This window comes from Pseudomonas sp. NFACC24-1 (genome assembly GCF_900115235.1).
Taxonomy (GTDB): Bacteria; Pseudomonadota; Gammaproteobacteria; order Pseudomonadales; family Pseudomonadaceae; genus Aquipseudomonas; species Aquipseudomonas fluorescens_AA.
The window spans coordinates 1-114,051 of sequence record NZ_FOVS01000016.1 but is presented as its reverse complement, the minus strand read 5'-3'; the positions used below and the strand labels follow the sequence as shown (position 1 = coordinate 114,051).

Sequence of the window (114,051 nt, the reverse complement as noted above, 5' to 3'; positions counted from 1 at the left end):
AGCGCACCGCTTCGTATTGCAGCAATACGGTCATGCCGGCCAAGGCCAGGACGGCATAGATCAGATCGCCCACGCAGGTGCCCAGGCCCAGGGCGAAACCCTGGAAATAGCCGCGCTGCATCGCCAGGGTGATCATCGCGATATTGGCCACGCCAATGTCCAGGCACAGCGAAAGGCTCAGCAGGAAGCCGCTGGAAAATTCCATCATTCGTTCCATCAGGATTGGGTGAGACAGGTTCAACAAGCCGCTGCGACCATCGATGGCGCCGCGGCCAGGGCGACAGTGTCGTCGAAAATAGTTCGCCGCGGCTACTGGACAATCCGACATCCGCCCGATTATCTTGCGCCGCAGGCCACCGCAGTGGCCAACGTCGCTCGGACGGTTCCGGGCGCTCACGTATCTCGAGGCAACAATGGCCGAACAAGGTTCGCCGCGCCGCTTTGCGCGCATAGATCGACTCCCCCCGTATGTATTCAATATCACTGCCGAGCTGAAGATGGCTGCGCGTCGGCGCGGCGAAGACATCATCGACTTGAGCATGGGTAATCCCGACGGCGCCACGCCTCCACACATCGTGGAAAAACTGGTCACCGTCGCCCAGCGTGAAGACACCCACGGCTACTCCACCTCCAAAGGCATCCCGCGCCTGCGCCGCGCCATTTCGCGCTGGTACAAGGACCGCTACGAAGTGGACATCGACCCGGAAACCGAAGCCATCGTCACCATCGGTTCCAAGGAAGGCCTGGCCCACCTGATGCTGGCCACCCTGGACCAGGGCGACACGGTGTTGGTGCCCAACCCCAGCTATCCGATCCACATCTACGGCGCGGTGATCGCCGGCGCCCAGGTGCGCTCGGTGCCGTTGGTGCCAGGGGTGGATTTCTTCGACGAACTGGAGCGGGCCATTCGCGGCTCGATTCCCAAGCCGAAGATGATGATCCTCGGCTTCCCATCCAACCCCACCGCCCAGTGTGTGGAGCTGGACTTCTTCGAGCGGGTCATCGCCCTGGCCAAGCAGTACGATGTGCTGGTGATCCACGACCTGGCCTACGCCGACATCGTGTATGACGGCTGGAAAGCCCCGTCGATCATGCAAGTGCCGGGGGCGAAGGACATCGCGGTGGAGTTCTTCACCCTGTCCAAGAGCTACAACATGGCCGGCTGGCGCATCGGGTTCATGGTGGGCAACCCGGAGCTGGTCAACGCCCTGGCGCGGATCAAGAGCTACCACGACTACGGCACCTTCACGCCGCTGCAGGTGGCCGCCATCGCCGCCCTCGAAGGCGACCAGCAATGCGTGCGCGACATCGCCGAGCAGTACCGCCAGCGCCGCAATGTGCTGGTCAAGGGGCTGCATGAGCTGGGCTGGAAGGTGGAAAACCCCAAGGCGTCGATGTACGTCTGGGCCAAGATTCCCGAGGCCTATGCACACCTGGGCTCGCTGGAGTTCGCCAAGAAGCTGCTGGCCGAAGCCAAGGTCTGCGTCTCGCCGGGAGTGGGGTTCGGGGAGTATGGGGATGATCACGTGCGCTTTGCGCTGATCGAGAACCAGGACCGGATTCGCCAGGCGGTGCGTGGGATCCGTGGGATGTTCCGGGCGGATGGGTTGGTAAGCAAACCTAACGCCTGACCTAAAACCCAATGTGGGTATTTCCTGGATTTGTTGATCACCAGAAATCGGTGTGGGAGCGGGCTTGCTCGCGAAGGCGATATAACATTCAACCTATTTGTTGACTGTCAGTCCGCCTTCGCGAGCAAGCCCGCTCCCACATTGACTACAGTGTTGTCGGTTATACCACCAGCGACAGCAGCAGGATAAAGATCAATCCCACCACCGACAGGATGGTTTCCATCGCGGTCCAGGTCTTGAACGTCTCGGCCACGGTCATGTTGAAGTACTGCTTGACCAGCCAGAAACCCGCATCGTTGACGTGGGACAGGATCAACGAACCGGCACCGGTCGCCAGCACCAGCAGCTCACGGTTCACACCCGGCATCATCCCCACCACCGGCACCACGATACCGGCACCGGTAATGGTCGCCACCGTCGCCGAACCTGTGGCGATACGGATCACTGCGGCCACCAGCCACGCCAGCAGGATCGGCGAGATCTGCGCACTCACCGCCATGTGACCGATCACATCGCCCACGCCGCTGGTGACCAGCATCTGCTTGAAGCCACCACCGGCACCGATGATCAGGATGATCGCGGCGGTCGGCGCAAGGCTGGCGTCCAGCCATTTGAGCATCTGGCTGGAGCCGATGCCCTGCTTGTAGCCGAAGGTGTACAGCGACAGCAACAACGCCAGCAGCAAAGCCGAGATCGGGTGACCGATCATGTCCATCCAGGCGCGGAAGAGGTTGCCGTCCGGCAGCGCCACGTCAGCGAAAGTCTTGAGCAGCATCAGGAACACCGGCGACAACACGGTGATCAAGGTGATGCTGAAGCTTGGCAGCTCGGCGGCGCTCGTCTCGCGGGCCAGTTGGTCCACCAGCTCCTGGTTCGGATGGCCGGGGATGTGCTTGGCAATGAACGTACCGAAGATCGGGCCGGCAATGATGGCGGTCGGCAGCGCGACGATCAGGCCATAGAGAATGGTCTTGCCGATGTCAGCGCCAAATATGCCAATCGCCAGCAACGGCCCCGGGTGCGGCGGCACCAGGCCGTGAACCGCGGAAAGACCGGCCAGCAGCGGGATACCGATCTTGATGATCGACACGCCGGTGCGACGCGCGACGATGAACACCAGCGGGATCAGCAGCACGAAGCCGATTTCGAAGAACAGCGGGATGCCCACCAGGAAGGCGGCGAACATCATCGCCCACTGCACCTTGTCCTTGCCGAAGGCGCGGATCAGGGTCTGGGCGATCTGATCGGCTCCGCCCGACTCGGCCATCATTTTACCGAGCATCGTGCCCAGCGCCAGGATGATACCGACAAAGCCCAGCACGCCACCGAAGCCGTCCTGGAACGCCTTGATGATGGTGCCGGTCGGCATGCCCGACGTCAGGCCGAGGAACGCGGCGGCGATGGTCAGCGCAATGAACGGGTGGAATTTGAACTTGGTGATGAGGACGATGAGTCCGATCACCGTGACCACTGCATCAAGCAGTAGGAACGTCTCGTGGGACATGCCGAACATGGGAGGTGTCTCCTGATTTGTTGTTGTTATTGAAGCAGTTATTTATGAGTCGTCGGGACAGCGCTATCTTTCTGACGCAAATTTTTTGAAACTCAGCTGGCCAGCTTCAAACCGTGGGCCAACCACCAGACGTAAGCCTGCTGTGCCAGTTCGTCAACGCTGTGGCTGGACGCGTCCAGAGCCAGGGTCAGGGGCTCGCCGACAGGGGATTCAAGGGTGGCGAACTGGCTGTCGATCAGGGTCGACGGCATGAAATGGCCGGGACGATGGGACACGCGGTCGGCGGCCACTTCGGGGGTCAATTCAAGGAATACGAAGCCCAGGCCGGGCAAGGCGCTGCGCAGACGCTCGCGATAACTGTGCTTGAGGGCCGAGCAAGTCAGCACCGGGCGCTCGCCCGTGGCGTCGACACGGCGCAACTCGTCGCACAGGCTGTCGAGCCAGCCGGCACGGTCGTCGTCGTTCAAGGGGATACCGGCGCTCATCTTCTGGATGTTGGCCGCAGGGTGGAACGTGTCGCCTTCGATGGCGGTGGCGCCGCTCAATTGGCACAGGGCCTGGCTGACGCAAGTTTTGCCGCAACCGGCAACGCCCATGATGACCAGGGCGGAGATGGGATTGTTCATGTAACACCTCAGCGCGCAGACAGCGCTACCTTTGCCAGTTATGACACCGCAGCAAAAGCAGAAGTTGCCGACGCCTTCTTGTCATTTTTGTGGTTGCAGCATGTTCGTTCACGACACCCGCGGACGGAGGATCAGGCAACCCCCGCTCACGCATTTGCAGCGGCGTCGAGACAGCGCTACCTTAGTGCCTTGATTTTTGTTTGGCAAGCCGCCCTGATGACCGTCCCTAAAAACGATAAGAATACGCGCACCACCGGTCGCCCCACGCTCAACGAAGTCGCACGCCTGGCCGGTGTCAGCCCCATCACCGCCTCCCGTGCCCTGCGTGGCGTCAGCACCGTCGCCTTGGAACTGGTGGAAAAAGTCCGCCAGGCCGCCGTGGAACTCAACTACGTCGTCAACCCCGCCGCCCGCGCCCTGGCATCGGCCCAGAGCCATTCGGTGGTGGTGCTGGTGCCGTCGTTGTCCAACCTGCTGTTCATCGACACCCTGGAAGCCATTCATCGGGTGCTGCGGCCCAAGGGCTTCGAAGTGGTGATCGGCAACTACCACTACTCCCGGGACGAGGAAGAAGACCTGTTGCGCAACTACATGGCCTATCAGCCACGGGGGTTGCTGCTGACCGGTTTCGACCGCACCGAAAGCGCCCGGCGCATGATCGAGGCCAGCAATATCCCGTGCGTGTACATGATGGAACTGGACCCCGGCGCCGGGCTCAATTGCGTCGGTTTTTCCCAGCTCAAGGCTGGCGAAACGGCGGCCGAGCACTTGATTTCCAAGGGCCGCAAGCGCCTGGCCTATATCGGCGCGCAACTGGACCAGCGTACTCTGCTGCGCGGCGAAGGGTTTCGCCGCGCCCTGCAGCAAGCCGGTTTGTATGACCCGGACCTGGAGCTGCTGACCCCGCGCCCATCCTCGGTAGGCCTGGGCGGGGAATTGTTCCTGCAATTGCTCGGCAGCCACCCGGACGTCGACGCGATCTTCTTCGGCAACGACGACCTGGCCCACGGCGCCCTGTTCGAAGCACTGCGCTGCGGCATCAAGATCCCCGAGCAGGTCTCGGTGCTGGGCTTCAACGACCTGCCCGCCTCGGCCCATATGGTGCCGCGCCTGAGCAGCATCAGCACCCCACGGGAAGCCATCGGTCGCCGAGCCGCCGAACAGATGCTGACGCTGATGGCCGGCAACCGCATCGCGCAGCCGGTGGTGGACCTGGGTTTCGAGCTCAAGGTTCGCGAAAGCACCTGAGGCGCCACGCTCAAGCGGTCGATCCATGCCGTCGGACGGCAAGGGTTGGCCGCCCCCCTCGCCGCGCGCTTGCCCACACCTCTTGAAATACGGGCCTTGCGCAGGCGGCATGGGAATTGCTCCTGCCCATCGCTCAGCCATTACCCACAGGTGTTCATCATGTTGGTCAGTGCCAAACAGCAAGCGATGATCTTGCCACTCAAACGCCCGGGCGAAGATCCCACCGCCGAAGCCGCCAGCGGCCTGCAAAGCGCCGCGTTGCAGGCATTGCGCGATAACGTCCAGGCCCAGGCCAGCCAGGGCAGTGCCCAGGTCCAGGATTCCTTCACCCAACGAGCCACGCAACAGGTCAATGCCGCCACCGCCATCAGCGACAAGGTGGATGAGGCGTTCGCCAAGACGCGCGTGCAATTGCAGACCGTGGCTTCGTCAACGCCTGAAGAGGCCACGACACTTGGCGGCTCCGCCACGGCGCAGTTCAAGGACTACATGAGCAAGACGCCCGAAGAGCGCCTGCGCGACAGCATTCTCGAAGAGATGGGCATTACCGAGGAAGAGTTCGAGGCGATGCCGCCCGAGAAGCAGATGGCGGTCAGCCAGGAGATTGCCCAGCGCATGCAGGACAAGTCAGCGATGGCCCAAGTGGAAAAGGCCCAGGAGAGCCGCACAGGCGACAAAGCCGCGGCCACGGACATGTTTCTCGCCTCGCTTTGAGCCTCGGTACAGGCCAGAGCATTTGAGCTGGGGTGACCGCCCCAGCTCAACCTGAGCCCCGCCAAGTCGGTACCGGTTCAATGACCGAACAGGTTCACCTTCTTGGTTTTTTTGTCGGCGCGCTTTTCATCGGCCGTCTTTGCCGGTTTTTTCTTTGCCGCTTTTTTTGAATCCATGCCTTTGGCCATGATACGTACTCCAGTCATACGGGATGTGAAGTCAGGTATACACCTATCGCCGTACTCGCGTTCTTTTATAATCGCCTCCCCCTTCTGCGACACGACCCCGCCATGTCCGAAATCCATTACGCAGTGCTCGAAGCATCGCTTTGGCCGCTGATGAACAAGTTTTACCGCGCCCACCAATCCTCGATGAAAGCGGTGCGTGACGCGCAGCTGTGGGTGGCACGGCGCGATGAGATCGTCGCCGCCCTGTGCTTGCGGCCAGTGTCGGGCGGGCATTGGTTGACGGGGTTGTTCGTCGACCCGGCGTACCGCGTCCAGGGCATAGCCGCGCGATTGATCGCTGAAGCGGTGAACGGGGTGGACAAGCCGGTGTGGCTGTTCTGTCACCCGGACTTGCGCGGCTTTTATGAGCGGCGTGGTTTCAGCTTCGACCCTGAACTGCCCTATGCGATGGCCGAACGCCTGAGCCGGTATGCCCGCAGCAAGCCGATGATTGCGATGGGGTTGAGCTAAACACCCTGACCTGGAATGCAATACATATCTCATGTGGGAGCGGGCTTGCTCGCGAAGACGGCGGCACATTCAACATCCATGCAAGCTGACCTACCGCTTTCGCGAGCAAGCCCGCTCCCACAGAGGTTTGTGTCCGGCAATCAATCGTCGGCGGTGGGGTCCAGGTCCGGGAACATCACTTCGGTAAAGCCGAACTTGCTGAAATCAGTGATGCGCGACGGGTACAAGCGCCCGATCAGATGATCGCATTCATGCTGCACCACCCGCGCATGGAAGCCCGACGCGTAACGCACGATCGGCTCGCCCTTGGGATCGAAGCCTTCATAGCGGATGTGTTGGTAGCGCTCGACCGCGCCGCGCAGGCCCGGCACCGACAGGCAACCTTCGAAGCCCTCTTCCATCTGCGGGCCCAGGGGGGTGATAAGTGGGTTGATCAGGATGGTCTGGGGCACCGCCTCGGCGTCGGGGTAACGCTCGCTGTGCTCGAAGCCGAAGATCACCAGTTGCAGGTCGATGCCGATCTGCGGCGCCGCCAGGCCGACGCCGCCGACACTTTCCATGGTCTGGAACATGTCGTCGATCAATTGCCACAATTCCGGGCTGTCGAACATTTCGGCGGGCACCGGCGGGGCGATGCGCAGCAGGCGTTCGTCGCCCATTTTCAGGATTTCACGGATCATGGTCGGGCTTCGTCAGGGTGGGATTGAGGGATGGAATGGTCGCGCCCCAGGCCCGACACATGCTGTTTTTCGTGCTCGCCGGCACTCTTTTCACCCGGGTTCTTGCCCTCGGTGGACATGTGCTCGATCACCGCATTCATCTCCGCGCCGAGCAACAGCACCGCCGAAGAAATATAGAAATACAGCAACAACACGATGATCGCACCGATGCTGCCATACATGGCGTTGTAGTTGGCAAAGGTCTTGACGTAGAACGCGAACCCCAGGGAAGCGATGATCCACACCACCACCGCCAGCACCGACCCCGGCGTGATGAAGCGAAACTCCTGCTTGACGTCGGGCATCACGTAATAGATCAGCGCCACAGCCACCATCAGCAAGAACACGATCACCGGCCAGCGCACGATCGTCCAGAGCGTGACGATGAACTCCTCCAGGCCGACCTGTGCCGCAATCCAGCCCATCACCTGCGGCCCGAGCACCATCAACGCCGCAGCGGCCAGCAGCATGCCGGCGATGCCGACCGTGTAGAAAATCGACAGCGGGAAGCGCTTCCAGGCCGGACGGCCTTCCACCACATCGTAGGCGGCATTCATCGCGCTCATCATCAGCCGCACGCCCGCCGAAGCGGTCCACAAGGCGATGACGATACCCACGGACAACAAGCCGCCCTTGGATTGCTGGAGCTGGTCGATCACCGGGTTGACCTGCTCCAGGGCCTGGGGCGGCAGCACCAGCTCCGATTGCAGGCGCAACCAGGAGAAAAAGTCCGGCAGGTGCAGGAAACCGATCAAGGCGATCAGGAAGAGAATGAAGGGGAACAGCGAAAACAGCATCTGATAGGCCAGTGCCGAAGCGTAGGTCGACATCTCGTCGTCGAGAAACTCGGTCACGGTACGCATCATCACACGATGCAAAGGTAAGCCTTTCAAGGCCGGAAACATCATGTGCGTCTCCTTTCGCCGCAAAAAAGGAAGGTCGCCTGGCGACTCATGGGGTTGTTATCCAAGACAAAGTAACCTGTTTGGCGACTTTGGAACAATTTCCCCGGCGCAAGTTCGAGCCGACATGAAAACGGCCACCCGCAGATGACCGTTCCAATCGCGTTACTACAGGCAGGTTATGCCTCGTCGACGCCTTTCTTGACCGCATCCTTGGCCTTGCCCACGGCTTGTTGGGCCTCGCCTTTTTTCTCCTGGACCACGCCCTCGGCGCGCATGCGGTCATTGTCGGTGGCCTTGCCGACGCCTTGCTTGATGTTGCCAACGGCTTCGTTGGCAACGCCCTTCACTTTATCGCTCGTGCTACCCATGATGTCTCTCCTGTGAACAACGGTACGAAAAGTCATTACATAAGGGTTGACCGGGGCCGTTCGCGGGGAGTTTCATTTTTTTCAGCGGCACATTTCATCGTCGAATGCAGGTTGCACTTTATGTTTGTCGATCAACCCCCGAGAATGCCCCACGTATTCAGGCTGCGGCTTGAAGCTCCAACCCCGTAGGAACGTTATGAAACTCGATAAAAAGCAGGCCATCGCCCGCAGGAACCAGCAACTGGGCGGCGCCGTACTGGGCGTCAACAACTGCCATTTCAGCGAACTGAACCGCAACCGCAACATCTTCTGGTTCGATATCCCGGTGGCGCGCCTGGCCATCGGTCAGTACGAATGGATCCACCTGCTGCTGCACACGCCGGCCACCGATGAGCTGCTGCACTTGAAGGTGCCGACCGTGTTCCTGCGGGAAAAAATGGAAGGCCTGGAAGTGCGCAACCAGGGCAAACGCAAGGCCGCCCTGAGCCTGGAACTGAGCGCCGACAAGGACGCCTACCTGCAAGACATGCGGCCGGGTGGCACCAACCTGGATTTTGCGCAGTTCCGGTTGTAACCGGACCCGAAAAATTTGCAAGGAGCTGATTGTGGCGAGGGGATTTATCCCCGCCGGGCTGCGAAGCAGCCCCCACGATTCATCAGCTACTGCCGATGTGTCAGGCAGAACTCAGGGGGTTGCTGCGCAACCCAGCGGGGATAAATCCCCTCGCCACAGTTTTTTTGCCAAACTGGACAATCCATGCAAAAAGCCCCGCATTCGCGGGGCCTTTTTCTTTATAGCGGTCTTACTTCTTCAACCCCAGCTTCCTGAGCTCTTCGTCACGCAACTCGCGGCGCAGGATCTTGCCCACGTTGGTGGTCGGCAAGGCATCGCGGAATTCCACGGCCTTGGGCACCTTGTAACCGGTGACGTTGGCACGCATGTGTTCCATCACCTGTTCCTTGGTCAACGTCACACCGGGCCGTGCGACGATGAAAATCTTGATCGCCTCGCCAGACTTCTCGTCCGGTACGCCGATGGCCGCGCATTGCAGCACGCCCGGCAGGGTTGCCAGCACATCTTCCAGTTCGTTGGGGTACACGTTGAAACCGGAGATCAGGATCATGTCCTTCTTGCGATCAACGATGCGCATGTAGCCGTCCGGCTGGATCAGCGCAATGTCACCGGTCTTGAGCCAGCCTTCGCTGTCGAGGATCTCGTCGGTGGCTTCCTGACGCTGCCAGTAGCCCTTCATCACCTGCGGACCTTTCACGCACAACTCGCCGATTTCGCCCAATGGCTGCTCGACGCCCGCGTCATTGATCACCTTGCACAGGGTCGACGGTACGGGAATGCCGATGGTGCCGATCTGAATGTGCTGGATCGGGTTGACGGTGGCCACCGGGCTGGTTTCGGTCATGCCATAACCTTCGCAGATCGGGCAACCGGTCACCTCTTTCCAGCGCTCGGCCGCGGCCAGTTGCAAGGCCATGCCACCGGACAGGGTGACTTTCAGTGCCGAGAAGTCCAGCTTGCGGAAGGCTTCGTTGTTGCACAGGGCCACGAACAGCGTATTGAGGCCGACAAAACCGCTGAACTTCCACTTCGACAGTTCCTTGACCATCGCCGAGAGGTCGCGCGGGTTGCTGATCAGGATATTGTGGTTGCCGATCAGCATCATCGCCATGCAATGAAAGGTGAAGGCATAGATGTGGTAGAGCGGCAGTGGCGTGATCAGCACCTCACAACCTTCATTGAGGTTGGAGCCCATCAGCGCCTTGCACTGCAGCATGTTCGCCACCAGGTTGCGGTGGCTGAGCATCGCGCCCTTGGCCACGCCGGTGGTGCCGCCGGTGTATTGCAGCACGGCCACATCGTCGCTGGTGGGGTTGGCTTCGTTCACCGGCTGGCCGTGGCCTTTGCTCAGCACGTCGTTGAACTTGACGGCCTTGGGCAAGTGATAAGCCGGGACCATCTTCTTGACGTACTTGATCACGCTGTTGATCAACAGGCGCTTGAGCGGCGGCAGCAGGTCGGCGACTTCGGTGACGATAACGTGCTTGACGCCCGTCTTCGGTACCACGGTTTCGGCCAGGTGCGCCATGTTCGCCAGGCACACCAGCGCTTTGGCACCGGAGTCGTTGAACTGGTGTTCCATTTCCCGCGCGGTGTACAACGGGTTGGTGTTGACCACGATCAACCCGGCACGGATCGCACCGAACACAGCCACCGGGTACTGGAGAACGTTGGGCAACTGCACGGCGATTCGATCGCCCGGCTGTAAATCGGTATGCTGTTGCAGGTACGCGGCAAACGCCCCGGACAACTCGTAGAGCTCACCGTAGGTGATCGTCTTGCCGAGGTTGCTGAATGCCGGCTTGTTGGCAAAGCGTTGGCAGGACTGCTTCAACACCGCCTGAATATTCGGATACTCGTCTGGATTGATGTCGGCAGCAATCCCAGCTGGGTACTTATCCTTCCAAAAGTCTTCGATCATGGAAGCCCACTCCTCAGCAACGCGAATTCTCACCGCATTTGATGCGATTATTATTGGTGTGTGTTTATTGGTGATCTGGCTTGAATCAAGGCCGAGAAGTCACAAAAGCGCGCCGAGAGTAGCAGCTTTGCCAAGGGTCGCCTAGAGCCAAAAACAACCCCTACAGTCATAAACATGACTCATGAATATTTTATGGTCACTTTTAGAGTAAAAATTCTAAGCCCTGGATAATCACCCCGAATACATAAAAAACGGTGGGAGCGAGCTTGCTCGCGATGACGGTGTATCAGCCAACATTTCTGTCACTGACCTACCGCTATCGCGAGCAAGCTCGCTCCCACAGGGTTTCCATGAGGCCGGCGCCTCAGGCGATATCCCGTAACTCGCGCCGCAGGATCTTGCCCACCGGCGTCATCGGCAATGAGTCCCGCAACACGATGTGCTTGGGAATCTTGTAGCCGGTGAAGTTCTCCTTGCAATAAGCCTTGAGTTCTTCAAGGCTGACCCCGGTTTCCCGCGCCACCACGAACAACTTCACCGCCTCCCCCGAACGCTCGTCCGGCACGCCGATCACCGCACAGTTGGCCACCTTGGGATGGGCCATCACCACGTCTTCGATCTCGTTGGGGTACACATTGAAACCCGAGACGATGATCATGTCTTTCTTGCGGTCGACGATGCGCACGAACCCGTCCGGGTCGATCACCGCGATATCGCCAGACTTGAACCAGCCCTCGCTGTCCAGCACTTCGGCCGTGGCCTCGGGCTTGTTCCAATAACCCTTCATGATCTGCGGCCCCTTGATGCACAGCTCGCCGCGCTCGCCCAGAGGCTGCTCGACGCCATCGTCGTTGATCACTTTCATCAGGGTACCCGGCACCGGCATCCCCACCGTGCCCAGCCGAGACTTGCCACCGTAAGGATTGGCACTCGCCACCGGTGAGGTTTCGGTCAGGCCATAGCCCTCGGTAATGCCGCAACCGGTGATCTGCTGCCAACGTTCGGCGGTGGCCTTGATCAACGCGGTGCCGCCGGAATTGGTGACCTTGAGGTGGGAAAAATCCAGGGTCTTGAAATCCGGATGGTCCATCAACGCCACGAACAGTGTGTTGAGGCCCAGCAGCAACGAGAAACGCCAGTTCTTCAGCTCCTTGATGAAGCCGCCGATGTCCCGTGGATTGGTAATCAGCACGTTGTGATTGCCGGTCACCATCATGCACATGCAGTTCGCCGTGAACGCATAGATATGGTACAGCGGCAGCGGCGCGATCATGACCTCCTGGCCTTCGCGCAGCAGCGGCTGGCCGTCATCGCCGAGCTGTCCCAGACAGGCCCGGGCCTGTTGCATGTTGGCCACCAGGTTGCCGTGGGTCAGCATCGCGCCCTTCGCCAAACCGGTGGTGCCGCCGGTGTATTGCAATACCGCAATATCGTCGAGGCTGACGTTCAGCGGCTTGATGCCCTGTCCGCGTCCCAGGCGCAAGGCGCTCTTGAAGGAAATGGCCTGGGGCAGCGAATAGGCCGGGACCATTTTCTTGACCTTGCTCACCATCGTGTTGACCAGCCAGCCCTTGGCGGTGGGCATCAGGTCGCCCATCTTCGCTTCGATCAGGTACTGCAGGTCCGTATCGGGCAACACCTCCTGGACTTTCTGCCCGAACATGTTCAGGTACACCAGCGCCCGGGCACCGGAGTCCTTGAACTGATGACGCATTTCCCGCGCGGTATACAGCGGGTTGGTGTTGACCACGATCAGCCCGGCGCGCAAGGCACCGAACACGGCGATCGGGTATTGCAGGACGTTAGGCATCTGCACCGCGATACGATCGCCGGGCGCCAGGTCGGTATGGGCTTGCAGGTAGCCGGCGAAGGCCGCGCTGTAGCGCTCGAGCTCGGCATAGGTGAGGGTCACCCCCATGTTGCTGAACGCCGGACGATCGGCAAATTTCTTGCAGGAACGCTCGAACACCTCGATCACCGACTTGTAGGTCCCCAGGTCGACATCCAGGGGCACGCCGGCCGGGCGTTTGTCATTCCAGAAATCAGGCTGCATTGTTTTTGTCCTCTTTACCTGAGCATGTCCGGGCCGCGTCTGTATCGCTTGCAGAGGCGGAGCTCTTGGGACACTAGCAGCTATGGCCAATCAGGCAAATATGGCAACCTGCGTCATAGATTGTGTGAATCTTCTTGCCATGGTGTGGCCTGATCAGGCGAGACGCAACGGATGCGCTATACAATGCAGCGACGCTGCGTCTGACTTTGTGCAAAGGAATCGCCATGATCCACCAAACGTTCTGGCTGACCGCGACCGACCATAGCCGCCTGTTCGTCAACCAGTGGCTGCCCGAAACCGCGCCGTTGGCGGTGATAATGCTGGCCCATGGCATGGCCGAACACAGCGGCCGCTACGCCCGCCTGGCCCAGGCGCTGTGCGACGAAGGCTACGGTGTCTATGGGATGGACCTGCGCGGCCATGGCAAGACCGGCGAGGAAGCGATGCTCGGCCACTTTGCCGACGAAGACGGCTGGGCCAAGGTCGTGGGCGACTTGGCCAGCCTCAACCATCACATCGGCCAGCAGCACCCGGATACGCCCATCCTGCTGCTGGGCCACAGCATGGGCAGCTACATCGCCCAGGGTTACCTGCTGCATCACAGCGCCAGCCTGCACGGGGCGATTCTCAGCGGTTCGAACTTCCAGCCGGTGGCGCTCTACCGCAGCGCGCGCCTGATCGCCCGCTTCGAACGCCGGCGCCAGGGTGCGACGGGGCGCAGTGCCTTGATCGAGTGGTTGTCGTTCGGCAGTTTCAACAAGAAATTCAAGCCGACGCGTACCCCTTTCGACTGGCTCAGTCGCGATCCGGCCGAAGTCGACAAGTACGTCCACGACCCGCTGTGCGGCTTTCGCTGCACCAATCAACTGTGGGTCGACCTGCTCGGCGGCTTGCAGCAAATCAGCAAAGCGTCCAATCTCGCCCAGATCGATCCGGGCCTGCCCTTGCTGGTGATCGGTGGCGAATGTGATCCGGTGAGCGAAGGCAAGCGTCTGAAGGATCTGGCCGACGCCCTGCGCGACGCCGGCAGCCAGCACCTGCAATTGACGATTTACCCGCAGGCCCGGCACGAATTGTTCAATGAAACCAACCGCGATGAAGTGACCGCCGACGTGCTGGCCTGGATTGCCCAGGCCCTGGAACACAAGCGGCCGCCACGCAGCGAGTAGGCTTGCAGCGTTTTCCTTTACTCCACAGGATCTGAAACAGATGACCCAGGTTACCAACACCCCTTACGAAGCCCTCGAAATCGGCCAGACCGCCAGCTACAGCAAGACCGTCGAGGAGCGCGACATCCAGCTGTTCGCGGCGATGTCGGGCGATCACAACCCGGTGCACCTGGACGCCGAATTTGCCGCGGCGAGCATGTTCAAGGAGCGCATCGCCCACGGCATGTTCAGCGGTGCGCTGATCAGCGCGGCGGTGGCGTGCGAGCTGCCTGGGCCGGGCACGATCTATATCGGCCAGCAGATGAGCTTCCAGAAACCGGTGAAAATCGGCGACACCCTGACCGTGCGCCTGGAAATCCTGGAAAAGATGCCGAAGTTTCGCGTACGCATCGCCACGCGCGTGTTCAACCAGCGCGACGAGCTGGTGGTGGACGGCGAAGCCGAAATCCTCGCCCCGCGCAAGCAGCAGACCGTGACCTTGCCGACGTTGCCGGCGATCACTGTCGGTTGATTACCGCGATCTAAAGTGAATGACATGTGGCGAGGGGATTTATCCCCGCTGGGGCGCGAAGCGGCCCCAATACCTCAAATCCCTGCGGTGTGTCAGCCTGGGCACAGGGGCTGCTGCGCAGCCCAACGGGGATAAATCCCCTCGCCACAAAATTATGGCTGGTCTTCGCGCACCTGCACGCTCGCCGTCATCCCGGCGCTCAGGTTCACGCCCTCCGGCACCTTGTCCAACTTGATCCGCACCGGGATCCGCTGGGCCAGGCGCACCCAGTTGAAGGTCGGCTCCACCTCCGCCAGCAACTGCGCATCGGGGTTGGTGTTGCGGTCGGTAATGCCGCGGCTGATGCTTTCGACATGTCCCTCCAGCGCATGGCCGGCACTCATCAGCCAGATCTTGACCGGATCGCCCACACGAATCCTGGGCAATTTGGTTTCTTCGAAATAGGCCTGCACATAGAACGTCGAATCGTCGATCAGCGCCATGACCGGCTGTCCGGCATTCACGTAGTTGCCTTCGGCCAGGCGCAGGTTGGTAATGTGGCCGCTGCGGGGGGCCAGGACTTGGCTGCGGGCCAGGTTGAGCTCGGCGACCTTGGCCTCGGCCTGGGCTTCGCGCAGTTCGCCGCGGGCGATGCCGGCGTTGATCTGGGCGTTTTCCCGCAGTTCGGCACTGATGGCCTGGGGCCCCAGGGCGGCGCGGCGACTGGCTTCATGTTCGCGCAGGCTCAGTTGCTGCTGGCGCGTCTGGACCACGGCCCGGGCCTTCTCCACCGCCGCCTCGAAACGCTCGCGGTCGATGCTCAGCAATAGATCACCGGCCTTGACCTGCTGGTTATCCACAGCCTTGAGCTCGCGCACCCAGCCCGACACGTCGGGTGCGATCACCACCACATCGGCGCGGATCCGCGCATCGCGAGTCCAAGGCGTGAGCATGTAGTACTGCCACAGGTGAAAGCCGGCGAAAATCGCCACGGCCACCATGCACAGCGTGACGGCGACACGTACGGAAGTACGCATGTTCAACTCCTATAGCGGCCCGAGGACCACGGTAATAACAGTCAGGACACAGACATACAGGGCGCAGTCGAACAAGGCTTCATGCCAGATCCAGCGCCCGGCCGGCACCAGGCTGAGCAACAGGCGCAGCGCGCCGGTCACCAGCAACGCCAGCACCACATAAATCAGGAACGGGCTGAGCAACACCCCGCCAATCGACCATTCACGCAAGCCCATGGCTGTGCTCCCGTCGTTCTGGTTCGTGCTGGCTGCACCAGGCGCGCCAGCTGTTTTGCAATTGCACCACCGCACCCTGGGCCAGCTTCAGTGCATCGCTGGGCGCCTGGGTCGACAACACGTTCAGGAAGGCAGCGCTCGCCGGGGCCAGCGCATCGGCCTGGTCACCGGCCGGACCACGCTCGAGCACCCGCTCCAGCGCTTCGAAATAACGGCGCTGCGCCCGGGTATCGGGCACTTGGGCGACGGCCAGGCTCAGGCGCAAATGCAACAGCTCATCGCCGATGTCCAGGCCAAGCAAACCATCATCCCAACGGCTGCGCGACTGCACCGGCAGTTCAGGGTAATGCCTGGCGAGCTGCAACAGCCGGTCGGCCATGCGCCCGCCGAACCAACTCTCGGCCCCCGGCAGGCGGCGATGGGTCAGGCGCACCAGATCGTGAAGGGTCGCGGCCAGCAGACGACGGCTGTGCCAGGTCGGGTTGCGCAAAATCAGCAGATTGAAGGCCAGCACTGCCGCGCCCACGCCGATCATCATGGCCTGGGCGTTGTTGAAGAACGCCGCGACGTCGTATTTCATGGCATTGAGCGGTGAAATCAACACCACGAAGTGCAGGCAGAACGACGTCGCTGTGGCGAATATCTGCGGCTTGGCCATGCCCAATGCCCCGAAAAACAACGGCACGCCCATGGCCATGCACAGCATCGCGAAACTGCTCCATTGCGGTAGCACGAGTTCGCCGATCACGAACGCCGTCGGCACGGCCAAAAAGATGCCCCGCAGAAAACTCATGCCGATCTGCGCGCCGTTTTCGCGACTGGCGAACAGGCTGCACACCACACACGTCAGTACCAGCGCACCCGATGCGGCGGGCCAGGCGGTCGCCAGCCAGAAACAGGCCACTGCCAGGAATGCCAGGGCGCTACGCGCGCCGAAGACCATGGCCAGGGACACGTCACGATGGGGCGTCAAGGTACGGGGTGGATCCGCCGCCTCCCTGCCCTCCTGCACCGCCGTCAAGGCTGCGCAGGCGGCCAGGGCGGTATCGAGCAACAAAGCGAACCGCGCCAGGCAGTAACTCTGCGCCGCGCTGATCTGTGGGTCGTGGGATGCATCCCATACCCGGGGGCGCAAGGCTTGCAGGGTCGCACTGTCGGCATCGAGGGCTTGCTGCACCTCATTCATCCACGGCTGGAGCGCCATGGTTTCCTCGGGGTCGAGCTGCTTCCACTGCCGGCGCACCGAGCGCGAGATGCGCAGCAGCATCAGCAATTTCTGGCTCAAGCCGCTGATGGCCCGGGCTCGCTGTCGACCACGGCTGCCTTCGAACCAGGCATGTTCGCGCTGGGCGTCCACCGCGACGATCCTGCCCAGAATTTCCAGCAACCCTTTACGGGCCTGGGCATCGCCCGCCAGGGTCGCACGGGCTGCCTGCATGCCACTGTGCCAGGCAGCCAGGGCCTGACCGGCCAGTTGCCGCTCGACCCGCAACGGCCAGAGCAAGGCACTGGCCGCCGTGGCACAGACGATGCCCAGGCTGATCTCGGTGCAGCGCGCCACCGCTTGGTCAAACACCCCCAGCGGATGGGAAATGGCTGGCAGGGCAATGATCGCCACCGTGTAGCCGGCCAACACGAATGAGTACGACCAGGCACTGCGCAGCAGCGTCGAACAGGCCGTACACAGGCCCAGCCAGAGCGCCAAGGCCAGCAGGAACAACCAGGGCGCCTGGGCAAACAGGCCCATGAACACCACCGACATGACGGTGCCCACCAACGTGCCGACCAATCGTGCCAGCCCTTTCTGCACCACCATCCCGGACAGTGGCTGGGCGACGATGATCGCCGTCATCAGCGCCCACGACGGCTGCTCCAATCCCCAGCGCAACGCCAGCCATAGCGCCAGCCCGGCGCCAAGCACGGTCTTGATGGCGAACTGCACAGCGAGGCGGTCGGGGGCGAACAAGGCCTGGAAAGTAATGGACACGCGAAAAACTCTTTGGGGGACGCAATAACGATAGATGCAATACGGAGTGAATAGCTGGCGCAATTATTAGCTAGCTAACTATGTGAGTCCAGAGGTGATTACTGCGAATTTAACAACACACACTTTCTGACAGATGCTCAGTTAAAGGGAATCATTGCAGCATCAACGGCACTGAAGCGAACGCTTTTGTGGTGAGGGGATCTACCCCCGCTGGCTGCGTAGCGCCCCCCCCAGAGCCGACACCTCTCGGTGAATCAGGTGTACTGAGTGAGCTGGTTTGGGGCTGCTTCGCAGCCCAGCGGGGATAAATCCCCTCGCCACAACGGTGCTCACCTTCAATCTGACTAACATCACACAAAAAAAAACGCCAGGCGGGCTGGCGTTTTTTCGGCGGTTGGCTGCGCATTTAACTCTGGGCACGCGCCTGGTTACGCAGAGCCTTGACCTGGTCATGGTTTCGTTGCACGCCATGGTACTGACGCTCAACCAAGTCACGAATGCCCACCAGGTTGTGCTTGTTGATCTTCTCGATGGCCTCTTTGTAAGCCTTGAGCGCATGGTCCTCGCCTCGCTCGGCTTCGTTGAGCACCGCTTCTTCGTCCTTGCCGGTGAACATGGATTTCACGTCTACCCAACGACGGTGCAGGTCACCGGCGACGCTGGTGGACGTTTCCGGATCACCGCCCAGCGAACGAACGGCGGCTTGCAACTCGGCTGCCGCGGTGGCGCAATCAGCCGAGCGCTGCACGAACAGCGTCTTGAGTTCTGGATGCTTGATGTCTTCAGCGCAGGTCTTGAACCCTTCCTGGCCATCCTTGCTGGTCTCGATCAGGTCGTTCAAGACGGAGATGGATTCTTTGTTGATGTCAGTCATTTTTCAGTTCCTTTGCTGGTGAATAAAAAACCTGCAAGGGATATTGCATCAGCCATGCCAGCCACCAACCTCAATAAAATCACTTAAAAATCAAATAGTTAAAAAACATCCTGAAATCTGTATCCGCGCTATTTGCATGATCTGTCATTTGGCCTGCATGCAGAATGCCTGTATTTTCGAGACAGGTTTGAAATCAAGACGATTGCCATGAATCCGGAAAAGCTCGAGTTGCTCGTCACACGTCAAATGCCCTTTGGTAAGTACAAGGGCCGAATCCTTGCCGACCTGCCGGGTCAATACCTCAACTGGTTCGCTCGCGAGGGTTTCCCCCACGGTGAACTCGGCGGTTTGCTGGCCTTGATGCAGGAAATCGATCATAACGGCCTGTCGGACCTGCTCGACCCATTGCGCGCCAAGCACGGCAAACCCAAGCCTCGCCACTAACCGATTGAGCCCCGTCCATGCCTGAAAATACCCTGCGTGCCCACGATGAAGCCTTCTGGCAGACCTATGTCGGCCGTTATGAGGTCGACACCGAGGGGCCGCTCAATCTGGAAAACGGCTACTTCGGTCGCATGTCGCGAACCGTGGTCGAGGAATACCAGCGCAATATCGCCTTCATCAACCGCAGCAATTCGGTGTATGTACGCCAGCATTTCGACCAAGGACAGGACGAAGTGATTCGCCAACAAGTGGCGCAACTGATCCACGTAGCACCGCAAACCGTGGCGATGGCCACCAGCGCAGTGGATGCCCTGCAATCGTTGATCCGCAACTACAACAGGCTGAAGCCGGGGGATCAGGTGCTGGTCTGTGACCTGGAGTACGCGGCGGTCAAAAGCGCAATGCGCTGGCTGGCCCGACAGCGTGGCGCAGAGGTGATCGAACTGGTCCACCAGCACCCCGCCAGTTTGGAAAGCCTGGTGGGCACCTATCGCAAAGCGTTCATTGACCACCCTCGCGTGAAGCTGATGGCGCTGACCTACGTCAACCACCTCACCGGCTTGGTGATGCCGGTCCAGGCCATTGCCGAGACGGCCCAGGAGTTTGACGTCGATATCATTCTCGATGGGGCCCATGCCTTGGGCCAGATCGATTTCGACATCAAGAAACTCGGCATTCACTTCGCCGGGTTCAACCTGCAGAAGTGGATCGGCGGGCCCCTGGCCCTGGGTTTCTTATACATCGCTCCGCAGCGGCTGGCCGACATCGACCCGGACATGGACGAAGGGCATTACCCCGTCACCGACGTCCGCTCGCGCACACCCCATAGCACGCCCAACATCCCGGCCTTGCTGACCCTACCCCTGGTGTTCGAGGAGCACTATGCCCTGGGTGGCGCTGCGGCCAAGGGCGCGCGACTCAAGTACCTGCGGGACCTGTGGGTGAACGCCGTGCGTGATGTACCGGGTATCGAGGTCATGACCCCGGACGATCCGATCCTGTACTGCGGCATCACCTCGATGCGCTTCACCGCCCAGATGGACCAGCAGGCGATGGCTGATCGACTGCTCAACGACTATGGGATCTTCACCGTGGTCCGCCACACCAGCGTCGGGCCGTGCATCCGTATTACCCCCGGACTGACCACCCTGGCCGGTGATATCCAGCGGTTGGTCCAGGCGCTGATGGAATTGAGCCGAACATAGTTGTGGCGAGGGGATTTATCCCCGTTGGGGCGCGAAGCGGCCCTGTTTTTTTGGGGTCTGCTGCGCAGCCCAGCGGGGCGGTGCGACGTTTCGCTAAATCCCTTCGCTACAGGTTTAAATGTCAGGCCCATTTGTCGCGACAAATCCCAGGCAAAAAAAACGGCGCGCCGACCAAGCGCACCGTAAAACCGTAGAACACCCAACGAGGTTTGGTAAAACAATCAGTCCAGCAGCGCCAAGGCCTCGGCGGTGCATTCCTGAATGCGGGCCCAGTCGCCGTTCTTGATCCACTCCGGATCAAGCATCCAGCTTCCGCCCACGCACATCACGTTTTTCAACGCCATGTAGCTCTTGATGTTGGCAGGGCTCACGCCGCCGGTCGGGCAGAATTTCACTTCGCCGAACGGGCCGCCCAAGGCCTTGATGGCCGCGACGCCACCACTGACTTCGGCCGGGAACAGTTTGAAGCGGCGATAGCCCAGGCTGTAGCCTTCCATGATGCCCGAGGCATTGCTGATGCCCGGCAACAAGGGGATGGAGCTGTAGACGCTGGCTTCGAGCAGGTCACGGGTGATGCCGGGGGTGACGATGAACTGCGAACCGGCCGCCTCGGCGGCGTCCAGCATGTGGCGGTCGAGCACCGTGCCGGCGCCGGTCACCAGTTCCGGACGCTGCTCGCGCAGCACCTGGATGGCCTTGAGGCCGTGTTGGGAACGCAACGTCACTTCCAGCGCCGTCAGGCCACCAGCGGCCAGGGCATCGGCCAGCGGCAGGATGTCCTGTTCACGGGCGATGGTGATCACCGGCAGGATCCGCGCCTTGGCGCAGAGGCTGTCGATCAGGGCAACTTTGTCCGCCATGGAAACGGTCGGGGATGGGTTTGTCATAGCGGCTGATCCTTGGTTCATGGGCACCAGTAAATCTCTAACGTAGGTTGCAAAAACGCACGGATCGGCATTTCGGCGACATCGTCACCTGCCACCGCAGCGTTCAGGGTGGTCAATTTCGACTGACCGGAAATCGACAGCACTTTGTGTTGCGCCGAAGCCAGCAAGGCGCGGCTCATGGTCAAGCGCTGGTGCGGCACGGTCGGTGCCAGCATCGGCCAGCAGCGGCGTGCGCCATTGGCGTCCAGGGCTTGGGCCAGGTTCGGGCTGTCGGGGAACAGCGAGGCGGTGTGCCCGTCATCACCCATGCCCAATACCAGCACGTCGATGGGCGGCAGCTCGGCCAGCAAACGATCGGCCTGCTCGGCCGCCGCTTCAAGGTTGGCACTGGCGCTGTAGAGGCTCAGGAACTGGGCCTTGGCTGCCGCGCCTTGCAACAGATAACGCTTGAGCAAGCCAGCGTTGCTGTCGGCGTGTTCAACCGGCACCCAGCGCTCATCGGCGAGGCTGACCACCACCTTGGACCAGTCCAGCGCCTGCTTGGCCAAGTGCTGGAAAAACGCCACCGGGCTGCGGCCACCGGACACCACCAGGGTCGCCGTGCCGCGGGCATTGATCGCATTGCGCAACTGCTCGGCCACGTTCAGCGCCAGGCCTTCGGCCAGCAGCACAGGGTTCTTGAATTCATGAGCGCTCACGCCCTGGGGCAGTTTCACTTCAGATATCGCCATACCATGACCTCCCATCCCGCGTGATCAGTGCAATGGAGCTCATCGGCCCCCAGGACCCCGCCGCATACGGCTTGGGCGCATCGCCAGATTTTTTCCACCCGGCAATCAACTGGTCACACCACGTCCACGCGGCTTCGATTTCATCTTTACGGACAAACAGGTTCTGATTGCCGTTCATGACTTCCAGCAACAACCGCTCGTAGGCATCGGGAATCCGTGCGCTGCGATAAGTGTCGGAGAAGTTGAGTTGCAGCGGACCGCTGCGCAATTGCATGCCCTTGTCCAGGCCCTGCTCCTTGGTCATCACCCGCAAGGAAATCCCTTCGTCCGGTTGCAGGCGGATGATCAGCTTGTTGCTGATCTGCAAACGCTGCTCGGGCGCAAATATGTAGTGGGACGGCTCCTTGAAGTGGATGACGATCTGCGACAGCTTCTGCGGCATGCGCTTGCCGGTACGCAGGTAAAACGGCACCCCGGCCCAACGCCAGTTGCGGATGTCGGCGCGCAGGGCGACGAACGTCTCGGTGTCGCTCTGGGTGTTGGAATTGGGTTCTTCGAGGTAGCCAGGCACCGACTTGCCCTCGCTGTGGCCGGCGATGTACTGGCCGCGCACCACCTGGGTAGTCAAGCCTTCCGGGCTGATTGGCGCGAGGGCCTTGAGCACCTTGACCTTCTCGTCACGGATGCTGTCGGCGGACAAGTCGGCCGGTGGGTCCATGGCGATCAGGCACAGCAGCTGCAGCAGGTGGTTCTGGATCATGTCCCGCAGTTGGCCGGCCTTGTCGAAATAGCCCCAGCGGCCTTCGATACCGACCTTCTCGGCCACGGTGATTTCCACGTGGGAAATGTAGTTCTGGTTCCACTGGGTTTCGAACAGGCTGTTGGCGAACCGCAGCGCAATCAAGTTCTGGACCGTCTCTTTGCCCAGGTAATGGTCGATGCGATAGGTACGGTTTTCCGGGAAGAACTGCGCCACGGCGTCGTTGACCTTGCGCGACGACTCCAGGTCCGAGCCAATGGGTTTCTCCAACACGACCCGGGTGTTCTCGCTCAAGCCGACCTTCGCCAGGTTCTCGCAGATCGCCCCATACACCGCCGCGGGGGTGGCGAAATAGGCAATGACCTGCTGGGTCGAACCGGCTGCTTCGGCCAGGGCGACATAATCGTCGGCCTTGAGGAAATCCACGTGCAGGTAGGTCAAACGTGTCAGGAAGCGCTCGAGTACGGCTTCGTCCAGATCTTTTTCGCCGACATAACGGCGCAGCTCGGCGGCGATGAATGCCAGGTGCTGCTGCTCACCGCCGGGCTCACGGGCCAGCGCAATGATCCGCGTGTCCTCGTGCAACAATTGGGCGCCATCGAGCTGGTACAGGGCAGGAAAGAGCTTGCGCAAGGCCAGATCGCCCAGCGCGCCGAACAAGGCAAAGGTGCACGGTTCAACCGTAATCGAAGGCATGATGTTTGTTCTTTTATCAAGTTAAACTACAAATACCTTTTTTCAAGGTATCACTCAAGGAAAAATGTAGTAATAACCACAACATTTTTCGAAAATACCGATTCCGAGTGGTGGTCCGCCGGAGCCATCAGTAGGATAGGCCACCGCAAAGGGTCGTATCAAAGACCCGTCTTCCTAGGAATCTTGTATGGACCGCGTGCGAAACTTACTGGAACAGATCCAGAGTCGCCTTGAAGACCTGAACAAGGCCGAACGCAAGGTGGCCGAGATCATCCTGCTCAACCCGCAGCAGGCGACCCGCTTCAGCATCGCCGCCCTCGCCCAGGCAGCTTCGGTCAGCGAACCGACCGTCAACCGTTTCTGCCGCTCGTTCGGCGTCAGCGGTTACCCGGAACTCAAATTGCAATTGGCCCAGAGCCTGGCCAGCGGCGCGGCTTATGTCAGCCGCGCGGTAGAAGCCGATGACAACCCGGAAGCCTATACCCGCAAGATCTTTGGCAGTGCCATTGCCTCATTGGACAGCGCCTGCCAGGCCCTTGATCCCAATTTGATCAGTCGCGCCGTGGACCTGCTGATCCAGGCCCGGCAGATCCACTTCTTCGGCCTCGGCGCCTCCGCCCCGGTGGCCCTGGATGCCCAGCACAAGTTTTTCCGCTTCAATCTGGCAGTGACCGCTCACGCCGACGTCCTGATGCAGCGCATGATTGCGTCGGTGGCCCATACCGGCGAGCTGTTCGTGATCATTTCCTACACCGGCCGCACCCGCGAGCTGGTGGAAGTGGCGCGCATCGCCCGGGAAAACGGCGCCTCGGTATTGGGCCTGACCGCCGAAGGCTCGCCGCTGGCCAAGGCCAGTACCCTGAGCCTGAACATCCCCCTGCCCGAAGACACTGATATCTATATGCCGATGACCTCGCGGATCATCCAACTCACCGTACTGGACGTGCTCGCCACCGGCATGACCCTGCGTCGGGGCGTGGACTTCCAGCCGCATCTGCGCAAGATCAAGGAAAGCCTGAATGCCAGCCGGTATCCGGTGGGGGATGAGTTCAACTGAACCGATCCAGAAGCCTCGCTGCCTGATCATTCCCACGCAGAGCGTGGGAACGATCATCCAGCGTTAAGCCCCCACCCACGCCTGCAAACTCAGGTGCGCCCGCTCCCCCGGCGCAAGGCACAGGCTGTCGGTGCCGCCACTGGCCGCCTCGACGCAGACAAATTCACTGACCTCGTCCCAACTCACCCCCAGCAACGGCCGCGCTCCCGGATGCCAGACCACGGTGTCGGCACTGTCGCCGGTGTCGATGCGCAATTCGCGCTGCCAGGCGTGATCCTTGAGCTGCAATTCACCCTCATGCTGGAACACTCGCTGGCAGCCGCCCTCGACCCGCAACTCACCTTCCTGCTGGCAAGCCGCACGGCTCAACTGGTCGTAACCCTGGGCACCTTCGAGCCCAGACAGCGCTACCTCACCGACATCGCCAATACGCCAATAGGCATGCAGGGCCTGGCTCAACTGGCACGGCAGGCTGTCCTGGTGCTCGGTGCTCAAGCGCAGTTCCATGCGCTCGCCCAGGTCGGCATGCAGGTCTACTTGCCAGTCGCACAACTGCAGCTGCCAGTGCAGATGCACACCCTCTTCATCACTGTGGCTGTCGAGCAACTTCCAATCGATCAACCGCGCCCAACCGTGGGACGGCCAGGCGTTTTCGCTGGGATGGCGGCCATACCACGGCCAGCACACCGGCACCCCACCGCGTATCGCACCGACGTTTGGCCATTTGGCCGCACACCACAACCAGGGCTTCTGGCCTCGCGGCTGAAAATGCAGCAACTGTGCGCCCTGGCGACTGAACACCGCCTGGCACAACGGATGATCGATCACCAACACATCGCGTTGCCGATAGCGCTCCCACGCGAACACCGGGCGTTCGCGCAAGGATCTGAAAAAGCGTTGTAGCGGATGCTCATGCATGGGCCGCGGTCCTGGAGATCATTGAATACTCAACTGGATGATGCACACTTTTGTGGCGAGGGGATTTATCCCCGCTGGGGCGCGCAGCGGCCCTGAAACTGGCAACTCAGTGCATCAGGTTACTGGTTGGGGACTGCTTCGCAGTCCAGCGGGGATAAATCCCCTCGCCACAGGGTTCTGCTCCAGCCAAGCACTTCCCAAAAAAAAGCGGACAGCCTTGGCCGTCCGCAAATATGCGCACATAGAGAGGAGCTTATCGCAACAGCGTTAGAACACCGACTGAATTTTCAGGCCGGCCACCAGCGCGTTGTCGACTTCATCAACACCACCTGGGTGAGTGATGTACTGCAGGTTCGGACGCACGGTCAGCCAGTTGGTCACGTGGACACCGTAGTTGAGTTCGTAGTTGTACTCAGTGCTACGCAGCGGTGCGAACAGCGGATCGTTATAGTCGCTGACACCATTGGCATCGTTGGTCAGCTCGGCGTTTTTCTTCACGTCTTCGTTGACATGGATGCGGGAGAAACCGATGCCGATGTCATCTTTTGGACGCGCATCGAATGGCCCCTTGTACACGAACATCAGCGACTGATAGTTGTCGACGACGTTGGTGTCCTTGTCGTGGAAGGTCGCGTTGGCGGCGATGTTCAAGCCGCGGGACGCGTCACCGTTGTGAGTGGTGAGTTGTTGCTGTGCCACGAACCAGTAGCCATGCTTGCTATCGTGGCTGCGATAGGCGTTACCGGTGGTTGCGGCATCGTCGCCGTTGTCGTCTTCACGGACGTCATCGGCATTGGCCGTGCTCTTGTAGTAACCCACACGGTACTCACCCGGCAGGCTGTTGACCTTCGGCGACCAGACCAATTCGACCGGGATCACGGTGCCCTTGGTACCGCTGCCGCTGAGCTTGAAGCCGTTACCGTGCTCCAGTTGCGAAGGGTTCTGGTTGTACGCGCCGATCTGCGCATAGAACTCAGGCGTGAGGTTGTATTTCACGCGGATCGCGGCCTGGCTGACGGGCCAGTTGTACCAGATATTGGTGGCCCAGTTACCGACCTGGGAACCGCAGAAGGCCAGGTTCTGGAATTCGCAAGGAAAGGTGTTGAAGTCTTCGCCTTCGCCGAAGTAACCGGCCTTGACGTCCAGCTTGCCGTCGAGGAACTGGTGCTTGATCCACAACTGGGTCAGACGGACCATGTGACCACGGCCGTAGACTTCCTGGGAGGAACTCAAGGTCCCGGCACGCGGATCGCCGACACGGTCGTTGGAGATGTTCTCGCCATTACGATTGGTCAGCTGGATCTTGGCCTGGGTGTTATCCCAACCCCACAGCTTTTGCAGGTCCAGCGCCACGCCCAGGCCAAACTGGTCGGAGTAACGCGCGGTCTTGTCGTTGTTGTAGCCGCCGTGCAGGTTGCCACCGACTTCACCGACGTAGTCGGCCTTGATGTCGATACCCTGCTCGATCAGCTCGGTACGCTTACCACCCCAGTCACCCGTCATCCACTTCGAGTCGGCGCTGAACGCCTCGTCCGCGTGTGCGCTACCGGCCAGCATCATCGCCGCAACGGCTGACAACTGGCAGATTAGCTGGGCGTTGTTTTTCTTCTTCATCCCTACATCCTCGTCTTTATTGTTATTAACTGTTTTTATCTAACGCGGTTTACAACGATTGCGGCGGGTGGTCCCCACTCACCGCATACTCCTTTTTGGTGGGCGCACGCTGGCTCCCACATTTGTTCTTCATCGGCCTTTGAACTGCGCCACGTTGGCGCTGCGTACGTCAGCTTGCGGCTGGCCGGCCACGCCCAGGCGTTCGCCGGACTGGGCATCGAACAGCAGCACTTTCGAGGGATCGAATTGCAGCGTCAGGGTCTCCCCGACTTGCGGCGCCACGTCGGGTGCCAGGCGGCAGCAAACCTTGGTGTCGTTGAGGTTGACGAACACCAGGGTGTCCGGCCCGGTAGGCTCGGTGACCTGCACTTCGGCGCGAATGGTCGGCAAGCCATTGGCCTCGCTGCCCGCCAGCGCGATCTGTTCCGGGCGCAGGCCCAGGATCACTTCGCGGTCTTCCAGGCCGGCGTCCTGCATGCCCATTGGCAACTCGCAACGGGCCTGGCCGCTGTCGAGCAGCGCCAGCAGGCGGCCGTCCTTGCGTTGCAGGCGCAGCGGGATGAAGTTCATCGGCGGCGAACCGATGAAGCTCGCCACGAACAGGTTGGCCGGGTTGGTGTAGATGTCTTTCGGGGTACCGAACTGCTGGATGATCCCGTCCTTCATCACCGCCACTTTGTCGCCCAGGGTCATGGCCTCGATCTGGTCGTGGGTCACGTAGACCGTGGTGGTCTTCAGGCGCTGGTGCATCAGTTTCATTTCGGTACGCATCTCGACCCGCAGCTTGGCGTCGAGGTTGGACAGCGGTTCGTCGAACAGGTAGATCTTCGGCCGCCGCGCCAGCGCCCGGCCCATGGCCACGCGCTGTTGCTGGCCGCCGGAAAGCTGGCCGGGCTTGCGATTGAGCAGGTGCTCGATTTGCAGCAGCTTGGCCACGCGATTGACTTCTTCGTCGATGGCCGACTGGTTCATCTTGCGGATTTTCAGGCCGAACTCGATGTTCTCGCGCACGCTCATGGTCGGGTACAGCGCGTAGGACTGGAACACCATGGCGATGTCGCGATCCTTCGGGCTCATGCCGCTGACATCCTGGTCACCGATCATGATCGCGCCGCCGGTAATGGTCTCCAGGCCGGCGATGCAGTTCATCAGCGTCGACTTGCCGCAGCCCGAAGGTCCGACGAGGATCAGGAACTCACCGTCCTTGATCGACAACTCGATGTTCTTCAGGGTGTCCGGCAGGCCGGCACCATAGGTCTTGTTTACGTTGCGAAGTTCAAGCGTTGCCATGATTACCCCTTGACTGCGCCGGCCGTCAGGCCGCGCACGAAATACTTGCCTGCGACCACATAGACCAGCAGGGTCGGCAGCCCGGCGATCATCGCCGCCGCCATGTCCACGTTGTATTCCTTGGCCCCGGTACTGGTGTTGACCAAGTTGTTCAGCGCTACCGTGATGGGTTGCGAATCACCGCTGGAGAACACCACGCCGAACAGGAAGTCGTTCCAGATCTGCGTGAACTGCCAGATCAGGCAGACCATGATGATCGGGGTGGACATTGGCAGGATGATCCGCCGAAAGATGGTGAAGAAACCCGCACCGTCCAGCCGCGCAGCCTTCACCAGCGCATCGGGAATGCTGACGTAGTAGTTACGGAAGAACAGCGTGGTGAATGCCAGCCCATAGACCACGTGCACGAACACCAGGCCGGTGGTGGTGCTGGCCAGGCCCATCTTGCCGAGGGTGAACGAGGCCGGCAGCAGCACAGTCTGGAACGGCAGGAAGCACCCGAACAGCAACAGGCCGAAGAACAACTGCGAACCGCGAAAACGCCACATCGACAACACGTAGCCGTTCAAGGCACCGATGGCGGTAGAGATCAGCACCGCCGGGACGGTGATCTTGATCGAGTTCCAGAAGTAGCCGTCCACCGTGGCCCAGGCCTTGACCCAGCCGATGCCGCTGACCACGGTCGGCCAGCTCAGCAGGTTGCCGGTGCTGATGTCTTCCGGCGTCTTGAAGCTGGTCAGCAACATGACCACCAATGGCACCAGGTAAAGCAGTACGGCGAGGATCAGCACCACGTAGATCGCGATGCGACTCAGGCTGATGGAAGGTTTGGCAGCGAGACTAGTCATGACGCTTGGTCCTCAGCTCGGAGTACAGGTAAGGCACGATGATTGCGAGGATCGCACCGAGCATCAGGATTGCGCTGGCCGAGCCCATGCCCATCTGGCCGCGACTGAAGGTGAAGGAATACATGAACATCGCTGGCAGGTCGGAGGAATAACCCGGGCCACCGGCCGTCATCGCCGCCACCAGGTCGAAGCTCTTGATCGCGATGTGCGCCAGGATCATCACGGCGCTGAAGAACACCGGGCGCAGGCTCGGCAGCACCACTTTCCAGTAGATGCGCGGCATGCTCGCGCCATCGATCTGCGCGGCACGGATGATCGATTGATCGACACCCCGCAGGCCGGCCAGGAACATCGCCATGATGAAGCCCGAGGCCTGCCATACCGCCGCGATCACCAGGCAGTACACCACGCGGTCCGGGTCGATCAGCCAGTCCAGGCGGAAGCCTTCCCAACCCCAGTCACGCAACAATTTGTCCAGGCCCATGCCCGGGTTGAGCAGCCATTTCCAGGCCGTACCGGTGACGATCATCGAGAGCGCCATCGGGTACAGGTAAATGGTGCGGATGAAACCTTCGCGACGAATGCGCTGGTCGAGAAACACCGCCAGCAGCACGCCAATCACCAAGGTGATGCCGATGAACATGCCACCAAAGAGCACCAGGTTCTTGCTCGCCACCCACCAGCGGTCGTTGTCCATCAGCCGCGCGTATTGCGCCAGGCCGGCCCATTTGTAGTTCGGCAAGAACGTCGAGGTGGTGAACGACAGGACGAACGTCCACAAGATATAGCCATAGAAGCCCACCAGAACGATGAACATGCTCGGCGCCAGCACCAGTTTCGGGAGCCAACGCTGTAATGCATCGAACGGCGAGGCCTTGCTGAACACAGCGACAGAACTCATGGGAAGATCCAAAACAGAGAATAAGGACTAAGAGCAGCTACAAGTGACAAGCTGCAAGCTGAGCGCACCCACTTGTAGCTTGTCGCTTGTAGCTCGCGGCTGCTCTACTTGGCCGACTGCACCGCAGCGCCCAGTTTCTTGGCAGCATCGGCCGGGTCGGCTTTCGGGTCGTTGATGTAGTTGGTCACCACATCGAAGAACGCACCCTGTACCGCCAGCGTGGTCGCCATGTTGTGCGCCATGCTCGGTTGCAGGCCGCCGGACTTGGCGTCCGTCAGGAAGTCCTTGGCCGCGGTCTGGGCGCAGGAATCGAAACCGTACTTGGCCATGTCGCCCAGCATGTCGTTGCGCACCGGGATCGAGCCTTTGTTGATGCTGAAGACCTTCTGGAAGTTCTCACCCAGCACGACCTTGGCGATATCCTGCTGGCCGGCCGCGGTGCCCGCGTCCTTCTGCTTGAACACCGCCAGGGAGTCGATGTTGTAGGTGAAGGCCTTGTCGGTGCCCGGGAAGGCCACGCACTCGTAGTCCTTGCCGGCGACTTTCTTCGCCGCGGTCCACTCGCTCTTGGCCCAGTCACCCATGATCTGCATGCCGGCCTTGCCGTTGATGACCTTGGCCGCTTCCAGGTTCCAGTCCTGGCCCTTGCCGTCGGCGTCCATGTAGGTCGCGACTTTCTTCAGTTCGGTCAGGGCCTTGACCATTTCCGGGCCGGTCAGGGCCTTGTTGTCCAGGTCGACCAGGGCCTTCTTGTAGCCATCGGCACCCATCACCGAGAGCACCACGGCTTCGAACACGGTGCTGTCCTGCCACGGCTGGCCACCGTGGGCGAGCGGAATGAAGCCCGCGGCCTTGAGCTTGTCGCCCGCCGCGTAGAACTCTTCGAGGGTGGTCGGGTTCTTGGTGATGCCGGCTTTCTTGAAGACTTCCGGGTTGATCCACAGCCAGTTGACGCGGTGGATGTTCACCGGCACGGCGACGTAGTCACCGTCGTACTTCACGGTATCGGAGACTTTCTTGTCGAGCAGGCTGTCCCACTTCTCGGCCTTGGCGACGTCCTTGAGGATGTCGGTGTCGAGCAGCCCGGTGGACGCCCACTCCTGGATGTCCGGGCCCTTGATCTGGGCGACACCCGGTGGGTTGCCGGCCACGGCACGGCTCTTGAGCACGGTCATGGCAGTGGAACCGCCACCACCGGCGACAGCGCCGTCCTTCCAGGTAAAGCCGTCTTTCTCTACCTGGGCCTTGAGCACATCGACCGCGGCTTTTTCACCACCCGAGGTCCACCAGTGGACGACTTCCACGGAACCTTTGGATTCGGCGGCAAGGGTAGTGACAGGGAAGGCTGCGACGGGAAGCAGGGAAGCAAGAGAAATGACAGTAGCGAGGCGAGAAATCGCATTCATCTAGAATTACCTTTCTTGTTGTTATGCATGCAAGTCTGGTGCTTGCGCTGCATGGATTCTAATCAGAGGGAATCCCTTCGCAGGTAACGAAGGGACGTGCAAATGTCACGACATGGTTACACAGGCGCTGGGCTGGATAACCGCGCCAGGGCTGACGCCATGCTCGGTGCCAGGGGCAGGCGCGGGATCAAGACGGCCTGCCAGGCGTGATACAGGTCCGGCTTTCCCGGCCAGATATCGGCGCTGGGACGGTTTTGCGGATCGAGCTCGTGATGCCAGCTGCCGTTGCAGCGATCGATGAAATGTTTGTCACAGAATTCCCAGAAGCAGCGGTACCAGGCTTCGTATTTCGCCTCGTCGGTGCGCTTGAGCAAGGCGCTGGCAGCGGCTGCCGCTTCGGCGTGAACCCAATGCAGGCGGTGACGAACCACGGCGCGGTTGTCCCAGTCCAGGGTGTAGACAATGCCCGGCGCGCCATCGACGTCCCAGCCATGGCGGCAGTTCTGGTCGAAGAGTTTTTGCGCGTCCTGGGCCAGCCACCCCGGGGTCAGCATACCGATCTGGACCCGTGCGGCTTCAAGGTGCAGCAGCAGCCGCGCCCACTCGAAACCGTGGCCGGGAGTGGTGCCATAAGGGCGGAAACCATCGGCAGGATTGTCTTGGTTGTATTCGCGCAGCGGCTGCCAGTGGCGGTCGAAATGCTCCACCACCAAGTAGTCGTTGGCAGCGGCATGGCCGTGGATCACCCGTTCGACGATACGCAGGGCACGGGCCAGCCAACGAGGATCGTCAGTGGCGTCGGCCAGGGCCAGGAAGGCTTCGGTGGCGTGCATGTTGCTGTTGGCGCCGCGATAGGCCTCTTCCTCGCTCCAGTCGCGGTTGAAGGATTCGCGCAAGGCGCCCTCCTCTTCACACCAGAAATGCTCATCGATGATCCGCACCGCTTCGTCCAGCAACGCCGCAGCGCCAGGACGCTGGGCCACCACCGCGGAACTGGCCGCCAGGGCAACGAATGCATGCAGGTAGGCAGCCTTGCCAGCACCGTCTTGATCAGGCCGCGTCGTGGCGAACCAGCCACCGTGCTCGGCGTCGCGCAAGGGGCCGCTGAGGGCCTGGATGCCGTGGTCCACCAACTCGGCAAAACCCGGCAGGCCCTGGATGTGAGCCATGGCGAAGCTGTGGGTCATGCGCGCGGTGTTCATGGTTTCCGCCCGGGCATCGGCCGGCAGGCGGCCAAGCTCATCCAGGTTGCCAAAGCCGTCCGGCAGCTTCGAGGCCTTGGCGAACGCCAGCAGCCGCAAGCCTTCGGCGGCAAGCCATTGCTGGTGGGCAGGGGCATTCAGCCAACTGCTGAAGGCCGGTTGGAAGGTGTCCATCGGGGTACCTTTTTTGTTGTTTTGACGCAGGGAGTCTAAACAAGGGATGGCGGGCGGCAGGTAACGAAAGGGGCGAGTTATGTCACCAACCTGTGACATTTGAATGAGAGAGATGGATTGAGACGACTGGCGCCATCGCGAGCAAGCTCGCTCCCACAGGGGTTTTGTGAACGCCGAAGATCCAGTGTGGGAGCGAGCTTGCTCGCGATGAACGATAACGCGGTCCGATCAATCCACACTGCGAGGCAACTGTAAGGTCACCCGCAACCCACCCTCACGCAGGTTTTGCAGGCTCACTTCGCCGCCATGGCTGTGGGCAATGTTGCGGGCGATGCCCAGGCCCAGGCCATAGCCCTGCTGTTGCCCGGCAAGGCGGAAGTGCGGTTCGAAGACTTGCTCCAGGCGCTGTTCCGGCACCCCCGGCCCTTCGTCGTCGACGTGCAGGATGAACGCGGTTTCATCATCATCGATGTGCAGGTGGGCGTTCTGTCCGTATTTCAAGGCATTGTCGATCAAGTTGCCAATGCAGCGCTTGAGGGCCAGCGGCTTGCCGGGATACGGCGCCAACGCCCGGCCATCCTGGGTCACCCGGCCGTTGCCGTTAGGTGCCAGGTAAGGCTCCACCAGGCAATCGAGCACATGGTTGAGGTCCACCGGCTCGATGTTTTCGTGGATGTCGGTGTCCTTGACGCATTGCAGCGCGCCCTTGACCAGTAGCTCCAACTCATCCAGGTCACGGCCGAACTTGGCTTGCAGGTTTTCGTCCTCCAGCAGCTCGACCCGCAGCCGCAATCGAGTGATCGGTGTGCGCAAGTCGTGGGAAATCGCGCTGAACAACTGGCTGCGCTCCGTCAGGTAACGGCTGATGCGTTCGCGCATGGCATTGAACGCTCGCCCCACTTCCACCACTTCGCTGCCACCGCCCTCGGCCACCGGTTCCACTTCGGCGCCCAGGGACATGTCGCGCGCGGCCCGGGCCAGACGCTTGAGGGGCCGGCTCTGCCAGTGCACCAGCAAACCGATGAACAGCAACAACAGGCTGCTGGTGAGCACGATGAAACCGACCTGTTGCTTGGGCAGGTCTTGTTCTTCGAGGCTGGTGTAGGGTTCGGGCAGCAACGAGGCGATGTACAGCCACTCCCCCGGCGCCATCTGGATCTGCGTGACCAGTACCGGCGGATTCACCGGTTCAAGCGTCAAGGCGTAGTGGGCCCACGAGCGGGGCAACTCATCGAGTTTCAGCCCGGCGTTGAAAATCCGCAGATCGTCCGGGCTGACAAAGTTGACCGAGATGTCGGCGTTATTGCCCAGGGATCGGCGCAGCACATCGTCCACCGCTTTGAGCACCGCCAGCTTGCGCGGCGTGACCGGCAGCACGTCCATGCCCAGGGGCTTGTCGTTGAGGGTAACGACGAACCGCGTACCGCCCATGCTGCGCAACTGATCCAGCACCAGCGGCCGGTAAGCCACCGGCAGCGAACGCAAATAGCTGACGCTGGCGGTCATCGAATGGGCCAGGCTACGGGCGCTGGTGACCAGGCCTTCGAGCTGGGTGGCGCGCAGTTGCGAGACCCAGATCAGGCTGGACAGGGTCTGGGCGAACAACACCACCAGCAAGGTCAGCAGCAGCATCCGGCCCAGCAACGAGCGCGGTACCGGTACCCGCCGAGCGATTTTCCTGATCCAGTCAATGCCCATTGCTGGCAACCACACTGGCCGCCAGTTGATAACCACTGCCACGCACCGTGCGAATCAGCCGCGGTGGTTTGTCGGTGTCACGCAGGCGCTGGCGCAGGCGACTGACCGCCATGTCGACGATCCGGTCCAGGGGCATCAGCTCGCGACCACGGGTCGCATTGCCGATGGTGTCGCGGTCGAGGATTTCCTGGGGATGATCGAGAAACAGCTTGAGCAGGGCGAAGTCGGCGCCGGAGAGAATCACTTCTTCACCGTCGGTGTGGAACAGCCGATGGCTGACCATGTCCAGCCGCCATTCATCGAAGGCCAGCACTTCACCGCCGGAGCGTTCCTGGCCGAATTGCGCCCGGCGCAGCAGCGCCTTGATGCGCGCTTGCAATTCACGCGGGCTGAAAGGCTTGCCCAGGTAATCATCGGCGCCCAGCTCAAGACCGATGACCCGGTCGGCCTCGTCGGAACTGGCGGTCAGCATGATGATCGGCACATGAGCCTGGCGTGGGTGCTGGCGAACCCAGCGGCAAAGGCTGAAACCGTCTTCATCGGGCAGCATCACATCGAGGATCACCAGGTCGCTCGGTGCATCGTTAAACGCCTGGCGAAACCCGGCGCCGTCGGGTGTGGTGCGCACCTGGAACCCCGCACGGCTGAGGTAGGTGTCCAGCAGTTCGCGAATCTCCTGGTCGTCGTCGACCAACAAAATCGATTTGTTTACTGAACTCACGGGCCTCGTCCTTGTTGTTTGGATTAGGGCGATTATGCCTGATGGACAAGGCCTACAAACACACCACAAAAACTCTGTGGGAGCGGGCTTGCTCGCGAAAGCGGTGCGTCATTCAACATTTCCGTCGCCTGACACTCCGCCTTCGCGAGCAAGCCCGCTCCCACAAGGTCCGTACTTTGAATTTCAAGCTTGTGCAGATTGCTCCAACGCCACGCCCGCGCCCATCAGGCCGGAGTATGGCGCGGTCACCAGCCAGACCGGAATGCCCTTGAAGTAATCGCTCATGCAACCCTTGTCGGCGAAGCAGCGGGCAAAACCGCTTTCGAGGAAGAAATCGGCAAAGCGCGGGACCACGCCACCGACGATGTAGACGCCACCGCGTCCGCCCAGGGTCAACACGTTGTTGCCGGCCACGCGTCCCAGCCAGCGGCAGAACTGCTCGAGCACTTCCAGGGCGATAGGGTCGCCGGCCAGGCCGGCCGCGGTGATGGATTCGGGGGTGTCGAGTACCGGCACATGGCCGTCCACTGCGCAAATGGCCCGGTACACCCGAGGCAAACCGCTGCCGCTCAAGGCGGTTTCGGCGCTGACGTGGCCGATCTCGTTGTAGATGTGCTGCCACAGCTGGGTTTCCCGCGGACTGCTCATGGGCAGGTCGACATGGCCGCCCTCCCCCGGCAACGCGGCGAAACGGCCCTCACCCAGATCCAGCAGCGTGCCGACGCCCAGCCCGGTACCCGGCCCGATCACCACCGCCGGACGCATCGGCTCCGGGGTGCCTTCGCACACGACCCGGTACTCATCGGGACGCAAGCGGGTCATGCCCAAGGCCATGGCCGAGAAGTCGTTGACCAGCAACAACTGCTCCACCTGCAGGGTCTTGCAGAACGCCAGATTGCTCAGGCGCCAGTGATTGTTGGTAAAGCGAAACTCATCGCCGCTCACGGGACCGGCCACCGACAGGCACACCGAACCGATGGCGCCCGGTTTCAGGCCCAGGCCGCTCAGGTACACCTGGATGGCATCTTCCGGGCAGGCGTAATCGGCCGTTGCCAACACCTGGATGTTTTCCAGGGTGTGGTCTTTCCACAGCGCGAAGCGTGCGTTGGTCCCACCGATGTCACCGACCAAAGCCAGTTTCAATTAAGCGTCTCCAGGGCAGATGTGAAGGCACTGGCGCCCTGCTCCGCCGAGCTGAAGGCCATGCGCATGAAACCGAACAGCTCGCGGCCGGTGCCGATGTTGTTGCCCAACAGGCCCTTGGCCGGCGTGCGCGCGGCGAATTCCTCGGCGTCCACCTTCAATTCCAAGGTGCCTTTGACGCCATCGACACGGATGATATCGCCCTCCTGCACCCGGGCCAACGCACCACCGACATAAGCTTCGGGGCTGACATGAATGGCCGCCGGGATTTTCCCCGACGCGCCGGACATGCGCCCGTCGGTCACCAGCGCCACTTTGAAGCCACGGTCCTGCAACACACCCAGGAATGGCGTCATCTTGTGCAGCTCCGGCATGCCGTTGGAGCGCGGCCCCTGGAAGCGCATCACCGCGACAAAATCCTTTTCCAACAGGCCGGCCTTGAACGCGTCCGCCAGGTCCTGCTGGTCCTGGAAGACCATGGCCGGGGCTTCGACAATCTGGTTTTCCAGGGCCACGGCCGAGACCTTCATCACCCCACGGCCCAGGTTGCCTTCCATCACGCGCAACCCACCTTCTGGCGAGAAGGCGCGGGCCACCGGGCGCAGGATGTTTTCGTCGAGGCTTTCGATCGGGCCGTCGCGCCACACCAACTCGCCATCCTCCAGGAACGGCTCCTGGGTGTAGCGGCTCAGGCCGTGGCCGAGCACGGTGTTGACGTTTTCATGCAGCAAGCCGGCTTCCAGCAACTCACGGATCAGGAACGACATGCCGCCGGCCGCCTGGAAGTGGTTGATGTCGGCCTTGCCGTTCGGGTAGACGTGGCTCAGGGTCGGCACCACCTCGGAGAGGTCGGCCATGTCCTGCCAGGTCAACTGGATACCCGCCGCCATGGCGATGGCCGGCATGTGCAGGGTGTGGTTGGTGGAGCCGCCAGTGGCGTGCAACGCAACGATGGAGTTGACCAGCGAGCGCTCGTCGACGATTTCGCCGATGGGCATGAAATTGCCGCTTTGCTTGGTCATGCGCGTCACCTGGAACGCCGCTTCACGGGTCAGGGCATCGCGCAGCGGCGTGTTCGGGTTGACGAACGAGGCGCCCGGCAAGTGCAGGCCCATCACTTCCATCAGCAACTGGTTGGTGTTGGCGGTGCCGTAGAAGGTGCAGGTACCGGGGCTGTGGTAGGACTTCATCTCCGATTCCAGCAGCTCTTCGCGGGTGGCCTTGCCTTCGGCGTAGCGCTGGCGCACGTCGGCTTTTTCCTTGTTGGAAATGCCCGAGACCATCGGCCCGCCTGGCACGAAGATCGTCGGCAAGTGACCGAAGCGCAGCGCGCCCATCATCAGGCCCGGGACGATCTTGTCGCAGATGCCGAGCATCAGTGCGCCGTCAAACATGTTGTGGGACAGCGCCACCGCCGTGGAAAGCGCGATCACTTCGCGGCTCGGCAGACTCAGTTCCATCCCCGCCTCGCCCTGGGTCACGCCGTCGCACATCGCCGGCGTGCCTCCGGCGAACTGGCCGACCGAGCCAATCTCGCGCAGGGCTTTCTTGATCTGCTCCGGGAAGGTTTCGTAGGGCTGGTGGGCCGAGAGCATGTCGTTATAGGACGACACGATGGCGATGTTGGCGGCGTTCATCATCCGCAGGTGGTGTTTGTCTTCGGTGCCGCAACCGGCCACGCCGTGGGCGAAGTTGGCGCACTGCAGCTTGCCGCGCATCGGACCGTCGCTGGCGGCACCACGGATCAATGCAAGGTAAGCCTGGCGCGTGGCGCGGCTGCGGGCGATAAGCCGTTCGGTGACCTCAAGAACGCGGGGATGCATGTGTAGAACTCCAGGCTAACGGGTGTGGCGACCTGATTGTCTATGCTGGTCAAAAGCCTGCTGCACGCTGTGTGGAAGGCGAGGCGACAGACGGTTTTTGACCATTCGGACCAGTTGATTCAGGTCACTCGTTGTAGATAAAACAAAATATTGCCACTAAAAAGGCTTGTTTTCTATTTTTATGCGAATAATCTTGTAATTCCAACAACAAATCGACGGCGGCGCAGTTAATGACTCTTCGAATCGCAATCAATGGTTTTGGCCGCATCGGCCGCAACGTCCTCCGTGCACTGTATACCCAAGGCTATCGTCGCGACCTGCAGATCGTCGCCATCAACGACCTGGGCGACAGTGCGATCAATGCCCATCTGCTCAAGTTCGACACCGTGCATGGCACCTTCGATGCCGACGTCCAGCACGATCACGAAAGCCTGACGGTCAATGGCGACCGCATCTCGGTCAGCGCCATCCGCAACCCGGCCGAACTGCCTTGGGCAGCCGAGAAGATCGACGTCGTGTTCGAATGCACCGGTCTGTTCACCGACCGCTCCAAGGCCGCGGCCCATATCAGCGCCGGTGCCCGCAAGGTGATCATCTCGGCCCCGGCCAAGGGCGCCGATGCCACCGTCGTGTACGGCGTGAACCACGACATCCTGCGCCAGTCCCACCAGATCATCTCCAACGCTTCGTGCACCACCAACTGCCTGGCCCCGGTGGCCCAGGTGCTGCACCGCGAGCTGGGCATCGAAAGCGGCCTGATGACCACCATCCATGCCTACACCAACGACCAGAACCTGACCGACGTCTACCACAGCGACCCCTACCGCGCCCGTTCGGCCACGCAGAACATGATCCCGAGCAAGACCGGCGCCGCCGAAGCGGTGGGCCTGGTGCTGCCGGAACTGGCCGGCAAGTTGACCGGCATGGCGGTGCGCGTACCGGTGATCAACGTCTCGCTGGTCGACCTCACCGTGCAGCTCAGGCGCGAAGCGTCGGCCGAGGAAGTCAACGAACTGCTGCGCCAGGCCAGCCAGCATTCGAAGATCCTCGGCTACAACACCCTGCCGCTGGTCTCCAGCGATTTCAACCACAACCCGCTGTCGTCGATCTTCGACGCCAACCACACCAAGGCCAGCGGCAAGCTGCTCAAGGTACTGGCCTGGTATGACAACGAATGGGGCTTCTCCAACCGCATGCTGGATAACTGCCTGGCGTTGTGTAACGCCGAATAATGTTCGGTGCCGTAGGAGCTGCCGCAGGAGCTGCCGCAGGCTGCGATCTTTTGATCTTTTGATCATTCGCTTGAGATTCAAGTGTCTTTGGAAAGATCGCAGCCTCGTTGCACTCGACAGCTCCTACAGCTCCTACATGGTTCTACACAGTTTCCATGCAGCGCCTTGAAATCTAGGCTTGACCCGCAACGTAGATGATAAGCATTATCATCAACTCGAACCGGATCGGGCCCTACCGTGAGTCAATCGCGCTTTCATCACGTCTTCCTCGCCCAGCGCACGCCGCTGCTGCGCACCCTTGAGCGCATGGTCAGCAACCCCAGTACCGCCGAAGACCTGCTTCAGGAAACCTACCTGCGTGTCACCCGTGCATTGGCCGAACGCACGGTCGAGCACCTCGAACCCTTTGTTTTCCAGACCGCCCGCAACCTGGCGCTGGACCATTTGCGTGCCCGGCGCATCCAGGCCCGGACCCTGCTGGATGACGTGCCGCTGGAAGTCGTCCAAAACGTCGTCGCCCCCCAGAGCAGCGCCGAGGACGCCGCCCATGCCCAGCAACTGCTCGAGCGCCTGAATGTCAGCCTGCAGGCCCTGAGCCCGCGACAACGGCAGATCTTCATCCTCAGCCGCCTGCATGGCCACAGTTACCAGGAAATCGCCGAACGGCTGAGCGTGTCCTTGAGTACGGTGCAAAAGGAACTGAAACTGATCATGGCGATCTGTGTGGGACAACTGCAGCTATGAGATTCAAGCTGCAGTTGTGTGCAGGCTTGGGCTTGCGACTTGAAACTTGAAGCTTGTAACTTGCCGCTGAACCGAGAAACGAGAACCCACCGTGACGGACAACTCCCCTTCTCCTGCGCCGACGCCGGAAACCGCCCATGCCATGGAGCAGGCGCTGGACTGGCTGATCCTGCTGGACAGCCCCAGCGAGGAACAGACGCGGCAATTCCAGGCCTGGCTGGCCGCCGATCCACGTCATGGCGAGGCGTTCGCCCGGGCCCAGGCGATCTGGAACGGCCCACAGGTGATGGCCAGTGCCCGCCGACTTGAAACCGCGCCCAAGGTCACCGCGCTGTCGCGCCTGCGTGCCCACTGGAAACCCCTGGCCACCGCCGCCGTGTTGTTTCTCGGCCTGTTCAACTTCAGTGACCTGCCCCTGCGCTTGCAGGCCGATCACCTGACCGTGGTCGGTGAGCGCCAGCGCCTGCAATTGGAAGACGGCTCCAAGGTCCTGCTCAACACTGACTCGGCGTTCTCCAGCACGTTCAACGAACAACGGTACGTGGCCCGCTTGTACAAGGGCGAGGCCTTCTTCGAGGTCCCGGGCAACCGCACCCTGCCGCTGGAAATCGACGCCGGTCCGGTCACCGCCAGCGTCAGCGACACCACGTTCGCCGTGCGTTACCTCGACGGCGTGGCCCAGGTCCAGGTCCAGCGTGGCGATGTGGATCTGCGGGCCAATCGCAACGACACCCATGTGCGGCTGTCGGCCGGGGAGAGCATCCGCATCGGCCCCAACGGCTTCGACCGGCCGTCCCGGCTCGATGCCAACACCGACCTGGCCTGGGTCCAGGGTCGGCTGGTGTTCGAGAACCGGCCGCTGAGCCAGGTACTGGCCGAGCTGCGCCGCTACTACCCCGGCTGGATCATCAACAGTAACGAACAGTTGGCCAATGTCGCGGTGACCGGCAATTACCGCCTCGATCAGCCGTTGGACGTGGTCCGCTCCCTGGCCCATATCACCTCGGCACGGCTTCAGGAATTCCCGGCACTGGTGATCCTGAACTAAATGAGAATTATTTTTACTCGATAGCACCCGCTGGTTCGTCTCGTTATAGCCAATGCAATTGATTCGCATCCAGCGATGCGATCTGCACCTATAACAGATGCGACACGGAGCGCTATCGATGTCCTCTCGCCTTACTTGCCGGTTCCTTGCCCCCTCTTGCACGCTGTCATTGCTCACCGCCGCCATCCTGATGGCCGGCACCGCGCCGCTCGCCCTGGCTGCCACCGCCGTACAACCCCCTGCCCGCAACATGGGCGACTACACCTTCGCTATCGCCCGGCAGCCACTGGTCTCGGCCTTGAATGCATTCACCGCGGTCACCGGCTGGCAAGTCGGCATGCCGGCGGAACTGGCCGACGGCGTCGCCTCGCCTGGGGTGAACGGCTCGCTGCCGCCGGAAAAAGCCCTGGAGCGCCTGTTGGTGGGGACCCACCTGGGCTACCGCAAACTGGGCGACAACAGCATCGTGCTGGAAAGGCGCGACAGCGGCAGCGCGATGGAGCTGCAACAGGTGACCATCAGCGCCACCCGCCAGGAACAGGACATCACCAGCGTACCCAGCACGGTCACCGTCCACGACCGCCAGGAACTGGACCGCAACAACGTCAATACCCTCAAGGACCTGGTGCGCCATGAACCGGGCGTGTCGGTGGGCGGTGCGGGCCAGCGCGGCGGCATCAGTGGCTATAACATTCGCGGCATCGACGGTAACCGGATCCTGACCCAGGTCGACGGCGTGGAAGTACCCGGCGGTTTCTTCAACGGCCCCTACGCCAAGACCCAGCGCAATTACGTCGACCCGGAAATCATCAAGCGTGTGGAAATCCTCCGCGGTCCGGCCTCGGTGCTGTACGGCAGCAATGCCATTGGCGGTGCCGTCAGCTACTTCACCCTCGTTCCGGACGACATCATCAAGCCCGGCCAGGACGTTGGCGCCCGCCTGAAGACCGGCTACAGCTCCGCCGACGAGAGCTGGCTCAAGTCCGCCACCGTCGCCGGCCGCAACGGCCCATTCGACGGCCTGCTGCACTACAGCCAGCGCGACGGTCACGAAACCGAATCCTACGGCAGCCACAACGGCACCGGCCTGGACCGCACCGCCGCCAACCCGGAAGACGTGCGCGCCAACAATGTGCTGGCCAAGCTCGGCTGGAACTACAGCGATGACGCACGCCTTGGCCTGGTCTACGAAAAATACAAGGACGACCGCGACAGCGACCTGAAAAGCGCCTATGGCGGCCCCTACGCCAACGGCCAGCCGGCGATCCCCGATTTTGTACTACCCGGCGGCATGTACCAGTGGCGCACCGGCAACGACACCATCACCCGCGAGCGTTTCGGCCTGGAGCACAGCTTCGCCCTCGACAGCCTGCTGGCCGATCACGTCAAGTGGAGCCTGAATCACCAGGTCGCCAAGACCGACCAGAGCACCGCCGAGTTCTATTTCCCGATCACCCGCCAGGTCCTGCGCACACGGGATACCCTCTACGAAGAAAAGCAGTGGGTCTTCGATGCGCAACTGGACAAGGCCTTCAGCATCGCCAGCACCGATCACGCGCTGACCTACGGCACCACGATCAAGCAACAGAAAGTCACCGGCTCGCGCAGCGGCAATGGCGTGTGCCTGGCGGTGGGTGTCGGTTGCTCTGCGGTGGGCGCCATCAGCACCCGGGACGTGCTGGCAAAAGCCAGTGACTTCCCGGACCCGACCATCAACAGCTACGCCCTGTTCGTCCAGGACCAGATCAGTTGGGATAAATGGACCTTCATGCCCGGCCTGCGCTACGACTACACCCAGCTCAAGCCGCACCTGACCGAGGAGTTCCTCAATACCGTGGACCCCACCAGTGGTGGTGAGGTCAGCGACAAGAACAAGACCTGGCACCGCGTCTCGCCAAAATTCGGTGTGACCTATGCCCTGACCGACCAGTACACCTGGTACGGGCAGTACGCCGAGGGGTTCCGCACCCCGACCGCCAAGGCCCTGTATGGCCGTTTCGACAACCCTGGCGCCGGCTATAGCGTGGAACCCAACGCCGACCTGGAAGCGGAAAAAAGCCAGGGCTACGAGACCGGCCTGCGCGGCCGCTTCGACTCCGGTTCGTTCGACGTGGCGGTGTTCTACAACAAGTACCGCGACTTCATCAACGAGGACGCCATCACCCCCGGTGCCGACCAGTTGACCTTCCAGAGCAACAACATCAAGCACGCCATCATCAAGGGTGCCGAAGTCAAGGGACGCCTGGACCTGGACGTGCTGGGCGCGCCAAAGGGCCTGTACACCCAAGGTTCGGTGGCCTACGCCTACGGTCGCAACAACGACACGGGCGAGCCGCTCAACAGCGTCAACCCGCTGACCGGCGTGTTCGGCCTGGGCTACGACCAGGAGCAGTTCGGCACCTTGCTCAGCTGGACCCTGGTCAAGAAAAAGGACCGCGTCGACGACAGCAACTTCAACTCGCCCGATGGCGTGAGCAGCCAGTTCAAGACGCCAGGCTTCGGCATCCTCGACCTGACGGGCTTCTACAAGGTGACCCACGACGTGACCGTCAGCGGCGGCCTCTACAACCTCACCGACAAGAAATACTGGCTGTGGGATGACGTGCGCGGCTACGACAGCGTCGGCGAAGCGGCCGTGCTGAGCCCCGCCAACCTCGATCGCCTGACCGCGCCCGGACGTAACTTCGCGGTGAACCTGATCTGGGATATCTGACAGGCCTGCGCCGTAGGAGCTGTCGAGTGCAACGAGGCTGCGATCTTTCCCCGGACACTTGAACCTCAAGCGAAAGATCAAAAGATCGCAGCCTTCGGCAGCTCCTACACACAACCGAGCGGGAGCAAGCTCCCTCGCCACAATGTGCTCACTCAAAGGATTCTTTTCATGAATACCCAGCGTCCCGCTTCACGTTCCCAACGCCTGAACCAGATCACCCACGAGCCTCACAGCAAGCTCGACGCCCTGGTCAAGGCCCACGCCCCGTTCGAAACCCCGGCCAGCTTCGCCCGTTTCGTCGTCGCCCAGTACCTGTTCCAGTCGGAACTGGTGGCGCTGTACAACGACGCCGAGCTGTCCGCCCTGATTCCCGACCTACCGGCCCGTTGCCGGGCCGACGCTGCCAGGGCGGATCTCGCCGACCTGGACACCGAAGTCCCCGCGCCGGTGGCCGGTGCGGTACACAATCCGACCCAGGCCGAAGCCCTGGGCTGGCTGTTCGTCTCCGAAGGTTCCAAGCTCGGTGCCGCGTTCCTGATCAAGCGTGCCGTGGGCCTGGGGCTGAGCGAAACCTTCGGCGCCCGGCACCTGGCGGAACCTGCCGGCGGGCGCGCCGAAGGCTGGAAAACCTTCACCCGCACCCTCGACGGCCTGGCCTTTACCGAACAGCAGGAAGCCGAAGCGGATAAAGGCGCGCTGGATGCGTTCAACCGGTTCACGGTCCTGCTAGAACAAGCTTATGCGGTGGAATTGGCCTGATCGCTTAGTCCACTGTGGGAGCGGGCTTGCTCGCGAAAGCAGTGTGTCAGTCAAAATAACTGTGCCTGTTACTCCGCCTTCGCGAGCAAGCCCGCTCCCACATGGAAATGTGTATGCCTGAAAGGTACCGATGAACCATCCCTCGAAACTCACCCAACTGCTCTTCGCCCTGCTCGCCTACACCAGCCTGGCCATCGGCCTGGTCGCCATCGTCGTGCCCGGCCTGCCGACCACCGAGTTCATCCTGCTGGCCGCCTGGGCCGCGACCCGCAGTTCGCCGCGCCTGAGCGCCTGGCTGGAGAGCCATCGGTTGTTCGGGCCGATGCTGCACAACTGGCGCAACGACAAGGTCATCCCGCGCCGGGCCAAGGTGGCTGCCACCGTCAGCATGCTGCTGTGTGCCGGGCTGATGCTGGTGATGCTCGACCACGGCTGGCCGGTTTATCTGGCGCTCGCGGGCATGGGCCTGAGCAACCTGTGGATCTGGTCGCGCCCGGAACAGGCACAGGGCAGTTGTGGCGAGGGCGCTTGCTCCCGCTGGGCCGCAAAGCGGCCCCCAACGGATTTTTGATCTATGATCGCCCTCTCGTACTGGAGGGCTTTCGATGTCAGATCTGCTCACGTCCATGCAAACCGCACTCGGCTTGCCCACGACCCCAATCACCTTCAGCGGCGAAGGCGCCTTGCCCTCGGCCTTCGCCGTCACGGAGTTGGCCAGCGCCAGCATCGCCGTGGCGGGCCAGGCGACCGCCGCGCTCATCCATCTGCACACCGGCCGCCTTCCGCCCGTCGAGGTCGACCGGCGCCTGGCGTCGTTCTGGTTCTCCACTTCCCTGCGCCCCATCGGCTGGAGCGTGCCGCCGATGTGGGACCCGGTGGCCGGAGACTACGCCTGCGCCGACGGCTGGATTCGCCTGCACACCAACGCACCGCATCATCGACTGGCCGCGGAAAAAGTCCTCGGCACCTGCACCGACCGCGCCGACATGGCGGCGAGGGTGGCCCGTTGGAACAAGGCCGAGCTGGAACAGGCCGTGGTCGACGCCGGCGGTTGCGCCGCCCAGATGCGTTCGTGGCAGTCCTGGCAGGCCCATCCCCAAGGCATGGCGGTGAATGCCGAACCGCTGGTGCATCTGAGTGAAACGACTGCAGAACAGCGCAAGCCCTGGCTCGGCTCCGAGACCCAGCCACTGGCGGGCCTCAAGGTGTTGGACCTGACCCGCGTGCTGGCCGGCCCCGTCGCCAGCCGCTTCCTCGCTGGCCTGGGGGCCGACGTGCTGCGCATCGACCCGCCGACCTGGAACGAACCCGGCGTGGTCCCGGAAGTCACCCTGGGCAAACGCTGCGCCCGCCTCGACTTGCATCGGCCCGATGATCGCGCGGTGTTCGAGGCGCTGCTCAAGGACGCCGACATCCTCCTGCATGGCTATCGCGCCGACGCTCTCGAACGCCTGGGCTATGGCGCCGATCAACGCCAGCAAATCGCCCCGGGGCTGATTGATGTAAGTCTCAATGCCTACGGCTGGAGCGGCCCTTGGCAGCACCGCCGTGGCTTCGACAGCCTGGTGCAGATGAGCAGCGGCATTGCCGAAGCCGGCATGGGTTGGAAACACACCGACAAACCGACACCGCTGCCGGTGCAGGCACTGGACCACGGCACCGGGTACCTGATGGCTGCCAGTGCCGTTGTGTTGTTGTCCCGCCGCCTGACGAACGGCCAGGGCGGTTCGGCACGCCTGTCACTGGCGCGCACGGCGAAGCTGTTGATCGAGCGTGGCCCAGGGGACCCGACCCCATTGCGCGCCGAGGACGATAATGATCAGGGCCTGGTGGTCGAACAAACGCCATGGGGGCCAGCCCACCGCCTGCAGGTGCCTTTGAAAATCACCGGGACGCCCCTGCAATGGACCTTGCCGGCGGTAGAACTGGGCGCGCATCGCCCACGGTGGTGATGGCCGCCCAATCGCGAGCAAACCATGCCAACCTGTCGATCACAATCCTTTGTGGCGAGGGGATTTATCCCCGCTGGGGCGCGAAGCGGCCCTGAAACCTGGCGCCTCGGTGTGCCAGGAAAGTCACGAGCGTTCTCTGGGGGCGCTTCGCACCCCAGCGGGGATAAATCCCCTCGCCACACTGCCCGCCTCTAACTCGCCAGAAAGGCAAGCTTCGCCTCACAACGCCAAAAACCCACTGTACAACCCATACGCCGCCACGCCCGCCCCGGACACCACACACGCAAAGACGCCTTTTTCCACATGGGTGAACAAGGGTTGGCGCTGCTCGCGCTTGGCCTGGGCAAACAGGATCACCCCCGGCGCGTACAACAGCGCCGACAGCAGCAGGTATTTCACGCCGCCGGCATACAGCAGCCACACCGCATAGCACAGCGCAACACCACCGATGCACAGGTCCTTCATGCGCCGGGCCGAGGCTTGCCCATAGGTTTCGCCCCGTGCGCAAAGCAACACCGCATAGGCTGCCGACCACAGGTACGGTACCAGGATCATCGATGACGCGAGGTAGATCAGGCTGGTATAGGTGCCTGCGGAAAACAGGGTAATCAGCAAAAACAACTGGATCATGCCATTGGTCAGCCACAACGCGTTGACCGGCGCCTGGTTGGCGTTTTCCTTGGTCAGGAACGCCGGCATGGTCTTGTCCCTGGCGGTGGCATAGAGAATTTCGGCGCACAACAGCGCCCAGGACAACAGTGCGCCCAACAACGACACCGCCAGCCCGAGGCTGATCAACAACGCCCCCCAAGGCCCGACGATATGTTCCAGCACGCCGGCCAGTGACGGGTTCTGCAATTGCGCCAGGGCTGGCTGGCTCATGATCCCCAGGGACAACACGTTCACCAGCACCAGCAGCGCCAGAACCCCGAGGAACCCGATCACCGTCGCACGTCCGACGTCCGCGCGTTTTTCCGCCCGCGCCGAATAGACACTGGCGCCTTCGATGCCAATGAACACGAACACCGTGACCAGCATCATGTGGCGCACCTGGTCCATCACGCTGCCCAGGTCAGGGCTCATCTCGCCCCAGATATCCCGGGTGAACACCTCGGCCTTGAACGCCACCGCGGCGATGACAATGAACATCACCAAGGGCACCACCTTGGCGATGGTGGTCACCAGGTTGATGAACGCCGCTTCCTTGATGCCGCGCAGCACCAGGAAATGCACCGCCCACAACAGCAACGATGCACAGGCGATGGCCACCGGCGTATTGCCCTGGCCGAACACCGGGAAAAAATACCCCAAGGTGCTGAACAGCAACACGAAGTAACCGACGTTGCCCATCCAGGCACTGATCCAGTAGCCCCACGCGGAAGAGAAGCCCATGTAGTCGCCGAAACCGGCCTTGGCGTAGGCATAGACACCCGAGTCCAGTTCGGGTTTGCGATTGGCCAGGGTCTGGAACACGAAGGCCAGGGTCAGCATGCCGACGGCGGTGATCGCCCAACCGATCAGCACCGCTCCAACGTCGGCCCGGGCCGCCATGTTCTGTGGCAGGGAAAAGATCCCGCCACCGATCATCGATCCCACCACCAGCGCCACCAGCGCACCAAGGCGTAACTTTTCAATCGGCTGCGGCATCTTTCTCGCTCATTAAGTAAATAATGCGACATAACGTTTTTGAATAACGTCACGCGCGCAAAGTCCGAGGGATTATTACCCCGCCCCTTGTCCAAGACAGCAATAAGAAAGACCACACCAGACGATTATTTCTGTCATGAAAGCAACCTACAAAATAGTTGTGATCCAGTAGAAATCAACTAGTGTGAATAATCCCACGGAATGAAAGCCGCCTCGCCGCACCTTGCCGAAGCCTCTAAAACGGGCATTACGGCAATTTATGGACGTGAAGGAAAGCACTTAACTCCTTCATTAACAATGGAATGTTGTCATGCACTGATCCAGATCAGGTATTCAACTTTCGAATCGACTTATTCTGTCGACTCTCTTCTCCTGCATTGGAGTCTCGCAAATGTCTGATACCCCCGGAAAACTTCGATTAGGTGCGTTAGTTGCACTGGTTGTCGGCTCCATGATCGGCGGCGGAATATTTTCCCTGCCACAAAACATGGCCGCCAGCGCGGATGTCGGGGCGGTACTGATTGGCTGGGCCATTACCGCTGTCGGCATGCTGACCCTCGCTTTTGTCTTTCAGACCCTGGCCAATCGCAAGCCCGACCTGGATGGTGGCGTGTATGCCTACGCCAAGGCTGGGTTCGGCGACTACATGGGGTTCTCGTCGGCCTGGGGCTACTGGATCAGCGCCTGGCTGGGCAACGTCGGTTACTTCGTGTTGTTGTTCAGCACCCTGGGCTACTTCTTCCCGATTTTCGGTGAAGGCAACACCGTTGCCGCGGTGATCGGCGCCTCGGTGTTGTTGTGGGCGGTGCATTTCCTGGTACTGCGCGGCATCAAGGAAGCGGCGTTCATCAACCTGGTGACCACCATCGCCAAGGTCGTGCCGTTGCTGCTGTTCGTGTTGGTCGCCGTGTTCGCCTTCAGGCTCGACATCTTCACCGCCGACATCTGGGGCGTGAAAAACCCGGACCTGGGCAGCGTGATGAACCAGGTGCGCAAGATGATGCTGGTCACCGTGTGGGTGTTCATCGGCATCGAGGGTGCGAGTATCTTTTCCGCCCGTGCCGAGAAACGCACGGACGTGGGCAAGGCCACCGTGATCGGCTTCATCACCGTGCTGCTGTTCCTGGTGCTGGTCAATGTGTTGTCCCTGGGGATCATGACCCAGCCGGAACTGGCCAAGCTGCAGAACCCGTCCATGGCCGCCGTGCTGGAGCACGTGGTGGGTCACTGGGGCGCGGTGCTGATCAGCGTCGGCCTGATCATCTCGCTGCTTGGCGCCCTGCTGTCCTGGGTGCTGCTATGCGCCGAGATCATGTTCGCCGCCGCCAAAGACCACACCATGCCCGAGTTCCTGCGCCGGGAGAACGCCAACCACGTACCGGCCAACGCCCTGTGGCTGACCAACGCGATGGTCCAGCTGTTTTTGGTCATCACCCTGTTCTCGGCCAGCACTTACCTGTCACTGATCTACCTCGCCACCTCGATGATCCTGGTGCCGTACCTGTGGTCGGCGGCCTACGCCGTGCTGCTGGCGGTGCGCGGCGAGACCTACGAAGGCTTCGCGGCCGAGCGGCGCAAGGATCTGATCATCGGCGCCATCGCCCTGATCTACGCGGTGTGGCTGCTGTATGCCGGCGGGATCAAGTACCTGCTGCTCTCCGCCCTGCTCTATGCCCCCGGCGCGATTCTGTTCGCCAAGGCCAAGCGCGAATTGGGCAAACCGGTTTTCACCTCTGTCGAGAAGCTGATTTTCGCCGCAGTGATCGCAGGCGCCCTGGTGGCCGCCTATGGGCTCTACGACGGCTTCCTGACCTTGTAGTTGGCTGACTGTTTAACTGGAGGATTTGTAATGACCACGGAAAAAGTGAAGTACGGCGTTCATTCCGAAGCCGGTAAATTACGTAAAGTCATGGTGTGTTCCCCAGGCCTGGCCCACCAGCGGCTGACCCCGAACAACTGCGACGAGCTGCTGTTCGATGACGTGATCTGGGTCAACCAGGCCAAGCGCGACCATTTCGATTTCGTCACCAAGATGCGCGAGCGTGGCATCGACGTACTGGAAATGCACAACCTGCTGACCGACATCGTCGCCATCCCCGAAGCCCTGGACTGGATCCTGCAGCGCAAGATCACCGCCAACTCGGTGGGCCTGGGCCTGGTGAATGAAGTCGGTTCGTGGCTGCGCAGCCTGGAGCCGCGCCATATCGCCGAGTTCCTGATTGGCGGCGTCTCGGCCGACGACCTGCCGGACAGCTTCGGTGGCAAGACCATCCAGATGTTCCGCGACTTCCTCGGGCACTCCAGCTTCATCCTGCCGCCGCTGCCCAATACCCAGTTCACCCGCGACACCACCTGCTGGATCTACGGCGGCGTGACCCTGAACCCGATGTATTGGCCGGCGCGGCGCCAGGAAACCCTGCTCGCCAGCGCCATCTATAAATTCCACCCCGAGTTTACCCAGGCTGACTTCCAGATCTGGTACGGCGACCCGGACCAGGAGCATGGCAACGCCACCCTCGAAGGCGGCGACGTGATGCCCATTGGCAACGGCGTAGTGCTGATCGGCATGGGCGAACGTTCGTCCCGCCAGGCCATCGGCCAACTGGCGCTGAACCTGTTCAAGCACAAGGCCGTGGAGCGGGTGATCGTCGCCGGCTTGCCGAAGTCCCGCGCCGCCATGCACCTGGACACCGTCTTCAGTTTCTGCGACCGCGACCTGGTCACGGTTTTCCCGGAAGTGGTGAGCCAGATCGTCGCCTTCTCCCTGCGCCCTGACGAGAGCAAGCCCGGCGGCATCGACGTACGCCGAGAAGAAGGCAGCTTCCTCGACACCGTGGCCGCCGCCCTCAAGCTGCCGGCCTTGCGCGTGGTGGAAACCGGCGGCAACAGCTTCGCCGCCGAGCGTGAACAATGGGACGACGGCAACAACGTGGTGGCCGTGGAGCCGGGCGTGGTGATCGGCTACGACCGCAACACCTACACCAATACCCTGCTGCGCAAGGCCGGGGTGGAAGTCATCACCATCAGCGCCAGCGAGCTGGGCCGCGGCCGCGGCGGTGGCCACTGCATGACCTGCCCGATCATCCGCGACCCGATCGACTACTGACCTTCGAGCCTGGGCCAGTGTTTATCGAACGCAGCCCAGGGGATAACCGAAACCCAAGGAGATCCATATCATGGCTTTCAACATGCGCAACCGCAGCCTGCTGAGCTTGATGCACCACACCAACCGCGAGCTGCACTACCTGCTGGACCTGTCCCGCGACCTCAAGCGTGCCAAGTACACCGGCACCGAACAGCCGCACCTCAAGGGCAAGAACATCGCGCTGATCTTCGAGAAGACCTCGACCCGCACCCGCTGTGCCTTCGAGGTCGCGGCCCACGACCAGGGCGCCCACGTCACCTACATCGACCCGGTGTCGTCGCAGATCGGCCACAAGGAAAGCATGAAAGACACCGCCCGGGTCCTGGGGCGGATGTTCGACGCCATCGAGTACCGGGGCTTCGAACAGGAGATCGTCGAGGAACTGGCCAAGTTCGCCGGCGTGCCGGTGTTCAACGGCCTGACCGCCGAATTCCACCCCACCCAGATGATCGCCGACACCCTGACCATGCGCGAACACAGCGACAAGCCGCTGCATGACATCAGCTACGCCTACTTGGGCGACGCGCGCTACAACATGGGCAATTCGCTGCTGATGATCGGCGCCAAACTGGGCATGGACGTGCGCATCGGCGCGCCGAAAGCGCTGTGGCCGCACCAGGACTTCATCGACCAGTGCCAGGCCTTCGCCGCCGAGAGCGGCGGGCGCATCACCATCACCGAGGATCCGAAAGAAGCGGTCAAGGGCGTGGACTTCATCCACACCGACATCTGGGTGTCCATGGGCGAGCCGGTGGAAGCCTGGGATGAACGCATCGAGCAACTGCTGCCCTACCAGGTCAACGCGCAAATGATGAAAGCCTCGGGCAACCCACGGGTGAAATTCATGCATTGCCTGCCGGCGTTCCACAACAGCGAAACCAAGGTCGGCAAGGACATCGCCGCGCGCTATCCGAACCTGGCCAATGGCGTGGAAGTGACCGAAGAGGTCTTCGAATCCCCGGCCAATATCGCCTTCGAGCAAGCGGAAAACCGCATGCACACCATCAAGGCGATCCTGGTGTCGGCGCTGGCGGATATCTGAAACCAACGCAGTTCCCTTGTGGGAGCGAGCTTGCTCGCGATGGCGCAGGAACAGGCAACATTGATGTCGACTGACACACCGCTATCGCGAGCAAGCTCGCTCCCACAAAGGACCGCGTTGTTCGTCCATTTTTTTGAAGGACAATACCATGCGCATCGTCGTTGCCCTGGGCGGTAACGCCCTCCTGCGTCGGGGTGAACCCCTGACCGCTGCCAACCAACGTAGCAACATCCGCACCGCGACCGAACAGATCGCCAAGATCCACCCCGGCAACCAACTGGTCATCGCCCACGGCAACGGCCCGCAGGTCGGCCTGCTGTCGTTGCAGGCGGCGGCCTACACCGCGGTCACGCCATATCCGCTGGACGTGCTCGGCGCCGAAACCGAAGGCATGATCGGCTACATCATCGAACAGGAACTGGGCAATCTGCTGGACTTCGAAGTCCCCTTCGCCACGCTGCTGACCCAGGTCGAAGTGGATGGCAACGACCCGGCCTTCCAGAACCCCACCAAGCCCATCGGCCCGGTCTATAGCCAGCAAGAGGCGCAGAAGCTGGCGACTGAAAAAGGCTGGACCATCGCCCCGGACGGCGACAAGTTCCGCCGTGTGGTCGCAAGCCCCAGGCCCAAGCGCATCTTTGAGATCCGCCCGATCAAATGGCTGCTGGAAAAAGGCAGCATCGTGATCTGCGCCGGCGGTGGCGGCATTCCGACGATGTACGACGCCGAGGGCAAGCTACAGGGCGTGGAGGCGGTGATCGACAAGGACCTGTGCTCGGCGCTGCTGGCCGAACAGCTGGAAAGCGATCTGCTGGTGATCGCCACTGACGTCAACGCCGCGTTCATCGACTTCGGCAAGCCGACCCAGAAAGCCATCGCCCAGGCCCACCCCGACGAACTGGAACGGCTCGGCTTCGCCGCAGGCTCCATGGGGCCAAAGGTGCAGGCCGCCTGCGAGTTCGCACGCAACACGGGCAAGGTCGCGGTGATCGGGTCGCTGTCGGACATCGATGCTATCGTCCAGGGCCAGGCCGGCACCCGCATCAGCACGTCGACACCTGGCATCGCTTATCGATAACAGGAAACTTGCAGGGCGGATCCGGGGTCTGCCCTACACCCACGCCTTCGAGGAGAGTCGTTTATGGCCATGTTCGAACCCGGTCACCTGCACATGGAACGCCATGCGCTGAACAAGGAAGACTTCAACTACAACCTGTGCATCGACTACGAGGTTGCGCAGGACCCCAAGGAAGGCAGCGGCATGTCGTTCCGGGTGCATGGCACGGTGGAAGACAAGCCCCTGGACGAGACCTTTTTCCTGGCCAAGGACCAGGCCTTCGATTTCGCCCGCCACGCCACGCGCATCGCGCAGCAATATGGCTTGCCCAAGACCGCCAGCATCGGCTCGATGCACAAGTATTACGACGAAATGTTCGAAGACGTGCGCAAGCAACTGGACGTCAAGCCGGGCGATCCGATGAAGCCGGAACACTTGGCATAACCCGCCCGAAAAACACCTCTATCCCTGTGGGAGCGGGCTTGCTCGCGAAGACGGAGCAACAGTCAACATTGATGGTGACTGACACACCGCTTTCGCGAGCAAGCCCGCTCCCACAGGGGATATCAGCATTCTGAATGTCGGGTTAAATGCGAGTCTTACCAGGCTGGCAACCCGCCACGGCTGACCTATGCTGAAAGTAGTGCCCCCGGGTATTCGTTCAGAGGTCACCGCCATGAACATCAAAACAAGAAGACGCCTCGCTATTTTCGTCACCTGCGCCGCCACGCTTGCGCTTTATGGCACTGCGGCCTACCGGGTCGAGCAGGCCAGGCAACTGCCCCGTGAATACGCCAGCTGCAACTTCGAACGCTGCATCCCCCACAGCGCAACCCTGAACGCCCTGCGCTGAGGCGTGGTCAGTCGTCCTGCTGATCGGTCTTGAGCCGGTCCCGGAACGCCTTGGGCGAGATGCCGACGCGCCGGCGGAACAGCCGGGTGAAGTTGGTCGGGTCGGAAAACCCGAGCAGTTCGGAAATCTCGTAGATGGTCATGCCGGTGTAGGTCAGCAGGCGCTTGGCTTCCAACAACTGGCGCTCGTGCATGATCTGCAACGCCGGTTGCCCCGCCAGTTCCCGGCAGGTGCCGTTGAGGTGCGACACGGAAATGCCCAGGCGATGGGCCAGGTCTTCGACCTTGACGTGCTCGCGATAGGTTTCTTCCACCAACTGAATGAACCCGTTGAGGTATTCCCGGGCCCGTTGCGGGCGCTGGGCCTGGGTGTGTCGCTGCATCACCTGGCGGCTGACCCAGACCATGATCACGCTGACCAGCGCATGCATCAGCATTTCCCGAGCCGGCTGATGCCCCATGTATTCATTCTGCAGGGCGCTGAACAGGCTGTTGAGGTACTCGGAATTCTCGAGGGCGGGGTAGCTTTCGGCCTGGGCCAGCACATTGACTGCATGCCCCAGCTGCGCTTGCAGGTGCGTGACCAGCGGCGCCGCCAGGGTCACCACGTAACCTTCCACATCCTCGGAAAAACGAAAGCCATGGACCGACAGCGGCGGCAGGATCTGCACCGCCGGCTCGGTGAGCTGCGTGCGCCGGCCTTCGATTTCCAGTTCCGCCTGGCCCTTGAAGACAAACAACAACTGGCACAGGTCGGCATGCCGATGGGGTTTGATTTCCCAGTGATGCTCGCGGCTGCGCTTGGAGATGGTTTCGCAGTGCAGCAGGTCCGGGGTCGGCCATTCCTGGCTCTCACCGTAGAGCTTGAACACCGGGATCGAAGGCAGGTCAGGTTTTTTCATAACGTGGATCCGGGCCTGGGGTTGCGGGCGATAATCGCACCAATTGGCAGAAAGTACAGGTATCGGCTCAGTTTTCCCCTTCAACTGACAGGTCCGCAAGCGAAAAATGTAGGCACTCGATTTCTAATAATCAACACCGACCCTGGTCGCGTGCTTCGTGCGAGTCATAAGAACAATGAAAACCCTCAAGACCCAAGTCGCTATTATCGGCGCCGGCCCCTCTGGCCTGCTGCTCGGCCAGTTGCTGCACAACGCCGGCATCGACACTGTCATCCTCGAACGCCAGACCCCGGACTATGTACTGGGCCGCATCCGCGCCGGTGTGCTGGAGCAAGGCATGGTCGAACTGCTGCGCCAGGCTGGCGTCGGCCAACGCATGGACGCCGAAGGCCTGCCCCATGACGGCTTTGAACTGGTGCTCAACGATCGGCGGGTGCACATCGACCTCAAGGGCCTGACTGGCGGTAAAAACGTCATGGTCTACGGCCAGACCGAAGTGACCCGTGATCTGATGGCCGCCCGCGAAGCCGCCGGCGCCCGCACGTTGTACCTGGCCAGCAACGCCCAGCCCCACGACATGCAAACCGAGCACCCTTTCGTGACCTTCGAGCATGAAGGGCAAACCTTACGCCTGGACTGCGACTACATTGCCGGTTGCGACGGTTTCCACGGCGTGGCGCGACAGTCCATTCCAGCGGAAAAACTCAAGGTTTTCGAGCGCGTCTACCCGTTTGGCTGGCTCGGCGTGCTGGCTGACACCCCGCCGGTTCACGAAGAGCTGGTCTACGCTCGGCACGCCCGCGGCTTTGCCCTGTGCAGCATGCGCTCCAAGACCCGCACCCGTTACTACCTGCAAGTCCCTGCCGAGGAGCAAGTGGCCGACTGGCCGGACGAGCGTTTCTGGCATGAACTGAAAAAACGCCTTCCCACCGACCTGGCCGAGGCCTTGGTGACCGGCCCATCCATCGAGAAAAGCATCGCGCCGCTGCGCAGCTTCGTGGTCGAGCCGATGCAGTACGGGCGGATGTTCCTGGTGGGCGACGCGGCCCACATCGTCCCGCCGACCGGGGCCAAGGGGCTGAACCTGGCCGCCAGCGATGTCAGCACGCTGTTCAACATCCTGCTCAAGGTCTATCGCGACGGCCGTGTGGACTTGCTGGAGCACTATTCGGCCATCTGCCTGCGCCGCGTCTGGAAAGCCGAACGGTTCTCGTGGTGGATGACTTCGATGCTGCACCGCTTCGACGACGATGCCTTCAACCAGCGCATCAGCGAAGCCGAGCTGGAATATTTCGTCGATTCCGAGGCGGGTCGAAAAACCATTGCGGAAAATTACGTCGGGCTTCCTTACGAGGCTATCGAATAGCCGCCTACCGACTTAAACTGCGGGCTTCGTCCCATTCGCCTCTTCGGCGCAATGCCCGCAGGTTCAGCCGTGACTCAGCTCGATACGCTCCAAGCCCCGAAACCGGCCATCCGCAGTGTGCTGGTGGCCCTGATGCTGGCAATTTTCCTGGGTGCCCTGGACCAGACCATCGTCGCCGTCTCGATGCCGGCCATTTCCGCACAATTTGCCGACGTCAGCCTGCTGGCCTGGGTGATTTCCGGCTACATGGTCGCCATGACCGTGGCGGTGCCCATCTACGGCAAGCTCGGCGACCTCTACGGACGCCGGCCGCTGATGCTGTTCGGCATGGGCCTGTTCACCCTGGCCTCGCTGTTCTGTGGCCTGGCGCAAAACATGGAGCAACTGGTGCTGGCACGGATCGTCCAGGGCATCGGCGCCGGCGGGATGATTTCAGTGAGCCAGGCGATCATCGGCGACATCATCCCGCCCCGCGAACGGGGGCGCTACCAAGGGTATTTCAGCAGCATGTACGCGGTGGCCAGCGTGGCCGGGCCGGTGCTCGGGGGCTACATGACCGAGTACTTGTCGTGGCGCTGGGTGTTCTGGATCAACCTGCCCCTGGGCCTCACGGCCTGGTGGGTGGCCCGACGCACCCTGGTGGGGCTGCCAGTACCGCAACGCACGCCGATCATCGATTACCTGGGCACCGTGTTGCTGATCATTGGCCTGACGGCGTTGCTGCTGGGGATCACCGAGGTCGGCCAGGGCCATGCCTGGCACAGCCGTGAAGTGCTGGGGTTGCTGGGTTGCGCGGGGATAGCCCTGGGGACGTTCGCCTGGTATGAGCGCCGGGCGCGGGAACCGTTGCTGCCGATGCACCTGTTCGCCAACCGCAGCGCGGTGCTGTGCTGGTGCACGGTGTTCTTCACCAGTTTCCAGGCGATTTCCCTGACGGTGCTGATGCCGTTGCGCTTCCAGAGCGTGACCGGCGCCGGTGCCGACAGTGCGGCGTTGCACTTGTTGCCGCTGGCGATAGGGCTGCCGATCGGGGCGTATTTCGCCGGCCGCCGGACCTCGGTCACGGGGCGCTACAAACCGATGATCCTGAGCGGTGCCCTGCTCTTTCCCTTCGCCATCCTCGGCATGGCCTTCACTGCGCCTGACGCGTTCTGGCTCAGCAGCCTGTTCATGCTGCTCAGCGGCATCGCCTCGGGCATGCAGTTCCCCACCTCACTGGTGGGTTCGCAGAACTCGGTACAACAAGCGGATATCGGCGTCGCCACCAGCACCACCAACCTGTTCCGTTCCCTTGGCGGCGCGGTGGGCGTGGCGTTGATGTCGGCCTTGCTGCTGGCCTTGCTGCAGGATTCAAGCCTGGCCCAACTCGCCGGCGCGTCGTTGATCGGTGAAGGACATGCCGGCAACGTCTTGCTGGACGGCCTCAACGCCGCCCCGGGCGAGGCCCAGGAGGCCTTGCGCCGGGCATTGCAGGCGACATTCCGGCATTTGCTGTTGATCAGCGCGGCGGTATCGCTGTTGGGGCTGGCGGCCGCGGTGGCGATGCCCAATCGCTTGCTGCGTGGGCGGGATGAAAAGGTTCGCTAGGCACAATTTCGCTGCCATGCACAACCTGTGGCGAGGGGATTTATCCCCGTTGGGCTGCGCAGCAGTCCTAAACCCTAAAGCACGGTGTGTCAGATTAATTGAGTGCTTTTGGGGGCTGCTTCGCAGCCCCACGGGGATAAATCCCCTCGCCACAAAAGCAGGCCCATCACCGGAGCTGAGTCTGGTGCTATCAAGCCGTCGCCGCGACACCCTGCGACATCACCTCCGCGCTCATCCCGTCCTTCATCCGCTTGGCATCGCGCACGAAGCAGCGTGACGCCAGGAACAGGAACACCATGGTCAAGAGCAGCGCCACCGGGATCAGGTACATCGCATCGTGCAGGCCGATGGCCTTGAATGCTTCGCTCATCTGGTCGACACCCGCGCTGGCCATGGCCGTGCGGGCGAAGTAGTCGGACAAGCCGCCCACCACCACCGGCCCCAGGCCGCCGCCAAGCAAATACAGCCCGGCAAAGTACAACGCCATCGCCGTGGCGCGCAGGCGCGGCTCCACCACGTCCTGGATCGCGGTGTAGACGCAGGTGTAGAAGTTATAGGCAAACAGCCAACCCACGCTGAACACCGCCACGAACACGCCGATTTCAATGCGACCGGCATGCAGGGCCCACGCCGTGGTGACCGTCGAGATCGCCAGGCTGAACGCTGCAAACAGCAGGCGGCCGTTGGGCACGCGCTGGTGAATCTTGTCCGCGACCCAGCCGCCCAGGGTGAGCCCGAACAACCCCGTCACGCCCACCATGATGCCGGTGGCCACGGCCGCCTCGTGCAGTGGCATCAGGAAATAACGTTGCAGCATCGGCACCAGGAAGGAGTTGCAGGCATAGGTGGCGAAGTTGAAGCACAGCCCCGCCAGCACCAGCCACAGGAAGGTGGGAATCGCCAGCACCCGGCGAACCGGCTTGTCGATCTTTTCCTGGGAGACCTGCACGGTTTCCGCCGCGCCACGCTTGGGCTCCTTGATGAAAAACATGAACACCGCCAACACCAGCCCCGGTACCGCCGCGATGAAGAACGGCGCTCGCCAGCTGTCGAACGCCTTGACCATCGCGCCAATGGTGAAAAACGCCAACAGCAGGCCCAGCGGCAGGCCGAGCATGAAGATACCCATCGCCCGCGCCCGGCGGTGGGCCGGGAACAGATCGCCAATCAGTGAGTTGGCGGCGGGTGCGTAGCTGGCCTCGCCGATGCCGACGCCCATGCGCACCACCAGGAACGCCCAGAAACTGCCCACCAGGCCGTTCACCGCCGTCAGTCCGCTCCAGGCCGCCAGGCCCCAGCCCATCAACTTGCTGCGCGAACCGGTATCGGCCATGCGCCCCAGCGGCAAGCCGGCAATGGCATAAACGATGGTGAAGGCGGTGCCGATGATGCCGATCTGGAAATCGCTGAGGCTCCACTCCATGCGGATCGGCTCGATGATGATCGCCGGGATGGTGCGGTCGAAGAAATTGAACAGGTTGGCCAGGAACAACAGGAACAGAATGCGCCAGGCATTCGCCGCTTGGGTCGAGTTCTGCATGGGTCCGTCTCTTTTATTGTTATGGGCCAACGGTCCGTGGCCTGGATATGCAATCTAGACAGCGGCACGGAAGCTGTCTCCAATCATTCGCAAGGCTGATACCCGCCCATGGGACGCGGCGCATTTCTTGATGCCGATCAAACTCCTGTAACAATTGCCACCATTTTGCCTTTTGCCGGTTAAAGATCGAAGTCCGGTGGCCGATCCAACGTGATCAGAAAAAGAATATCCCGAGCGCTGCTCAGGCCGCAGCCCTGACCGCTTGGACCGATTTTCGCGTTTACCCAGGCGCGAATTCCTATCCGCGAGCGTTCGATGATCGCATTCGTCGAGCCACCAGTTCAGGCACATGGCGCACAATGACCTCCAAAAAAACAGCCACTGCGGTATCCGATCTGACCTTGAGCCCGGCCGCCAACGGCCCCGAAGTCTCGAAGCCGTCGAGCCCCCCGCGCCCTCTGTCGACCCAGCAGTATCTGTATTTCACCGAAACCAACACCGACCGTATCCTCGATAACCTCGACGGCCTGCGTGACACCGTGTTCCCGCGCCCGCCGCACCTGGTGGACGACGAATACGACCGAGCCCAGCAGGAGTTCCCGTCGGTGTGCCTGATCGGCCTGGGTCGCTGCGGCTCCAACATCGCCCTGGACGTGGCCGAGCTGGTGTACAACGCCCGCAAGTTCTACCTCAACGAATTCAACGCCGAAGACAAAGGCTACAGCGACAAGGGCTACAGCCCCGCACAATGGATCCGCAACAACCTGCGCCTGGGCACCAGCAAGACCAGCAAGCCGGTGTTCCTGGTAGAGCCGCTGGTGATGCTCGGCGACTTGGACAAGGACATCGCCGGGCGCATCCGTTTCTCGCGCAAGGGCGAAAAAAGCGGCTTCTTGCGCGACTACAGCAAAATGAAAATCATGGACCTGTCGGAAGTCCACGCCGGTGGCGCCGGTAACGCGCCGATCCTGGGCCAGTACCTGGCCAAGATCATCCTGAACAAGGACACCCAGCGCTTCTCCAGCCCCGACTGGAAAATGATCCACTCGTACCTGATCGACAGCTGCGGCATCAAGGCCAACCAGTCGCGCCTGTACTTCTCGATCTTCAGCGCCGGCGGCGGTACCGGCTCGGGCATGGCCTCGGAGTTCGGCCTGGCCCAGCAGTACTCGTACATGAACAAGACGTTCGACACCAAGCCGATGGACGAACACGACAGCAAGAGCGGCCACTCCTTCGTCTTCGAGCCGATCTTCACCAGCGGCATCTGCGTGCTGCCGAACATTTCCGACCACCGCAGCGAAATGTCCGAAGCCTTGCACATCAACGCCGGACGCCTGCTGTGCAAGTACCTGTCGGAAGAATGGGATTTCTCCTACAACTTCGCCAACGAAGACAGCAGCGAAGCCAGCGTGATGGGCCGTATCCGCCCGTGGAACGCGATGATGCTGATCTCCAACGACATCATGCGCTACGCCGAAGAAAGCGATGACGGCAACATCCAGAACATTGATGTCAATGCCATGGAGAAGCACGCCAACCAGTACATCTCCCAGCAGATCTTCAACATCCTGACGGCCCAGGCCGTCACCACCGACTACGACCAGAACTACTTCCGCCGTGCCGGCATCGACATCGGCGAAACCATTCGCCTGGACGCCAACGACCTGTTCATGAGCCTGGCCGGCCCGGTGGCAATCGCCTACGCCGAGTCTGTCGTCCCGGAAACCCCGGCACCGAGCGGCGACAAGTTCAAGGTATTCGAGAAAGAGCCGCCGCGCCTGAACATCGACGACCTGTTCTTCCGCTCCATCGACCTGCCGCATTTCAACAAAGTCACCCAGGCCATCGAAGGCATCAGCCTGTTGCCGATCGAATCCAAGCGCTACCGCGCCTCCCTGGAGCAATACAAGAATTCCGGCTACGACGCCGCGGCCCTGCATGACCTGCACTTCTTCAAGAACTGCTCGTCGGTGGTGTCCATCGTCTCCTTGCCCAAGGACTACAAGCTGTCCTACATGGACCTGAACCGGCTCAAGACCCACCTCAACAGCCTGTTCCCCAACACCACGCTCAAGCGTTACGCATTGGTGATCGGTGCCTCGGCGAACCTGTCGCTGACCACCCTGATCGCCAAGAGCCCGTGCCTGTCGGATGATTTCCTGACCCTGATCGTGGCCTTCATCAAACGCTGCTTCGCCCGCACCCCGTACCGTTTCGACGACACCCTGGACAACTCGATCCTGGACTTCATCATCAATGAAGACTTCGACGAAGCACGCATCGACGACCTGCTCAACGAGTTCGAAAACCCGGCGAAGATCCTCGACACCAACTGGTACGCGATCAAGCCGATGTACGAGAAGAAGTACCGCGAGCTGATCAATGACAAGGACAAGTTCGTCTCGATCAACGACATCCGCCTGTCCCGCGACTGCGTGAAGAAATCCATCAAGTACCTGCGCGAGATCTACCGTCACCGCATTGGCAAGACCAAGGTCATTTCCTTGAATAACCATACTGGCAGGACTTACTGAGGCGTTGCCTTAAAAGATCGCAGCCTTCGGCAGCTCCTACGGGCTGCGGTTCACATAAAACCGCGGCGCCCTTGTAGGAGCTGCCGCAGGCTGCGATCTTTTGCTCTTCTCAATATCCAGAAACAATTGAGCAGCCCAAAGGCTGCCCAATAAACTGTTCCCGTTACGTATACGTCACCCTGCCCTGTGGCGTTTCGCCACGGCAGGGTGCCATCACGCTACTCACCTACACACTTTTTCAAACACAAAAATGCGAACCAACTTGGTGCACCGATCAATTAGACGCCCTTTCCTGGATCATAATCCACGGCGAAACCACCACCGCCCAAAGCTGCGGATCGCGCTCCAGAAAATCCAGCGCCCGCGTTTCAGACAGCTTGGCGAGCTGGTCGGCGGCCAGCCAGGCGGCGACTTTGGTACCTTCGTCCTGGGCGACGGCCTCGGCGGCGGCGATCAAATCCAGTGCCGGGTCGACCCACAATAGGGCACCCTTGGCAAAGAACGGCTCCAGCTCTTTCCAGGTGATGGATGCGGTTTCTCCAAGCAGCTTGGCATAGAGGGTGCTAGGTTCTTGATTCATGGGACCTGTCCGGAAAAGAAATCGGCGCGAATGATAACGTCGGTGGTCTGGCAGAAAAACCCGGTAGCAAATTGCAGTACCGATTGAAAGCGCAGGAAAGCCAAGGATTGCCGAAACGACCGGACAAACCCCGCCGCTATTCTGTCTTTTTCTTTCAATTAAGCGACACCCCCAGGTTTTGCCCCCAAGCGCCAGCTTCCCTTGCCAACAATGGGCGCTCTACACTGTACCGGTACAGTTGCCGGGGGCATTTTCCGCGAGGGTATCCAAGATATCTGACCCGGTTCTGCTGCTACGGCGCCAGGACTATAAAAACTACAACAGCATGAGTGGAGCACTATGACTAAGGCTACTAAGCAGATTTCCAAACTGTTTGCCGCTATGGTTCTGGCCGGGGTTGCCAGCCATTCGTTTGCCGCCGACACCATCAAGATCGCCATCGCCGGCCCGAAAACCGGCCCTGTAGCCCAATACGGCGACATGCAGTTCAGTGGCGCGAAAATGGCCATCGAACAGATCAACGCCAAGGGTGGCGTCGACGGCAAGCAGCTCGTCGCCGTCGAGTACGATGACGCCTGTGATCCAAAACAAGCGGTCGCGGTCGCGAACAAAGTCGTCAACGACGGCGTCAAGTTCGTGGTCGGCCACCTGTGCTCCAGTTCCACCCAGCCAGCTTCCGACATCTACGAAGACGAAGGCGTGATCATGATCACCCCGGCGGCCACCAGCCCGGACATCACCGCTCGCGGCTACAAGATGATCTTCCGCACCATCGGCCTGGACAGCGCCCAAGGCCCTGCGGCCGGCAACTACATCGCCGACCACGTCAAGCCAAAGGTCGTTGCGGTCCTGCACGACAAGCAGCAGTACGGTGAAGGCATCGCCAGCGCCGTGAAGAAAACCCTCGAAAGCAAAGGCGTGAAAGTGGCCGTCTTCGAAGGCGTGAACGCCGGCGACAAAGACTTCTCTTCGATGATCGCCAAGCTCAAGCAAGCCAACGTCGACTTCGTCTACTACGGCGGCTACCACCCGGAGCTGGGCCTGATCCTGCGTCAAGCCCAGGAAAAAGGCCTGAAGGCCAAGTTCATGGGTCCGGAAGGCGTGGGTAACGACTCCATCTCGCAAATCGCCAAGGAGTCCTCCGAAGGCCTGCTGGTGACCCTGCCGAAATCCTTCGACCAGGATCCGGCCAACGTTGCCCTGGCTGACGCGTTCAAGGCCAAGAAAGAAGACCCGAGCGGTCCGTTCGTGTTCCCGTCCTACTCTGCTGTCCAGGTGATTGCCCAGGCCATCACTTCGGCCAAGAGCGAAGACGCAGGCAAAGTGGCCGAAGCCATCCACGCCGGCACCTTCAAGACGCCAACGGGCGACCTGAGCTTCGACGCGAAGGGCGACCTGAAGGACTTCAAGTTCGTGGTCTACGAGTGGCATTTCGGCAAACCTAAAACCGAAGCCTCGCCTCAGTAAGGCCTGGCCTGACTGACTGCCAATAAAGCCCACGGCGTGCCGTGGGCTTTGTTTTAAATGTATTGGGCCGCGCTGGCGTGATCCGCCAGTCTCCCCACCTGAAAATCTCAAAACCGTCATCAGCGGTTCGCTGGCAAACCTCGTGTTCGAAGTGGATGCAGATCCACGGGGCCCGGGCGGGAAAATGACTCCACCAGTGAAATGCGTATCAGGTTTTTAGGAGCGCTGTAATGCCTGACATCTATCACTTCTTCCAGCAGCTGGTTAACGGCCTGACCGTTGGCAGCACGTATGCCCTGATCGCCATCGGCTATACGATGGTCTACGGCATCATTGGAATGATCAACTTCGCCCACGGCGAGGTGTACATGATCGGCTCCTACGTGGCGTTCATCGCCATCGCCGGGCTGGCCATGATGGGACTCGACAGTGTCCCGCTGTTGATGACCGCGGCGTTCATCGCGAGCATCGTGGTCACCAGTTCCTATGGCTACAGCATCGAACGGATTGCCTACCGCCCCCTGCGCGGCAGCAACCGTCTGATCCCGCTGATTTCCGCCATCGGTATGTCGATCTTCCTGCAGAACACGGTACTGCTTTCGCAAGACTCCAAGGACAAATCCATTCCCAACCTGATCCCGGGCAACTTTGCCATCGGGCCAGGCGGGGCACATGAAGTGCTGATTTCCTACATGCAAATCGTGGTGTTCGTGGTGACCCTGGTCGCCATGCTCGGCCTCACGTTGTTCATCTCCCGTTCCCGCCTCGGCCGCGCCTGTCGCGCCTGTGCCGAGGACATCAAGATGGCCAACCTGCTGGGCATCAACACCAACAACATCATCGCCCTGACCTTCGTCATCGGTGCGGCCCTGGCGGCCATCGCCGCGGTGCTGTTGAGCATGCAATATGGCGTGATCAACCCCAACGCCGGCTTCCTCGTGGGCCTGAAAGCCTTCACCGCCGCGGTACTGGGCGGCATCGGCAGCATCCCCGGGGCGATGCTCGGCGGGTTGGTGCTGGGCGTGGCGGAAGCCTTTGGCGCCGATATCTTCGGCGACCAGTACAAGGACGTCGTGGCGTTCGGCTTGTTGGTTCTGGTTCTGTTATTCCGGCCGACCGGCATCCTGGGCCGCCCGGAGGTTGAGAAAGTATGACTAGGCATCTCAAATCAGCGCTTTTCAGCGCCCTGCTGGTCTGGGCCGTGGCCTACCCGGTACTGGGTCTTAAACTGACCATCGTCGGCATCAACCTGGAAGTGCACGGCACCAGCCCGGCGATCCTGGCGACCATCGCCGTGTGCTCGCTGCTGATGTTCGTGCGTGTGCTGTTCAGCACGCAGATCAGCGCGGCATGGAAATCTTCGCCCGGCCTGCCGGTGATCCCGGCCAAGGCCAGCCACTTCCTGACCCTGCCGTCGACCCAGCGCTGGATCGTGCTGGGCCTGATCGTCGTGGCCCTGGTGTGGCCGTTCTTCGGCTCTCGCGGCGCGGTGGACATCGCCACGCTGATCCTGATCTACGTGATGCTGGGCCTGGGCCTGAACATCGTCGTAGGCCTGGCCGGCCTGCTGGACCTGGGTTACGTCGGTTTCTACGCCGTCGGGGCCTACAGCTATGCGCTGCTGTCCCACTACTTCGGCCTGAGCTTCTGGATCTGCCTGCCCATCGCCGGGATGATGGCCGCCACCTTCGGTTTCCTGCTGGGTTTCCCGGTCCTGCGCTTGCGCGGCGACTACCTGGCGATCGTGACCCTGGGTTTTGGCGAGATCATCCGCCTGTTCCTGCGCAACCTGACCGACATTACCGGTGGCCCGAACGGCATCAGCAACATCGAGAAACCGACGTTCTTCGGCCTGACCTTCGAACGTAAAGCCGCCGAAGGCCTGCAGACCTTCCACGAGTACTTCGGCCTGGAATACAACTCGATCAACAAGGTGATCTTCCTCTACCTGGTTGCCCTGCTGCTGGCCCTGGCCGCGCTGTTCGTCATCAACCGCCTGCTGCGCATGCCGATCGGCCGCGCCTGGGAGGCACTGCGTGAAGACGAAATCGCCTGCCGTGCCCTGGGTCTCAACCCAACCGTGATCAAACTGTCGGCCTTTACCCTCGGCGCTGCGTTCGCCGGTTTTGCCGGCAGCTTCTTCGCCGCTCGCCAAGGCCTGGTGACGCCGGAATCCTTCACCTTCATCGAGTCGGCGATCATCCTCGCCATCGTGGTGCTGGGCGGGATGGGCTCGCAGTTGGGCGTGATCCTGGCGGCGATCGTGATGATCCTGCTGCCGGAAATGATGCGTGAATTCAGCGAATACCGCATGTTGATGTTCGGCGCCTTGATGGTGCTGATGATGATCTGGCGTCCTCAAGGTCTGCTGCCTATGCAACGCCCCCACATGGAGCTGCGCAAATGAGCCGCGAGATCCTGAAAGTCGAAAACTTGAGCATGCGCTTCGGCGGTTTGCTGGCGGTCAACGGCGTGGCCCTGACCGTGAAAGAGAAGCAAGTGGTTGCCCTGATCGGGCCGAACGGCGCAGGCAAGACCACCGTGTTCAACTGCCTGACCGGCTTCTACCAGCCCACCGGCGGCACCATCCTGCTGGACGGCGAGCCGATCCAGGGCCTGCCCGGCCACCACATCGCCCGCAAGGGTGTGGTGCGTACCTTCCAGAACGTGCGGTTGTTCAAGGACATGACAGCGGTCGAGAACCTGTTGATCGCTCAGCATCGTCATTTGAACACCAACTTCTTTGCCGGCCTGTTCAAGACCCCGGCGTTCCGCAAAAGCGAACGCGAGGCCATGGAGTACGCCGAGTACTGGCTGGACAAGGTCAACCTCACCGAGTTTGCCAACCGTACCGCCGGCACCCTGGCCTACGGTCAGCAACGGCGCCTGGAAATCGCCCGCTGCATGATGACCCGTCCGCGGATCCTCATGCTCGACGAACCGGCCGCCGGCCTGAACCCGAAGGAAACCGAAGACCTGAAGGCCCTGATCGGCGTGCTGCGTGAGGAGCACAACGTCACCGTGCTGCTGATCGAGCACGACATGAAGCTGGTCATGAGCATTTCCGACCACATCGTCGTGATCAACCAGGGCACGCCCCTGGCCGACGGTACGCCGGAACAGATCCGCGACAATCCTGAAGTGATCAAAGCCTACCTGGGGGAAGCGTAAATGCTGCAGTTCGAAAACGTTTCCACCTTCTACGGCAAGATCCAGGCCCTGCACAGCGTCAACGTCGAAGTCCGCCAGGGCGAAATCGTCACGCTGATCGGTGCCAACGGTGCCGGCAAATCCACCCTGCTGATGACGCTCTGCGGTTCGCCCCAGGCCCACAGCGGCAGCATCCGCTACATGGGTGAGGAACTGGTGGGCCAGGACTCTGCGCGGATCATGCGCAAGAGCATCGCCGTGGTACCTGAGGGCCGTCGGGTATTTGCCCGGCTGACCGTGGAAGAAAACCTCGCCATGGGCGGATTTTTCACCGACAAGGGCGACTATCAGGAACAAATGGACAAGGTCCTGCACCTTTTCCCACGCCTGAAAGAACGCTTTACCCAGCGCGGCGGCACCATGTCCGGCGGCGAACAGCAAATGCTCGCCATCGGCCGTGCGCTGATGAGCAAACCCAAGCTGCTGCTGCTCGACGAACCTTCCCTGGGCCTGGCACCGATCATCATCCAGCAGATCTTCGACATCATCGAACAACTGCGCAAGGATGGCGTGACGGTGTTCCTGGTGGAGCAGAACGCCAACCAGGCGCTTAAAATCGCTGACCGGGCGTACGTGCTGGAGAACGGCCGGGTGGTGATGCAAGGCACCGGTGAAGCGCTGCTGACCGACCCGAAAGTGCGCGAGGCGTATCTGGGCGGTTGAGTCTGTTGCGCTAGAAAACGGCCTTCGGGCCGTTTTTTTTGCCCGGTTCTCAAGTGAATACAATGGCGGCAGCAATACATTTGTGGCGAGGGGATTTATCCCCGTTGGGCTGCGAAGCAGCCCCAAAAAACAGCTCCGCGGTGTGTCAGGCTGATTGATGCGGAATTGCGAGGGCTGCTTCGCAGCCCAACGGGGATAAATCCCCTCGCCACAGATAACTCTCCTCCGCATTGGATTTCCGAGGTAGGCAAAAAAATCATGCCCCTCGCTGTAACACTTCCCCACCTCCCCTCTCTAGTTCAGCAGACCGGCGCTAACGCCGGTTCATTTCCCTGAAGACTGGAGAATCACCATGACTGCTTCGACCCGCACCCTGTCCGCCGCTGCCTTGGTCCTCGCCCTGGGTTCTGCCCTGAGCATGACAGCCGTCCCGACCGTTCACGCAGCCGACGACACCATGGAAAAATGCTTCGGCGTCGCCCTCAAAGGCAAGAACGACTGCGCCGCCGGCGCCGGCACCACCTGCGCCGGTACCGCAAAAATGGACTATCAGGCCAACGCCTGGAAATCGGTCCCGAAAGGCACTTGCACCACCATGGAAAGCAAAACCTCCCCCACCGGTTTCGGCCAGCTCGAAGCATTCAAAGCCAAGTCCTGATCGCATCCGCCTGAGGCCCGCCACCATGTCGAACACCCCGTCCCTCGCCACCGATAGCCGGCTGCCGCCAAGGGCAGGGCTGGGGCTCAAGAGTGCGCATTTTCGTGAGGTGCTGCAGACCCGACCGGATCTGGGTTTCTTCGAGGTGCACGCGGAAAACTACATGGTGGCCGGCGGGCCGCTTCATCACTTCCTGGGGCTGATACGCGAACAATATCCGCTGTCGTTGCACGGCGTCGGCCTGTCGATCGGTGGGGAGGGGCCGCTGGATGTCACGCATGTGCAGCGCCTGGCCGCACTGATCGAACGCTATCAGCCCCAATCCTTTTCCGAACACCTGGCCTGGTCCAGCCACGGCCCGGTGTTTCTCAATGACTTGCTCCCCCTGGCCTATGACGAAGCAACCCTCGACCGGGTCTGCGCACACATCGACCAGGTGCAATCCAGCCTCAAGCGCACGCTGTTACTGGAAAACCCGGCCACCTACCTGGCCTTTGAAACCTCGACCTTCGACGAGCCACAGTTCATGAGCGAAGTGATCCGTCGCACCGGCTGCGGCCTGCTGCTGGATGTGAACAACGTCTACGTTTCGTGCGTCAACCACTGCCGCGACCCACTGGCCTACCTCGACGCCCTGCCCCTGCAAGCGACCGGCGAAATCCATCTGGCCGGTTTTGCCGAAGACACCGACAGCCTTGGCGAGCGCCTGTTGATAGACGATCACGGCGCACCCGTCGACCACGCGGTCTGGCAACTGTATCTCCAGGCACTGGAACGGACCGGGCCAGTCGCCACCTTGATCGAGCGCGACAACCACGTCCCTGCATGGGAAGTGCTGCTGGCCGAAGCACGCCAGGCCGATCAACTGTTGAGCACCGCTGGAGCCCGGCCATGAACAACCAGCACGCCTTTGCCACCGCCCTGCTCGACCCGCGCAAGGCGTGTCCGCCGGGCCTGGTCAGCGCCAATGGGGCGGCTCCGGAAAGCCGTTTCGCGGTGTACCGCAACAACGTGCTCAGCTCATTGATCAACGCCCTGGCCGACAACTACCCGGCGGTGGCGCAACTGGTGGGCGAGGCATTCTTCCGGGCCATGGCCGGGGTCTTTGTCCAATCGACGCCGCCGCGCAGCCCGGTGATGAACGACTACGGTGGCGACTTTGCCGAGTTCATCGAACACTTCGAACCCGCCGCCAGCGTGCCTTACCTGGCGGATGTCGCCCGGCTGGAGCGATTGCACGTGCAAGCCTGGCATGCCGCCGACGCCGAGCCCATGGCGCAAGAACGAATCGTGGCGGCGCTGTCGTCCCCCACGCTGGCGGGGCACCTGAAGATCGGGCTTCACCCGTCACTGCGGCTGCTGCAATCCCCCTACGCCGTGGTGACGATCTGGGCCGCCCATCAGCACGAGACACCGGTGCCGTTCGAAGCGTTTTCTGCGCAAAACGCCTTGGTGCTGCGCAACGGTCTTGAGGTGCAAGTGTTCGCGATCAATCACGCGGCCCATGGGTTCATCACCGCCCTGCAACAGGGGCTGTCCCTGGCCGCTGCCATTGAAGCCTCAACCGACCTCGACCTGGAACAGACCCTGGCGGGGCTCATTCGTCACAGAGCTATCACTTACCTCCTAGCTGAACAGGTATCCCCATGAACGCCCTGATTGCCGGCTCCATTCAATGGCTGGAGAAAATCCCCCACAGCCTGATCGCCTTCGTCGCACGCTTCTCGATTGCCGCCGTGTTCTGGAAATCCGGCCAGACCAAAATCGAAGGACTGGCCATCGACCTGTTCGACGGCACCTTCCAGATCGGTCTACCGCGGCTGGCGGACTCGACCATCCCCCTGTTCAAAAGCGAATATGCCTTGCCGCTGCTGTCGCCGGAACTGGCCGCGCACCTGGCGGCCTCTGCCGAGCATGTCTTCCCGGTGATGATCCTGCTTGGCCTGGCGACACGCTTTTCAGCGCTGGCCTTGCTGGGCATGACCATGACCATCCAGGTATTCGTCTACCCCGCCGCCTACCCGACCCATGGCACCTGGGCGGCGATATTGCTCTACCTGATGGCCCGTGGACCGGGGGTATTGTCGATCGATCACCTGATAGCCAAGCGTTACGCCCACGGCTGAACACAGATCCCCTCACAGACCCCCTGTGGGAGCGAGCTTGCTCGCGATAGCGGTGGGTCAGCTTGCACAAATACCGGATGTACCACCGCCTTCGCGAGCAAGCCCGCTCCCACAAGGAGTAACAATGACCGGGTTATCGCTGTAGCCGATCCAACGCCTCGCCACTGCGCTTGAACCAGTCGATCAAATAGTCGGCCAGCACCTGTGTACGCTTGGGCAGGCCGCCCTGGTACGGGTGCACCAGGTACATCGGCATGCGCCGGGTCTGGTAGTCGCGCAGCAGCCAATGCAGGCGTCCGTCAGCCAACTCTTCATGCAGCAGGTACGACGGCAGCCGGGCGATTCCGGCACCGGCCAGGGCGGCTTTTTTCAGTAGGCTGTAGTGATTGCTGGCGAACGGCCCCGACACTCGGACCCGCAACAGTTCGTGTTGTTGGTGGTAAAGCCATTCTTCCCGGCCGCTGTAGTGGCTGTTGAGCAAACAGCGGTGCTCGGCCAGGGCCTGGGGCGTCTCAGGCGCGCCATAGTGCTCGAGGTAGGCCGGGCTGGCGCAGGTCATTTCGTGCCACGCCAACAATGGCCGGGCCACCAGCCGCTCATCGATGGCGGCGTCGGAACGGATCGCCAGGTCGAAACCATCGCGGCTCAAGTCACGGTAACCGTTGTTGAGCTCCAGTTCGATCTGCACGTTGGGATACGTGCGAGCGAACTCCATCAGCAAGCCCTCGAAGAATGTTTCACCCAACGAAACCGGAACCGTCATACGCACCGGCCCGGAAATGTCATCCTTCAACCGGGCCAATGCCTGACGCGCCCTTTCCACCTGCACCAGCAGCGCCTGGGCCTGAGGCAACAGCGCCGCCCCTGCCGCCGTGAGGCTCAAGCGCCGTGTGGTGCGTTGCAGCAACACCACCGAAAACCGACTCTCCAACAGGCTGATGCGCTTGGACAACTGGCCCTTGCTGCACCCCAATTGCTGGGCCGCCAAGGTAAAACTGCCGGCCTCCATCAACACGGCGAACGCCGCCAGGTCATCCATCTCGCTCATTGGATTGTTTCCAAATGAAAACCAAAGGTTGCCTATTAGCACGATTATCAATGGAAAGAACCCCTCTAGACTGAAAACTCGTTCAACCCATCAAGGAACAGCTCATGAAAATCTTGTTGATCGGCGCCAACGGCACCATCGGTTCGGCCATTGATAAAGAACTGTCGCCCCGCCACGAAATCGTTCGGATCGGTCGCCACAGCGGTGAATTGCAGGTGGATATCAGCGACAGCACCTCGATTCGCACCCTGTTCGAAAAGACTGGCCGTTTTGACGCCCTGGTCTGCGCCGCCGGCAACGTCACCTTTGCGCCCCTGGCCGACATGACCGAAGACAGCTTTGCCCTGGGCTTGAAAGACAAGCTGATGGGCCAGGTCAACCTGCTGCTGATCGGTCGCGAATTCGCCAATGACGGCGCATCCTTCACCTTCACCACCGGCGTACTCAGCCACGATCCGATCAAGAGCGGTGTTTCGGCGGCCCTGGTCAACGGCGCCCTGGACAGTTTCGTGCGCGCCGCGGCAATCGAGTTGCCACGGGGCATGCGGGTCAACTCGGTGAGCCCGAACGTGCTGCTGGAAGCCATGGACAAATACGCGCCTTATTTCCGCGGCTTCAAACCCGTCCCCGCAGTGGATGTAGCATTGGCCTACGCCAAGAGCGTCGAAGGCCTGCAAACCGGTCAGACCTTTCACGTGGGCTAACACCCCTTGTGATGCAGGATCAGTCTGAGTAACGTGGCGGCACTTGTCTGGAGACCCAATAATGCGTGCCGCCCGCTCCCTGCTGTTTGTCGCCCTCCTGCCGCTGTTCACCGGCTGCCAATTGCTCGACACCCCACGTCAGAGCGCCTCCCACGCCGGCCAGACACGCCTGCAGGGCGAACTCACGGCGGCCGATGGCAAACTGGTGTTCCAGCCGTGCCAGGAACAGCGCCGCTACATCGTCAACGACAGCGGTGGCACCAGTGTGCTGCAACAGGCCGCCAGCCTGGCCGATGACCAGGGCAAGCTGTTTGCCGATGTTCGTGGCCGTATCGTTTCCAGCGCAGCGGCCGGCACCGACAGTCAGTTGGACGTTGAACAGCTGTATCGCCTGGAACGCTCGGGAACGGCTTGCGAAGACGTCGACTTCAAACGCGTGATCCTGCGCGCCGCGGGACACAGCCCGGAATGGACGCTCAAGGCCAGCGGCAAGGGCCTGGTGCTGGACCGCGAAGGCCAGCCGCCGCTGGCGGTGCCTTACGTCGAGGAGCAATTGGGCGATGGCCGCTTCAACCTGGGCACCGAGGCCAACGGCCAGAAAGTCGAGCTGTGGGTCACACCTGCCCGTTGCGTCGACAGCGTCAGCGACAGCGTGCAACACATGAGCGCCGAGTTGCGGGTCAACGGCCAGGTCCAACGCGGCTGCGCCTACTTCGGTGGCGCGCGCGACGACTGATTCACAGCTTTTGGCTTATAATCGCCGGTTCACGCCCTGGTGCAGTTGTGCATCCCGCGAACCGGACCCCGCCATGTTACGAATCACCGAACTCAAGCTGCCGATCGATCACCCCGAAGAAGACCTGCGCCCTGCCATCGTGCAGCGCCTGGGCATCGCCAGCGATGACCTGCTCGACTTCACCCTGTTCAAGCGCAGCTACGATGCGCGCAAGAAATCCTCCGAACTGTGCTTCATCTACACCATCGACCTGACGGTGCGTGATGAAGCCAGCCTGCTGCGCAAGTTCGCCGATGACCGTAACGTCAACGAAGCGCCGGATGTCAGCTACAAAGTGGTGGGCCAGGCCCCGGCCGACTTGAGCGAGCGGCCGATCGTGGTCGGCTTCGGCCCGTGCGGGATTTTCGCCGCCCTGTTGCTGGCGCAGATGGGGTTCAAGCCGATCATCCTCGAACGTGGCCCGGAAGTGCGCCAGCGCACCAAGGACACCTGGGGCCTGTGGCGCAAAAGTGTGCTCAACCCCGAGTCCAATGTGCAGTTCGGTGAAGGCGGCGCAGGGACGTTTTCCGACGGCAAGCTCTACAGCCAGATCAAGGACCCTAAATTCCTTGGCCGCAAGGTCCTGCACGAATTCGTCAAGGCCGGGGCGCCGGAAGAAATCCTCTATGTCAGCAAGCCGCACATCGGCACGTTCCGCCTGACAGGCGTGGTGGAAACCATGCGTGAGCAGATTCGCGCCCTGGGCGGCGAAGTACGCTTCCAGCAACGGGTCACCGATGTGCTGATCGAGGACGGCCAACTGATCGGCGTCGAACTGGCCGGCGGTGAACGCATTCATTCGAAACACGTGATCCTGGCCCTCGGCCACAGCGCCCGGGACACCTTCCGTATGCTCCACAGCCGTGGCGTATACATGGAAGCCAAGCCGTTCTCGGTGGGTTTCCGCATTGAACACCCGCAATCGCTGATCGACAGCGCGCGGCTGGGCAAGTACGCCGGCCATCCGAAACTCGGCGCCGCCGACTACAAACTGGTGCACCACGCCAAGAATGGCCGCTCGGTGTACAGCTTCTGCATGTGCCCGGGCGGTACGGTGGTAGCGGCGACGTCCGAGCCGAACCGCGTCGTCACCAACGGCATGAGCCAGTATTCGCGCAATGAGCGCAACGCCAACTCTGGCATCGTCGTCGGCATTACCCCGGAAGTGGATTATCCGGGTGGCCCGCTGGCCGGTATCGAGTTGCAGGAACGCCTGGAATCCCACGCGTTCGTGCTCGGCGGCAGCAACTACGAGGCCCCGGCGCAACTGGTGGGCGATTTCATCGCCGGCAAGCCGTCTACGGCACTGGGCAGCGTCGAACCTTCCTACAAGCCTGGGGTATCCCTGGGTGATCTGGCCCTGGCCTTGCCGGACTTCGCCATCGAAGCCATCCGCGAAGCCTTGCCGGCGTTCGAGAAACAGATTCGCGGCTACTCGCTGCACGACGCCGTGCTGACCGGCATCGAAACCCGCACGTCATCGCCCCTGCGCATCACCCGCAACGAATCGCTGCAGAGCCTGAACGTCAAGGGTCTGTTCCCGGCGGGTGAAGGCGCCGGTTATGCGGGCGGGATCCTGTCGGCGGGAGTGGACGGGATTCGGATTGCCGAGGCGGTGGCGCGGGATATCCTTGGCCTCGAGGCCTGAGGGGACACTGCTGTTCACTCAAGGCAGCCACAGGCCCAAGTAAACAGCTTTACCCTGTGGGAGCGAGCTTGCTCGCTCCCACAGGGGATCTCAGGGTTTTCAAGATTCAGATATTGGCCCGCAACACACTCTCCGGCAGTGCCGCGCCCCGCTCCACACTCGCCGCCACGATGTCCATCAGCCCGCTCAACTCATAGCCTTGGGCCTTGAGCCATGCCGGGTCGTAATAGGTGGTGGCGTAGCGCTCGCCGCCGTCACACAAGATCGCCACGATCGACCCCGACTCCCCCGCATCCGCCATCTGCCGGGCCGCCATGAGTGCACCGATCAGGTTGGTGCCGCTGGACCCGCCGACCCGTCGTCCCAGACGCTCGGCCAGGTAATGCATGGCTGCCAGCGACAAGGCGTCCGGCACCTTGACCATCGCATCGATGACGTTCGGCAGGAACGACGCTTCGACTCGCGGCCGGCCGATACCCTCGATGCGTGAACCGCAATCCAGGCGCAGGCTGGCGTCGCCACTGCGGTAGTAATCGAAGAACACCGAACGCTCGGCGTCGGCACACAGCACGCGGGTGCCATGCTGGCGGTAACGGACATAACGTCCCAGGGTGGCCGTGGTGCCGCCCGTGCCGGGGCTGGAGATCAGCCAAGTGGGTTCCGGATGCCGCTCGAAGCGCATCTGCTGGAAGATCGATTCGGCAATGTTGTTATTGGCCCGCCAGTCCGTGGCCCGCTCGGCATAGGTGAATTGGTCGATGAAATGCCCGTCATGCTCGCGGGCCAGGCGCTCGGATTCGGCGTAGATCTGCGTAGGATCATCCACCAGGTGACTCTGGCCGCCATAGAAAGCGATCTGTGCGATTTTTTCCCTGGAGGTGGTCGCCGGCATCACCGCAATGAACGGCAGGCCCAGTAACCTGGCGAAGTAAGCCTCGGAAATCGCCGTCGAGCCGCTGGAGGCCTCGATCACCGGCGCACCGGGCTTGAGCCAGCCATTACACAATGCGTAGAGAAACAGCGAGCGGGCCAACCGATGCTTGAGGCTGCCGGTGGGATGACTGGACTCATCCTTGAAGTACAGCTCGATGCCCGGCAGGCCAGGCAGCGGCAGCGGAATCAGGTGGGTATCGGCGCTGCGCTGGAAGTCTGCCTCGATGATGCGGATCGCTTCACGGACCCACTGGCGGTGGTCGTTCATGGTGTGTTTGCTCACTGATCGTGTTCGGCGTGGGGAGATCACGCGGTCGTGCAGGCACGGCTGGAGTTCGGAAAAACCAGACGCCAGCTTAGGAAAAAACCGACATCACGCACAGGTACAGCTAAGGTCCAATATGGCCCGTAACTGCCAACTGCGTGGAGCAGGCCTTGTAACGACATATAACAAAAAAGAATATAACTTTTGTTTTAACAACTAACAGTACGGGTTAGGGTGTGCCATCTTTTTGATTCGATACATGGAGAGCGATCGTGGCTCTACGCAATTCTCTGACACGTTTTTTTCAACTGGAGGCTGCCAGCGGCCTGCTGCTGATCGCCGCCGCCGTACTGGCCCTGGTCATCAACAACTCACCGCTGTCCTGGTTGTATAACGGCCTGCTGGACACCCCGGTGGTCGCCCAGGTGGGCGCACTGAAGATCGCTAAGCCCCTGCTGCTATGGATCAACGACGGCCTGATGGCGTTGTTCTTCCTGCTCATCGGCCTCGAGGTCAAGCGTGAGGTTCTCGATGGGCAGTTATCCAAACCTTCGCAAATCGTCCTGCCGGGCGCGGCGGCGATTGGTGGCATGGTGGTGCCGGCGCTGATCTACTGGTTTCTCAACCGCGATAACCCGCCCGCCCTCGCCGGCTGGGCAATTCCGACGGCCACCGACATCGCATTCGCCCTCGGCGTGCTGGCCTTGCTCGGCAAGCGGGTGCCGGTGTCGCTCAAACTGTTCCTGATGACCCTGGCAATCATCGATGACCTGGGCGCCATTATCATCATCGCCATCTTCTATTCCGGCGCCCTGTCGACCTTGTCGCTCATGCTGGCAGCCGCCTGCATCGCCGCGCTGGTGGCGATGAACCGGATGGGCGTGGTCAAGCTCGGGCCCTACATGGTGGTGGGCCTGATCCTCTGGGTCTGCGTGCTCAAGAGCGGTGTCCATGCCACGCTGGCCGGGGTAACCCTGGCGTTCTGCATTCCGCTGCGCACGAAAAACGCCGAGACTTCGCCGCTGCTCACCTTGGAACATGCCCTGCATCCCTGGGTGGCCTATGGCATCCTGCCGCTGTTCGCCTTCGCCAACGCCGGCCTGTCCCTGAGCGGCGTCACCGTCGAGAGCTTCACCCATCACGTGCCGATGGGCATCGCCATCGGCCTGTTGCTGGGCAAGACCGTCGGCGTCTTCGGCCTGACCTGGCTGGCGGTGAAAATCGGCATCGCCAGCCTGCCCACCGGCGCCAATTGGGGCCAGGTACTGGGCGTGGCGATCCTGTGCGGGATTGGTTTCACCATGAGCCTGTTCGTCGGCTCCCTGGCGTTCGAACCGGGTGTGAGTGACTACGCTGGCATGGACCGGATGGGAATCCTCACCGGTTCGATCCTGGCGGCGCTGCTGGGTTATGCGGTGACGGCGGCGGCCAGTCGTAAGCAGCCCGCATTGCCTGGTTGATCCTTACTTCTGCGTTAGCGTCTTGAGAGCCATGAGAGGTTAAGGAATGGTGTGTATATCCGTTTCTGCGGTAACGGCCACTTATGGTTTCGCTTTTACAGCGACTCACTTTCGAAAAGCGCGAAAGTAAGCAAAGCGCTCCTGCCCCACCACTCGGCACCTCGCGTAGGCTCGGTGTGCCCTCACTCCGGCATTGCTCCGTGGGCCGCCGCGAAGGGCCATCCATGGCCCAGCGCGGCTACCTCGGCATCCATGCCGAGGTGCCCACTGCGCAATGCCTGCGTTCGGCCAGCGTGGTTTAACGGGGCGCCGAGATCAACGTCCACCGCGAGGCGGCCTAGTAGCCGACCTGGTTTTGGGTGAACGTGTTTCTCCTGTGGGCGAGCTTGCTCGCGATGAGGCCAGCAAGCCCAGCTTCCATGTGACTGAACCACCGCCATCGCGAGCAGGCTCGCTCCCACATTCAATCTTCAGCGGACACAAAATTCATATTCAACACAGACCTCCTGTGGGGGCGAGCTTGGTCGCAAAGAGGCCGGTACATCCACATAATCATCGACTGTGACGCCGCCTTCGCGAGCAAGCCCGCTCCAACAGAAGAAACGCGGTCCCACCAAGAACTAGGTCGGCTACTAGGCCGCCTCGCTTCGGCTTTTGATCTGGGGCGCCCCGTTAAACCACGCTGGCCGAACGCAGGTATTGCGCAGTGGGCATCCCGGCATGGATGCCGGGATAGCCGCGCTGGGCCATGGATGGCCCTTCGCGGCGGGCCCACGGAGCAATGCCGGAGTGAGGGCATGCCGAGCCTAGGCGAGGCACCGAGTGGTGGGGCAAGAGCGTTTTGGTTACTTTTGCGCTTTTCAAAAGTGACCCGCTGTAAGAGCGGAACCATAAGTAGCCGTTACACCAGCAACGGATATACACACAACTCTGGAATCCCTCCCGTAAATTAGTGCGTTACGCGACTCGTACCATCCACAGTGGCAATACGAACCCGCTCACCCACACGGAACACCTCGTTTTCCTGAACCTGCTGCACATAGGCACGCATGCTGCCGTCATCTTCACGAACGGTAATTTCCACACCCTGGGTTCGGGTCAGGCCTTCCTCAGTGGCGGAACCAATCAAGCCGCCCGCCACGGCGCCGATCACGGCGGCGACGATGCTGCCACGGCCACCACCGATGGCGCTGCCGCCCACACCACCGACCACGGCACCGGCCGCACCGCCGATAGGGGTCTTGGTGCCTTCGATCTTGACCGGGCGCAAGGCTTCGATCGTGCCCATGCGAATCGTCTGCACGCGACGCGCTTCGTCACGGGAGTAGGAATCACCGGTCAGGCTCGACTGACAACCAGTGAGCAACATCGCCATCGTGGAAAAGGAAGCAACCAGCAAAACAGACTTACGCATAGCATCAAACTCCAAAAGACAGGGATTCATTAAACTCCGCAGCTTGACGCCTGTCACGGCCTCGCCGGGATAAAATTGCTTTCATTCAGGTGGGATACAGGCGCGCCCGAAAAATTCACCAAACAGTAGCGTCAATTTCCGAAACCTGCGTCATCAACCCTGGAATTTTTCATGGATTATTTCATTATCGTCGCCACCACCGTGGCCGGTTTGTACTTCCACTGGTGGTTGTACGTGCGGATCAAACGCTGGGTGGATCGCGATCTGGCACTTTCGCTGGCGGGGCCCGATGGGCAGAAGAAAACCTACATGCTGCAACAATTGGCCCGCGCCCAGGCCCAAGGCATCAAGCGCCGTGACCTGCCGCAATGGCTCCAGACCGCCGCGGCAGGTTATCCCGACGCTAAGGCGCCAGACGCTCGCGAGTCCACTGCGCCCCTTGCAGGCGATAGTTGAGGCGATCATGCAGGCGGCTCGGCCGGCCCTGCCAGAACTCGATGCGTTCGGGCAGCAGGCGATAACCGCCCCAATGCTCGGGGCAGTGTGGCTGGCTGTCGCTGAAACGCTGCTCGGTGGCCTTGAGCAGGTCTTCAAGTTCGTCGCGCCCGGCAATCACCCGGCTCTGGGGTGAGGCCCAGGCGCCGAGACGGCTGCCCAGCGGGCGAACCTGGTAATAAGCGTCCGACTCTTGCGCCGTAACCTTGACCACTTTGCCTTCGATGCGTACCTGGCGTTCCAGGGCTGGCCAGAAAAACGTCATGGCCGCAAATGGATTAGCGGCCAATTGCTGGCCCTTGGCGCTGTCGTAGTTGGTGAAGAACGTGAAGCCCTGGGCATCCAAGCCCTTGAGCAGCAGGATCCGGCAGTGCGGACGTCCCTGCGCATCCACCGTGGCCAGGGTCATGGCATTGGCCTCCACCGGGGCCTGTTCGGTCTTTACCGCGTCGGCGAACCATTGGTGGAACAGTGCAAACGGCTCGGCCGGGGCTTGCGCCTCGGTCAAGCCTTCGCGGGTGTAGTCGCGGCGCATATCAGCCAGCGGTTGGGTCATGGCGCATTCCTTGAGTTAGCCCATCACTGCTTCGGGGTATCGGCGGCCGCGACTTTCTTGGTATCGGTAGCGGCTTTGGTCGGTTGAGGCTTCTTCGCTGGGGTAGCGGGCTTGGCCGCGACCTTCTTTGCAGGCGCCTTGACCGCAGCTTTTTTGGCCGGTGCTTTCTTGGTCGAGGATTTGGAGGTCGAGGCCACCGCTTTTTTTGCTGCGGGCGCAGGCGCCGGGGCAGCGGGCTTCACATCCTGGGCTGCAACCATCGTCACTGGGGCCGGAGCCGGCATGTTGTACTTGCTCAGCAGCGCAACCATGGTGTTGGCCGGCGTGACCAGCAACTCCACACGACGATTCAAGGCGCGGCCCTCAACGCTGTCGTTGGCCGCACGCGGTGCCACCGCCCCCATGCCGCGCAGCATCAGGCGATCACGTTGCAGGCCGCTGAGGCGGAAAATCGCCGCCACGGACTGGGCACGCTCCTGGCTGAGCTTGAGGTTGGCCGGTGCGGCCCCCGAGGTGTCGGCGTGACCAAGGATCAGTACGGCAGTCTTCGGGTCGGCTTCAAGGATCTTCGCCACGCGGGTGAACGGGCCGAGGGTCACGGGCAGCAACATGGCCGGACGGTCCGGGTTGAAAGAGCCGTCCACGGGCGCGGTGACCACCAGCACATTGTCGCGGCGCTCAAGCTCGAGCTTGCTGTCCTGGATCGCCGTGCGCAGCTTCGGCTCGTAGTCGTCGAGCCAGGCCTGGGTGACTTTCGGATCGGGCATCGGCACCGCCTTGGCGGTTTCCTGATCCTTGCCACCGAACGGCCACCACCACTTGCCGTTGCTTTCGGCTTCAGCCTTGGCAACAGCTGTCGGCGCCTTGGCCTCAGGCTTGGCTTGCGCTTCTGCCTTTGCTTCGACTTTTCTGGCGGCGTCTGCGGCGGTTTCCTCGGAAGAGAACGGCCACCACCAGTGGCTGGCGCCCTCGGCCTTGGCTTGCGGTGCGACAGCGGCAGGCTTCAGGGGCGCCGCTGGCGCCGTTTCCTTGGCCGCCACCTTGTCGGAGGAGCCGAACGGCCACCAGCCGCCGCTGCCCTCGGCATCATTTTGTGGGGTTTGTGCGCAACCAGTGATAGCGAAGCACAGCGCCAGAGCGAGGGTTTTATTCGATGACATTGGATATCCACAAAATGATCTAAATGAAAAAACAAGGCCATGTTTTGGCCGCATAAACAGACGCTTCGAAACTGAAAAGGACACGAGGTTCCTGTGTCCATGGCCTTCAATGGCGTTTTATAGACAAGTGGCAAGCACCCGCGCAAGATTTTGCGCGCGCGGGTCCATCAACACGTAAGGCCCCAGCGTGTTGGTCACGAAGCCGAACGCTACATCATGTTCGGGATCGGCAAACCCGATGGAACCCCCTGCCCCCGGATGACCGAACGCCCGTGGGCCAAGGCCGTAGGTCGCGTTCGGCACATCCGGCTGGTCGAGCATGCAACCCAGGCCGAAACGGGTCTGGGTCAACAACGTCTTATCCTCGCCAAAGCTGTGCTGGCGAGTCAGTTCGTCGAGCATTTCACCTTCCAGCAGGCTGCCGTCCAGCAGCCCCGCATAGAAGCCCGCCAGGCTGCGAGCATTGCCGTGGCCGTTGGCCGCCGGTTGCTGCATGCGCCGCCATTCCGGCTTGTTGGTGCTGGTCATGATCGACGGTGGGTTGGTAAAGGCACGGGTGGTCATGGCCGTGGGCTCACGCATCGTCACCTGCAGCAGGCGCTGGGCCGCCGCATCGCCGACGTTGCCTTTGCCACGGGCGATGTGGGCCACGCGATGGAACTCGTCGTCGGCCAGGCCAACGTGGAAATCCAGGCCCAACGGCTTGGCGACCCGGGCGACGATGGACTCCCCAGGGCCACGCCCATCGGCCCGGCGCAACAGCTCGCCCACCAGCCAGCCGTAAGTGATCGCGGCATAACCGTGGCCTTCGCCCGGCGTCCACCAAGGTGTTTCGGCAGCCAAGGCATCGACCATGGCTTGCCAGTCATAAAGCGCTTCGGGCGGCAGCAATTCATGCAGCGCCGGCAGCCCAGCCTGGTGGCAGAGCAGCTGGCGCAGAGTGATGGATTGCTTGCCGGCCGCAGCAAACTCTGGCCAATAGCGGGCTACCGGGGCGTCCAGCTGCAACTTGCCTTCGGCCACCAGTTGCAGGGCGGTGACGGCGGTGAACGTCTTGGTGCAGGAAAACAGGTTGGCGATGGTGTCGCTGTGCCAGGCTTCATGGCCATCCTTGTCGGCGGTACCGGCCCACAGGTCGATCACCGTGCGGCCACCCACCTGGATGCACAACGCGGCACCGCGCTCCTGGGGATCATCGAACAGCGCCGCGAACGCTTCACGCACCGCCTCGAACTGAAGCTCATAATGGCCTTGAATCTGCACCCGCAACTCCCTTGAAACAAAGACTTTTCAGAGTGGCTGGCATTGTTTCAGGCATTAGGTCATTTGGGAACCGCCACAGGACGGCTGGCTGGACACTGTCCTTGTGGCGAGGGGATTTATCCCCGATGGGTTGCGAAGCAGCCCCCCGAACAGCCAACTCTTTATATCCTGGCACTCCGAGTCGCCTGGCTTCAGGGCCGCTTCGCGCCCCAGCGGGGATAAATCCCCTCGCCACAAATAGCTCCCTGACCAGAAACATGGCGGGGGATCAGGAAATCTCCCGCCGAAACGGCGGCAATGCATTGAGGATCGCCTTGCCATAGCGCTGGGTGACCAGCCGTCGGTCAAGCAAGGTGATGGTGCCGCGGTCTTCTTCGGTACGTAGCAAGCGGCCACACGCCTGGACCAGTTTCAGCGAAGCGTCCGGCACGGAGATTTCCATGAACGGGTTGCCACCGCGGGCCTCGATCCACTCGGCCAACGCCGCCTCCACCGGGTCGTCGGGAACCGAGAAAGGGATCTTGGCAATCACCACGTGCTCGCAATAGGCACCAGGCAAGTCCACACCTTCGGCGAAGCTCGCCAGGCCGAACAGCACGCTGGAGTCCCCACCATCGACCCGCGCCTTGTGCTTGTTCAGTGTTTCCTGCTTTGACAGGTTGCCCTGGATGAACACTTGCTTGCGCCAGTCACGGTCAAGGCCATCGAACACGTCCTGCATCTGCTTGCGCGAGGAAAACAGCACCAGGGTGCCCCGTGAGCCTTCCACCAACTCTGGCAGGTCGCGGATGATCGCCGCAGTGTGGGCGGCGGCATCCCGTGGGTCGGCCTTGAGGTCGGGCACCCGCAGCACGCCGGCGTCGGCGTGATGGAAGGGGCTCGGGACCACGGCGGTCACGGCCTTCTTCGGCAGGCCGGCGCGCATGCGGAAGCGGTCGAACGTGCCCAGGGCCGTCAGCGTGGCGGACGTCACCAGCGCGCCATAGGCCACGTTCCACAGGTTGCGCCGCAGCATTTCCGCGGCCAGGATCGGGCTGGCATTGACCTCGATGTCGAACAGCGAACCGCTTTCGGCCAGGGTCAGCCAGCGCGCCATCGGCGGGTTGTCTTCCGGGTCCTCGACAGTAAATGCCGTCCACAGCTCCCAGTTACCCTGGGAACGGGACAACAGGCTGCCGAACAGCGGGTACCACTCCTCGGCCTGGTTGCTGGCGATACCGATGTTCACCTCGCCGTCCATGCCTTCCTTGAGCAGGTCGGTCAGGCGCGTGAACAGGTCGGTCAGGCGTGCGAAGCCTTTCTTGAGCTCGATGCCCATTTCCCGCATGTGTTCAGGAATCACTCCGCCAACGAAGCGATGGCGTGGCCGCTCGCGGCCCTCGACGTCTTCGCCAGGCTTGAAATCGGCCACTTGCTCGCACGCGGTGAACATGAACTGCTGGTTCGTCTTGATTTCCCGCGCCAACTCCGGCACCTGCTCGATGAACTTGCCCAGGTCACCCGGCAACGGATGCTGGGCCAGCAGCTTGGTGAGGTTCTTGGCGGTGGTTTCCAGCCAGTCGGCGGTGGAGCGCAGCCGGGTGTAATGGGCGAAATGGCCGATGGCCTTGTCCGGCAGGTGATGGCCTTCGTCGAACACGTAGATCGTGTCGCGTGGGTCCGGCAGCACCGCACCGCCGCCCAGGGCCAGGTCGGCCAGGACCATGTCGTGGTTGGTGACGATGACGTCGACCTTGCCCATGCCTTCGCGAGCCTTGTAGAAGGCGCACTGGCCGAAGTTCGGACAATGTCGGTTGGTGCACTGGCTATGGTCAGTGGTCAGACGGGACCAGTCGGCGTCTTCCAGGGCCGTGGACCAGCTGTCGCGGTCGCCGTCCCATTTATTGCCCGCCAGCTTCTCGATCATGCTGGTGAACAGCTTCTGGCTGGCTTCATCCACCTCGATCTTGAAGCCCTCTTCTTCGAACAGCTGGGCCGTGGCCGTCTGTGCCTGGCCTTCCTGGAGCAACATGTCGAGCTTGGACAGGCACATGTAGCGCCCACGGCCCTTGGCCAGCGCGAACGTGAAGTTCAGCCCACTGTTGCGCATCAGGTCGGGCAGGTCCTTGTAGACGATCTGTTCCTGCAGGGCGACGGTGGCCGTGGCGATCACCAGGCGCTTGCCGGCGGCCTTGGCGGTGGGAATCGCCGCCAGGCTGTAGGCCACGGTCTTGCCGGTACCGGTGCCGGCCTCCACCGCCACCACGGCAGGCTCGCCGCTGCGCCGGCCTTCGTCGTCGGTGTCGATGTCGCCCAGGACTTTTGCCACTTCGGCAATCATCAGGCGCTGGCCATATCGCGGCTTGAGGCTCTTGGCTTCGAGAAAACGCGAATAGGCGCCCTGGATCGTGGTTTTGAGTTCGGTGCTGATCATGAATGGTCGGGCGCTAAAAACGCTGGATAAATTTTCAGTGGTTCGGATCGGCGGCTATCATACCCCGCTAATGAATCCTGCGCAGAACGGAGTAACCTAATGACACCCTTTGCCCTCGTCTACACCCTGCATTTACTCGCGGCCCTGGTCTGGGTCGGCGGCATGTTCTTCGCCTGGATGATCCTGCGTCCCGCCGCAATGACGGCGCTTGAGGGCCCTGCCCGGCTCAAGTTGTGGGTAGAAGTGTTTCAGCGTTTTTTCGTCTGGGTCTGGGTCGCCGTCGTACTTTTGCCGATCAGCGGCGTAGGCCTGATCCATCTGCGCTTCGCCGGTTTCGAAACCGCGCCGCGTTATGTGCAGGTGATGATGGGGTTGTATGTGGTGATGACGGCGCTGTTTATCCGTATCCAGGGCTTGCAACTGCCCGCATTGCGTAACGCCGTGACGGCGCAGGACTGGCCGACGGGTGCGGCGGTGCTGGGGAAGATCCGGCGGTTGGTGGGAATCAATCTGTTGATCGGGTTGCTGGTGGTGGCGATTGGTGCGGCGCGACCAATGTTCTGACGCTCCCTGTAGGAGCTGTCGAGTGCAACGAGGCTGCGATCTTTCCCCAGACAGTTGAATCGTGAGCAAACGCCTCACAGATCAAGATCAAAAAAGATCGCAGCCTTCGGCAGCTCCTACAGGGTATTCGAGTTCAACGCTTCAAAACCGCTGCACCGTCACCGTCCCCGCAGCTCCCGCAGGCCCTGGTTGGCCATCGGCGCCAGGACGGCCGCTTTTGCCGCCATCGGCGGTATAGACCAGGCACCCCTTGGCCTTGCCTCCCGCCCCGGGTTTGCCGCCGTGTCCCGCCGCGCCACCGGCCCCGCCGTCCACCGTCACCTTGATCTGCTCGGCCGGGTAGGCCAGGGGCAGCTCGAGGCGTACCTGCGCGCCAGCGGCTCCCGGCTGGCCATCACTGCCGTTGCTGCCGTCAGCACCGCGACCGGCCGACCCCCAAGTGCAACCCGGCGCCTGGCCATTGGCACCGTCAAGACCGACGAAACCCGGTGCACCGGTGCCGCCACGGGCGTCCACCGACAACAACGGCGCATTCAACACCTTGAAACGCAGGCTGAGATCACGCCCCGGCCGCGCAGCCTTGGTGTAGGTCCCCGGTGCGCCGCGGGAAGTGATCTGGCTGCCCTCGGCCAATTCAGCCTGGGCCACTTTCATTTCCAGTACCTGCTGCGCCGGCACGATGGCGATCCGCGCCTCACGCCCCAGGTGCAACTGGTCGATGGTCAATTCAGTGACATTGGAAGGCACCAGCAGCGTGCCGTAATCGGCCACGTCCAGCCGCTCCAGAGTCAGGGTGCTGGTGGTATTGGGCAGGCGCATCAACGAATGGCCTTCGACCTGGAGCACCTGGGCCGAAGCCCATGGGCAGACGAGTGCGGCAAGCAGACACAATTTACGCATGGGAAGCCTCTGGCGCGGTCGGGAGGGTTTGCAGGTGGAAGATGCCGAACAGCAGCACTCTGAGGCGATCGCGGCCAGGCGCGGGGCGGCCACGGAAACTGGCCCGGAACAACAACAGTTCCAGCAGATGGAGTACCAGCAAAAACACACCGGCGACATTGACCAGCAGATGCAGCGGATGGACGAACGGCACCACCAGATTGACCAGCACCACCAGCCAGAACAGCAGGGTCAGCAAGCGCCCCAGCCCCCAAAACACCTTCATACGCCCCCCTGATCGAGCATTATTCTTTGCCCGCACAGTAACGGCTTGCGCGCAGGATAAGCCAGAGGGTCCGGTAAATTTAATCTAACCCGGGGCCCTGGCCCACCGGATCGTCCTCCCGACGACCCGGCAGCCCTGGGCCGCGCCTCAGCGTTGGATATGCAATTCAACCCGACGGTTCTGCGCCCGCCCTTCATCGGTCTCATTGTCGGCCACCGGCTCGCTTTCACCCTTGCCTTCGCTGGTGAGTTTGCCGGGGGCCAGCCCCTGGGCCAGCAAATACTCCACGACGCTGCTGGCCCGACGTTCGGACAGCCCTTGGTTATAGGCATCAGTGCCGACACTGTCGGTGTGACCCACGACCCGGATGCTGGCGACATTGGCATGGCTGAGTTTGCCCATCAGCCCATCGAGTTGGCTTCGAGCGTCTGCGGTGAGATCGGATTTGTCGAAATCGAACAGCACCTTGCCCGCGTCGTTGAGGGTGATGACCTCGCTGGCCGGTGCTTGCGGTTCGACCGGCGGCGCACTGGCCGGGTATTGCGGCACCGGGCAACCGTGATGCTCGACCGGCGTATTGGCCGGTGTATCGGGACAACGGTCGCGGCGGTCGAACACACCGTCGTCGTCTTCATCGCCATCCTGGGCGTAGCAGATCAAGCCACCGCCCAGCAGCCCCAATGCGCCGCCGCCAGCGGCCCAACCGCTGCTTTCAATGGCCCCCAACCCGCCGCCGACGAGGCCGCCGATCAGGCTACAGATTGGCCAGGTGCGTTGATTGAGGGGGGCGCTGCCGTCGCTGTGAGTGGCGCAGCCGGACAACAGACTGCTTGCCAGCAGTACCGGTAAGGCGGCCCTGATTAGAACGTTCATGGTGAAGGCTCCTGTGTCACCGGCCCATACCGGTCACACAGGAGTAAAGACCCGCATCCGCAACTCGACAAGCCACGGATGACAAGGGTTTCAGCGGTTTATCTTGATTTCCGTGCGGCGGTTCATCGCACGGCCATCGGCAGTCTTGTTATCGGCCACCGGCTGGCTCTCGCCGGCACCGGACACCGAGACAAAACTGGCCTGCGGCACGCCGTTTTCGACCAGGTATTTCACCACCGAATTGGCCCTTCTCTCCGATAGTTTCTGGTTGTAGGCATCGCTGCCGACGCTGTCGGTGTGGCCGGTGACCCGTAGTTGCGCGGTGGACGTTTCCTGTTTCAGCCGGGTGGCGACCGTGCTCAGGACATCTTTGTCGGCCGGGGTCAGCGTGGCTTTGTTGAATTCAAAGTGCACATCGCGGATCACGATGGTTTCTTCCTTGACCACCACGGCTTCTTCAACAACCACCGGCGCCGGAGCTGGCGGCGGGCAGCCATCGGCATCGACCTGCACGCCCTTCGGTGTGCCCGGGCACTTGTCGCGGCTGTCCGGCACGCCATCACCGTCTTCGTCGCCATCGCCGTGCACCCAGCAATAAGCTGCCGCCATGCCGCCAACGTACAGCGCTCCGCCGCCAGCCCAGGAAGTGCTTTCTATGGCACCTAATCCCGCACCGATCGCACCGCCGACGGCCGCACAGGTCGGCCAGTCGGTTTTCTGCAAACCTGCACAACCAGTCAACACACTGGTTAGCAGAACCAGGGGTAACGCTGTCCGAACTATGCTCATCGGGTTTCTCCTTGAGGGATCGGCTTTGCGCCGATTCAGGGGAGTAAAGACCCGTCTTCGAGTCTGCGCCAGCTTGAGCAATCGCGGGTTTTCGCCCCGTGTTTGCGAAGATTCCACACGTTCAGGGACAAACCGCTCTAGGCCATGCTGTCCGGGCAGGCTATCGTGATGGTTCTGACTGAGGAACTTCGATGACCGTTGCCATTTCTTCGCGTACGCCCCAGCAAGCCCTGGCGGCCGTGCTTGACCGTTACGCCCCGCAAAAACTGCTGCTGATCGGTGCCAGCGGCTTTCCCGCACTCGAAGCATTCCAGCAGGCCCATCCCGACACCGAAGTGGTCCACGCCGGCCCCGGCGCGCTGCCGGCGGACGTGGCGGCGCGACGTTTTGACCTGGCCCTGGCGCTCGATTGCCTGGAGCATTTGCCCAAGCGCGAGGGTCTGAACCTGTTGGGCGGCATTCGCAATCTCAACGCCAGCCGCATCGCCGTACTCGCCGACCTCAACGCCTGCGGCTGGCAAGAGACGGACTTTTTTTCCCTGGCCTTGCAAGCCAGCGAGCGATTCCAGCGTGAAGATCAGGTGCTGACCCTGTTCACCTACGATCTGCTTGAATACAAACAGGTCCCCGACTGGCTCAACTCACGTTTCTGGGCCAACCCGGAAAACTTTGGAAAATATTGGTGGTAATTGTGAACACAAGCTCGCACTCGCCCATTTGCCCCTGTGGCAGTGGCAACTCGCTGGAGGCCTGCTGCGGCCACTACCACGACGGTCACCCGGCGCCCTGCGCCGAAGCCTTGATGCGCTCGCGCTATAGCGCCTATGTGCTGGGCCTGGTGGATTACCTGGTCGCCACTACCCTGCCCGCCCAGCAGCAAGGCCTCGATCGCCAGTCCATCGGCGAGTGGAGCGCCAACAGCACCTGGTTGGGGCTGGACGTGGAAAGCAGCGAAGTGTTCGGCGGTCAACCGGAACACGCTTTCGTCACGTTCACGGCACGCTGGCACGACGGCCAGGGCGAACACAGCCACCGTGAACAGTCCTCGTTCGTGCAGAACGACGGACGCTGGTACTTCATCGATCCGACCGTACCGGTCAAGATCGGACGCAACGACAGCTGTCCGTGCGGCAGCGGGCACAAATTCAAGAAGTGCTGCGCCGGCTACTTCAATCGCTGAATTTAGGAAACGTCCGACGCTCGTCCATCGGCCCATAGGGCTAGACTGGGGATAAACCAGAGGCACGGACATGACCCCTCCATCATTCTTGCTGCGCATCACCTGCCTGCTGCTGTTCGTTGGATTCAGCGGCTGTGCATCCTGGCGAGGTGAAGAAGCTCCGGAACCACAGGTGCATCTGGTCAAAGTCGAGGTGGTGCGGGCCCGGCTGCTGGAACAGAAGTTCATGCTGCACTTTCGCGTCGACAACCCCGGCGACAGCGACCTCACCGTTCGCGGCCTGACCTACCGCATCCACCTGGGCGACCTGTTGCTGACCGAAGGCGAGCATGAGCACTGGTTCACCGTGCGTCCCAAGCACAGCGCCTACTTCAAGGTGCCGGTGCGCACCAACCTGTGGCCACAGGTGCGGGAAGTGGTGAAGCTGCTGGAGAAACCCCGGGAACAGATCCCCTATCGTCTGGAAGGTGAGCTGGAAACCGGATTATTCATCGCCCACTACGTGCACCTTGAGCGCAATGGCGTGATAATCGCCGCCGATTTAATTGCGGAGTAACCCCGATGACCCAGCAACCCCACGTCCACGGCCCTGATTGCAACCACGATCACGACCATGACCACGGCCACGTCCACGGCCCGAACTGCGGCCACGCCCACCAGGAACCGGTGCGCAACGCCCTGAAGGATGTCGGTCGCAACGACCCTTGCCCGTGCGGCAATGGCAAGAAATTCAAGAAGTGCCACGGGGCTTGAGAGGCTGGGCGGACAAGCTTTTCGCCTATTAGACCGTCATCGCGAGCAAGCTCGCTCCCACAGGGAAATTGCGCAGAACCCGTGTGGGAGCGAGCTTGCTCGCGATGAGGCAGCGCTTCAGTACCGATCTATCAGCCCGCCTGCAGAATCCGCTTCACACCCACCACCGTCGCATACTCACCGTGCAAGTTTCCCAGGGACATGGCATGCACTTCGGCTGCCGAACGGGCGTTGCCGAAGTAATCGCTCTTGTCGAAGGTGAAGCAGGCATCCTCGGCCACCCAGGTGTCGAATCCCAGATTGCCGGCCGTACGCGCCGTGGACTCCACCGAGTTGTGCGTCGCCACACCGACAATCACCAGTTGCCTGATTCCGGCTTTGCGCAGGTCTTGCTCCAGATGGGTGCCACTGAACGCATCCGGCACCTGCTTTTGCACCAACCATTCCCCTGCCTTCGGCTCGAACCGTGGCTGGACCTCCACCCCCGACTGCCCCGGCCAGAACACCGAGTCCGGCGAGCGGGACAGGTGGTGGACGTGAATCACCGGGCGCGCCGTGTGTCGCCAGAAAGCCAGCAGTTCCAGCATGCGCAGCTCTGCCTCGGGGTTGTTGCGAGGGCCGAGCCTGGGGTGAAGGATGCCTTTTTGTTGATCGATGAGAATCAGCGCCGCGTCGTTCTGTAGCTCCATGCCGGTTTCTCTTGCTTGGTCTTTGTATGTTGCACACTTGAGCATCACCCCTTCCAACAGGCAAGCCTTCGAGCAAAAGCGATGACCCGGTCCCGGGCTTTCATCGCCAAATCAACAAATAACCCTCGCCCCCGCTTGCGCGGCCCCCGCCTGCTCACTAACGTAGCGCCTTTATTGGTGCCACCCCCTCCCGCAGGAGCTTTGCCATGGCCTCGCCAGCCTCTATTTCCTTTATCCCCCGGCTCGGTGTTGCCGCCGCGGTGGCCAGTGTGCTCGGTTTGAGCGGATGCCAGACCTGGAATGCCCAGGACACGGTCCCGCCCACGTCCGGGGTGCAGCCGCTCAAGGGGCTGGCGCAGAACGTCTCGGTCCGCCGCAACGCCACGGGCATGCCGCTGATCGAAAGCAACAGCTTCCATGACGCCTTGTTCACCCTCGGCTACGTCCACGCCAGCGACCGCATTACCCAGATGGTGACCCTGCGCCTGCTGGCCCAAGGACGGTTGGCAGAGATGTCCGGCGCCGAACGGCTGGAGGTCGACCGCTACATGCGCGCCGTCAACCTGAAGAAAAACGCCGACGAGCTGTACAAGGCGTCTTCACCAAGGCTCAAGCGTTTCTTCGAAGTCTATGCCCGTGGCGTCAACGCCTATCTGTTCCGCTACCGCGACAAGTTGCCGTCGGACCTGGCCGCCACCGGTTACAAACCTGAATACTGGAAACCGGAAGATTCGGCGCTGATGTTCTGCCTGCTGAATTTCAGCCAGTCAGCCAACCTGCCGGAAGAAATCGCCAACCTGGTGCTGGCCCAGACCGTCACCAACGACAAACTCGCCTGGCTGAGCCCGTCCTATCCGGACGAACAACTGCCTGTGGCCGAGGCCGACAAGCTCCAGGGCCTGCGCCTCAATGGCCAGATCCCGGGCTTGAACGAAATCAACAAGGCCACCCACCAATTGGCCGGGCTGAATCTGCTGGGTGCCGCATCTGCAAGCAACTGGGCCATCGCGCCACAACGCAGCCGCAGCGGCAAGAGCCTGTTGGCCAGCGACAGCCACGGGCCGCTGGGCATGCCGGGGCTGTGGAGCCCGGTACAGATCCGTGCGCCCAAATACCAGGCGGCCGGGGTTTCCGTGGCGGGCATCCCGATGATCCTGGCCGGGTTCAACGGCAAGGTGGCCTGGAGCATGACCAGCGTACTGGGGGACAACCAGGACCTGTTCCTGGAAAAAATCCGCCGCCAGGGCAATGGCCTGTCCTATGAGGTCAACGGCAAATGGCAACCGATGATCGTGCGCAACGAAACCTACTTCATCAAAGGCCAGCGGCCGATTCGTGAAGCGGTGTTCGAAACCCGCCACGGCCCGTTGCTCAACAGCGCCCAAGGCCTCGCCATGGCCAACGGCTTTGGCCTGGCCTTGCAGACACCGAGCTTCAGCGACGACAAGACCCTGGACGCCTTCTTCGATCTGTCCCGGGCGCAGAACGTCGAGAAAGCGTCCGACGCCAGCCGGGAAATCCGCGCCATGGCCGTGAACCTGGTCTTTGCCGACGCCAGCCATATCGGCTGGCAAGTCACCGGTCGCTACCCGAACCGCCGTGAAGGCGAGGGTCTGTTGCCGTCGCCGGGCTGGGACGGTCGCTACGATTGGGACGGTTACGCCGACCCGATGCTGCACCCCTACGACCAAGACCCGGCCCAAGGCTGGCTCGGCACGGCCAACCAACGGGTCATTCCCCATGGCTACGGCATGCAACTGTCCAACTCCTGGGCTTCGCCGGAGCGTGGCGAACGCATGGCCGAACTGGCCGGCGCAGGCAAGCACGACACCCGCAGCCTGACCGCCATGCAATACGACCAGAGCACGACGTTCGCGGCCAAGCTCAAGCAAGTCTTCGAAGCGCCGGGCATGGCCCAGCCGCTCAAACAGGCCATCGAAGCCCTGCCAGTGGCTGACCGGGCCAAGGCTCGCGAGGCCTATACCCGCTTGATGGCATTCGATGGCCGGCTCAGCCCGACCTCCGCCGACGCGGCGATCTATGAGCTGTTCCTGCAGGAAAGCATGAAGCAGATTTTCCTCGACGAGCTGGGCCCGGACAGCAGCCCGGCTTGGCAGGCACTGGTCGCCAACGGCCAATTGTCCTACTCGGCCCAGGCCGATCATCTGCTGGGGCGTGAAGACAGCCCGTTCTGGGACGATGTGCGCACCCCTCAGAAAGAAGACAAGGCCGTTATCCTCGCCCGCAGCCTGGCCGCCACCATCAACGCCGGTGACAGCCAGTTGGGCGGCGACCACAAGGCCTGGCAATGGGGCCAATTGCATCGCTACGCCTGGAAGAACAGCAACGGCCAGATCGTACGCGGCCCGCTGCCGGCCGGTGGCGACGCCACCACGCTCAACACGGCGGCGTTCGCCTGGGGCCAGGACTTCACCACCACCCTGGCGCCGGCCATGCGCTTTATCGTTGACTTCGGCCAGCCCGAACCATTAATGATCCAGGACGGCGCCGGCCAGTCCGGCAACCCGGTCAGCCCGCACTATGCCAATGGCATCGATCCGTGGATCAAGGGGCAGTTCCAGAGCCTGCCGTTGCAATCGCAAAACTTCGATCGGGCGTACGGCAAGACGCGGTTGACCCTGGTGCCTGGCAAATAGACTGCCCTGTGGCGAGGGGATTTATCCCCGTTGGGCTGCGCAGCAGCCCTGAAACCAGGCAACTAGGTGTGTCAGGCAAATCGAGTTGGCTGCTTTGGGGCTGCTCCGCAGCCCAACGGGGATAAATCCCCTCGCCACATTTGTCCATTCAGCCACCTGATCCTGCGCCATCAAAACCCGATAGAACTTCCCCCTCGCCTGCGCCTCTACCTGACAAGCCCATCGCTCCGGTGACCGCATGGATCTTGTCATTGCCCGCCCCGAAGGCTTGTACTGCCCGCCCGGGGATTTCTACATCGACCCATGGAGGGCGGTGGAACGCTCGGTCATCACCCACGCCCACGGCGACCATGCCCGCAGTGGCAACCAACACTACCTGGCAGCGGCACCCGGCGAAGGCATCCTGCGATCACGCCTGGGCCAGGACATCCACCTGCAAACGCTGCCCTACGGCGAACGCCTGTCGCACCATGGCGTGACCTTGAGCTTTCACCCCGCCGGCCATGTGCTGGGCTCGGCCCAGGTACGGCTGGAATATCAAGGCGAGGTCTGGGTGGCGTCGGGGGATTACAAAGTCGAGCCTGACGGCACCTGCACCCCGTTCGAGCCAGTGAAATGCCATACCTTTATCACCGAATCCACCTTCGGCCTGCCGATCTACCGTTGGCAACCCCAGGTGCAGATTTTCGACGAGATCAACCAGTGGTGGCGCGGGAATATCGCCGTCGGCCGGGCCAGCGTGTTGTTCTGCTATTCCTTCGGCAAGGCCCAGCGGATTCTCCACGGCATCGATGAAAGCCTCGGCCCGATCCTGGCCCATGGGGCGGTGGAGCCGCTGAACCGGGTCTACCGCGAGGCCGGGGTTCATCTGCCGCCAACGATCTATGCCGGCGATATCAAGAAGAACGACCCGATCATGGGCCAGGCCCTGGTCATCGCCCCGCCCTCTGCCGGAGGCAGCAGTTGGATGCGCCGCTTCGGCGACTACAGCGACGCCTTCGCCAGCGGCTGGATGCGCCTGCGTGGTACGCGTCGGCGGCGCGGCGTGGACCGGGGGTTCGTGCTGTCCGACCACGCCGACTGGCCTGGTCTGCTCTGGGCCATCGAACAGACCGGCGCCGAACGGGTGATGGTCACCCATGGATCAGTCGCCGTCCTGGTGCGCCACTTGTGCGAGCAAGGCCTCGATGCCCAGGGGTTCACTACCGAATACGGCGACGACGAAGAAGACCTCGCTACGGCCACCGACAGCGGTGAGGAGGCGCCATGAAAGCCTTCGCCGAGTTGTACGCCGAACTGGACGCCACCACCTCCAGCAATGCCAAGCTCACCGCCATGCAGGACTATTTCAGCAAAGCCCCGCCCCAGGACGCGGCGTGGGCCGTGTATTTCCTTTCCGGCGGGCGTCCACGGCAACTGGTGCCGGTAAAAATCCTGCGGGAGTTGGCGGTCCGGGTATCCGGGTTGTCGCTCTGGCTGTTCGAAGAAAGTTATCAGGCCGTGGGCGACCTGGCCGAAACCATTTCGCTGGTATTACCCGAGTCGCCCCACCGCTCCGATGAAGGCCTGGCGTTGTGGATCGAAGAGAAACTGCTGCCGTTGCGTGGTGAGTCGCCCGACGTCCTGGCTGAACGACTTCCGGCGCTGTGGGCGCAGCTCGACCGGCCGAGCCTGATGCTTTGCATCAAACTCATCACCGGCAGTTTCCGGGTGGGTGTATCCAAACTCCTGGTGACCCGGGCCCTGGCGGCCATGGCCGGACTGGACAGCAAACGGGTGGCCCAGCGCCTGGTGGGCTACACCGACCTGTCCCATCGTCCCACGGCCGCCAGCTACCTCAAACTGATCGCAGCGGAGTCCGACGATGAACATGCCCAGCGCGGCGGCCAGCCTTATCCGTTTTTCCTGGCCCATGGGTTGTCAGCGCCAGTGGAGCAATTCGACGCGCTGCTGGGGCCGGCCAGCGACTGGCAGGTGGAATGGAAATGGGACGGCATCCGATCCCAGGTGATCAAGCGCGACGGCCATTTGTGGGTCTGGTCGCGAGGCGAGGACTTGGTCACTGAACGATTTCCGGAATTGCATTCGCTGGCCCAGGCGTTGCCTGACGGCACGGTGATCGACGGTGAAATTGTGGTCTGGAAAGCCCCCCCGTCGGTTACCGAAGACGCCTTCGACCCGGACGCACCGTTGCAGCCGGCGGTGCAACCCTTCGCCCTGTTGCAACAGCGCATCGGTCGCAAGTCCCTGGGCAAGAAAATCCTCGACGACGCCCCCGTCGCGGTGATGGCCTACGACCTGTTGGAATGGCAAGGCGAGGATTGGCGCAGCCGCCCCCAGGCCGAGCGCCGCGAACAATTGGAAGCACTGATCGGCCGCATCCACAGCCCGGTGCTGTTGCCCTCGCCGATCATAACCGGGCAGGACTGGCTGGACCTCGCCCGGCAGCGCGAAGCGTCTCGCAGCCTCGGTGTCGAGGGCATGATGCTCAAGGCCCGCAACGCGCTGTACGGCGTCGGTCGCACCAAGGACATGGGCGTGTGGTGGAAATGGAAGATCGACCCGTTCAGCGTCGACGCGGTGCTGATCTACGCCCAGCGCGGCCATGGCCGGCGCGCCAGCCTCTACAGCGACTATACCTTCGCCGTGTGGGACAGCCCGCCAGACACTCGCGAGCGCACCCTGGTGCCATTCGCCAAGGCCTATTCGGGGCTGACCGATGCAGAAATGCGCCAGGTCGACAGTATCGTGCGCAAGACCACCGTTGAGAAGTTCGGCCCGGTGAGCAGCGTCACCCCCACCCTGGTGTTCGAACTGGGCTTCGAAGGCATCGCCCTGTCCAAGCGCCACAAGAGCGGGATCGCCGTGCGGTTTCCACGGATGCTGCGCTGGCGCCAGGACAAGGGCGTCGATGAAGCCGACACGTTGGCGACGCTGCAGGATCTGCTGAAATAAAATCCTCCTGCCGGTTCCGGAGTTAGTCAACGAAAGGCTGACCACCCTTGTGGCGAGGGGATTTATCCCCGCTGGGCTGCGCAGCAGCCCCTCCAACCTATAGCCCGGTCTATCAGACTGATCAGATATACCCCTTGGGGACTGCTGCGCAGTCCAACGGGGATAAATCCCCTCGCCACAGGGACAAGTTCCCCCACGGATTATCCTCCCAAGCAGTATATTCCCGGCAACGCGCGCTCCATCCCGGTGCGCTTTTTGATGTACGCTCATCCTCGCGCACCATTGCGTTCCGTCTCCTGCCGCCCGTGCTTTTAAAACACTTGTTCGGCACTATGGTTCGGAAATTGCTACCTTTATGCCGTCATACCGTTCAGACCTTCACCGGTAACAATCTTATGCGCCACAAGCGCTCAAATTGGTTTTAGGGACTCAATAATGAAAAAAGCACTGCTGACCCTTTCTGCACTGGCGTTGTGCATGGCCGCTGGCGTCGCCACAGCCAAGGAATACAAGGAACTGCGTTTTGGTGTCGACCCTTCCTACGCCCCGTTCGAGTCCAAGGCCGCCGACGGCAGCCTGGTCGGTTTCGACATCGACCTGGGCAATGCGATCTGCGCAGAGCTGAAGGTCAAATGCAAATGGGTCGAAAGCGATTTCGACGGCATGATCCCGGGCCTGAAGGCCAATAAATTCGACGGCGTGATCTCCTCCATGACCGTGACCCCGGCCCGCGAAAAAGCCATCGACTTCTCCAGCGAGCTGTTCTCCGGCCCAACGGCCTATGTCTTCAAGAAAGGCTCGGGCCTGAGCGAAGACGTTGCCTCGCTCAAAGGCAAGACCGTCGGCTACGAGCAAGGCACCATCCAGGAAGCCTACGCCAAGGCCGTGCTGGACAAGGCCGGCGTCAAGACCCAGGCCTACCAGAACCAGGACCAGGTCTACGCCGACCTGACCTCCGGCCGCCTCGACGCGGCGATCCAGGACATGCTCCAGGCGGAGCTGGGCTTCCTGAAATCGCCAAAAGGCGAAGGTTATGAAGTCAGCAAGCCGGTGGACAGCGAATTGCTGCCCTCCAAGACCGCCATCGGTATCAAGAAAGGTAACAAAGACCTGAAGGCCCTTTTGGATAAAGGTATCAAAGCGTTACACGACGACGGCAAGTACGCCGAAATCCAGAAAAAACACTTTGGCGATCTGAATCTGTACAGCGGCAAATAATGCGCGGCGCCCATCCGGTCTCGGATGGGCGCTTTTTTCCTGCCAAAGGCCTCTTTCATGTTCGAACAACTCCTACAAAATCTGGGGCTCTCCGCCTTCAGCCTGCAGGGCTTCGGCCCGCTGCTGATGCAAGGCACCTGGATGACCATCAAGCTGTCGGCCCTGTCCTTGTTGTTGAGCGTCTTGCTCGGCCTGCTGGGCGCCAGTGCCAAGCTGTCCCGCGTCAAACTGCTGCGAATCCCTGCCCAGCTCTACACCACGCTGATCCGCGGCGTGCCGGACCTGGTGCTGATGCTCCTGATCTTCTACAGCCTGCAAACATGGCTGACTTCGTTCACCGACTTCATGGAATGGGAATACATCGAGATCGACCCATTCGGCGCCGGGGTGATTACCCTGGGCTTCATCTATGGCGCGTACTTCACCGAAACCTTTCGCGGCGCGATCCTCGCGGTCCCCCGGGGCCAGGTCGAAGCCGCCACGGCCTATGGCCTCAAACGTGGCCAACGCTTTCGCTTCGTGGTGTTCCCGCAAATGATGCGCTTTGCCCTGCCGGGTATCGGCAACAACTGGATGGTGATGCTCAAAGCCACCGCGCTGGTGTCGATCATCGGTCTGGCCGACCTGGTCAAGGCGGCCCAGGATGCGGGCAAGAGCACCTACCAGCTGTTCTACTTCCTGGTGCTGGCGGCGCTGATTTATCTGCTGATCACCAGCGCGTCCAATTTCATCCTGCGCTGGCTTGAACGCCGCTACGCCGCCGGAGCCCGGGAGGCGGTGCGATGATCGAACTCCTGCAAGAATACTGGCGGCCATTCCTGTACAGCGACGGCGTCAACATCACCGGCCTGGCCATGACCCTGTGGCTGCTCAGCGCCTCGCTGCTGATCGGCTTCGTGGTGTCGATCCCGCTGTCCATCGCCCGGGTTTCGCCCAAGTTCTACGTACGCTGGCCCGTGCAGTTCTACACTTACCTGTTCCGGGGCACGCCGCTCTACATCCAGTTGCTGATCTGCTACACCGGCATCTACAGCATCGCGGCGGTACGTGCCCAGCCCCTGCTCGACAGTTTCTTTCGCGACGCGATGAACTGCACGATCCTGGCCTTCGCCTTGAACACCTGCGCCTACACCACGGAAATTTTCGCCGGGGCGATTCGCAGCATGAACCATGGCGAAGTGGAAGCGGCCAAGGCCTACGGCCTGACCGGCTGGAAACTGTACGCCTACGTGATCATGCCGTCGGCGTTGCGCCGCTCGCTGCCGTACTACAGCAACGAAGTCATCTTGATGCTGCACTCGACGACCGTGGCGTTCACCGCTACCGTTCCAGACGTGCTGAAAGTCGCCCGGGATGCCAACTCGGCGACGTTCCTGACGTTCCAGTCGTTCGGGATCGCCGCGTTGATCTACCTGACCGTCACCTTTGCGCTGGTGGGCCTCTTCCGCCTCGCCGAACGCCGCTGGCTGGCCTTCCTCGGGCCGACCCACTAGGGCTTTTGTTCCAGGACACACACGCACATGCGCCACCAGATCCATGACCTGCTGTCCCCGGTACCGGGGACAGCACGCAAAATCCACAGCTTCCACTTCGGCCCGGAAAAAGCCGTCGGCAAAATCTATATCCAGTCGTCCCTGCACGCCGATGAATTGCCGGGCATGCTGGTCGCCTGGCACCTCAAGCAACGCCTGGCCGAGCTCGAAGCGTCGGGCCACCTGCGCCACGAGATCGTGCTGGTGCCGGTCGCCAACCCCATCGGCCTCGAACAGGTGCTGATGGACGTGCCCCTGGGGCGCTACGAAACCGAAAGCGGGCAGAACTTCAACCGCCGCTTCCTCGACCTGAGCGAAGAAATCGGCAATGAGATCGAAGAGCTGCTCACCGACGATCCACAGCACAACCTGATGCTGATCCGCACCAGCCTGCACGATGTCCTCGCCCGGCAGACCCCAGGCACGCAATTGCAATCCCTGCGCCTGGCCCTGCAACGGCTGGCCTGCGACGCCGACATGGTGCTGGACCTGCATTGCGACTTCGAAGCCGTGGCCCACCTCTACACCACGCCCGAAGCCTGGCCGCAGGTCGAGCCACTGGCCCGCTACATCGGTGCCGAAGCCAGCTTGCTGGCGACCGATTCGGGGGGCCAGTCGTTCGACGAATGCTTCACCCTGCTCTGGTGGCAACTCAAGGAACGCTTCGGCGAACGCTTCGAGATTCCCCTGGGCAGCTTTTCGGTGACCGTGGAGTTGCGTGGCCAGGGTGACGTCAACCATGGCCTGGCAAGCCTCGACTGCCAGGCCTTGATCGAATACCTGATCCGCTTCGGCGCCATCGACGGCGAACCGATGCCCATGCCCGAACTGCCCTACCCGGCCACGCCGCTGGCCGCGGTCGAGCCGGTGGCCACGCCCGTGGGCGGGTTGCTGGTCTACAGCGCCCTGCCCGGCGAATACCTGGAGGCGGGGCAACTGATCGCGGAAGTCATCGACCCGGTCAACGACACCGTCACCCCCGTTCATTGCCGTAACGCCGGGCTGCTGTACGCCCGTTCGCTGCGCCGCATGGCCACAGCCGGCATGGTGATCGCCCATGTCGCCGGCACCGAGGCCTACCGCAGCGGCTACCTACTTTCGCCTTGAGGATGCATGCTCCATGTACAAACTGACCATCGAAGGCCTGCATAAAAGCTATGGCGAACATGAAGTACTCAAGGGCGTCTCGCTCAAGGCCAAGACCGGCGACGTCATCAGCCTGATCGGCGCCAGCGGCTCGGGCAAAAGTACCTTTCTGCGCTGTATCAACTTCCTGGAACAACCCAATGACGGCGCCATGACCCTGGACGGCCAGCCGATCCAGATGATCAAGGACCGCCACGGCATGCACGTGGCCGACGCCGACGAACTGCAACGCATCCGCACGCGCCTGGCCATGGTGTTCCAGCATTTCAACCTGTGGAGCCACATGACCGTGCTGGAAAACATCACCATGGCGCCGCGCCGGGTGTTGGGTGTGAGCAAGCAGGAAGCCGACGACCGTGCGCGCCGTTATCTCGACAAGGTCGGCCTGCCGGCACGGGTTGCCGAGCAGTACCCCGCTTTCCTCTCCGGCGGCCAGCAACAGCGCGTGGCCATTGCCCGTGCGCTGGCGATGGAGCCGGAGGTGATGCTGTTCGACGAACCCACTTCGGCCCTGGACCCGGAGCTGGTGGGCGAAGTGCTGAAGGTGATCCAGGGCCTGGCCGAAGAGGGCCGGACCATGATCATGGTGACCCACGAAATGAGCTTCGCCCGTAAAGTCTCGAACCAGGTGCTGTTCCTGCACCAGGGCCTGGTGGAAGAAGAAGGCGCGCCGGAAGACGTACTGGGCAACCCCAAGAGCGAACGACTCAAGCAGTTTCTCAGTGGCAACTTGAAGTAAACCTCGGCACACCTGAATTGAGGAGCCAGGTACTGCTCTTGTGGCGAGGGGATTTATCCCCGCTGGGCTGCGAAGCTGCCCCTCAGTCGATCACCTCGGTGCGTCTGGCAAATTATTCTTGAGCTTTTTTGGGGCGCCACAGGGTTTTTAAAACCTTTCGTATCCCGCCGTGGTCACTGAAGAAGGACTTTCAGGGCGCACGCGGCAGGCATGGGGACATCCAACAACTTCGCAAACCAGTGGTTCGGCGCCCGCGGCTGGAAGCCGTTTGCCTTTCAGAAGCAGGTATGGGCCGCGGTCAAGCGGGGGGAGTCCGGGCTGTTGCACGCCAGCACCGGTGCCGGCAAGACCTATGCCGTGTGGTTTGCCGCCCTCAACCGTTTCGCCCGCTCGGCACCGCCGCCGGACAAACCGCGCAAACGCAAGCCGCCGGCCGAACCGCTGACGGTCCTGTGGATCACGCCGATGCGCGCATTGGCGGCCGACACCGGCAAAGCCCTCGAAGCGCCCCTGGCAGACCTGCAAGTGCCGTGGAGTGTCGGTCTGCGCACGGGCGACACCAGCGCCAGCGAGCGCGCCCGCCAGGGCCGTCGCCTGCCCACCGCGCTGATCACCACGCCCGAAAGCCTGACCCTGATGCTCGCCCGGGCCGATGCGCAAGCTGCCGTTTCGACCCTGCGCATGGTGGTGGTGGATGAATGGCACGAATTGCTCGGCAACAAACGTGGCGTGCAGTTGCAACTGGCCCTGGCGCGCTTGCGGCACTGGCATCCCGGACTCATTGTCTGGGGCGTGTCCGCAACCCTCGGTAACCAAGCCCATGCCGAGCAGGTGTTGATCCCGCAAGGCAACGGGATCAGTGTGCAGGGGGCCAACAGCAAGGCGCTGCAAGTCGACACACTGCTGCCCCCGGCCCTCGAACGTTTCCCGTGGGCTGGGCACATCGGCCTGAAGATGCTGCCCCAGGTCGTTGCCGAAATCGACGCCAGCCGCAGTTGCCTGGTCTTCACCAACACCCGGGCACAGTCGGAAATCTGGTATCAGGCGCTTCTTGAGGCGAGACCCGACTGGGCCGGGCTGATCGCCCTGCACCATAGCTCGCTGTCGCGTGACACCCGGGATTGGGTGGAACAGGCCTTGAAGGATGGCCAGCTCAAAGCGGTGGTCTGCACCTCCAGCCTGGACCTGGGGGTGGACTTCCTGCCGGTGGAACGGGTGCTGCAGATCGGCTCGGCCAAGGGGGTGGCGCGGCTGATGCAACGGGCCGGGCGCTCTGGCCACGCACCCGGGCGGACCTCACGGGTGACGCTGGTGCCGACCCATAGCCTGGAGTTGATCGAGGCCGCCGCCGCGCAGGACGCCGTGGCCCAGCGGCGCATCGAACCTCGCGAATCGCCGCACAAGCCGCTGGATGTCCTGGTGCAGCACCTGGTGAGCATCGCCCTGGGCGGCGGCTTTGCGCCCGACGCATTGTTCAAGGAGGTGCGGGGAGCCTGGGCCTACCGCGACCTCAACCCGGCCGAATGGGCCTGGGCCCTGGCCTTTGTGCGCCACGGCGGCCTGTCATTGACCGCCTACCCCGATTACCGACGGGTCGAACCGGACGAACACGGGGTCTGGCGCGTGCCCGATGCCCGCCTGGCCCGGCGTCACCGCATGAGCATCGGTACCATCGTCAGCGATGCCAGCCTGCAATTGAAGTTCTGGAGCAAGGGCGGCGGCGGCAAGACCCTGGGCAGCGTCGAGGAAGGCTTCATCGCTCGCCTGCGACCCGGCGACGGTTTCCTGTTCGCCGGGCGACTGCTGGAATTGGTCCGGGTCGAAGACATGACCGCCTATGTGCGACGCAGCCAGGCCAAGAAGGCCGCTGTGCCACGCTGGAACGGCGGGCGCATGCCACTTTCCAGCGAACTGGCCGCCGCCGTCGTGGCCCGTTTGAGCGAAGCCGCCGCGGGCCGCTTCGAGGGCCCGGAGATGCAAGCCGTGCAGCCCCTGCTGTTGACCCAGCAACGTTGGTCCGGTTTGCCCACGCAGCATACCTTGCTGGCCGAAGCCCTCAAGTCCCGGGAAGGCTGGCATCTGTTTCTGTACCCGTTTTCCGGACGCCAGGTGCATCTGGGCCTGGCCAGCCTGCTGGCCTGGCGCGTCAGTCGGCAACAGCCGCTGACGTTTTCCATCGCGGTCAATGACTACGGCCTGGAACTGCTCAGCGCCACGGCAGTGGATTGGTCGCACTACCTGACCCCGAGCCTGCTGAGCGTCGATCACCTGCTGGCCGACGTGCTCGCGAGCCTGAATGCCGGGGAACTGGCCCTGCGGCGCTTCCGCGAAATCGCCCGGATCGCCGGACTGGTCTTCGCCGGCTACCCCGGTGCGCCGAAAAGCACCCGGCAAGTCCAGGCCTCCAGCGGGTTGTTCTTCCAAGTGTTCAAACAATACGACGCCGACAATCTGTTGCTGGCCCAGGCCGGCGACGAAGTCTTGCGTGAAGAATTGGATATCCGTCGACTGGAGCAGACCTTGCAGCGCCTCAATACCCTGAAGCTGGACCTGCACATGATCAAACGCCCCACCCCACTGGGGTTCCCGCTGCTGGTGGAGCGGTTCCGGGAAAGCATGAGTTCGGAAAAACTCGCCGACCGCATCCGGCGGATGGTCAGTGAACTGGAAAAGACTGCCGATCGCGGTGACGCCTGATGCCAGCGCCGTATCCTGTCAGCCTGGCCGGCGAAGCGCTCTGGTTGCTCCCGGAAAAAGCCTTGTATTGGCCCGCCCAGGAAACCTTGATGGTGGCCGACGTTCATTTCGGCAAAGCCGCCGCTTATCGCCGCCTCGGGCAACCGGTGCCCCACGGCACCACCGCCAGCAACATCGCGGCGCTGGATGCATTACTGGCCAACCTGGCGTGTCGACAGTTGATCTTTCTCGGAGATTTTCTCCACGGTCCAGGCTCCCATGCGCCCGGCACCTTGAAGGCACTTTCCGATTGGCGTGAGCGACATCCGCACCTGGCCATGACGCTGATTCGTGGCAACCACGACAAACGCGCCGGCGACCCACCTCCAGCGCTGAACATTCGCGTCGTACCGGAGCCGTTGCTACTGGGCCCTTTCGCCGTGCAACACGAGCCAACTCCCCACCCCAGCCGCCACGTGTTGGCCGGCCACGTGCACCCGGTCTACCACCTGAGCGGCAAAGGCCGGCAACGCCTGCGCCTGGCTTGCTTTCGGCTGGGCAGCGAGATCAGCCTGCTGCCGGCCTTTGGCGCGTTCACGGGGGGTTATCGAGTCGAGCAAGACCGCGATTGCAGGATTTTTGTCATCGGCGATAACGAAATATGGCCCGTCAACTGAAGCGCTCTGCGCTACCGATGGCGGGCCATCGTCTCATCAGGCGACAGGCGCAGGAGGCGGCTCGTCCGGCAGGGTGGGTTCGCCGGGTTCGGTAGGCTGTTCGTTGGGCGTATCGGGATCGGGCTGGCCGGGGATGCCGCCTGCCGCTTCGGCAGGATGGGCCAGCAATGACCAGGCCATGACGCCGATCTGATTGGGCTCAAGCCTTGCCAGTTCGGCACTGATTCGCGGATCGATCTTCATAGAGCAACTCCTGAGCGAAGGCCCGCTGCGCTGACGCAAAAAAACGGGCAGTACACGCAATAGAGTGTCTGCCCGCTCAGGAATTCCAAACAGCTCGTCAGATTCAGGTCCGCGGCAGCGTCACGCCACGCTGGCCCTGGTATTTGCCGCCACGATCCTTGTAGGAGACTTCGCATTCTTCATCGGATTCAAGGAACAGCATCTGCGCCACACCCTCGTTGGCGTAGATTTTCGCCGGCAGGGTCGTGGTATTGGAGAATTCCAGGGTCACGTGGCCTTCCCACTCGGGTTCCAGCGGTGTGACGTTGACGATGATGCCGCAACGGGCGTAGGTGCTCTTGCCCAGGCAGATGGTCAGCACGTTGCGCGGAATGCGGAAGTATTCGACGGTGCGGGCCAGGGCGAAGGAGTTCGGCGGGATGATGCAAACGTCGCTCTTGACGTCGACGAAGCTCTTCTCGTCGAAGTTCTTCGGGTCGACGGTGGCCGAATTGATGTTGGTGAACACCTTGAATTCGTCGGCGCAGCGCACGTCGTAGCCGTAGCTGGAGACACCGAAGGAGATCAGCCGGTCGGCGCCTTCGCCACGCATCTGGCGCTCGACGAAGGGCTCGATCATGCCGTGCTCTTGCGCCATGCGGCGAATCCACTTGTCCGATTTGATGCTCATGGCGGTTTCCTGAAATAGCGAGGTGGAAAAAATACGTCCGGCATCTTACCGGGGCACGGGGCCGGGTTCAAAGCGCGGCACGCAAATCTCGCCGATCCACCTTGATTTCCGGGTCCTGCCGGCCATCGCCCGCGCCGTCAGTCACCAATTAAGAGAAACCTTCGCAAAGACCATTGGCACATTCTGGAAAAAGGGTTAAGGTGGCGCCACTGTGTTGCTTGTGTCACTGAGAATCTCTACACGATATGTTGAATTTCGATCCAACCATCTACAAGAATTTTTCCTGCTCTTTGCACTCAGTCTCGGCCAGGGTTCTTCCTGAGTCGCAGTTATCTTTGTTCAAGGAGTTACACCATGTCTAATCGCCAAACCGGTACCGTTAAGTGGTTCAACGATGAAAAAGGCTTCGGCTTCATCACCCCACAATCCGGTGACGACCTGTTCGTTCACTTCAAAGCTATCCAATCCGACGGCTTCAAAAGCCTGAAAGAAGGCCAACAGGTTTCTTTCATCGCTACCCGCGGTCAGAAAGGCATGCAAGCTGAAGAAGTTCAAGTTATCTAACTTGCACTTGCTTTAGTAAAAGGCCCCGCCCTCAAAAGCGGGGCTTTTTTGTGCCCGTCAGTTTTTGCCAGCGCACAAAAAACTGTGGGAGCGAGCTTGCTCGCGATAACGGTGGATCAGCAACATCAACGTTGGCTGACAGACCGCTATCGCGAGCAAGCTCGCTCCCACAGGTGTGTGTGTGAGTGGTGAGCCCGAATTACCAGGTCACGCCGAAGCCAGCCGTGTACCGCGTCTTGCTCAAGTCACTGTCTTCAGTGCCCTCGATGACATCTTTCTCAGCCTTGAGATTGAGCGAAGCCCAGTCAGTGACCTTGTAGCGCAGCCCCACTTCAGCGTCGTAGGCGTAATCCGCCACGTCGGACAGGGGTTTGCCCACTTCGCCGTTGGTGAAGAACTCGACGCGCTTGCCGATCAGGTAGCGGTTGTAGTCCCACTTCATGGCCACGGAATAGAAGTTGTCCTTGCCGCCGTCGCGGTACTCATAATCGGTGCGGTTGAGCAGCGAGCCCAGGGAGAAGGCTCCCAGCTCGTCATCCCAGAACTGGTAGCCCGGACCGGTACCCACGACGCGCTGGCGGGCCAGGTCTTCGACTTTGTCACGCTTGTAGTTCAGGCGACCTTGCCAGAACCATTTATCCGTCAGGAACCGGTCGAGGGAATACTCCAGGCGCCAGTTGTCAGCGGAAACCACGTCATCCTGGAATTCACGGTTGTATTCGCCTTCGGCGGTGTGTCGCCATCTGCCATGGCGCGCCGAAGTCTTGAAGTCGATGTCGTAATCATCGGTATCGTTTTCCGCCCGCTGATAATCCAGCGCGGCATCGATATTGCCTTTCCACACCAGGTCCTCGACCACCGGCTTGGGCTTGAGGATCTGCTGGATACTGGCCAGTTCGACGGTCTTGGGCGCATCACCGTTGGCCAGGGTGACCTTGCCGTCCTCGGCCGCCTGCAGCGCCTTGGCCTTCTCGCCGGTGTAGGCATCTTGCTTGACCAGCAATTGCTGGTCGCTTTCGAGGGTCTTGACCTGCTTCCAGTCAATGGGGATCGCACCGGCGTAATCAGTCTGGATCAGCAACTTGCCGCCATCGAAAACGGTGATTTTACCGGTCAGCTTGTCACCGTTCTTCAACCAGACGGTATCGGCAAGCAAGGGCATGGAGGCGCTGGTAACAGCTAGGCACAACAGGGTTCTAGACAACATAAGCGATAATGGGCTCAAGTTTTCAGTGAAAAGGCGGCATTATCCCCCAGGATGACACCTCAGCAACGACTGACCTGCATATAGATGATGAGTTCATTTCTCAACCAGCCTTGTAGGAATTAATCTACGGACGGCCATCCCATCCAGGAACCCTTTACGTGACTGACACACCCGCGGATACCGAGAACGCCGCCCAAGTCCGCCGCACGACCCTTTACCTGACCCTGGCCCAAGTGCCGGCGGGCAAAGTCGTCACCTATGGCCAACTCGCCGAAATGGCCGGCCTGGGACGTGCGGCACGCTGGGTCGGGCGAAGTCTCAGCCAGTTGCCAAACGACACCAAGCTGCCCTGGCACCGGGTATTGGGTGCCGGTGGTCGGATCAGCCTGCCGGCGGGCAGCGCCTCAGGGGACGAACAGCGCGCACGCCTGCGCATGGAAGGCATCAGTGTCCTGAACAATCGTGTTGATATTCAGCGCCATGGCTGGCGCCCGGTAGAGCACAGCGGTTAGAGTGCGCGCTTTGTTTTCGCAATTTTTGAGGCAGACTCCAGCCCATGCCCCGTAAAACCTGGCGCGCCGCCCTCGCCGCCTATGCCAGTCCCTCAACGCTCGTGCTGTTGCTGCTTGGCTTCGCCGCCGGCTTGCCATACATGCTGGTGTTTTCCACGCTTTCAGTCTGGTTGCGCGAAGCCGGCGTGGCCCGCGAAACCATCGGCTACGCGAGCCTGATCGGCCTGGCATACGCTTTTAAATGGGTCTGGTCGCCACTGCTCGACCAATGGCGCCTGCCACTGCTGGGCAAACTGGGGCGCCGTCGCTCATGGCTGGTGCTCTCCCAGGCTTTGGTGATCCTCGGCCTGATCGGCATGGGTTTCTGTGATCCACAAAAACACCTGTCATGGTTGATCGCCATCGCCGTGATCGTGGCCTTCGCCTCCGCGACGCAGGACATCGCCGTCGACGCCTATCGCCTGGAGATCGCCGACGACACCCGCCAGGCCGCCCTCGCCGCCAGCTACATGTCCGGTTACCGCATCGCCGCGCTACTGGCCACCGCCGGAGCCCTGTTCTTCGCCGAAGGCTTTGGCTCCACCGGTTTCAACTACAAACATTCGGCATGGGCCGGTACTTACCTGTTGTTCGGCGTGCTGATGGTCCCGGCGCTCCTCACCTCGCTGTTCATGCGCGAGCCGCCGGTGCCGCTGCGTACCCAATTGCAGGCCGGACGCTACACGTTCGTTCATCAGTTGGCGTCGGTATTCGTGCTGATCGTGCTGCTGGTCTCCGTCCCGGCGATGTTCACCCAGCTGTTCAACACCGACTTCGCCAGCGTGCTGTTCGAGGGCGTCAGCCTGCTCGACCTGCTGCTCGAAGACCGCGCCTTCCTGCGAGCCATCCTCTATACCATCCTGACCGCCCTGTGCCTGTCGGCCATGGGTCGGCGCGGACTGGCGCCGGTTCTGACGCCGATCAACGATTTCATCCTGCGTTATCGCTGGCAGGCCCTACTGCTGCTCGGACTGATCGCAACCTATCGGATGTCCGACACGGTCATGGGCGTCATGGCCAACGTGTTCTACATCGACCAAGGGTTCACCAAGGACCAGATCGCCAGCGTCAGCAAGATTTTCGGGCTGATCATGACCCTCGTCGGCGCCGGCATGGGCGGCCTGCTGATCGTACGTTTCGGCATCCTGCCCATCCTGTTCATCGGCGGGGTCGCCTCGGCCGCCACCAACATCCTCTTCCTGATGCTGACCGACATGGGCGCCAACCTGAAGATGTTGATTGTCACCATCTCCCTGGACAACTTCAGTTCCGGCCTGGCCACTTCGGCGTTCGTCGCCTACCTGTCGAGCCTCACCAACCTGAAATTCTCCGCCACCCAATACGCCCTGCTCAGCTCGATCATGCTGTTGCTGCCGCGCTTGATCGGTGGTTACTCAGGGGTGATGGTGGAAAAGTTCGGCTACCACAATTTCTTCCTGATCACCGCCCTGCTGGGCGTGCCAACCCTGCTGCTGATCGCCTTGCACTGGTTCCAGGAGAACCGTCGCCAGGATTCGACACCCACCGAGGAACCGGCGCCCACCCGGCCCGCGGAAGAGTCGTAGGAAACTTCAGCAAACGCCGGGGAAACCGGCGTACGCACCTGGCGACCGGCCACGCGCCTGTACGCCAGGGCATCTCGCCCGTACAATGCTCCGTCACTTCTCGTCATCAGCAACCGACAACGGCCAACCATGCGCACCAGTCAATATTTGCTCGCCACACAGAAAGAAACGCCTTCCGACGCCGTCGTGATCAGCCATCAGTTGATGCTGCGTGCCGGCATGATCCGCAAACTCGCCTCGGGTCTGTACACCTGGCTGCCGATGGGCCTGCGAGTCATGCGCAAGGTGGAAGCCATCGTTCGTGAAGAGATGGACGCCGCTGGCGCCCTGGAAGTATTGATGCCGGGCACCCAACCGGCCGAGCTGTGGCAGGAATCGGGGCGCTGGGAAGAATACGGCCCTGAGCTGCTGCGCATCAAAGACCGTCACGGTCGCGACTTCTGTGCAGGCCCGACCCACGAAGAAGTGATCACCGACCTGATGCGCAACGAGTTGAGCAGCTACAAGCAGCTGCCGATCAACCTGTACCAGATCCAGACCAAGTTCCGTGACGAGATCCGTCCACGCTTCGGCCTGATGCGCGGTCGCGAATTCATCATGAAGGACGCCTACTCGTTCCATGCCGACCTGGCTTCGCTGCAGGTCACCTATGACCGCATGCACCAGGCGTATTGCAACGTGTTCACCCGCCTGGGCCTGAAATTCCGTCCGGTTGAAGCCGACAACGGTTCCATCGGTGGTGCAGGTTCCCACGAGTTCCACGTACTGGCCGAGTCCGGCGAAGACGACATCGTCTTCAGCAACGGCTCCGACTACGCCGCGAACATCGAGAAGGCCGAAGCCGTGCCTCGGGAAACGTCCCGCGCCGCACCGACCGAAGAGCTGCGCCTGGTGGACACGCCGAACGCCAAGACCATTGCCCAGTTGGTGGAAGGCTACAACCTGCCGATCGAGCGCACCATCAAGACCCTGATCGTGCGGGCGGAAGAAGCCGGCAAGCTGATTGCCCTGATCGTCCGTGGCGACCACGAACTGAATGAAATCAAGGCCGCCAACCAGCCAGGCGTCGCCAGCCCGCTGGTCATGGCCACCGAAGCCGACCTGCGCGACGCCATTGGCGCCGGTGCCGGCTCCCTCGGCCCATTGAACCTGCCACTGCCGATCATCATCGACCGTTCGGTAGCATTGATGAGCGACTTCGCCATCGGCGCCAACATCGACGACAAGCACTACTTCGGCGTGAACTGGGAACGCGACCTGCCGGTTCCGACCGTCGCGGACCTGCGCAACGTCGTGACCGGCGACCCGAGCCCCGATGGCAAGGGCACCCTGGAAATCAAGCGGGGCATCGAAGTCGGGCACATCTTCCAGCTGGGCAACAAGTACAGCAAGGCGATGAAGTGCGAAGTGCTGGGCGAGAACGGCAAGCCGGTCACCCTGGAAATGGGTTGCTACGGCATCGGTGTTTCCCGCGTGGTGGCCGCCGCCATCGAGCAGAACAACGACGACAAAGGCATCATCTGGAGCGACACGCTGGCGCCGTTCCAGGTGGCCCTGGTGCCGCTGCGCTATGAAACCGACCTGGTGCGTGAAGCCACCGACAAGCTCTACGCCGAACTGACGGCCGCCGGCTTCGAAGTGCTGCTGGACGACCGTGACAAGAAAACCAGCCCCGGCATCAAGTTCGCGGACATGGAACTGATCGGCATCCCTCACCGGATCGTCGTCAGTGATCGTGGCCTGGCCGAAGGCAACCTGGAATACAAGAGCCGCACCGAAGCCGAGCCGCAAGCGCTGCCGGTCGCCGACGTGCTGTCGTTCCTCCAGGCCCGTATCCGCCGCTGACACCAGATAGAGACGTCATGTTCAAGCGAAACACCTTAGGCCTCGGTGGCGCCGCCCTGTGCGGCGCCCTGCTGGTCAGCGGCTGTGCCAACCAAATGTCACAACGCAGCGAGCACGAAGAGCGGGTCGAGCGCAAATTGCTCGACCACAGCCTGCAAATCGACGTGGGCGAACCCAAGGTGCTCGACCTGCCGCAGCGTCGGGTGCGCATCAATGAGCAGAAAACCTTCGAAGTCACCGAGTTCGAGGTTACCCGCCATTACGACCGCTACACACCGTACCAACCCTGGCGGGAGATCTACGAGATCCCCCTGGGCGCGGTGGCCGTGGTGGCCGGTGTCGGTGCGAACGTGGTCAATGTGTTCGCCCTCGGCAACCTGCCGGACACGGCGACCCGTGACTGGATCAGCTACGGTTTCGCCGGGCTCAACCCGTTCATGAACGTCCCCTCCCACGGCCGTGCCCAGCAGAACCTGGCAGGCATCGACGAAGTCCAGCGCGACAAGCGCACGGAACACTCGAGCCTGCCCTGGAGCGAACGCCCGGTGGAGGTCAAGGCCGCCCGGCAGACTTTCGAGCTGAGCACTGACCGTAATGGCGTGCTGCGCTTGAACCTGCTGGAAAGCCCGTTCGCCGAGCAGGACCTGAGCCAGTTCGGCAAATTGCAGATCAGCGTGACGGATGCCCAGGACGAAGTGCACACCGACTCATCCCTGAGCATCAGCAGTACCTTGCGCAGCAAACTGGTGGAAGCTCATGCGCTGATCTACGACGACCTGGAAGACGACGAGGTGAGCCAGTGGGTTCATCGGGTCAAGCGCCTGTCGGAGCTGGGACTTGAAGAAGAGGCCAGCGAACTGGAACAGAGCCTGATCGAACTGACGCGCAACGATCCGGAGTTGCAGACCGAGTTCATGAAAGCCCTGACCAAGGATGGCGGGCGGTTGGTGGCGGATCCGGGGGCTCACTGAAATCCCCTTTGCTCCCACTGGACCTGTAGGAGCTGTCGAGCGAAGCGAGGCTGCGATCTTTCCCCGGACACTTGAGCCTCAAGCGAAAGATCAAAAGATCGCAGCCTTCGGCAGCTCCTACAGCCCCAGCGGGAGCAAGCTCCCTCGCCACAAGAGCAAGACAAGGCATTCAGCCAAGCAGTCTCACCGCTCGAACAACTCCAACTGCTCGAACCCTCCCCGCAAATCCTCCAGCCGCACCCCGATTCCCAATAACCGCACCGGCTTGCCGCCCCGGTTGAACGCCTGGGTCAACAGCAACTGATAACTGCCCAGGTCCCGCCCTGCCCCGGCCTGTTCCAGCGTGGTCTGGGTGAAGTCGTGGAACTTCACTTTGACGAACGGCTTGCCCGGTCGATAACTGCTGTCGATCCGCGCCATGCGCCCTTTGAGGGTTTCCATCAGTTCCGGCAGTTTGTCGAGACAACTCACCAGGTCGGGCAAGTCGACGTCGTAGGTGTTTTCCACACTGATGGACTGCCGTCGGCTGTCGTTGTGCACCAGACGCTCATCGATCCCACGGGCCAGGCTCCAGAGCCGCTCACCGAAACTGCCGAATTCGCGCACCAGCGCCAGCTTGTCCCATTGACGCAATTGCAGGCAATCGACGATACCAAGCCGGTTCAGCTTCTCGGCGGTGACCTTGCCTACACCGTGGAGCTTGCTGACCGGCAGGGCCGAGACAAAGTCCTCGACCTGGTCCGGGGTGATGACGAACAATCCGTTGGGCTTTTTCCAGTCACTGGCGATCTTGGCCAGGAACTTGTTCGGCGCGACGCCGGCGGACACGGTGATGTGCAACTGGTTGGAAACGCGTCGGCGAATGTCCTGGGCAATGCGGGTGGCGCTGCCGCCGAAATGGGCACTGGCAGAGACGTCGAGGTAGGCCTCGTCCAGGGACAGCGGCTCGATCAGGTCGGTGTAATCGCTGAAAATCGTATGAATTTCCTTCGACGCTTCCCGATAGGCCTCCATCCGTGGCTTGACGATGGTGAGGTCCGGACAGAGCTTCAAGGCGTGGCCGGAAGACATGGCCGAGCGCACGCCGTAGGCCCGCGCTTCGTAGTTGCAAGTGGCAATCACCCCCCGCCGATCCGCCGAGCCCCCCACCGCCATGGGCTTGCCGGCCAGCCGCGGATCATCGCGCATCTCGATAGCGGCATAGAAACAGTCACAGTCGACATGGATGATTTTACGTTGCGTCATAGAAGAACAGGGTTTGGGACGAATCGGGCCACCAGTATCGCATCGGTACCTGTATATAGCACCAGTAGTTTGAAAGATCCTTCGTGGGACTTCGAAAACGCCTACACAAATTTACTTCTTCAATCGCAAAGCTCCCTCCAATAGAGCCTCAGCCCTTGCCAGGCCTGCGTCACAGCGCTGTCACAATGCCCACACGCAAGGCTAAGCGCTTGAAGCGGAACAGGTTTTTGTGACGCGGGGGTTGACAGCGGCTCGATCCTCTGTAGAATGCCGCCACACAGACGCGGGATGGAGCAGTCTGGTAGCTCGTCGGGCTCATAACCCGAAGGTCGTCGGTTCAAATCCGGCTCCCGCA

The 114,051-nt window shown here is 61.7% G+C and carries 106 protein-coding genes and 1 tRNA gene (1 of these 107 only partly in view); 61 read left to right on the top strand and 46 right to left on the bottom strand.

The window, feature by feature from the left end; all coding sequences use genetic code 11:
* Nucleotides 1-205: the start of a LysE family translocator gene (locus BM317_RS16610; RefSeq protein WP_092475242.1), read on the bottom strand. 458 nt of this gene lie to the left of the window's left edge; only the first 205 of its 663 coding nucleotides appear in the window; it begins with the start codon at nt 203-205; the stop codon falls past the left edge of the window.
* Between the two features lie 208 nt (nt 206-413).
* On the opposite strand from BM317_RS16610, the gene alaC reads away from it, so the two are divergent.
* On the top strand, nt 414-1,631 hold the full coding sequence (gene alaC / locus BM317_RS16605) for an alanine transaminase (protein WP_092166047.1): 1,218 nt from the start codon (nt 414-416) through the stop codon (nt 1,629-1,631).
* 160 nt (nt 1,632-1,791) lie between these two features.
* Here alaC and BM317_RS16600 read toward each other — a convergent pair whose 3' ends face one another.
* Both BM317_RS16600 and BM317_RS16595 read right to left on the bottom strand, forming a co-directional pair.
* Nucleotides 1,792-3,144 (bottom strand): GntP family permease, encoded by a 1,353-nt coding sequence (locus tag BM317_RS16600; protein WP_060738845.1) that lies wholly within the window; start codon nt 3,142-3,144, stop codon nt 1,792-1,794.
* A gap of 92 nt (nt 3,145-3,236) precedes the next feature.
* On the bottom strand, nt 3,237-3,770 hold the full coding sequence (locus BM317_RS16595; RefSeq protein WP_092203878.1) for a gluconokinase: 534 nt from the start codon (nt 3,768-3,770) through the stop codon (nt 3,237-3,239).
* A 216-nt stretch (nt 3,771-3,986) separates the two neighbouring features.
* Between BM317_RS16595 and BM317_RS16590 the strand changes: the two genes are divergently transcribed.
* The 3 genes from BM317_RS16590 (at nt 3,987) to BM317_RS16580 (ending at nt 6,430) form a co-directional block, all read left to right on the top strand.
* Nucleotides 3,987-5,018, top strand: coding sequence for an HTH-type transcriptional regulator GntR (locus BM317_RS16590; RefSeq protein ID WP_092475229.1), 1,032 nt, complete (start codon nt 3,987-3,989; stop codon nt 5,016-5,018).
* 159 nt (nt 5,019-5,177) lie between these two features.
* Entirely contained in the window at nt 5,178-5,732 is a 555-nt protein-coding gene (locus tag BM317_RS16585) for a hypothetical protein (RefSeq protein WP_092166045.1), read from the top strand.
* A 290-nt stretch (nt 5,733-6,022) separates the two neighbouring features.
* A complete protein-coding gene (locus BM317_RS16580; RefSeq protein ID WP_092166043.1) occupies nt 6,023-6,430 on the top strand; it encodes a GNAT family N-acetyltransferase in 408 nt (135 codons plus the stop codon).
* A gap of 140 nt (nt 6,431-6,570) precedes the next feature.
* On the opposite strand, the gene def is transcribed toward BM317_RS16580, so the two are convergent.
* From def to BM317_RS16565, 3 genes are all read right to left on the bottom strand, one after another.
* Complete coding sequence (gene def, locus BM317_RS16575; RefSeq protein WP_060738850.1) at nt 6,571-7,110, bottom strand: peptide deformylase; 540 nt, start codon at nt 7,108-7,110, stop codon at nt 6,571-6,573.
* Complete coding sequence (locus BM317_RS16570) at nt 7,107-8,057, bottom strand: YihY/virulence factor BrkB family protein (protein ID WP_092166041.1); 951 nt, start codon at nt 8,055-8,057, stop codon at nt 7,107-7,109. Before BM317_RS16570 ends, def begins: the two co-directional genes overlap by 4 nt.
* 173 nt (nt 8,058-8,230) lie before the next feature.
* Entirely contained in the window at nt 8,231-8,422 is a 192-nt protein-coding gene (locus BM317_RS16565) for a CsbD family protein (RefSeq protein ID WP_025212262.1), read from the bottom strand.
* A gap of 196 nt (nt 8,423-8,618) precedes the next feature.
* Here BM317_RS16565 and BM317_RS16560 point away from each other — a divergent pair, with 196 nt between their 5' ends.
* A complete protein-coding gene (locus BM317_RS16560) occupies nt 8,619-8,996 on the top strand; it encodes a hypothetical protein (protein WP_092166039.1) in 378 nt (125 codons plus the stop codon).
* A gap of 229 nt (nt 8,997-9,225) precedes the next feature.
* Here the strand turns inward: BM317_RS16560 and fadD1 are convergent, their stop codons facing one another.
* Both fadD1 and fadD2 read right to left on the bottom strand, forming a co-directional pair.
* Nucleotides 9,226-10,917: a long-chain-fatty-acid--CoA ligase FadD1 gene (gene fadD1 / locus BM317_RS16555; protein WP_092166037.1), complete on the bottom strand. Its 1,692-nt coding sequence runs from the start codon at nt 10,915-10,917 to the stop codon at nt 9,226-9,228.
* A gap of 364 nt (nt 10,918-11,281) precedes the next feature.
* On the bottom strand, nt 11,282-12,970 hold the full coding sequence (gene fadD2 / locus BM317_RS16550) for a long-chain-fatty-acid--CoA ligase FadD2 (RefSeq protein ID WP_092166035.1): 1,689 nt from the start codon (nt 12,968-12,970) through the stop codon (nt 11,282-11,284).
* A 224-nt stretch (nt 12,971-13,194) separates the two neighbouring features.
* Here fadD2 and BM317_RS16545 point away from each other — a divergent pair, with 224 nt between their 5' ends.
* Together BM317_RS16545 and BM317_RS16540 are read left to right on the top strand one after the other, a co-directional pair.
* Entirely contained in the window at nt 13,195-14,139 is a 945-nt protein-coding gene (locus tag BM317_RS16545) for an alpha/beta hydrolase (RefSeq protein WP_092166034.1), read from the top strand.
* A 40-nt stretch (nt 14,140-14,179) separates the two neighbouring features.
* A complete protein-coding gene (locus tag BM317_RS16540) occupies nt 14,180-14,650 on the top strand; it encodes a MaoC family dehydratase (RefSeq protein ID WP_092166033.1) in 471 nt (156 codons plus the stop codon).
* A gap of 152 nt (nt 14,651-14,802) precedes the next feature.
* On the opposite strand, the gene BM317_RS16535 is transcribed toward BM317_RS16540, so the two are convergent.
* From BM317_RS16535 to BM317_RS16520, 4 genes are all read right to left on the bottom strand, one after another.
* Nucleotides 14,803-15,666, bottom strand: coding sequence for an efflux RND transporter periplasmic adaptor subunit (locus tag BM317_RS16535; RefSeq protein ID WP_092203894.1), 864 nt, complete (start codon nt 15,664-15,666; stop codon nt 14,803-14,805).
* A 9-nt stretch (nt 15,667-15,675) separates the two neighbouring features.
* Nucleotides 15,676-15,882, bottom strand: a complete 207-nt coding sequence (locus BM317_RS16530; protein WP_003198565.1) for a DUF1656 domain-containing protein — start codon at nt 15,880-15,882, stop codon at nt 15,676-15,678.
* A complete protein-coding gene (locus tag BM317_RS16525) occupies nt 15,869-17,869 on the bottom strand; it encodes an FUSC family protein (RefSeq protein WP_092475221.1) in 2,001 nt (666 codons plus the stop codon). The genes BM317_RS16530 and BM317_RS16525 overlap by 14 nt, the downstream gene beginning before the upstream one ends.
* 406 nt (nt 17,870-18,275) lie before the next feature.
* Nucleotides 18,276-18,743 (bottom strand): ferritin-like domain-containing protein, encoded by a 468-nt coding sequence (locus tag BM317_RS16520; protein ID WP_060738860.1) that lies wholly within the window; start codon nt 18,741-18,743, stop codon nt 18,276-18,278.
* A gap of 207 nt (nt 18,744-18,950) precedes the next feature.
* Here BM317_RS16520 and BM317_RS16515 point away from each other — a divergent pair, with 207 nt between their 5' ends.
* Both BM317_RS16515 and BM317_RS16510 read left to right on the top strand, forming a co-directional pair.
* Nucleotides 18,951-19,187 (top strand): DUF3820 family protein, encoded by a 237-nt coding sequence (locus tag BM317_RS16515; protein ID WP_025212254.1) that lies wholly within the window; start codon nt 18,951-18,953, stop codon nt 19,185-19,187.
* Nucleotides 19,188-19,204: 17 nt separating this feature from the next.
* Nucleotides 19,205-20,392: an aminotransferase class V-fold PLP-dependent enzyme gene (locus BM317_RS16510; RefSeq protein WP_092475217.1), complete on the top strand. Its 1,188-nt coding sequence runs from the start codon at nt 19,205-19,207 to the stop codon at nt 20,390-20,392.
* Nucleotides 20,393-20,613: 221 nt separating this feature from the next.
* Here the strand turns inward: BM317_RS16510 and BM317_RS16505 are convergent, their stop codons facing one another.
* The 3 genes from BM317_RS16505 to zwf are packed head-to-tail and all read right to left on the bottom strand — an operon-like array spanning nt 20,614 to nt 23,466.
* Nucleotides 20,614-21,279, bottom strand: a complete 666-nt coding sequence (locus tag BM317_RS16505; protein WP_060738863.1) for a bifunctional 4-hydroxy-2-oxoglutarate aldolase/2-dehydro-3-deoxy-phosphogluconate aldolase — start codon at nt 21,277-21,279, stop codon at nt 20,614-20,616.
* Nucleotides 21,280-21,296: 17 nt separating this feature from the next.
* On the bottom strand, nt 21,297-22,010 hold the full coding sequence (gene pgl / locus BM317_RS16500; protein WP_092166029.1) for a 6-phosphogluconolactonase: 714 nt from the start codon (nt 22,008-22,010) through the stop codon (nt 21,297-21,299).
* The gene (gene zwf / locus BM317_RS16495) at nt 21,997-23,466 is read right to left on the bottom strand and encodes a glucose-6-phosphate dehydrogenase (RefSeq protein ID WP_092475214.1); all 1,470 of its coding nucleotides are present in this window, start codon (nt 23,464-23,466) and stop codon (nt 21,997-21,999) included. Before zwf ends, pgl begins: the two co-directional genes overlap by 14 nt.
* A 196-nt stretch (nt 23,467-23,662) precedes the next feature.
* On the opposite strand from zwf, the gene BM317_RS16490 reads away from it, so the two are divergent.
* A complete protein-coding gene (locus BM317_RS16490) occupies nt 23,663-24,523 on the top strand; it encodes a MurR/RpiR family transcriptional regulator (protein WP_170842276.1) in 861 nt (286 codons plus the stop codon).
* Nucleotides 24,524-24,586: 63 nt separating this feature from the next.
* On the opposite strand, the gene BM317_RS16485 is transcribed toward BM317_RS16490, so the two are convergent.
* From BM317_RS16485 to edd, 11 genes are all read right to left on the bottom strand, one after another.
* Entirely contained in the window at nt 24,587-25,441 is an 855-nt protein-coding gene (locus BM317_RS16485; protein ID WP_092166028.1) for a D-hexose-6-phosphate mutarotase, read from the bottom strand.
* Nucleotides 25,442-25,708: 267 nt separating this feature from the next.
* Complete coding sequence (locus BM317_RS16480; protein WP_092166027.1) at nt 25,709-27,055, bottom strand: carbohydrate porin; 1,347 nt, start codon at nt 27,053-27,055, stop codon at nt 25,709-25,711.
* 129 nt (nt 27,056-27,184) lie between these two features.
* Complete coding sequence (locus BM317_RS16475; protein ID WP_092475210.1) at nt 27,185-28,345, bottom strand: ABC transporter ATP-binding protein; 1,161 nt, start codon at nt 28,343-28,345, stop codon at nt 27,185-27,187.
* 2 nt (nt 28,346-28,347) lie between these two features.
* A complete protein-coding gene (locus tag BM317_RS16470) occupies nt 28,348-29,193 on the bottom strand; it encodes a carbohydrate ABC transporter permease (protein WP_092475206.1) in 846 nt (281 codons plus the stop codon).
* Nucleotides 29,186-30,094 carry a carbohydrate ABC transporter permease gene (locus BM317_RS16465; protein ID WP_060738869.1) on the bottom strand — a complete coding sequence of 303 codons (909 nt, stop codon included), beginning with the start codon at nt 30,092-30,094 and terminating at the stop codon, nt 29,186-29,188. The genes BM317_RS16470 and BM317_RS16465 overlap by 8 nt, the downstream gene beginning before the upstream one ends.
* A 104-nt stretch (nt 30,095-30,198) precedes the next feature.
* Nucleotides 30,199-31,500, bottom strand: coding sequence for an ABC transporter substrate-binding protein (locus BM317_RS16460; RefSeq protein ID WP_060738870.1), 1,302 nt, complete (start codon nt 31,498-31,500; stop codon nt 30,199-30,201).
* Nucleotides 31,501-31,616: 116 nt separating this feature from the next.
* Nucleotides 31,617-32,876, bottom strand: coding sequence for a D-mannose isomerase (locus BM317_RS16455; RefSeq protein ID WP_092475202.1), 1,260 nt, complete (start codon nt 32,874-32,876; stop codon nt 31,617-31,619).
* Nucleotides 32,877-33,104: 228 nt separating this feature from the next.
* Entirely contained in the window at nt 33,105-34,574 is a 1,470-nt protein-coding gene (locus BM317_RS16450; RefSeq protein WP_092166024.1) for an ATP-binding protein, read from the bottom strand.
* Entirely contained in the window at nt 34,564-35,295 is a 732-nt protein-coding gene (locus BM317_RS16445) for a response regulator (protein WP_060738873.1), read from the bottom strand. Before BM317_RS16445 ends, BM317_RS16450 begins: the two co-directional genes overlap by 11 nt.
* A gap of 183 nt (nt 35,296-35,478) precedes the next feature.
* Nucleotides 35,479-36,438, bottom strand: coding sequence for a glucokinase (locus BM317_RS16440; protein ID WP_092166022.1), 960 nt, complete (start codon nt 36,436-36,438; stop codon nt 35,479-35,481).
* Nucleotides 36,435-38,261: a phosphogluconate dehydratase gene (edd, locus tag BM317_RS16435; protein ID WP_092166020.1), complete on the bottom strand. Its 1,827-nt coding sequence runs from the start codon at nt 38,259-38,261 to the stop codon at nt 36,435-36,437. Before edd ends, BM317_RS16440 begins: the two co-directional genes overlap by 4 nt.
* Before the next feature lie 230 nt (nt 38,262-38,491).
* Here edd and gap point away from each other — a divergent pair, with 230 nt between their 5' ends.
* From gap to BM317_RS16400, 7 genes are all read left to right on the top strand, one after another.
* Nucleotides 38,492-39,493 carry a type I glyceraldehyde-3-phosphate dehydrogenase gene (gap, locus tag BM317_RS16430; RefSeq protein WP_092475191.1) on the top strand — a complete coding sequence of 334 codons (1,002 nt, stop codon included), beginning with the start codon at nt 38,492-38,494 and terminating at the stop codon, nt 39,491-39,493.
* Nucleotides 39,494-39,730: 237 nt separating this feature from the next.
* Nucleotides 39,731-40,237, top strand: coding sequence for an RNA polymerase sigma factor (locus BM317_RS16425; protein ID WP_092475188.1), 507 nt, complete (start codon nt 39,731-39,733; stop codon nt 40,235-40,237).
* 142 nt (nt 40,238-40,379) lie between these two features.
* The gene (locus BM317_RS16420; protein ID WP_092166017.1) at nt 40,380-41,285 is read left to right on the top strand and encodes a FecR family protein; all 906 of its coding nucleotides are present in this window, start codon (nt 40,380-40,382) and stop codon (nt 41,283-41,285) included.
* A gap of 118 nt (nt 41,286-41,403) precedes the next feature.
* A complete protein-coding gene (locus tag BM317_RS16415; protein ID WP_092475184.1) occupies nt 41,404-43,998 on the top strand; it encodes a TonB-dependent receptor in 2,595 nt (864 codons plus the stop codon).
* Nucleotides 43,999-44,166: 168 nt separating this feature from the next.
* A complete protein-coding gene (locus tag BM317_RS16410) occupies nt 44,167-44,757 on the top strand; it encodes a biliverdin-producing heme oxygenase (RefSeq protein ID WP_092475181.1) in 591 nt (196 codons plus the stop codon).
* A 130-nt stretch (nt 44,758-44,887) separates the two neighbouring features.
* On the top strand, nt 44,888-45,328 hold the full coding sequence (locus BM317_RS16405; protein ID WP_092475178.1) for a YbaN family protein: 441 nt from the start codon (nt 44,888-44,890) through the stop codon (nt 45,326-45,328).
* 34 nt (nt 45,329-45,362) lie between these two features.
* Entirely contained in the window at nt 45,363-46,709 is a 1,347-nt protein-coding gene (locus tag BM317_RS16400; protein WP_092475174.1) for a CoA transferase, read from the top strand.
* A 219-nt stretch (nt 46,710-46,928) separates the two neighbouring features.
* Here BM317_RS16400 and arcD (BM317_RS16395) read toward each other — a convergent pair whose 3' ends face one another.
* On the bottom strand, nt 46,929-48,356 hold the full coding sequence (arcD, locus tag BM317_RS16395; RefSeq protein ID WP_092166007.1) for an arginine-ornithine antiporter: 1,428 nt from the start codon (nt 48,354-48,356) through the stop codon (nt 46,929-46,931).
* 391 nt (nt 48,357-48,747) lie between these two features.
* On the opposite strand from arcD (BM317_RS16395), the gene arcD (BM317_RS16390) reads away from it, so the two are divergent.
* The 6 genes from arcD (BM317_RS16390) (at nt 48,748) to BM317_RS30725 (ending at nt 54,453) form a co-directional block, all read left to right on the top strand.
* Entirely contained in the window at nt 48,748-50,175 is a 1,428-nt protein-coding gene (arcD, locus tag BM317_RS16390; protein ID WP_092166005.1) for an arginine-ornithine antiporter, read from the top strand.
* 30 nt (nt 50,176-50,205) lie between these two features.
* Complete coding sequence (gene arcA / locus BM317_RS16385) at nt 50,206-51,462, top strand: arginine deiminase (RefSeq protein ID WP_060738884.1); 1,257 nt, start codon at nt 50,206-50,208, stop codon at nt 51,460-51,462.
* A 70-nt stretch (nt 51,463-51,532) separates the two neighbouring features.
* Nucleotides 51,533-52,543, top strand: coding sequence for an ornithine carbamoyltransferase (locus BM317_RS16380; RefSeq protein ID WP_092166001.1), 1,011 nt, complete (start codon nt 51,533-51,535; stop codon nt 52,541-52,543).
* A 148-nt stretch (nt 52,544-52,691) separates the two neighbouring features.
* Nucleotides 52,692-53,621: a carbamate kinase gene (gene arcC, locus BM317_RS16375; protein WP_092475171.1), complete on the top strand. Its 930-nt coding sequence runs from the start codon at nt 52,692-52,694 to the stop codon at nt 53,619-53,621.
* Nucleotides 53,622-53,684: 63 nt separating this feature from the next.
* Nucleotides 53,685-54,044, top strand: a complete 360-nt coding sequence (locus tag BM317_RS16370; protein WP_092165997.1) for a DUF5064 family protein — start codon at nt 53,685-53,687, stop codon at nt 54,042-54,044.
* 232 nt (nt 54,045-54,276) lie between these two features.
* Entirely contained in the window at nt 54,277-54,453 is a 177-nt protein-coding gene (locus tag BM317_RS30725) for a hypothetical protein (protein ID WP_162843733.1), read from the top strand.
* Nucleotides 54,454-54,460: 7 nt separating this feature from the next.
* Here BM317_RS30725 and BM317_RS16360 read toward each other — a convergent pair whose 3' ends face one another.
* On the bottom strand, nt 54,461-55,354 hold the full coding sequence (locus tag BM317_RS16360; RefSeq protein ID WP_092165993.1) for a helix-turn-helix domain-containing protein: 894 nt from the start codon (nt 55,352-55,354) through the stop codon (nt 54,461-54,463).
* A gap of 175 nt (nt 55,355-55,529) precedes the next feature.
* Here BM317_RS16360 and pobA point away from each other — a divergent pair, with 175 nt between their 5' ends.
* Complete coding sequence (gene pobA, locus BM317_RS16355) at nt 55,530-56,720, top strand: 4-hydroxybenzoate 3-monooxygenase (RefSeq protein WP_092165991.1); 1,191 nt, start codon at nt 55,530-55,532, stop codon at nt 56,718-56,720.
* 51 nt (nt 56,721-56,771) lie between these two features.
* A complete protein-coding gene (locus BM317_RS16350) occupies nt 56,772-58,307 on the top strand; it encodes an MDR family MFS transporter (protein ID WP_170842271.1) in 1,536 nt (511 codons plus the stop codon).
* Between the two features lie 190 nt (nt 58,308-58,497).
* Here the strand turns inward: BM317_RS16350 and BM317_RS16345 are convergent, their stop codons facing one another.
* On the bottom strand, nt 58,498-59,847 hold the full coding sequence (locus tag BM317_RS16345) for a spinster family MFS transporter (protein WP_092165987.1): 1,350 nt from the start codon (nt 59,845-59,847) through the stop codon (nt 58,498-58,500).
* Nucleotides 59,848-60,206: 359 nt separating this feature from the next.
* On the opposite strand from BM317_RS16345, the gene BM317_RS16340 reads away from it, so the two are divergent.
* Nucleotides 60,207-62,384 carry a hypothetical protein gene (locus tag BM317_RS16340; RefSeq protein ID WP_092165985.1) on the top strand — a complete coding sequence of 726 codons (2,178 nt, stop codon included), beginning with the start codon at nt 60,207-60,209 and terminating at the stop codon, nt 62,382-62,384.
* Nucleotides 62,385-62,658: 274 nt separating this feature from the next.
* Here BM317_RS16340 and BM317_RS16335 read toward each other — a convergent pair whose 3' ends face one another.
* Nucleotides 62,659-62,964 carry a DUF2288 domain-containing protein gene (locus BM317_RS16335; protein ID WP_053119051.1) on the bottom strand — a complete coding sequence of 102 codons (306 nt, stop codon included), beginning with the start codon at nt 62,962-62,964 and terminating at the stop codon, nt 62,659-62,661.
* A gap of 339 nt (nt 62,965-63,303) precedes the next feature.
* On the opposite strand from BM317_RS16335, the gene BM317_RS16330 reads away from it, so the two are divergent.
* The 9 genes from BM317_RS16330 to BM317_RS16290 all read left to right on the top strand — a co-directional run bounded on the left by BM317_RS16330 (nt 63,304) and on the right by BM317_RS16290 (nt 71,088).
* Nucleotides 63,304-64,431, top strand: a complete 1,128-nt coding sequence (locus BM317_RS16330) for a branched-chain amino acid ABC transporter substrate-binding protein (RefSeq protein WP_092165983.1) — start codon at nt 63,304-63,306, stop codon at nt 64,429-64,431.
* 230 nt (nt 64,432-64,661) lie between these two features.
* Nucleotides 64,662-65,585, top strand: coding sequence for a high-affinity branched-chain amino acid ABC transporter permease LivH (gene livH / locus BM317_RS16325; protein WP_014336891.1), 924 nt, complete (start codon nt 64,662-64,664; stop codon nt 65,583-65,585).
* A complete protein-coding gene (locus BM317_RS16320) occupies nt 65,582-66,838 on the top strand; it encodes a high-affinity branched-chain amino acid ABC transporter permease LivM (RefSeq protein ID WP_060738895.1) in 1,257 nt (418 codons plus the stop codon). The genes livH and BM317_RS16320 overlap by 4 nt, the downstream gene beginning before the upstream one ends.
* The gene (gene livG, locus BM317_RS16315) at nt 66,835-67,602 is read left to right on the top strand and encodes a high-affinity branched-chain amino acid ABC transporter ATP-binding protein LivG (RefSeq protein WP_060738896.1); all 768 of its coding nucleotides are present in this window, start codon (nt 66,835-66,837) and stop codon (nt 67,600-67,602) included. Before BM317_RS16320 ends, livG begins: the two co-directional genes overlap by 4 nt.
* Entirely contained in the window at nt 67,603-68,304 is a 702-nt protein-coding gene (locus tag BM317_RS16310) for an ABC transporter ATP-binding protein (protein WP_003184675.1), read from the top strand.
* A gap of 352 nt (nt 68,305-68,656) precedes the next feature.
* Nucleotides 68,657-68,962 (top strand): BufA1 family periplasmic bufferin-type metallophore, encoded by a 306-nt coding sequence (locus BM317_RS16305; RefSeq protein ID WP_060738898.1) that lies wholly within the window; start codon nt 68,657-68,659, stop codon nt 68,960-68,962.
* Between the two features lie 25 nt (nt 68,963-68,987).
* The gene (locus tag BM317_RS16300; protein WP_092475167.1) at nt 68,988-69,857 is read left to right on the top strand and encodes an MNIO family bufferin maturase; all 870 of its coding nucleotides are present in this window, start codon (nt 68,988-68,990) and stop codon (nt 69,855-69,857) included.
* Nucleotides 69,854-70,612 (top strand): HvfC/BufC N-terminal domain-containing protein, encoded by a 759-nt coding sequence (locus tag BM317_RS16295; protein ID WP_092475164.1) that lies wholly within the window; start codon nt 69,854-69,856, stop codon nt 70,610-70,612. The genes BM317_RS16300 and BM317_RS16295 overlap by 4 nt, the downstream gene beginning before the upstream one ends.
* Complete coding sequence (locus tag BM317_RS16290) at nt 70,609-71,088, top strand: DoxX family protein (protein WP_092475161.1); 480 nt, start codon at nt 70,609-70,611, stop codon at nt 71,086-71,088. The genes BM317_RS16295 and BM317_RS16290 overlap by 4 nt, the downstream gene beginning before the upstream one ends.
* A gap of 133 nt (nt 71,089-71,221) precedes the next feature.
* On the opposite strand, the gene BM317_RS16285 is transcribed toward BM317_RS16290, so the two are convergent.
* Nucleotides 71,222-72,136, bottom strand: coding sequence for a LysR family transcriptional regulator (locus BM317_RS16285; RefSeq protein ID WP_092165975.1), 915 nt, complete (start codon nt 72,134-72,136; stop codon nt 71,222-71,224).
* Between the two features lie 104 nt (nt 72,137-72,240).
* On the opposite strand from BM317_RS16285, the gene BM317_RS16280 reads away from it, so the two are divergent.
* From BM317_RS16280 to BM317_RS16270, 3 genes are all read left to right on the top strand, one after another.
* Nucleotides 72,241-72,840 (top strand): short chain dehydrogenase, encoded by a 600-nt coding sequence (locus BM317_RS16280; RefSeq protein ID WP_092165974.1) that lies wholly within the window; start codon nt 72,241-72,243, stop codon nt 72,838-72,840.
* Between the two features lie 61 nt (nt 72,841-72,901).
* Nucleotides 72,902-73,576 carry a COG3650 family protein gene (locus BM317_RS16275; protein WP_092165973.1) on the top strand — a complete coding sequence of 225 codons (675 nt, stop codon included), beginning with the start codon at nt 72,902-72,904 and terminating at the stop codon, nt 73,574-73,576.
* A gap of 73 nt (nt 73,577-73,649) precedes the next feature.
* Entirely contained in the window at nt 73,650-75,263 is a 1,614-nt protein-coding gene (locus BM317_RS16270) for an NAD(P)/FAD-dependent oxidoreductase (protein WP_092165972.1), read from the top strand.
* A gap of 106 nt (nt 75,264-75,369) precedes the next feature.
* Here the strand turns inward: BM317_RS16270 and BM317_RS16265 are convergent, their stop codons facing one another.
* Nucleotides 75,370-76,464, bottom strand: a complete 1,095-nt coding sequence (locus BM317_RS16265) for a PLP-dependent cysteine synthase family protein (protein WP_092165971.1) — start codon at nt 76,462-76,464, stop codon at nt 75,370-75,372.
* A 269-nt stretch (nt 76,465-76,733) separates the two neighbouring features.
* Here BM317_RS16265 and nhaA point away from each other — a divergent pair, with 269 nt between their 5' ends.
* On the top strand, nt 76,734-77,921 hold the full coding sequence (gene nhaA / locus BM317_RS16260; protein WP_092165970.1) for a Na+/H+ antiporter NhaA: 1,188 nt from the start codon (nt 76,734-76,736) through the stop codon (nt 77,919-77,921).
* Nucleotides 77,922-78,870: 949 nt separating this feature from the next.
* Here the strand turns inward: nhaA and BM317_RS16255 are convergent.
* Nucleotides 78,871-79,335 carry an outer membrane lipoprotein gene (locus BM317_RS16255; RefSeq protein ID WP_092165969.1) on the bottom strand — a complete coding sequence of 155 codons (465 nt, stop codon included), beginning with the start codon at nt 79,333-79,335 and terminating at the stop codon, nt 78,871-78,873.
* 171 nt (nt 79,336-79,506) lie between these two features.
* Here BM317_RS16255 and BM317_RS16250 point away from each other — a divergent pair, with 171 nt between their 5' ends.
* The gene (locus BM317_RS16250; protein WP_092165968.1) at nt 79,507-79,791 is read left to right on the top strand and encodes a hypothetical protein; all 285 of its coding nucleotides are present in this window, start codon (nt 79,507-79,509) and stop codon (nt 79,789-79,791) included.
* On the opposite strand, the gene pdxH is transcribed toward BM317_RS16250, so the two are convergent.
* The 4 genes from pdxH to dinG all read right to left on the bottom strand — a co-directional run bounded on the left by pdxH (nt 79,739) and on the right by dinG (nt 85,222).
* A complete protein-coding gene (gene pdxH / locus BM317_RS16245) occupies nt 79,739-80,386 on the bottom strand; it encodes a pyridoxamine 5'-phosphate oxidase (RefSeq protein WP_060738909.1) in 648 nt (215 codons plus the stop codon). The genes BM317_RS16250 and pdxH overlap by 53 nt on opposite strands.
* Before the next feature lie 23 nt (nt 80,387-80,409).
* Entirely contained in the window at nt 80,410-81,546 is a 1,137-nt protein-coding gene (locus BM317_RS16240) for an OmpA family protein (protein WP_092165967.1), read from the bottom strand.
* A 117-nt stretch (nt 81,547-81,663) separates the two neighbouring features.
* Complete coding sequence (locus tag BM317_RS16235; protein WP_092165966.1) at nt 81,664-82,809, bottom strand: serine hydrolase domain-containing protein; 1,146 nt, start codon at nt 82,807-82,809, stop codon at nt 81,664-81,666.
* A gap of 268 nt (nt 82,810-83,077) precedes the next feature.
* Nucleotides 83,078-85,222, bottom strand: coding sequence for an ATP-dependent DNA helicase DinG (gene dinG / locus BM317_RS16230; RefSeq protein ID WP_092165965.1), 2,145 nt, complete (start codon nt 85,220-85,222; stop codon nt 83,078-83,080).
* 99 nt (nt 85,223-85,321) lie between these two features.
* On the opposite strand from dinG, the gene BM317_RS16225 reads away from it, so the two are divergent.
* A complete protein-coding gene (locus BM317_RS16225) occupies nt 85,322-85,786 on the top strand; it encodes a CopD family protein (protein WP_092329196.1) in 465 nt (154 codons plus the stop codon).
* Between the two features lie 141 nt (nt 85,787-85,927).
* Here the strand turns inward: BM317_RS16225 and BM317_RS16220 are convergent, their stop codons facing one another.
* The 4 genes from BM317_RS16220 to BM317_RS16205 form a co-directional block, all read right to left on the bottom strand.
* Nucleotides 85,928-86,686, bottom strand: a complete 759-nt coding sequence (locus BM317_RS16220) for a hypothetical protein (RefSeq protein WP_092475158.1) — start codon at nt 86,684-86,686, stop codon at nt 85,928-85,930.
* The gene (locus BM317_RS16215) at nt 86,679-86,951 is read right to left on the bottom strand and encodes a DUF1145 domain-containing protein (protein WP_092165962.1); all 273 of its coding nucleotides are present in this window, start codon (nt 86,949-86,951) and stop codon (nt 86,679-86,681) included. The genes BM317_RS16220 and BM317_RS16215 overlap by 8 nt, the downstream gene beginning before the upstream one ends.
* Before the next feature lie 147 nt (nt 86,952-87,098).
* Nucleotides 87,099-87,824 carry a PA1041 family peptidoglycan-binding anchor lipoprotein gene (locus BM317_RS16210; RefSeq protein WP_092165961.1) on the bottom strand — a complete coding sequence of 242 codons (726 nt, stop codon included), beginning with the start codon at nt 87,822-87,824 and terminating at the stop codon, nt 87,099-87,101.
* Between the two features lie 90 nt (nt 87,825-87,914).
* The gene (locus BM317_RS16205) at nt 87,915-88,613 is read right to left on the bottom strand and encodes a PA1041 family peptidoglycan-binding anchor lipoprotein (RefSeq protein ID WP_092165960.1); all 699 of its coding nucleotides are present in this window, start codon (nt 88,611-88,613) and stop codon (nt 87,915-87,917) included.
* 191 nt (nt 88,614-88,804) lie between these two features.
* Between BM317_RS16205 and BM317_RS16200 the strand changes: the two genes are divergently transcribed.
* From BM317_RS16200 to BM317_RS16185, 4 genes are all read left to right on the top strand, one after another.
* A complete protein-coding gene (locus tag BM317_RS16200; RefSeq protein ID WP_060738918.1) occupies nt 88,805-89,302 on the top strand; it encodes a DUF6231 family protein in 498 nt (165 codons plus the stop codon).
* A 2-nt stretch (nt 89,303-89,304) separates the two neighbouring features.
* Nucleotides 89,305-89,793: a YchJ family protein gene (locus BM317_RS16195; RefSeq protein WP_092166089.1), complete on the top strand. Its 489-nt coding sequence runs from the start codon at nt 89,305-89,307 to the stop codon at nt 89,791-89,793.
* Between the two features lie 70 nt (nt 89,794-89,863).
* Complete coding sequence (locus BM317_RS16190; RefSeq protein WP_092165959.1) at nt 89,864-90,349, top strand: LEA/WHy family protein; 486 nt, start codon at nt 89,864-89,866, stop codon at nt 90,347-90,349.
* 5 nt (nt 90,350-90,354) lie between these two features.
* On the top strand, nt 90,355-90,546 hold the full coding sequence (locus BM317_RS16185) for an SEC-C metal-binding domain-containing protein (protein WP_092475155.1): 192 nt from the start codon (nt 90,355-90,357) through the stop codon (nt 90,544-90,546).
* Nucleotides 90,547-90,677: 131 nt separating this feature from the next.
* On the opposite strand, the gene BM317_RS16180 is transcribed toward BM317_RS16185, so the two are convergent.
* Complete coding sequence (locus BM317_RS16180; protein WP_092475152.1) at nt 90,678-91,235, bottom strand: cysteine hydrolase family protein; 558 nt, start codon at nt 91,233-91,235, stop codon at nt 90,678-90,680.
* Nucleotides 91,236-91,441: 206 nt separating this feature from the next.
* Between BM317_RS16180 and BM317_RS16175 the strand changes: the two genes are divergently transcribed.
* From BM317_RS16175 to pdeM, 10 genes are all read left to right on the top strand, one after another.
* On the top strand, nt 91,442-93,892 hold the full coding sequence (locus tag BM317_RS16175; RefSeq protein WP_092475149.1) for a penicillin acylase family protein: 2,451 nt from the start codon (nt 91,442-91,444) through the stop codon (nt 93,890-93,892).
* A 238-nt stretch (nt 93,893-94,130) separates the two neighbouring features.
* Nucleotides 94,131-95,162: a ligase-associated DNA damage response exonuclease gene (locus tag BM317_RS16170; RefSeq protein ID WP_092165954.1), complete on the top strand. Its 1,032-nt coding sequence runs from the start codon at nt 94,131-94,133 to the stop codon at nt 95,160-95,162.
* On the top strand, nt 95,159-96,847 hold the full coding sequence (locus BM317_RS16165) for an ATP-dependent DNA ligase (protein WP_092475146.1): 1,689 nt from the start codon (nt 95,159-95,161) through the stop codon (nt 96,845-96,847). The genes BM317_RS16170 and BM317_RS16165 overlap by 4 nt, the downstream gene beginning before the upstream one ends.
* A 435-nt stretch (nt 96,848-97,282) precedes the next feature.
* Nucleotides 97,283-98,065: a transporter substrate-binding domain-containing protein gene (locus BM317_RS16160; RefSeq protein ID WP_092165950.1), complete on the top strand. Its 783-nt coding sequence runs from the start codon at nt 97,283-97,285 to the stop codon at nt 98,063-98,065.
* A 57-nt stretch (nt 98,066-98,122) separates the two neighbouring features.
* Nucleotides 98,123-98,851: an ABC transporter permease gene (locus BM317_RS16155; protein ID WP_060743074.1), complete on the top strand. Its 729-nt coding sequence runs from the start codon at nt 98,123-98,125 to the stop codon at nt 98,849-98,851.
* Entirely contained in the window at nt 98,848-99,558 is a 711-nt protein-coding gene (locus BM317_RS16150; protein ID WP_092165948.1) for an ABC transporter permease, read from the top strand. Before BM317_RS16155 ends, BM317_RS16150 begins: the two co-directional genes overlap by 4 nt.
* A 27-nt stretch (nt 99,559-99,585) precedes the next feature.
* Complete coding sequence (locus BM317_RS16145) at nt 99,586-100,704, top strand: succinylglutamate desuccinylase/aspartoacylase family protein (RefSeq protein WP_092475143.1); 1,119 nt, start codon at nt 99,586-99,588, stop codon at nt 100,702-100,704.
* A 13-nt stretch (nt 100,705-100,717) separates the two neighbouring features.
* Entirely contained in the window at nt 100,718-101,482 is a 765-nt protein-coding gene (locus tag BM317_RS16140) for an ABC transporter ATP-binding protein (RefSeq protein ID WP_072409574.1), read from the top strand.
* 210 nt (nt 101,483-101,692) lie between these two features.
* Nucleotides 101,693-104,179, top strand: coding sequence for a ligase-associated DNA damage response DEXH box helicase (locus BM317_RS16135; protein ID WP_092165942.1), 2,487 nt, complete (start codon nt 101,693-101,695; stop codon nt 104,177-104,179).
* Entirely contained in the window at nt 104,179-104,835 is a 657-nt protein-coding gene (gene pdeM, locus BM317_RS16130) for a ligase-associated DNA damage response endonuclease PdeM (RefSeq protein ID WP_092475139.1), read from the top strand. Before BM317_RS16135 ends, pdeM begins: the two co-directional genes overlap by 1 nt.
* A 36-nt stretch (nt 104,836-104,871) precedes the next feature.
* Here the strand turns inward: pdeM and BM317_RS16125 are convergent, their stop codons facing one another.
* A complete protein-coding gene (locus BM317_RS16125; protein WP_041022879.1) occupies nt 104,872-105,078 on the bottom strand; it encodes a hypothetical protein in 207 nt (68 codons plus the stop codon).
* A 103-nt stretch (nt 105,079-105,181) separates the two neighbouring features.
* Nucleotides 105,182-105,748: a dCTP deaminase gene (gene dcd / locus BM317_RS16120; protein ID WP_003184751.1), complete on the bottom strand. Its 567-nt coding sequence runs from the start codon at nt 105,746-105,748 to the stop codon at nt 105,182-105,184.
* 354 nt (nt 105,749-106,102) lie between these two features.
* On the opposite strand from dcd, the gene BM317_RS16115 reads away from it, so the two are divergent.
* Nucleotides 106,103-106,312 (top strand): cold-shock protein, encoded by a 210-nt coding sequence (locus tag BM317_RS16115; protein ID WP_002554837.1) that lies wholly within the window; start codon nt 106,103-106,105, stop codon nt 106,310-106,312.
* A 199-nt stretch (nt 106,313-106,511) separates the two neighbouring features.
* On the opposite strand, the gene BM317_RS16110 is transcribed toward BM317_RS16115, so the two are convergent.
* Nucleotides 106,512-107,519 (bottom strand): DUF481 domain-containing protein, encoded by a 1,008-nt coding sequence (locus tag BM317_RS16110; protein WP_092165938.1) that lies wholly within the window; start codon nt 107,517-107,519, stop codon nt 106,512-106,514.
* 158 nt (nt 107,520-107,677) lie between these two features.
* On the opposite strand from BM317_RS16110, the gene BM317_RS16105 reads away from it, so the two are divergent.
* From BM317_RS16105 to BM317_RS16090, 4 genes are all read left to right on the top strand, one after another.
* Nucleotides 107,678-108,031, top strand: coding sequence for an MGMT family protein (locus tag BM317_RS16105; protein ID WP_092475136.1), 354 nt, complete (start codon nt 107,678-107,680; stop codon nt 108,029-108,031).
* 44 nt (nt 108,032-108,075) lie between these two features.
* Entirely contained in the window at nt 108,076-109,635 is a 1,560-nt protein-coding gene (locus BM317_RS16100) for an AmpG family muropeptide MFS transporter (protein WP_072409564.1), read from the top strand.
* Between the two features lie 129 nt (nt 109,636-109,764).
* Entirely contained in the window at nt 109,765-111,480 is a 1,716-nt protein-coding gene (locus BM317_RS16095) for a proline--tRNA ligase (RefSeq protein WP_092475133.1), read from the top strand.
* 17 nt (nt 111,481-111,497) lie between these two features.
* Entirely contained in the window at nt 111,498-112,451 is a 954-nt protein-coding gene (locus BM317_RS16090; protein ID WP_092475130.1) for a hypothetical protein, read from the top strand.
* Nucleotides 112,452-112,634: 183 nt separating this feature from the next.
* Here BM317_RS16090 and dinB read toward each other — a convergent pair whose 3' ends face one another.
* Entirely contained in the window at nt 112,635-113,696 is a 1,062-nt protein-coding gene (gene dinB, locus BM317_RS16085) for a DNA polymerase IV (protein ID WP_072409558.1), read from the bottom strand.
* A gap of 282 nt (nt 113,697-113,978) precedes the next feature.
* Here dinB and BM317_RS16080 point away from each other — a divergent pair.
* A tRNA-Met gene (locus tag BM317_RS16080) sits at nt 113,979-114,051 on the top strand.

Excerpts from the sequence above, each read along its gene's own strand:
- alaC (WP_092166047.1), top strand. The coding sequence starts at position 414 with ATGGCCGAACAAGGTTCGCCGCGCCGCTTTGCGCGCATAGATCGACTC.
- BM317_RS16600 (WP_060738845.1), bottom strand. The coding sequence starts at position 3,144 with ATGTTCGGCATGTCCCACGAGACGTTCCTACTGCTTGATGCAGTGGTC.
- BM317_RS16595 (WP_092203878.1), bottom strand. The coding sequence starts at position 3,770 with ATGAACAATCCCATCTCCGCCCTGGTCATCATGGGCGTTGCCGGTTGC.
- BM317_RS16590 (WP_092475229.1), top strand. The coding sequence starts at position 3,987 with ATGACCGTCCCTAAAAACGATAAGAATACGCGCACCACCGGTCGCCCC.
- BM317_RS16585 (WP_092166045.1), top strand. The coding sequence starts at position 5,178 with ATGTTGGTCAGTGCCAAACAGCAAGCGATGATCTTGCCACTCAAACGC.
- BM317_RS16580 (WP_092166043.1), top strand. The coding sequence starts at position 6,023 with ATGTCCGAAATCCATTACGCAGTGCTCGAAGCATCGCTTTGGCCGCTG.
- def (WP_060738850.1), bottom strand. The coding sequence starts at position 7,110 with ATGATCCGTGAAATCCTGAAAATGGGCGACGAACGCCTGCTGCGCATC.
- BM317_RS16570 (WP_092166041.1), bottom strand. The coding sequence starts at position 8,057 with ATGATGTTTCCGGCCTTGAAAGGCTTACCTTTGCATCGTGTGATGATG.
- BM317_RS16565 (WP_025212262.1), bottom strand. The coding sequence starts at position 8,422 with ATGGGTAGCACGAGCGATAAAGTGAAGGGCGTTGCCAACGAAGCCGTT.
- BM317_RS16560 (WP_092166039.1), top strand. The coding sequence starts at position 8,619 with ATGAAACTCGATAAAAAGCAGGCCATCGCCCGCAGGAACCAGCAACTG.
- fadD1 (WP_092166037.1), bottom strand. The coding sequence starts at position 10,917 with ATGATCGAAGACTTTTGGAAGGATAAGTACCCAGCTGGGATTGCTGCC.
- fadD2 (WP_092166035.1), bottom strand. The coding sequence starts at position 12,970 with ATGCAGCCTGATTTCTGGAATGACAAACGCCCGGCCGGCGTGCCCCTG.
- BM317_RS16545 (WP_092166034.1), top strand. The coding sequence starts at position 13,195 with ATGATCCACCAAACGTTCTGGCTGACCGCGACCGACCATAGCCGCCTG.
- BM317_RS16540 (WP_092166033.1), top strand. The coding sequence starts at position 14,180 with ATGACCCAGGTTACCAACACCCCTTACGAAGCCCTCGAAATCGGCCAG.
- BM317_RS16535 (WP_092203894.1), bottom strand. The coding sequence starts at position 15,666 with ATGCGTACTTCCGTACGTGTCGCCGTCACGCTGTGCATGGTGGCCGTG.
- BM317_RS16530 (WP_003198565.1), bottom strand. The coding sequence starts at position 15,882 with ATGGGCTTGCGTGAATGGTCGATTGGCGGGGTGTTGCTCAGCCCGTTC.
- BM317_RS16520 (WP_060738860.1), bottom strand. The coding sequence starts at position 18,743 with ATGACTGACATCAACAAAGAATCCATCTCCGTCTTGAACGACCTGATC.
- BM317_RS16515 (WP_025212254.1), top strand. The coding sequence starts at position 18,951 with ATGAATCCGGAAAAGCTCGAGTTGCTCGTCACACGTCAAATGCCCTTT.
- BM317_RS16510 (WP_092475217.1), top strand. The coding sequence starts at position 19,205 with ATGCCTGAAAATACCCTGCGTGCCCACGATGAAGCCTTCTGGCAGACC.
- BM317_RS16505 (WP_060738863.1), bottom strand. The coding sequence starts at position 21,279 with ATGACAAACCCATCCCCGACCGTTTCCATGGCGGACAAAGTTGCCCTG.
- pgl (WP_092166029.1), bottom strand. The coding sequence starts at position 22,010 with ATGGCGATATCTGAAGTGAAACTGCCCCAGGGCGTGAGCGCTCATGAA.
- zwf (WP_092475214.1), bottom strand. The coding sequence starts at position 23,466 with ATGCCTTCGATTACGGTTGAACCGTGCACCTTTGCCTTGTTCGGCGCG.
- BM317_RS16485 (WP_092166028.1), bottom strand. The coding sequence starts at position 25,441 with ATGCATGAGCATCCGCTACAACGCTTTTTCAGATCCTTGCGCGAACGC.
- BM317_RS16480 (WP_092166027.1), bottom strand. The coding sequence starts at position 27,055 with ATGAAGAAGAAAAACAACGCCCAGCTAATCTGCCAGTTGTCAGCCGTT.
- BM317_RS16475 (WP_092475210.1), bottom strand. The coding sequence starts at position 28,345 with ATGGCAACGCTTGAACTTCGCAACGTAAACAAGACCTATGGTGCCGGC.
- BM317_RS16470 (WP_092475206.1), bottom strand. The coding sequence starts at position 29,193 with ATGACTAGTCTCGCTGCCAAACCTTCCATCAGCCTGAGTCGCATCGCG.
- BM317_RS16465 (WP_060738869.1), bottom strand. The coding sequence starts at position 30,094 with ATGAGTTCTGTCGCTGTGTTCAGCAAGGCCTCGCCGTTCGATGCATTA.
- BM317_RS16460 (WP_060738870.1), bottom strand. The coding sequence starts at position 31,500 with ATGAATGCGATTTCTCGCCTCGCTACTGTCATTTCTCTTGCTTCCCTG.
- BM317_RS16455 (WP_092475202.1), bottom strand. The coding sequence starts at position 32,876 with ATGGACACCTTCCAACCGGCCTTCAGCAGTTGGCTGAATGCCCCTGCC.
- BM317_RS16450 (WP_092166024.1), bottom strand. The coding sequence starts at position 34,574 with ATGGGCATTGACTGGATCAGGAAAATCGCTCGGCGGGTACCGGTACCG.
- edd (WP_092166020.1), bottom strand. The coding sequence starts at position 38,261 with ATGCATCCCCGCGTTCTTGAGGTCACCGAACGGCTTATCGCCCGCAGC.
- gap (WP_092475191.1), top strand. The coding sequence starts at position 38,492 with ATGACTCTTCGAATCGCAATCAATGGTTTTGGCCGCATCGGCCGCAAC.
- BM317_RS16420 (WP_092166017.1), top strand. The coding sequence starts at position 40,380 with ATGGAGCAGGCGCTGGACTGGCTGATCCTGCTGGACAGCCCCAGCGAG.
- BM317_RS16415 (WP_092475184.1), top strand. The coding sequence starts at position 41,404 with ATGTCCTCTCGCCTTACTTGCCGGTTCCTTGCCCCCTCTTGCACGCTG.
- BM317_RS16410 (WP_092475181.1), top strand. The coding sequence starts at position 44,167 with ATGAATACCCAGCGTCCCGCTTCACGTTCCCAACGCCTGAACCAGATC.
- BM317_RS16405 (WP_092475178.1), top strand. The coding sequence starts at position 44,888 with ATGAACCATCCCTCGAAACTCACCCAACTGCTCTTCGCCCTGCTCGCC.
- BM317_RS16400 (WP_092475174.1), top strand. The coding sequence starts at position 45,363 with ATGTCAGATCTGCTCACGTCCATGCAAACCGCACTCGGCTTGCCCACG.
- arcD (WP_092166007.1), bottom strand. The coding sequence starts at position 48,356 with ATGCCGCAGCCGATTGAAAAGTTACGCCTTGGTGCGCTGGTGGCGCTG.
- arcD (WP_092166005.1), top strand. The coding sequence starts at position 48,748 with ATGTCTGATACCCCCGGAAAACTTCGATTAGGTGCGTTAGTTGCACTG.
- arcA (WP_060738884.1), top strand. The coding sequence starts at position 50,206 with ATGACCACGGAAAAAGTGAAGTACGGCGTTCATTCCGAAGCCGGTAAA.
- BM317_RS16380 (WP_092166001.1), top strand. The coding sequence starts at position 51,533 with ATGGCTTTCAACATGCGCAACCGCAGCCTGCTGAGCTTGATGCACCAC.
- arcC (WP_092475171.1), top strand. The coding sequence starts at position 52,692 with ATGCGCATCGTCGTTGCCCTGGGCGGTAACGCCCTCCTGCGTCGGGGT.
- BM317_RS16370 (WP_092165997.1), top strand. The coding sequence starts at position 53,685 with ATGGCCATGTTCGAACCCGGTCACCTGCACATGGAACGCCATGCGCTG.
- BM317_RS30725 (WP_162843733.1), top strand. The coding sequence starts at position 54,277 with ATGAACATCAAAACAAGAAGACGCCTCGCTATTTTCGTCACCTGCGCC.
- BM317_RS16360 (WP_092165993.1), bottom strand. The coding sequence starts at position 55,354 with ATGAAAAAACCTGACCTGCCTTCGATCCCGGTGTTCAAGCTCTACGGT.
- pobA (WP_092165991.1), top strand. The coding sequence starts at position 55,530 with ATGAAAACCCTCAAGACCCAAGTCGCTATTATCGGCGCCGGCCCCTCT.
- BM317_RS16350 (WP_170842271.1), top strand. The coding sequence starts at position 56,772 with ATGCCCGCAGGTTCAGCCGTGACTCAGCTCGATACGCTCCAAGCCCCG.
- BM317_RS16345 (WP_092165987.1), bottom strand. The coding sequence starts at position 59,847 with ATGCAGAACTCGACCCAAGCGGCGAATGCCTGGCGCATTCTGTTCCTG.
- BM317_RS16340 (WP_092165985.1), top strand. The coding sequence starts at position 60,207 with ATGACCTCCAAAAAAACAGCCACTGCGGTATCCGATCTGACCTTGAGC.
- BM317_RS16335 (WP_053119051.1), bottom strand. The coding sequence starts at position 62,964 with ATGAATCAAGAACCTAGCACCCTCTATGCCAAGCTGCTTGGAGAAACC.
- BM317_RS16330 (WP_092165983.1), top strand. The coding sequence starts at position 63,304 with ATGACTAAGGCTACTAAGCAGATTTCCAAACTGTTTGCCGCTATGGTT.
- livH (WP_014336891.1), top strand. The coding sequence starts at position 64,662 with ATGCCTGACATCTATCACTTCTTCCAGCAGCTGGTTAACGGCCTGACC.
- BM317_RS16320 (WP_060738895.1), top strand. The coding sequence starts at position 65,582 with ATGACTAGGCATCTCAAATCAGCGCTTTTCAGCGCCCTGCTGGTCTGG.
- livG (WP_060738896.1), top strand. The coding sequence starts at position 66,835 with ATGAGCCGCGAGATCCTGAAAGTCGAAAACTTGAGCATGCGCTTCGGC.
- BM317_RS16310 (WP_003184675.1), top strand. The coding sequence starts at position 67,603 with ATGCTGCAGTTCGAAAACGTTTCCACCTTCTACGGCAAGATCCAGGCC.
- BM317_RS16305 (WP_060738898.1), top strand. The coding sequence starts at position 68,657 with ATGACTGCTTCGACCCGCACCCTGTCCGCCGCTGCCTTGGTCCTCGCC.
- BM317_RS16300 (WP_092475167.1), top strand. The coding sequence starts at position 68,988 with ATGTCGAACACCCCGTCCCTCGCCACCGATAGCCGGCTGCCGCCAAGG.
- BM317_RS16295 (WP_092475164.1), top strand. The coding sequence starts at position 69,854 with ATGAACAACCAGCACGCCTTTGCCACCGCCCTGCTCGACCCGCGCAAG.
- BM317_RS16290 (WP_092475161.1), top strand. The coding sequence starts at position 70,609 with ATGAACGCCCTGATTGCCGGCTCCATTCAATGGCTGGAGAAAATCCCC.
- BM317_RS16285 (WP_092165975.1), bottom strand. The coding sequence starts at position 72,136 with ATGAGCGAGATGGATGACCTGGCGGCGTTCGCCGTGTTGATGGAGGCC.
- BM317_RS16280 (WP_092165974.1), top strand. The coding sequence starts at position 72,241 with ATGAAAATCTTGTTGATCGGCGCCAACGGCACCATCGGTTCGGCCATT.
- BM317_RS16275 (WP_092165973.1), top strand. The coding sequence starts at position 72,902 with ATGCGTGCCGCCCGCTCCCTGCTGTTTGTCGCCCTCCTGCCGCTGTTC.
- BM317_RS16270 (WP_092165972.1), top strand. The coding sequence starts at position 73,650 with ATGTTACGAATCACCGAACTCAAGCTGCCGATCGATCACCCCGAAGAA.
- BM317_RS16265 (WP_092165971.1), bottom strand. The coding sequence starts at position 76,464 with ATGAACGACCACCGCCAGTGGGTCCGTGAAGCGATCCGCATCATCGAG.
- BM317_RS16255 (WP_092165969.1), bottom strand. The coding sequence starts at position 79,335 with ATGCGTAAGTCTGTTTTGCTGGTTGCTTCCTTTTCCACGATGGCGATG.
- BM317_RS16250 (WP_092165968.1), top strand. The coding sequence starts at position 79,507 with ATGGATTATTTCATTATCGTCGCCACCACCGTGGCCGGTTTGTACTTC.
- pdxH (WP_060738909.1), bottom strand. The coding sequence starts at position 80,386 with ATGACCCAACCGCTGGCTGATATGCGCCGCGACTACACCCGCGAAGGC.
- BM317_RS16240 (WP_092165967.1), bottom strand. The coding sequence starts at position 81,546 with ATGTCATCGAATAAAACCCTCGCTCTGGCGCTGTGCTTCGCTATCACT.
- dinG (WP_092165965.1), bottom strand. The coding sequence starts at position 85,222 with ATGATCAGCACCGAACTCAAAACCACGATCCAGGGCGCCTATTCGCGT.
- BM317_RS16225 (WP_092329196.1), top strand. The coding sequence starts at position 85,322 with ATGACACCCTTTGCCCTCGTCTACACCCTGCATTTACTCGCGGCCCTG.
- BM317_RS16220 (WP_092475158.1), bottom strand. The coding sequence starts at position 86,686 with ATGCGTAAATTGTGTCTGCTTGCCGCACTCGTCTGCCCATGGGCTTCG.
- BM317_RS16215 (WP_092165962.1), bottom strand. The coding sequence starts at position 86,951 with ATGAAGGTGTTTTGGGGGCTGGGGCGCTTGCTGACCCTGCTGTTCTGG.
- BM317_RS16210 (WP_092165961.1), bottom strand. The coding sequence starts at position 87,824 with ATGAACGTTCTAATCAGGGCCGCCTTACCGGTACTGCTGGCAAGCAGT.
- BM317_RS16205 (WP_092165960.1), bottom strand. The coding sequence starts at position 88,613 with ATGAGCATAGTTCGGACAGCGTTACCCCTGGTTCTGCTAACCAGTGTG.
- BM317_RS16200 (WP_060738918.1), top strand. The coding sequence starts at position 88,805 with ATGACCGTTGCCATTTCTTCGCGTACGCCCCAGCAAGCCCTGGCGGCC.
- BM317_RS16190 (WP_092165959.1), top strand. The coding sequence starts at position 89,864 with ATGACCCCTCCATCATTCTTGCTGCGCATCACCTGCCTGCTGCTGTTC.
- BM317_RS16185 (WP_092475155.1), top strand. The coding sequence starts at position 90,355 with ATGACCCAGCAACCCCACGTCCACGGCCCTGATTGCAACCACGATCAC.
- BM317_RS16180 (WP_092475152.1), bottom strand. The coding sequence starts at position 91,235 with ATGGAGCTACAGAACGACGCGGCGCTGATTCTCATCGATCAACAAAAA.
- BM317_RS16175 (WP_092475149.1), top strand. The coding sequence starts at position 91,442 with ATGGCCTCGCCAGCCTCTATTTCCTTTATCCCCCGGCTCGGTGTTGCC.
- BM317_RS16170 (WP_092165954.1), top strand. The coding sequence starts at position 94,131 with ATGGATCTTGTCATTGCCCGCCCCGAAGGCTTGTACTGCCCGCCCGGG.
- BM317_RS16165 (WP_092475146.1), top strand. The coding sequence starts at position 95,159 with ATGAAAGCCTTCGCCGAGTTGTACGCCGAACTGGACGCCACCACCTCC.
- BM317_RS16160 (WP_092165950.1), top strand. The coding sequence starts at position 97,283 with ATGAAAAAAGCACTGCTGACCCTTTCTGCACTGGCGTTGTGCATGGCC.
- BM317_RS16155 (WP_060743074.1), top strand. The coding sequence starts at position 98,123 with ATGTTCGAACAACTCCTACAAAATCTGGGGCTCTCCGCCTTCAGCCTG.
- BM317_RS16150 (WP_092165948.1), top strand. The coding sequence starts at position 98,848 with ATGATCGAACTCCTGCAAGAATACTGGCGGCCATTCCTGTACAGCGAC.
- BM317_RS16145 (WP_092475143.1), top strand. The coding sequence starts at position 99,586 with ATGCGCCACCAGATCCATGACCTGCTGTCCCCGGTACCGGGGACAGCA.
- BM317_RS16140 (WP_072409574.1), top strand. The coding sequence starts at position 100,718 with ATGTACAAACTGACCATCGAAGGCCTGCATAAAAGCTATGGCGAACAT.
- BM317_RS16135 (WP_092165942.1), top strand. The coding sequence starts at position 101,693 with ATGGGGACATCCAACAACTTCGCAAACCAGTGGTTCGGCGCCCGCGGC.
- pdeM (WP_092475139.1), top strand. The coding sequence starts at position 104,179 with ATGCCAGCGCCGTATCCTGTCAGCCTGGCCGGCGAAGCGCTCTGGTTG.
- BM317_RS16125 (WP_041022879.1), bottom strand. The coding sequence starts at position 105,078 with ATGAAGATCGATCCGCGAATCAGTGCCGAACTGGCAAGGCTTGAGCCC.
- dcd (WP_003184751.1), bottom strand. The coding sequence starts at position 105,748 with ATGAGCATCAAATCGGACAAGTGGATTCGCCGCATGGCGCAAGAGCAC.
- BM317_RS16115 (WP_002554837.1), top strand. The coding sequence starts at position 106,103 with ATGTCTAATCGCCAAACCGGTACCGTTAAGTGGTTCAACGATGAAAAA.
- BM317_RS16110 (WP_092165938.1), bottom strand. The coding sequence starts at position 107,519 with ATGTTGTCTAGAACCCTGTTGTGCCTAGCTGTTACCAGCGCCTCCATG.
- BM317_RS16100 (WP_072409564.1), top strand. The coding sequence starts at position 108,076 with ATGCCCCGTAAAACCTGGCGCGCCGCCCTCGCCGCCTATGCCAGTCCC.
- BM317_RS16095 (WP_092475133.1), top strand. The coding sequence starts at position 109,765 with ATGCGCACCAGTCAATATTTGCTCGCCACACAGAAAGAAACGCCTTCC.
- BM317_RS16090 (WP_092475130.1), top strand. The coding sequence starts at position 111,498 with ATGTTCAAGCGAAACACCTTAGGCCTCGGTGGCGCCGCCCTGTGCGGC.
- dinB (WP_072409558.1), bottom strand. The coding sequence starts at position 113,696 with ATGACGCAACGTAAAATCATCCATGTCGACTGTGACTGTTTCTATGCC.